The organism is Klebsiella sp. 10982 (assembly GCF_048589245.1).
In the GTDB taxonomy this organism is placed as follows: Bacteria; Pseudomonadota; Gammaproteobacteria; order Enterobacterales; family Enterobacteriaceae; genus Klebsiella; species Klebsiella quasivariicola.
Map to the genome: position 1 here is coordinate 1 of NZ_JBMAXV010000019.1, position 93023 is coordinate 93023.

Annotated in this window: 90 protein-coding genes, 3 tRNA genes, 4 pseudogenes and 1 other annotated feature; of the genes and pseudogenes, 61 read left to right on the forward strand and 36 right to left on the reverse strand. The window is 56.4% G+C overall.

The window, feature by feature from the left end:
• Positions 1–60 precede the first annotated feature (60 nt).
• Both ACKLKD_RS15220 and ACKLKD_RS15225 read right to left on the reverse strand, forming a co-directional pair.
• Positions 61–1281: an amino acid deaminase gene (locus tag ACKLKD_RS15220; protein WP_025714511.1), complete on the reverse strand. Its 1221-nt coding sequence runs from the start codon at positions 1279–1281 to the stop codon at positions 61–63.
• A 43-nt stretch (positions 1282–1324) separates the two neighbouring features.
• Positions 1325–1504 (reverse strand): hypothetical protein, encoded by a 180-nt coding sequence (locus tag ACKLKD_RS15225; protein WP_042929906.1) that lies wholly within the window; start codon positions 1502–1504, stop codon positions 1325–1327.
• Here ACKLKD_RS15225 and ACKLKD_RS15230 point away from each other — a divergent pair.
• The 5 genes from ACKLKD_RS15230 to ACKLKD_RS15250 all read left to right on the forward strand — a co-directional run bounded on the left by ACKLKD_RS15230 (position 1482) and on the right by ACKLKD_RS15250 (position 6467).
• On the forward strand, positions 1482–2921 hold the full coding sequence (locus tag ACKLKD_RS15230) for an N-acyl-D-amino-acid deacylase family protein (protein WP_025714510.1): 1440 nt from the start codon (positions 1482–1484) through the stop codon (positions 2919–2921). The genes ACKLKD_RS15225 and ACKLKD_RS15230 overlap by 23 nt on opposite strands.
• 10 nt (positions 2922–2931) lie before the next feature.
• Complete coding sequence (locus ACKLKD_RS15235) at positions 2932–3324, forward strand: RidA family protein (protein ID WP_025714509.1); 393 nt, start codon at positions 2932–2934, stop codon at positions 3322–3324.
• A gap of 187 nt (positions 3325–3511) precedes the next feature.
• A complete protein-coding gene (locus tag ACKLKD_RS15240) occupies positions 3512–4999 on the forward strand; it encodes a sodium:solute symporter family protein (protein ID WP_025714508.1) in 1488 nt (495 codons plus the stop codon).
• A 9-nt stretch (positions 5000–5008) separates the two neighbouring features.
• Positions 5009–5881, forward strand: coding sequence for a 2-dehydro-3-deoxygalactonokinase (locus ACKLKD_RS15245; protein WP_025714507.1), 873 nt, complete (start codon positions 5009–5011; stop codon positions 5879–5881).
• On the forward strand, positions 5868–6467 hold the full coding sequence (locus tag ACKLKD_RS15250) for a 2-dehydro-3-deoxy-6-phosphogalactonate aldolase (RefSeq protein WP_025714506.1): 600 nt from the start codon (positions 5868–5870) through the stop codon (positions 6465–6467). The genes ACKLKD_RS15245 and ACKLKD_RS15250 overlap by 14 nt, the downstream gene beginning before the upstream one ends.
• On the opposite strand, the gene ACKLKD_RS15255 is transcribed toward ACKLKD_RS15250, so the two are convergent.
• Positions 6464–7327, reverse strand: a complete 864-nt coding sequence (locus tag ACKLKD_RS15255; RefSeq protein ID WP_025714505.1) for a MurR/RpiR family transcriptional regulator — start codon at positions 7325–7327, stop codon at positions 6464–6466. The genes ACKLKD_RS15250 and ACKLKD_RS15255 overlap by 4 nt on opposite strands.
• A 70-nt stretch (positions 7328–7397) precedes the next feature.
• Positions 7398–7931: a GNAT family N-acetyltransferase gene (locus ACKLKD_RS15260; RefSeq protein ID WP_042929904.1), complete on the reverse strand. Its 534-nt coding sequence runs from the start codon at positions 7929–7931 to the stop codon at positions 7398–7400.
• A gap of 33 nt (positions 7932–7964) precedes the next feature.
• Between ACKLKD_RS15260 and ACKLKD_RS15265 the strand changes: the two genes are divergently transcribed.
• Positions 7965–8801: a GNAT family N-acetyltransferase gene (locus ACKLKD_RS15265; protein WP_080897766.1), complete on the forward strand. Its 837-nt coding sequence runs from the start codon at positions 7965–7967 to the stop codon at positions 8799–8801.
• A 3-nt stretch (positions 8802–8804) separates the two neighbouring features.
• Here ACKLKD_RS15265 and ACKLKD_RS15270 read toward each other — a convergent pair whose 3' ends face one another.
• Both ACKLKD_RS15270 and ACKLKD_RS15275 read right to left on the reverse strand, forming a co-directional pair.
• The gene (locus ACKLKD_RS15270; protein ID WP_080897765.1) at positions 8805–10166 is read right to left on the reverse strand and encodes an MFS transporter; all 1362 of its coding nucleotides are present in this window, start codon (positions 10164–10166) and stop codon (positions 8805–8807) included.
• A 179-nt stretch (positions 10167–10345) separates the two neighbouring features.
• Positions 10346–11260, reverse strand: coding sequence for a GntR family transcriptional regulator (locus tag ACKLKD_RS15275; protein ID WP_080897764.1), 915 nt, complete (start codon positions 11258–11260; stop codon positions 10346–10348).
• A gap of 136 nt (positions 11261–11396) precedes the next feature.
• Between ACKLKD_RS15275 and ACKLKD_RS15280 the strand changes: the two genes are divergently transcribed.
• The 3 genes from ACKLKD_RS15280 (at position 11397) to ACKLKD_RS15290 (ending at position 14943) form a co-directional block, all read left to right on the forward strand.
• Complete coding sequence (locus ACKLKD_RS15280) at positions 11397–12419, forward strand: zinc-binding alcohol dehydrogenase family protein (RefSeq protein WP_025714022.1); 1023 nt, start codon at positions 11397–11399, stop codon at positions 12417–12419.
• 11 nt (positions 12420–12430) lie between these two features.
• Positions 12431–13876, forward strand: a complete 1446-nt coding sequence (locus ACKLKD_RS15285; protein WP_080924983.1) for a tagaturonate reductase — start codon at positions 12431–12433, stop codon at positions 13874–13876.
• Between the two features lie 134 nt (positions 13877–14010).
• Complete coding sequence (locus tag ACKLKD_RS15290; RefSeq protein ID WP_025714024.1) at positions 14011–14943, forward strand: Rpn family recombination-promoting nuclease/putative transposase; 933 nt, start codon at positions 14011–14013, stop codon at positions 14941–14943.
• Between the two features lie 54 nt (positions 14944–14997).
• On the opposite strand, the gene opgB is transcribed toward ACKLKD_RS15290, so the two are convergent.
• The 6 genes from opgB to ACKLKD_RS15320 form a co-directional block, all read right to left on the reverse strand.
• Positions 14998–17289 carry a phosphatidylglycerol--membrane-oligosaccharide glycerophosphotransferase gene (gene opgB / locus ACKLKD_RS15295; RefSeq protein WP_025714025.1) on the reverse strand — a complete coding sequence of 764 codons (2292 nt, stop codon included), beginning with the start codon at positions 17287–17289 and terminating at the stop codon, positions 14998–15000.
• 257 nt (positions 17290–17546) lie between these two features.
• The gene (locus ACKLKD_RS15300) at positions 17547–18038 is read right to left on the reverse strand and encodes a DUF2501 domain-containing protein (RefSeq protein ID WP_025714026.1); all 492 of its coding nucleotides are present in this window, start codon (positions 18036–18038) and stop codon (positions 17547–17549) included.
• Positions 18039–18106: 68 nt separating this feature from the next.
• A complete protein-coding gene (gene dnaC, locus ACKLKD_RS15305; protein WP_008807545.1) occupies positions 18107–18844 on the reverse strand; it encodes a DNA replication protein DnaC in 738 nt (245 codons plus the stop codon).
• Positions 18845–18846: 2 nt separating this feature from the next.
• Positions 18847–19386, reverse strand: coding sequence for a primosomal protein DnaT (gene dnaT / locus ACKLKD_RS15310; RefSeq protein ID WP_025714027.1), 540 nt, complete (start codon positions 19384–19386; stop codon positions 18847–18849).
• Positions 19387–19488: 102 nt separating this feature from the next.
• On the reverse strand, positions 19489–19962 hold the full coding sequence (locus ACKLKD_RS15315; protein ID WP_025714028.1) for a threonine/serine exporter: 474 nt from the start codon (positions 19960–19962) through the stop codon (positions 19489–19491).
• The gene (locus tag ACKLKD_RS15320) at positions 19953–20729 is read right to left on the reverse strand and encodes a threonine/serine ThrE exporter family protein (RefSeq protein ID WP_025714029.1); all 777 of its coding nucleotides are present in this window, start codon (positions 20727–20729) and stop codon (positions 19953–19955) included. The genes ACKLKD_RS15315 and ACKLKD_RS15320 overlap by 10 nt, the downstream gene beginning before the upstream one ends.
• A 280-nt stretch (positions 20730–21009) precedes the next feature.
• On the opposite strand from ACKLKD_RS15320, the gene pobA reads away from it, so the two are divergent.
• The 4 genes from pobA to bglJ all read left to right on the forward strand — a co-directional run bounded on the left by pobA (position 21010) and on the right by bglJ (position 24714).
• Positions 21010–22194, forward strand: a complete 1185-nt coding sequence (gene pobA, locus ACKLKD_RS15325; protein ID WP_080897761.1) for a 4-hydroxybenzoate 3-monooxygenase — start codon at positions 21010–21012, stop codon at positions 22192–22194.
• Between the two features lie 16 nt (positions 22195–22210).
• Positions 22211–23089: a helix-turn-helix domain-containing protein gene (locus tag ACKLKD_RS15330; protein ID WP_025714031.1), complete on the forward strand. Its 879-nt coding sequence runs from the start codon at positions 22211–22213 to the stop codon at positions 23087–23089.
• A 267-nt stretch (positions 23090–23356) separates the two neighbouring features.
• Positions 23357–24076 carry a helix-turn-helix transcriptional regulator gene (locus ACKLKD_RS15335; protein WP_025714032.1) on the forward strand — a complete coding sequence of 240 codons (720 nt, stop codon included), beginning with the start codon at positions 23357–23359 and terminating at the stop codon, positions 24074–24076.
• Positions 24040–24714: a DNA-binding transcriptional activator BglJ gene (bglJ, locus tag ACKLKD_RS15340; RefSeq protein ID WP_025714033.1), complete on the forward strand. Its 675-nt coding sequence runs from the start codon at positions 24040–24042 to the stop codon at positions 24712–24714. The genes ACKLKD_RS15335 and bglJ overlap by 37 nt, the downstream gene beginning before the upstream one ends.
• Before the next feature lie 5 nt (positions 24715–24719).
• On the opposite strand, the gene ACKLKD_RS15345 is transcribed toward bglJ, so the two are convergent.
• Positions 24720–25178 carry a YbaK/EbsC family protein gene (locus ACKLKD_RS15345; RefSeq protein WP_025714034.1) on the reverse strand — a complete coding sequence of 153 codons (459 nt, stop codon included), beginning with the start codon at positions 25176–25178 and terminating at the stop codon, positions 24720–24722.
• Between the two features lie 338 nt (positions 25179–25516).
• On the opposite strand from ACKLKD_RS15345, the gene ACKLKD_RS15350 reads away from it, so the two are divergent.
• Complete coding sequence (locus tag ACKLKD_RS15350; protein ID WP_087805279.1) at positions 25517–26860, forward strand: PTS sugar transporter subunit IIC; 1344 nt, start codon at positions 25517–25519, stop codon at positions 26858–26860.
• Between the two features lie 47 nt (positions 26861–26907).
• Here the strand turns inward: ACKLKD_RS15350 and fhuF are convergent, their stop codons facing one another.
• From fhuF to ACKLKD_RS15365, 3 genes and pseudogenes are all read right to left on the reverse strand, one after another.
• Positions 26908–27696 carry a siderophore-iron reductase FhuF gene (fhuF, locus tag ACKLKD_RS15355; protein ID WP_025714036.1) on the reverse strand — a complete coding sequence of 263 codons (789 nt, stop codon included), beginning with the start codon at positions 27694–27696 and terminating at the stop codon, positions 26908–26910.
• 98 nt (positions 27697–27794) lie between these two features.
• Complete coding sequence (locus ACKLKD_RS15360) at positions 27795–28841, reverse strand: GGDEF domain-containing protein (RefSeq protein ID WP_025714037.1); 1047 nt, start codon at positions 28839–28841, stop codon at positions 27795–27797.
• A gap of 23 nt (positions 28842–28864) precedes the next feature.
• Positions 28865–29036, reverse strand: a pseudogene (locus ACKLKD_RS15365) (hypothetical protein).
• Positions 29037–29106: 70 nt separating this feature from the next.
• Between ACKLKD_RS15365 and ACKLKD_RS15370 the strand changes: the two are divergent.
• Positions 29107–29346, forward strand: a complete 240-nt coding sequence (locus tag ACKLKD_RS15370; protein WP_025711760.1) for a DUF1435 domain-containing protein — start codon at positions 29107–29109, stop codon at positions 29344–29346.
• Positions 29347–29366: 20 nt separating this feature from the next.
• Here ACKLKD_RS15370 and ACKLKD_RS15375 read toward each other — a convergent pair.
• The 4 genes from ACKLKD_RS15375 to rsmC all read right to left on the reverse strand — a co-directional run bounded on the left by ACKLKD_RS15375 (position 29367) and on the right by rsmC (position 30884).
• Positions 29367–29453, reverse strand: a tRNA-Leu gene (locus tag ACKLKD_RS15375).
• Positions 29454–29483: 30 nt separating this feature from the next.
• A tRNA-Leu gene (locus ACKLKD_RS15380) sits at positions 29484–29570 on the reverse strand.
• A gap of 28 nt (positions 29571–29598) precedes the next feature.
• Positions 29599–29685: transfer RNA gene (locus ACKLKD_RS15385), tRNA-Leu, on the reverse strand.
• 170 nt (positions 29686–29855) lie between these two features.
• Complete coding sequence (gene rsmC, locus ACKLKD_RS15390) at positions 29856–30884, reverse strand: 16S rRNA (guanine(1207)-N(2))-methyltransferase RsmC (protein ID WP_087805281.1); 1029 nt, start codon at positions 30882–30884, stop codon at positions 29856–29858.
• 102 nt (positions 30885–30986) lie between these two features.
• Here rsmC and ACKLKD_RS15395 point away from each other — a divergent pair, with 102 nt between their 5' ends.
• From ACKLKD_RS15395 to deoD, 13 genes are all read left to right on the forward strand, one after another.
• Positions 30987–31400 carry a DNA polymerase III subunit psi gene (locus ACKLKD_RS15395; protein ID WP_025711758.1) on the forward strand — a complete coding sequence of 138 codons (414 nt, stop codon included), beginning with the start codon at positions 30987–30989 and terminating at the stop codon, positions 31398–31400.
• Entirely contained in the window at positions 31369–31815 is a 447-nt protein-coding gene (gene rimI, locus ACKLKD_RS15400; protein WP_087805283.1) for a ribosomal protein S18-alanine N-acetyltransferase, read from the forward strand. Before ACKLKD_RS15395 ends, rimI begins: the two co-directional genes overlap by 32 nt.
• A 14-nt stretch (positions 31816–31829) precedes the next feature.
• Positions 31830–32507, forward strand: coding sequence for a pyrimidine 5'-nucleotidase (gene yjjG, locus ACKLKD_RS15405; protein WP_025711755.1), 678 nt, complete (start codon positions 31830–31832; stop codon positions 32505–32507).
• A gap of 90 nt (positions 32508–32597) precedes the next feature.
• Positions 32598–34187: a peptide chain release factor 3 gene (prfC, locus tag ACKLKD_RS15410; RefSeq protein ID WP_025711754.1), complete on the forward strand. Its 1590-nt coding sequence runs from the start codon at positions 32598–32600 to the stop codon at positions 34185–34187.
• A gap of 219 nt (positions 34188–34406) precedes the next feature.
• Positions 34407–35027: a molecular chaperone OsmY gene (gene osmY / locus ACKLKD_RS15415; protein ID WP_025711753.1), complete on the forward strand. Its 621-nt coding sequence runs from the start codon at positions 34407–34409 to the stop codon at positions 35025–35027.
• Positions 35028–35156: 129 nt separating this feature from the next.
• Complete coding sequence (locus tag ACKLKD_RS15420; RefSeq protein WP_002887716.1) at positions 35157–35318, forward strand: DUF1328 domain-containing protein; 162 nt, start codon at positions 35157–35159, stop codon at positions 35316–35318.
• Positions 35319–35471: 153 nt separating this feature from the next.
• Complete coding sequence (locus tag ACKLKD_RS15425) at positions 35472–36545, forward strand: patatin-like phospholipase family protein (protein WP_080897760.1); 1074 nt, start codon at positions 35472–35474, stop codon at positions 36543–36545.
• Positions 36542–37336: a TatD family hydrolase gene (locus ACKLKD_RS15430; protein WP_080897759.1), complete on the forward strand. Its 795-nt coding sequence runs from the start codon at positions 36542–36544 to the stop codon at positions 37334–37336. Before ACKLKD_RS15425 ends, ACKLKD_RS15430 begins: the two co-directional genes overlap by 4 nt.
• Positions 37337–37465: 129 nt before the next feature.
• Entirely contained in the window at positions 37466–38743 is a 1278-nt protein-coding gene (locus ACKLKD_RS15435; RefSeq protein WP_025711749.1) for a NupC/NupG family nucleoside CNT transporter, read from the forward strand.
• Between the two features lie 413 nt (positions 38744–39156).
• Positions 39157–39936, forward strand: coding sequence for a deoxyribose-phosphate aldolase (gene deoC / locus ACKLKD_RS15440; RefSeq protein WP_004886530.1), 780 nt, complete (start codon positions 39157–39159; stop codon positions 39934–39936).
• 113 nt (positions 39937–40049) lie between these two features.
• Positions 40050–41372, forward strand: coding sequence for a thymidine phosphorylase (deoA, locus tag ACKLKD_RS15445; RefSeq protein ID WP_087805286.1), 1323 nt, complete (start codon positions 40050–40052; stop codon positions 41370–41372).
• A gap of 52 nt (positions 41373–41424) precedes the next feature.
• Positions 41425–42648 (forward strand): phosphopentomutase, encoded by a 1224-nt coding sequence (gene deoB, locus ACKLKD_RS15450; RefSeq protein ID WP_025711747.1) that lies wholly within the window; start codon positions 41425–41427, stop codon positions 42646–42648.
• Between the two features lie 102 nt (positions 42649–42750).
• Positions 42751–43470, forward strand: coding sequence for a purine-nucleoside phosphorylase (gene deoD / locus ACKLKD_RS15455; protein ID WP_002887789.1), 720 nt, complete (start codon positions 42751–42753; stop codon positions 43468–43470).
• 78 nt (positions 43471–43548) lie between these two features.
• Here deoD and lplA read toward each other — a convergent pair.
• Together lplA and ACKLKD_RS15465 are read right to left on the reverse strand one after the other, a co-directional pair.
• Positions 43549–44564 (reverse strand): annotated as a pseudogene (gene lplA / locus ACKLKD_RS15460) (lipoate--protein ligase LplA).
• Positions 44564–45211, reverse strand: a complete 648-nt coding sequence (locus tag ACKLKD_RS15465) for a YtjB family periplasmic protein (RefSeq protein WP_012542920.1) — start codon at positions 45209–45211, stop codon at positions 44564–44566. Before ACKLKD_RS15465 ends, lplA begins: the two are co-directional and overlap by 1 nt.
• 104 nt (positions 45212–45315) lie before the next feature.
• Between ACKLKD_RS15465 and serB the strand changes: the two genes are divergently transcribed.
• From serB to nadR, 3 genes are read left to right on the forward strand one after another with little or no spacing between them, the layout of a single operon-like run.
• Positions 45316–46287 carry a phosphoserine phosphatase gene (gene serB / locus ACKLKD_RS15470; RefSeq protein ID WP_004177487.1) on the forward strand — a complete coding sequence of 324 codons (972 nt, stop codon included), beginning with the start codon at positions 45316–45318 and terminating at the stop codon, positions 46285–46287.
• Between the two features lie 9 nt (positions 46288–46296).
• Positions 46297–47679: a DNA repair protein RadA gene (gene radA / locus ACKLKD_RS15475; protein WP_002887800.1), complete on the forward strand. Its 1383-nt coding sequence runs from the start codon at positions 46297–46299 to the stop codon at positions 47677–47679.
• A 21-nt stretch (positions 47680–47700) separates the two neighbouring features.
• Positions 47701–48933 (forward strand): multifunctional transcriptional regulator/nicotinamide-nucleotide adenylyltransferase/ribosylnicotinamide kinase NadR, encoded by a 1233-nt coding sequence (nadR, locus tag ACKLKD_RS15480; protein ID WP_025711743.1) that lies wholly within the window; start codon positions 47701–47703, stop codon positions 48931–48933.
• Positions 48934–49026: 93 nt separating this feature from the next.
• Here nadR and ettA read toward each other — a convergent pair whose 3' ends face one another.
• On the reverse strand, positions 49027–50694 hold the full coding sequence (gene ettA / locus ACKLKD_RS15485) for an energy-dependent translational throttle protein EttA (protein ID WP_025711742.1): 1668 nt from the start codon (positions 50692–50694) through the stop codon (positions 49027–49029).
• Between the two features lie 228 nt (positions 50695–50922).
• Here ettA and sltY point away from each other — a divergent pair, with 228 nt between their 5' ends.
• Both sltY and trpR read left to right on the forward strand, forming a co-directional pair.
• Complete coding sequence (gene sltY, locus ACKLKD_RS15490; RefSeq protein WP_087805288.1) at positions 50923–52860, forward strand: murein transglycosylase; 1938 nt, start codon at positions 50923–50925, stop codon at positions 52858–52860.
• An 88-nt stretch (positions 52861–52948) separates the two neighbouring features.
• A complete protein-coding gene (trpR, locus tag ACKLKD_RS15495) occupies positions 52949–53278 on the forward strand; it encodes a trp operon repressor (RefSeq protein ID WP_025711740.1) in 330 nt (109 codons plus the stop codon).
• On the opposite strand, the gene yjjX is transcribed toward trpR, so the two are convergent.
• Positions 53265–53780: an inosine/xanthosine triphosphatase gene (gene yjjX, locus ACKLKD_RS15500; protein ID WP_087805290.1), complete on the reverse strand. Its 516-nt coding sequence runs from the start codon at positions 53778–53780 to the stop codon at positions 53265–53267. The genes trpR and yjjX overlap by 14 nt on opposite strands.
• A 113-nt stretch (positions 53781–53893) precedes the next feature.
• Between yjjX and gpmB the strand changes: the two genes are divergently transcribed.
• The gene (gene gpmB / locus ACKLKD_RS15505; protein ID WP_087805292.1) at positions 53894–54541 is read left to right on the forward strand and encodes a 2,3-diphosphoglycerate-dependent phosphoglycerate mutase GpmB; all 648 of its coding nucleotides are present in this window, start codon (positions 53894–53896) and stop codon (positions 54539–54541) included.
• Here gpmB and robA read toward each other — a convergent pair.
• On the reverse strand, positions 54538–55407 hold the full coding sequence (gene robA, locus ACKLKD_RS15510) for an MDR efflux pump AcrAB transcriptional activator RobA (protein WP_025711737.1): 870 nt from the start codon (positions 55405–55407) through the stop codon (positions 54538–54540). The two genes, gpmB and robA, sit on opposite strands and share 4 nt — an antisense overlap.
• Before the next feature lie 209 nt (positions 55408–55616).
• Between robA and creA the strand changes: the two genes are divergently transcribed.
• From creA to creD, 4 genes are read left to right on the forward strand one after another with little or no spacing between them, the layout of a single operon-like run.
• Positions 55617–56090: a protein CreA gene (creA, locus tag ACKLKD_RS15515; protein ID WP_002887814.1), complete on the forward strand. Its 474-nt coding sequence runs from the start codon at positions 55617–55619 to the stop codon at positions 56088–56090.
• A gap of 12 nt (positions 56091–56102) precedes the next feature.
• Positions 56103–56792 (forward strand): two-component system response regulator CreB, encoded by a 690-nt coding sequence (gene creB / locus ACKLKD_RS15520; RefSeq protein WP_080924927.1) that lies wholly within the window; start codon positions 56103–56105, stop codon positions 56790–56792.
• A complete protein-coding gene (gene creC / locus ACKLKD_RS15525) occupies positions 56792–58216 on the forward strand; it encodes a two-component system sensor histidine kinase CreC (protein WP_025711734.1) in 1425 nt (474 codons plus the stop codon). The genes creB and creC overlap by 1 nt, the downstream gene beginning before the upstream one ends.
• A gap of 60 nt (positions 58217–58276) precedes the next feature.
• Positions 58277–59647 (forward strand): cell envelope integrity protein CreD, encoded by a 1371-nt coding sequence (gene creD / locus ACKLKD_RS15530; RefSeq protein ID WP_165931840.1) that lies wholly within the window; start codon positions 58277–58279, stop codon positions 59645–59647.
• Between the two features lie 63 nt (positions 59648–59710).
• Here creD and arcA read toward each other — a convergent pair whose 3' ends face one another.
• Positions 59711–60427: a two-component system response regulator ArcA gene (gene arcA, locus ACKLKD_RS15535; RefSeq protein ID WP_002887843.1), complete on the reverse strand. Its 717-nt coding sequence runs from the start codon at positions 60425–60427 to the stop codon at positions 59711–59713.
• Between the two features lie 95 nt (positions 60428–60522).
• Between arcA and yjjY the strand changes: the two genes are divergently transcribed.
• The 7 genes from yjjY to ACKLKD_RS15570 all read left to right on the forward strand — a co-directional run bounded on the left by yjjY (position 60523) and on the right by ACKLKD_RS15570 (position 67465).
• Entirely contained in the window at positions 60523–60663 is a 141-nt protein-coding gene (gene yjjY, locus ACKLKD_RS15540; protein ID WP_004146984.1) for a protein YjjY, read from the forward strand.
• A gap of 396 nt (positions 60664–61059) precedes the next feature.
• Positions 61060–61746, forward strand: a complete 687-nt coding sequence (locus tag ACKLKD_RS15545) for a tRNA/rRNA methyltransferase (RefSeq protein ID WP_025711732.1) — start codon at positions 61060–61062, stop codon at positions 61744–61746.
• 211 nt (positions 61747–61957) lie between these two features.
• Positions 61958–62026, forward strand: a complete 69-nt coding sequence (gene thrL, locus ACKLKD_RS15550) for a thr operon leader peptide (protein WP_004222578.1) — start codon at positions 61958–61960, stop codon at positions 62024–62026.
• Positions 61965–62082: a sequence feature (Thr leader region), on the forward strand. Its footprint overlaps the gene before it by 62 nt.
• Before the next feature lie 25 nt (positions 62083–62107).
• Positions 62108–64570 (forward strand): bifunctional aspartate kinase/homoserine dehydrogenase I, encoded by a 2463-nt coding sequence (thrA, locus tag ACKLKD_RS15555; RefSeq protein WP_087805294.1) that lies wholly within the window; start codon positions 62108–62110, stop codon positions 64568–64570.
• A 1-nt stretch (position 64571) separates the two neighbouring features.
• On the forward strand, positions 64572–65501 hold the full coding sequence (gene thrB / locus ACKLKD_RS15560) for a homoserine kinase (RefSeq protein ID WP_080924930.1): 930 nt from the start codon (positions 64572–64574) through the stop codon (positions 65499–65501).
• Between the two features lie 3 nt (positions 65502–65504).
• Entirely contained in the window at positions 65505–66785 is a 1281-nt protein-coding gene (gene thrC / locus ACKLKD_RS15565; protein ID WP_087805296.1) for a threonine synthase, read from the forward strand.
• Between the two features lie 305 nt (positions 66786–67090).
• Entirely contained in the window at positions 67091–67465 is a 375-nt protein-coding gene (locus ACKLKD_RS15570; RefSeq protein WP_025711728.1) for a hypothetical protein, read from the forward strand.
• Positions 67466–67535: 70 nt separating this feature from the next.
• On the opposite strand, the gene yaaA is transcribed toward ACKLKD_RS15570, so the two are convergent.
• Together yaaA and ACKLKD_RS15580 are read right to left on the reverse strand one after the other, a co-directional pair.
• Positions 67536–68309, reverse strand: coding sequence for a peroxide stress protein YaaA (gene yaaA, locus ACKLKD_RS15575; RefSeq protein ID WP_025711727.1), 774 nt, complete (start codon positions 68307–68309; stop codon positions 67536–67538).
• A gap of 77 nt (positions 68310–68386) precedes the next feature.
• Entirely contained in the window at positions 68387–69817 is a 1431-nt protein-coding gene (locus tag ACKLKD_RS15580; RefSeq protein WP_025711726.1) for an alanine/glycine:cation symporter family protein, read from the reverse strand.
• A gap of 202 nt (positions 69818–70019) precedes the next feature.
• Here ACKLKD_RS15580 and tal point away from each other — a divergent pair, with 202 nt between their 5' ends.
• The 3 genes from tal (at position 70020) to ACKLKD_RS15595 (ending at position 73084) form a co-directional block, all read left to right on the forward strand.
• Positions 70020–70973, forward strand: coding sequence for a transaldolase (gene tal, locus ACKLKD_RS15585; RefSeq protein ID WP_025711724.1), 954 nt, complete (start codon positions 70020–70022; stop codon positions 70971–70973).
• Positions 70974–71072: 99 nt separating this feature from the next.
• Entirely contained in the window at positions 71073–71660 is a 588-nt protein-coding gene (gene mog, locus ACKLKD_RS15590; protein WP_025711723.1) for a molybdopterin adenylyltransferase, read from the forward strand.
• Between the two features lie 119 nt (positions 71661–71779).
• A complete protein-coding gene (locus ACKLKD_RS15595; RefSeq protein ID WP_080897749.1) occupies positions 71780–73084 on the forward strand; it encodes an MFS transporter in 1305 nt (434 codons plus the stop codon).
• Positions 73085–73144: 60 nt separating this feature from the next.
• Here ACKLKD_RS15595 and satP read toward each other — a convergent pair whose 3' ends face one another.
• The 3 genes from satP to ACKLKD_RS15610 all read right to left on the reverse strand — a co-directional run bounded on the left by satP (position 73145) and on the right by ACKLKD_RS15610 (position 74983).
• A complete protein-coding gene (gene satP / locus ACKLKD_RS15600) occupies positions 73145–73711 on the reverse strand; it encodes an acetate uptake transporter (protein WP_025711721.1) in 567 nt (188 codons plus the stop codon).
• 88 nt (positions 73712–73799) lie between these two features.
• The gene (gene msyB, locus ACKLKD_RS15605) at positions 73800–74549 is read right to left on the reverse strand and encodes an acidic protein MsyB (RefSeq protein WP_087805298.1); all 750 of its coding nucleotides are present in this window, start codon (positions 74547–74549) and stop codon (positions 73800–73802) included.
• Between the two features lie 29 nt (positions 74550–74578).
• Positions 74579–74983, reverse strand: coding sequence for a DUF2541 family protein (locus ACKLKD_RS15610; RefSeq protein WP_080897748.1), 405 nt, complete (start codon positions 74981–74983; stop codon positions 74579–74581).
• Positions 74984–75380: 397 nt separating this feature from the next.
• On the opposite strand from ACKLKD_RS15610, the gene dnaK reads away from it, so the two are divergent.
• The 4 genes and pseudogenes from dnaK to nhaR all read left to right on the forward strand — a co-directional run bounded on the left by dnaK (position 75381) and on the right by nhaR (position 80820).
• Positions 75381–77297 carry a molecular chaperone DnaK gene (gene dnaK, locus ACKLKD_RS15615; RefSeq protein WP_004204234.1) on the forward strand — a complete coding sequence of 639 codons (1917 nt, stop codon included), beginning with the start codon at positions 75381–75383 and terminating at the stop codon, positions 77295–77297.
• 87 nt (positions 77298–77384) lie between these two features.
• The gene (gene dnaJ / locus ACKLKD_RS15620; protein ID WP_002887955.1) at positions 77385–78518 is read left to right on the forward strand and encodes a molecular chaperone DnaJ; all 1134 of its coding nucleotides are present in this window, start codon (positions 77385–77387) and stop codon (positions 78516–78518) included.
• Positions 78519–78693: 175 nt separating this feature from the next.
• The gene (nhaA, locus tag ACKLKD_RS15625; protein WP_025711718.1) at positions 78694–79869 is read left to right on the forward strand and encodes a Na+/H+ antiporter NhaA; all 1176 of its coding nucleotides are present in this window, start codon (positions 78694–78696) and stop codon (positions 79867–79869) included.
• 54 nt (positions 79870–79923) lie between these two features.
• Positions 79924–80820, forward strand: a pseudogene (gene nhaR / locus ACKLKD_RS15630) (transcriptional activator NhaR).
• Between the two features lie 118 nt (positions 80821–80938).
• Here nhaR and rpsT read toward each other — a convergent pair.
• On the reverse strand, positions 80939–81202 hold the full coding sequence (gene rpsT, locus ACKLKD_RS15635; RefSeq protein ID WP_002887965.1) for a 30S ribosomal protein S20: 264 nt from the start codon (positions 81200–81202) through the stop codon (positions 80939–80941).
• A 116-nt stretch (positions 81203–81318) separates the two neighbouring features.
• On the opposite strand from rpsT, the pseudogene ACKLKD_RS15640 reads away from it, so the two are divergent.
• The 8 genes and pseudogenes from ACKLKD_RS15640 to ACKLKD_RS15675 form a co-directional block, all read left to right on the forward strand.
• Positions 81319–81524: pseudogene (locus ACKLKD_RS15640) on the forward strand (DUF2575 domain-containing protein); the annotation flags it as partial.
• A 7-nt stretch (positions 81525–81531) separates the two neighbouring features.
• Entirely contained in the window at positions 81532–82470 is a 939-nt protein-coding gene (gene ribF / locus ACKLKD_RS15645; protein WP_025711715.1) for a bifunctional riboflavin kinase/FAD synthetase, read from the forward strand.
• A 43-nt stretch (positions 82471–82513) separates the two neighbouring features.
• Positions 82514–85330: an isoleucine--tRNA ligase gene (ileS, locus tag ACKLKD_RS15650; RefSeq protein ID WP_087805305.1), complete on the forward strand. Its 2817-nt coding sequence runs from the start codon at positions 82514–82516 to the stop codon at positions 85328–85330.
• Entirely contained in the window at positions 85330–85830 is a 501-nt protein-coding gene (gene lspA, locus ACKLKD_RS15655) for a signal peptidase II (protein ID WP_025711713.1), read from the forward strand. The genes ileS and lspA overlap by 1 nt, the downstream gene beginning before the upstream one ends.
• Positions 85831–85947: 117 nt before the next feature.
• Positions 85948–86397, forward strand: coding sequence for an FKBP-type peptidyl-prolyl cis-trans isomerase (gene fkpB, locus ACKLKD_RS15660; protein WP_004204241.1), 450 nt, complete (start codon positions 85948–85950; stop codon positions 86395–86397).
• A 1-nt stretch (position 86398) separates the two neighbouring features.
• On the forward strand, positions 86399–87349 hold the full coding sequence (gene ispH / locus ACKLKD_RS15665; RefSeq protein WP_025711712.1) for a 4-hydroxy-3-methylbut-2-enyl diphosphate reductase: 951 nt from the start codon (positions 86399–86401) through the stop codon (positions 87347–87349).
• A gap of 67 nt (positions 87350–87416) precedes the next feature.
• Entirely contained in the window at positions 87417–88331 is a 915-nt protein-coding gene (gene rihC / locus ACKLKD_RS15670; RefSeq protein WP_025711711.1) for a ribonucleoside hydrolase RihC, read from the forward strand.
• A gap of 30 nt (positions 88332–88361) precedes the next feature.
• A complete protein-coding gene (locus ACKLKD_RS15675) occupies positions 88362–88727 on the forward strand; it encodes a DUF805 domain-containing protein (protein WP_025711710.1) in 366 nt (121 codons plus the stop codon).
• On the opposite strand, the gene ACKLKD_RS15680 is transcribed toward ACKLKD_RS15675, so the two are convergent.
• Positions 88675–89604 carry a LysR family transcriptional regulator gene (locus tag ACKLKD_RS15680; RefSeq protein ID WP_025711709.1) on the reverse strand — a complete coding sequence of 310 codons (930 nt, stop codon included), beginning with the start codon at positions 89602–89604 and terminating at the stop codon, positions 88675–88677. The two genes, ACKLKD_RS15675 and ACKLKD_RS15680, sit on opposite strands and share 53 nt — an antisense overlap.
• A gap of 92 nt (positions 89605–89696) precedes the next feature.
• On the opposite strand from ACKLKD_RS15680, the gene ACKLKD_RS15685 reads away from it, so the two are divergent.
• Positions 89697–90326: an alanyl-tRNA synthetase gene (locus ACKLKD_RS15685; RefSeq protein WP_025711708.1), complete on the forward strand. Its 630-nt coding sequence runs from the start codon at positions 89697–89699 to the stop codon at positions 90324–90326.
• A gap of 5 nt (positions 90327–90331) precedes the next feature.
• Here ACKLKD_RS15685 and ACKLKD_RS15690 read toward each other — a convergent pair whose 3' ends face one another.
• The 3 genes from ACKLKD_RS15690 to ACKLKD_RS15700 form a co-directional block, all read right to left on the reverse strand.
• Positions 90332–91036, reverse strand: coding sequence for a response regulator (locus ACKLKD_RS15690; protein WP_025711707.1), 705 nt, complete (start codon positions 91034–91036; stop codon positions 90332–90334).
• Complete coding sequence (locus ACKLKD_RS15695) at positions 91029–92657, reverse strand: ATP-binding protein (protein ID WP_087805300.1); 1629 nt, start codon at positions 92655–92657, stop codon at positions 91029–91031. Before ACKLKD_RS15695 ends, ACKLKD_RS15690 begins: the two co-directional genes overlap by 8 nt.
• 167 nt (positions 92658–92824) lie before the next feature.
• Positions 92825–93023: sodium ion-translocating decarboxylase subunit beta (locus tag ACKLKD_RS15700; protein ID WP_136053249.1), on the reverse strand; the 199-nt coding region annotated here is incomplete at its 5' end.

The window sequence follows — 93023 nt, forward strand, 5'->3', positions numbered from 1 at the left end:
CGAACGTTGCAGGTTATGTAGCCCGGGTAAGGCGCGAAGCGCCGCCACCCGGGATATCTGTCAAAACAGCGTGTCGAGCTCGTCCAGCACGTTGTAGTCGTCATCGACCAGCAGCAACGTCTTCCACTTATCAAAGGTCAGACACGGGTGCGAGGTGCCGAACAGCAGAATATCGCCGACCTGCACATCGCTGCCCGGCGCCAGGCGCAGCATACAGTGCTGATCCATGATGCCGATACTGACGATCGACTCCGCGCGCAGCGCTAACTGCTGGCCGTTACGATAATGGGCGATCGGCTGCGGCAGCCCAGCGTCGAACGCACAGTCGCGCTTGCCGAAATTCACCACCGCGCGATCCGCCTCCGGCACCGATTGCACCATCGCCATCAGCTCCAGCGCTGAAGTGAGATCGCCGGCGAGATCGCAGGCAATCGGATCGCGGGCGATCAGCGCTTGTTGTGCGAGATCGTAGATCCCGCGATCGTGGGTGATATAACAGCCAGGGCGAATAACGATACGGCAGCGGCGCGGTTTTGCCGCCGCCAGCCAGATGTTGCACACCACGTCATACCAGACGGTGCCCGCGCCGGTGAGAATAAATTCGCCGTCAACCAGCGGCTCCATGCGGCAGGCAAGCGCCGCGGCCTGTTGTAATAACGCTTCCACCTGCGGTTGCGGATCGTCGCCGTGCAGCACCCCTTCATACAATTCCAGTCCGCGTAGCCGTAACCCCGGCAGGTCGCTTACCCGCTGCGCCAGCGCCAGCGCGTCATCGACGCTACGACAGCCGCATCGCCCGCCCGGCACGCCAAGTTCAATCAGCACATCCAGCGTTTGCCCCTGGGCGGCAAAGAACGCGGAGAGGGCGCGCACATTGGCCTCGCTATCGACGCAGCAGATAAAATCCACCGCCCGATAGTGGGCTTTTAGCTGCGCGACCACCTGCATATTGGCCTTGCCGACCAGCTGATTGACCATCAGGACGCGTTGAATGCCGCTGGCCATCGCCGCGCTGGCCTGCCAGGCGCTACCCACGCCGATCCCCCACGCTCCCGCTCGCTGCTGCGCCTGAAATATCCATGGCGTCATTGTCGTTTTACCATGCGGCGCCAGCGACACGCCGCGGGCGTCGGCATAGCGCTGCATCCATGAAATATTGTTTTCCAGTGCCGACTTTTTTAACAGCGCGGCGGGCAGACAGACCTCTTCCGCCAGCAGATTAGCCGGCGCGGACATGAGGGCGGATTTGTGCGGGATGAGCGGTGCTGAATGGTATTTCATAACACTATCCTTTCAGGGGTCATAATCGGTTAGTCTCTTGGTATCATTTATAACTATTTGATAAATATATTTTTAATATAAAAATGTTATTCGTTTTGAATAAAAGTATCACAAAATGATCTGGGTTTTGCGTAGTTTTCCACTGTTTTTTGCGCTTGTAAATGGTTAACTTATCGGCATGTCGAAAGGGAGTAATTGCTATGAAAGTTGACTGGCTTTTCAAAAACGTCACGGTGATCGACGGGAGCGGCGGGCCGCAATACCGTGCTGATGTGGCGGTGAAGGGCGACCGAATAATGGCTATCGCCCCGGCGCTGGATGTCGCGGCGGAGCAGGTGATTGATGGCCAGGGGCGGGTACTGGCGCCGGGCTTTATTGATGTGCATACCCATGATGATATCAACGTTATCCGTATGCCTGAGTACTTGCCGAAACTCAGCCAGGGGGTGACGACGGTGATCGTCGGCAACTGCGGGATCAGCGCGGCGACCGCTACCATGCGCGGCGAAGTGCCGGACCCGATGAATCTCCTCGGCGAGCAGCAGCACTTTATCTATCCCACCGTGGAGGCTTATGCCCAGGCGGTGGAAGCGGCGCGACCGTCGTTGAACGTCGGCACGCTAATCGGTCACACCGCGCTGCGTAATAACCATATGGACGATCTGTTTCGGCCGGCGAACGAGACGGAAATCGCCGGCATGCGCGTACAGCTACGCGATGCGCTGCGCCAGGGGGCATTAGGGCTCAGTACCGGACTGGCCTACGCCAGCGCTTTTCAGTCGACCACCGAAGAGGTGATGGCGCTGGCGGAAGAGCTAGCCGCCGGGAAGGGGGTCTATACCACCCATTTACGCTCGGAGTTTGAGCCGATTCTCGAGGCGCTGGACGAAGCCTTCCGTATCGGCCGTCACGGCAACGTGCCGGTGGTGGTTTCGCACCACAAGTGCGCCGGGGCGAAAAACTGGGGGCGTACCAAAGAGACGCTGGCGTTTTTCGATGAGATGCGCCAGCAGCAGGATATCGCCTGCGACTGTTATCCCTACTCCGCCAGCTCGTCGACGCTGGATATGAAACAGGTGACCGATGAGTTTGATATCGTGATCACCTGGTCCGAAGCGCAGCCGGAGCAGGCGGGGAAAACGCTGCAGCAGATCGCCGATGAGTGGCAGGTGAGCCTGCACGACGCCGCGGCGCGGCTGATGCCGGCGGGCGCTATCTACTACAACATGGATGAACAGGACGTACGGCGGGTGATGCGCTATCCGGTCACCATGATTGGCTCTGACGGGCTGCCGAACGATCCGATGCCGCATCCGCGCCTGTGGGGCGCCTTCCCGCGGGTACTCGGCCACTATAGCCGCGACGAGCAGCTATTCCCGCTGACTACCGCGGTACACAAGATGACCGGGCTGTCGGCGGCGCGCTTCCAGTTGGCGGATCGCGGGCTGGTGAAAATTGGCTACTTCGCTGACCTGGTGCTGTTTGACCCGCAGACGGTGCGCGATGTCGCCAGTTTCTCCGATCCGAAACGACCGGCGGACGGCATTGAGGCGGTGATGGTCAACGGCGTGATGAGCTACGGCAGTGATAAGAAAATTACCGGGCGGGCAGGGCGTTTCCTGCGCCGTCGGATGGACTAAGGAGTTGAGTATGAGTATCAAACGTTATGGCGTAGAAGGCGGTACCGGCACCGGCGGTCAGCATCTGCCGTTTGCCCGCGCGGTGGAAGCCGGCGGCTGGCTATATGTCTCCGGGCAGACGCCGATGAAAAATGGCGAAGTCGTAGAAGGCGGCATCGTCGAACAATCGCGGCTGGCGATCCAGAACTGCGTCGACATCATGAGCGAAGCCGGTTACGGCCTGGCGGACGTGGTACACGTGAAAGTGATCCTCACCGACGCGCGCTATTTCCAGTCGTTCAATAAGGTATTTCGCGAGTTCTTTGGCGATAATCCGCCAGCGCGCATTTGCTGCGTGGCTGACCTGGTGGTGGATTGCAAAGTTGAAGTGGATGTGACCTGTTTTAACGCTGCGCGTCTGTAACGCCTGACGGCAAAAAAATAATTCCCTCCCTTTCCGGGAGGGATCATCAAAAAAGTGTGATATCGGCACCAGAGTGAATAAATAAATCGGTGCCACTGGGTTCGCTATGCCTTTTTTCAGGCATGGTTCCTGTTAACTCATAATATTCAGCGGCACGAATATTATTTATTACGTCTGGATGTGAGCCATGAATAATATGTCATTTATGATTTGGTTTTCCGTTTATGCCTGCGCGATGATTACCTTAGGCTGGTATGTTTCGCGCAAACAGAAAACCGGCGAAGACTTTTTACTTGGCGGCCGTTCGCTGCCGATGATCCTCACTCTCGGTTCGACGGTCGGCACCATGGTGGGGACCGGCTCCAGCGTCGGCGCCGTCGGCTTTGGCTACAGCAACGGCTGGGCCGGGATGCTTTACGGCCTCGGCGGCGCGGTGGGGATCCTGCTGGTGGCATGGTTATTCGCACCGGTACGTAAACTTCGCTTCATGACCATGAGTGAAGAAATGTCGTATTACACCGGCGGCAGTAAAATTATTAAAAACCTCGTTGCGATACTTATTTTTATTGCCTCTATCGGCTGGCTGGGGGCGCATATATTAGGTGGCGGATTATATCTGGCGTGGGCCAGCGGCATTGATATTAATGTCGCGAAAATTATTATCGCGCTGGCGTTTGTGGTTTATGTCGGTATCGGCGGCTATTCCGCGGTAGTGTGGATCGATACCATTCAATCGATCGTGCTGTTCGTCGGCTTTATTTTAATGGCGGTGCTGGCGGTTCATCACGTTGGCGGCTGGAGCCATATTCAGCAGGCCGTCGATCCGGCGGCGCAAAGCCTGTTCGCGGTCGATAAATTAGGCGTGTTGCCGGCGCTATCATTGGCGATGGTGATCGGCGTCGGCGTGCTGGCGACGCCTTCTTATCGCCAGCGTATTTACTCGGCGAAGACCGTCTCCTCGGTACGTCAGTCCTTCACGATTACCGGCCTGCTGTATCTGGGCTTCTCCTTCCTGCCGGCGATCATCGGTATGGCGGTATGGACCATGAACTCGCAGTTGGAGAACAGCGGCTTCGCTTTCTTGTTTGCCACTCAGGTGCTGCCGCCGGTGCTGGCGATGGCGATCCTGATTGCCGGGATGTCGGCCAATATGTCTTCCGGCAGCTCTGATGCCATCGCCGCGGTGTCTATTATGCTGCGCGACCTCTACACCCTGGTGACCGGCCATATGCCCGCGCCGGAGAAAGCGATTCGTCTGTCGCGGATCTTCCTGGTTCTGGTGATTGCGCTGGCGCTGCTGTTTGCCCTGACCTCCAACGACATCATCAGCTATATCACCAAAATGATCTCGATGATTATGTCCGGCATGTTTATCTGCACCATGCTTGGCCGTTTCTGGACACGCTTTAACTGGCAGGGCGCGGTCGCTGCGCTGGCCGGCGGCGCCGGGGCATCGGTTGCGGTGCTGGTGGATAGCGACTGGCTGGCGTTCTGGGGCAACCCGTGTATTCCGGCGGTACTGACAAGCCTGGTGGCTTCGGTGGTGGTGACGTTACTGACCCCGGCCAGCAGCCTGAGCCGCGAGCAGGCGCTGGAAATGATTACCCACGAACGTGAAAGCCGCCCAACGCCGCCGCCGCTGCCGATTGGCAAACGTCATACCTCACGCGGGTAAGGGGCCATCATGAACGAGTATATTGCCGTCGATTGGGGCTCTACGCAGCTGCGGGCATGGCGGATGCGCGATGGTGAATGCATCGACAAGCTGAAGCTGCCCTACGGCATCACGCGCCTGAACGGGCAGCGCGCCGAAGCGGTTTTTCAGCAGCAGCTGGCGCCGTGGCGCGGCGACCCCGCGCTGCCGGTGGTGATGGCGGGCATGATCGGTAGCGATGCTGGTTGGCAACCGGTGCCTTATCTGGCCTGCCCGCTGGCGCTGGAGGCGCTCAATGGTCAGTTACATGAGGTGGCGGAAAAAGTGTGGATTGTGCCGGGGCTGAAAGTAGCGCAGGCCGCAGAGTACGACGTGATGCGCGGCGAGGAGACCCAGCTGCTGGGGGCCTGGCAACGGATGCCCGCGGAGTGTTACGTGATGCCCGGCACCCACTGCAAATGGGTGCAGGTGCAGAACGGCGTGGTGCGCCAGTTCGCCACGGCGACGACCGGCGAACTGCATCACCTGCTGCTTAACCATTCGCTGCTCGGCCAGCAACTGCCGGCACAACAACCTGATGACGCCGCTTTCGCCCTCGGTATGGAAAAAGGGCTAACTCAGCCGGCGATACTGGACGGGTTATTCAGCGCTCGCGCCGCGCGGGTGTTAGGGGCGCTGGCGGCGACTTCGGTGAGCGATTATCTCTCGGGGCTGTTGATTGGCGCGGAGGTGGCGACCTTCAGCGAACGCTACCGCGCCAGCCGCGTGGTGCTGGTTGGTGAGCACTCGCTCAGCGCCCGTTATCAGCAGGCGATGGCGGCGCGCGGATTGGCCGTTTCTTATTGTTCCGGCGAAGCGGCGTTTCTTTCGGGTATGGCGAGGATGATTGATGGACAAGGTTAAACTGGTGGCGATTTTACGCGGTATTCAGCCCGATGAGGCGGCGGAGCATATCGCCGCGCTAATCGATGCGGGTTTTCGCTATATTGAAATTCCGCTTAATTCGCCGGACTGGCAGCAGAGTATTCCAGCGATGGTGCGCCAGTTTGGCGAGCGGGCGGTGATTGGCGCAGGGACGGTGCTGAAGGTTGAACAGGTTGATTTTCTGGCTGAAGCCGGGGCGAAGCTTATCGTGACGCCCAATACGGCCCCGGCGGTGATCCGCCGCGCGGTAGATAAGGGAATGCTGGTGTGCGCCGGCTGCGCGACGGCCTCCGAGGCGTTTAGCGCGCTGGATGCCGGGGCGCAATGGCTGAAAATCTTTCCGTCATCGGCATTTGGCCCGGACTATATTCGCGCGCTGAAAGCGGTGTTGCCGCCGGAGGTGCCAGTGCTGGCGGTCGGCGGCGTGACGCCGGAAAATCTGGCGACCTGGATACAGGCAGGGTGCGCCGGAGCCGGTCTGGGCAGCGATCTTTATCGCGCCGGACAGGCCGGGGAACGTACCCGCGAGCAGGCGGAGAGGTTTATCTCCGCCAGTAAAAGTTAATCCCCCAGCGGCTGCCGATCGACACCGCCGCGGTGGCTATCGAGCGCCAGCTTAATACGGCGTAATTTGCCTTTTGCCTGGGTTTTGTTGGCCATCGCCAGTTCGGTGGCCAGCACATCGACCATCGCCAGCATCGCGTAACGGGAAGTGCTGGGCTTAAAGATATAGTCGTTTTCCCGCACCAGCAGCGGTAGCACCAGATCCGCCTGCTGAGCCAGCGGCGTTCCGGCGGGGGTAATCGCAATAACCTTCGCGCCATACTGGCTGGCAATCGCCGCGCTCTCAATGATTTCCCGGGTATAGCCGCCCAGAGACAGCACAATTACCACATCCTGCGGCGTCACTGCCGAGCTCATCATGCGTACCAGCAGACCATCGCTCTGGCTGACTACCGGCAGGCCGAGGCGAAACAGGCGATACTGAATTTCCTGAGCGCAGATGGTCGAACCGCCGCCCATCCCAAGGGCGAGGATTTGCCGCGCGTCGCTCAGCCAGCTCACCGCGCGGTTCAGCGCCTCGATATCCAGCGCCCGCCGGTTGGTCTCCAGTACGCTGATGATTGACTCATAGATCCCCTGTACGCCTTCGAGATCCGGAACATCAAGGATAAACCGCTGGCCGACCGCAAGAGATTGCGCAAGCTTCATCTTCAGTTCGCGGACGTCTTTACAGCCGAGCGCCCGGGCAAAACGGGTGACCGAAGCCTGGCTGGTTTGCGTCAGACGCGCTATCTCGGCGATGGGCAGCTCCGCCGCCGCCGCGACATCATCGAGAATAAACTGCGCGATGCGTTTTTCGGTCGCCGTGAGTTCCACAAAGCGATCGGTAATGCAGGAAATAATATCGATTGACCAGGACATATGGATAACAACGGGTAAGTTATGAATGGTACTTTGTACCATATTGCGCCGCTGAAATCAGTGCTGGAGCCTACAACGTCAGGCGCATGGCGCAGCGCGACTCTGGCGGCAGGCCGTGCCGGGTCTCCTGTTCCCTTTTTGCCGCCAGCCCGGCGGGCAGGGTCAGCTCATCGAGCATGGCGAATCCCAGACGGGTATAAAATGGCGCGTTCCACGGCACGTCGCGGAAGGTGGTGAGGGTTACCGCCGGGTAGCGCATCTGCTGTGCGCCCTCGATAACCTGCTCCAGCAGCATCCGGCCGATGCCCTGATGCTGCCAGTCCTGGTGGACGGCAACTTCGACAATAAATAATGCATCGTCCAGCGGTTCGGTCAGAATAAAGCCAACCGGCTGTCCGGCGGCTACCGCCAGCAGGCTATGCTCCGTTTCCAGGTAATCATGATGGCGCGCAACGCTAATCACCTCGCTGTCCGCCAGCCAGGCGAGAGAGGGGATCTGGCGAAATGCCTGGGCGGCAGAACGCTCAATGGCGGGCAGAAGGGCGATATCGCTCTCCTGAGTCAGGCGTAATACGGCACCGGCAGTTATAGTGTTAGTTTTCATCACCTCAGCATAGCAGCCTTCGGGAGAAAAAGTATGGAGCTGACCGCCGTTCCCGCCACGCAGTTCAGCAGCGTGCAGTTAACGGATATTCTCAACGCCTGTTTTGAAGCCTATCTGGTGCCTGTTACTCAGTCGGTGGCGGGATTTGTACAGCGTTTTAGCGCCGAAGGAATGAGCCTGATCGATTCCCGCGTCTGGCTGGCCGGAGATGAACCGGCGGCGATCGCGATCGTCGCCCGCCGGGGGAGTGCTGCCCGCCTGGCGGCCTTTGCCCTGCGCCCGGCCTGGCGCGGCAAAGGCCTGGGCCGGAAACTGATGCAAGAGCTGCTAATGCGCCTGCAACAGCAGGGGATCGAGACGGTATCCCTGGAGGTGATCCGCGATAACCATGCGGCCGTCGCGCTATATCAGGCGCTGGGCTTTACGCGGCGCTATGGGCTCTGCGGCTACCTGAGCACAGCGCCTCTGGCTGCGACATCGAAGGTGTTACAGCTTTATCCCCCCCTGGCCCTGCTACGGCGCGCCATTGACGAGAGTAACAGTCAACTCCCCTGGCTGCTGGATCCGCTCACCTTCGCCACCCTGCCATGTCAGGTCGTGACGCTGGAACAGCGCGCCTTCGCGGTTCTAACGACGGTGGGCTCGCGGCCTGTACTGCAGTTTTTGTGGGTGGAGCCCGCCGCCCGCCGTCAGGGGCTGGCGCGTGAGCTGCTGGTGGCGCTGGCGCACCAGTTCCCGGGTGTGGGTACTTCGGTGACGGTCCCGGAAACTTTTACGCCGCTGTTTGCCGCGGCCGGCTATGCCGCCTTGACACTACAACAGTATGAGATGAGCGCAACGATGAATGCCCTGCGGTTGGCAGGGCGTTAAGATTTAGTCGTTACGCGGGTCACTAATCGGCTGGCGAACCAGGAAAATGTAGGCCAGCGCGCCGAGAGCGGTCACACAGCCGCATATAACCAGTGCCAGCTGGAAGGAATGGGTGGTATCGACAATAAATCCGGTTACCACCGGTGCGAATGAAGCGCAGATAAAGCTGGCAAAATTCTGAATACTGCCGACGGAAGCCGTCATTCTTGACGCCACGGCGACGTGGATCAATCCCCAGCAGGACGTTCCGGCAAAGTGAATGCAGAACAATGCCATACCGATTAACAGCACCGCCACGATTGAGGTGGTGGCATGCGGCACAATCAGCGTAAACGCTGCAGAGCAGAACATCCCGGCAATGATGCAGATCTTGCGGCTTTTGATCGGCGCCATGCCGCCTTTGACCAGCCAGTCGGTGACGTAGCCATTGATCAGCATACCGGCGGCACCAAACAGGAAAGGAATGGCGGCCATAAAACCGGTACTTTTCAGATCGAGATTATACGCCGTCTGCAGATAGCCCGGCAGCCAGGCCAGATACAGCCAGGCGGTATAGTTGATGCCGCTAAAGCCGAGCATCATTCCCCACATCGTTTTGTTTTTAAACAGGCTGCGCCATTCAGCAAAGCTCAGTGGGTCGCGGCGAACGTTGACGCTTCCGGCGTTAAGGTACGCCTGTTCCTCTGCGGTCAGATTAATATGCTCGCGATTGCGATAGAGCATATACCAGCCGATCGCGATGAAGATCCCCAGTACGCCAATGGTGATGAACATCCAGCGCCAGCCCATCATCAGCATCATTGCGGCAAGGATCGGTGGGCTGACCGCGACACCGATCGTCGAGGCGGCGTTGAAGAAGCCCATTGGGCGACCGCGCTCTTTAATATTAAACCAGTCGTTGATCACCTTGACGCCGCAGGGGTTCATTGGCGCTTCGCCGATCCCCATGCCGATGCGCACCAGGACGAACTGGGTAAAGCTGTGAACCATCCCGGATACGGCCTGAAATAGCGACCAGAAAAACATGCCCAGCCCCAGCATGATGCGCGGACCTTTGCGGTCCAGCAGCGGCCCGCAGGGCAGTTGCGCAATGCCATAGGCCAGAGAGAAAACCGATAATAGCGCCCCGATTTCAGTAGCGGTGAGCCCTAATTCCTGGCGAATCGTTAAGTTCGCGACGGACAATGAACTTCGGTCGAGGTAATTAATCACCGCCGCCAGAAATAACAGGATCATTGCCGTTGTTTGAATTTTTTTAATACGAGAGCTACGTTGTAGCGTATTTTCTAAGGGGGCTGAAATAGTCTCCGCTTTCCCCTTTTTAAAGTCGGTCTGCGGGTCTATGGTTATATTTTGTGGTTCCACGCCTGACTCCTGATTATTATGTTTGAACGCCAAGTGACAACGAATGGTTTAAACACCACCCACATATTTCACAGTTAACTAAGTCGACTTGTTTTCAGCATAAATAACCTTTTTGAGGGCGCTGGATTACGTTTTTAGATTTGTGCTGTTGCTAATCATTTTCTGTTTTTAATCGGTACTTAATGCGCCAGCGATTCACTTTGCTTGATCGAGTTAATCATGGATTGCTTCGCCGAGTTCAGGTGGTTACGTAGCGCCAGGTTGGCATCGAGATCGCTGCGACAGATAAGTGCGCTCAGGATAGTCATATGTTCATCAATGGCGATGATATTACGCTGTTTCAGGTCGCTTTCATCCCACTGATAGTGGAAGTGGAAGATCACGGAGATAATCTCAAGTGATTGATTAAAAAATATATTATCAGCGGCGGAAAGCAGCAGCGTGTGAAAATCACGATCGAGCTGGGAAAACATACGAAAGCTGTCGCCGATGCTGTCCCGCAGGGTGCGGTGGCGCTCAAGCAGGGTTTTGGCCTGCAGCCAGCGGGCGTCGCTGTCCGGTAGATTAAGAAAGTGTTGCAGTGCGTGGGTTTCCAGCATTTCCCGCAGTTCGAACAGCTGCTCGGCCCAGGATTGCTCAAACTTCTTCATGTTCCACTGGCCGCGCTTTTCGCTTTCAATCAGGTTGTAGCGGCTGAATTTTAGTAAAAATTCCCTGACCACGACCGGGCTGACGCCCGCAGCACGCGCCAGTTGCAGTTCGGAGAACCGTTCCCCGGCGCGTAGCTGACGCTGGTTAATCATGGTGAAAAACGCTTGTTCAAAAAGACGGTTCTGTTCGGCCAGCGAGGCACTGGAACCATCGAAGCCGTCCTGAACTTCCGGCTGGCGACGGATCTGGTAGTCATGATTGACCTGGCGCAGGACGCCGCGCTCGCATAAGTGACAAAGGATATGGCGCACCGTGGTGCGGCTGATGTTATACATCTCCGCCAGGGCGCTTTGCGAGGGGAGCGGCGAGGGGATAAAGCCGCGCGCCATATCGTTGATGACCTGGTTGATGACATTGTGGCGTAGGTTTTGTGAGCGACTCATAACGTTTTCCTTTTTTATCCATTAAAGCCGGATTTAAAACAGTTTTGTGCGCGACGTTTCACAGATTTCGTAATGACTTTCACTCCGTTTCTGTTTTTCATCGATATCTAAGCCAACAAATACGGAGGAAATAATGATGACGTCGATGAATACTTTAGTGTGTCAGGAACCTAAAAAATTTCACTGGGAAAAACGCCAGATCCCCATTCCCGCGGATGATGAGGTCCTTATTAAAATAAAAGCAGTAGGGATTTGCGGGACAGATATTCATGCATGGGGCGGCAATCAGCCTTTTTTTAGTTATCCACGCGTTCTTGGCCATGAAATATGCGGTGAGATAATTGGGCTGGGCAAAAATATTCTTAATTTGAAAAGCGGCCAACAGGTCGCTGTGATTCCCTACGTCGCCTGCCGCCAGTGCCCGGCCTGTCTGAGCGGACGAACAAACTGCTGTGAGAACATTTCCGTGATCGGCGTGCATCGCGACGGCGGGTTTAGCGAATACCTCTGCGTTCCGGTAAACAATCTGCTGGTGGTGGATGACGTCGACCCTGAAGCCGTGGCGTTGATTGAGCCGTTCGCCATTAGCGCCCACGCGGTGCGTCGCGCAGCGATCCAGCCGGGAGATCAGGTGCTGGTGGTCGGCGCAGGGCCGATTGGGCTCGGGGCGGCGGCGATCGCGAAAGCTGACGGCGCGCAGGTGGTGGTGGCGGACACCAGCCCGGCGCGGCGCGATCATGTGGCACAACATCTCGGCCTGACCACCCTCGATCCCTCCGATCCGCTGTTTACCGGGCAGCTGTCGGCAACGTTTGGCGGTTCTCTGGCGCAGAAAGTGATTGACGCGACGGGAAATCAGCAGGCGATGAACAACACCGTTAATTTAATCCGTCACGGCGGCAGTATCATTTTTGTTGGTCTGTTTAAGGGGGAACTGCAGTTCTCTGACCCGGAATTTCATAAGAAAGAGACGACGATGATGGGCAGTCGTAATGCCACGGAAGAGGATTTTGCCAAAGTCGGCCGGCTGATGGCCGAAGGGAAAGTGACCGCCAGGATGATGCTGACCCACCGTTACGACTTCAAATCGCTGGCGGAAATTTACGAAAACGACGTGATTAACAATCGTCAGCTGATCAAAGGCGTCATTCATTTTTAGCAGGGAAGATCATGAAAACGTTAAACAGACAAAACTTTCCAGGACCTCAGTATCCGACCCGTGCGATTCAGTTCGGCGAGGGTAACTTCCTGCGGGCATTTATTGACTGGCAGCTGGATCTGCTGAATGAGCAAACCGATCTGGCGGCGGGCGTAACCATTGTTCGCCCGATCAACACTGCGTTTCCGCCGTCGTTGAATACCCAGGACGGGCTGTACACCACGGTGATCCGCGGGTTGAATGAACGCGGCGAGGCGGTGAGCGAGGCGCGGATTATCCGCTCCGTAAATAATGAGATCAATCCCTGGCAGGATTTTGCAGGTTACCTCGCGCTGGCCCGCGACCCGAACATTGCATTCGTGTTTTCAAACACCACCGAAGCGGGCATCAGCTATCATGCCGGGGACCGGCCTGACGATATGCCGCCGGTCAGCTTCCCGGCGAAGCTGGCCCAACTACTGCTTGAGCGGTTCCGCCATTTCAACGGCGCAGCGGATAAGGGCTGGACGATAATCCCTTGCGAACTGATTGACTATAACGGTGAGGCACTGAAGGCGTTGGTGCTGCGCTATGCAAAAGAATGGCAATTGCCTGCGGCATTCAGCGACTGGGTGGAAACGGCCAATACCTTTTGTTCTACGCTGGTTGACCGCATTGTGACCGGTTATCCCCGTGAAGAGGCCGAAAAGCTGGAGGCGGAGCTGGGCTACCATGATGCTTTCCTGGATACTGCCGAATACTTCTGGCTGTTCGTTATCCAGGGGCCGCAGGCGTTGGCGGAAACGCTGCGGCTGGATCGCTACCCGTGCAATATCCGTATCGTAGAGGATATCCGGCCCTATAAAGCGCGCAAAGTCGCTATTCTTAACGGTGCGCATACCGCGCTGGTGCCGGTAGCATGGCTGTGTGGGGTGGATACGGTTGGCGAAGCGATGCAGGACGAAGCCATTCGCCATTATGTCCAGCAGACGATTGATGAAGAGATTATCCCGGCACTCGATTTACCGGCCGGGGAGCTACGTCAATTTGCTGACGCTGTCACCGGGCGCTTTCTAAATCCCTATATTCGCCATCAATTGCTCTCCATCGCCCTGAATGGCATGACCAAGTTCCGCACCCGCATCCTGCCGCAGTTGCTGACGACTATCCGCCAGCACGGCGCGATCCCGCCGCGGCTAACGTTTGCCCTGGCAGCGCTTATCGCCTTCTATCGCGGCCAGCGTGACGGACAGGCGTATCCGCTACAGGATGATGAAGCTTGGTTAACCCGCTTTGCCGAAAGATGGGCTCAGGTGGCGAACGGCAGCCCACTGCATGAACTGGTCACGGACGTCCTGCAGGATGCCGCGCACTGGGGTGAGGATCTGACGACCATTCCCGGCCTTGCCGACCAGGTCACGCGCTATCTGGAAATGATTTTGAGCGCGGGGATGCGGGAGGCCCTGGCGCGGCTGTAACGGGGCTGTTGATGGCGGCCAGTCGGGATGGCCGCCACGCTATTCTCCGAGGCGCTTTCCAGAAAATGATCGTCAAAACCCACCGGGTAAAAACCGGTGGTAGAGTCCGGCTTCCTTCTCTCTCAGGCAAGCGGATGGCGATGAAAAAACGGATGACCTCGACGCCGCACGATGCGGTATTTAAACGATTTCTTCGCCACCCGGAGACAGCGACTGATTTCCTCACTCTTTACCTTCCCGAAGCGATCCGTCAGCGGTGTGATTTCTCTACCCTGAAGCTGCAATCAGCGAGCTTTATCGATGAGGATCTGCGCGCCTGGTATTCCGACGTTCTCTGGGCGGTACAAACTACCTGCGGTGCGGGATATGTTTACGTGGTGATAGAGCATCAGAGCTCGCCGGATAGCCATATGGCCTTTCGCCTGATGCGCTATGCGATTGCCGCGATGCAGCGCCACCTTGATGCCGGGCACAAAACGCTGCCGCTGGTGGTGCCGATGCTTTTTTATCACGGTGTGACCAGCCCCTATCCTTTCTCGCTGAACTGGCTGGATGAATTTGCCGACCCGCAAATGGCGAAAATGCTGTATGGCTGCCAGTTTCCGTTGATCGACGTTACGGTGATGCCGGACGATGAAATCGTGCAGCATCGGCGGGTCGCCCTGCTGGAACTGATGCAAAAGCATATTCGCCAGCGCGATCTCAGCGGCATAACGGAGTCGTTGGCGGCGGTTGTGATGCTGGGATACACTAACCGCCGGCAGTTGAGAATGCTGTTTCACTATATGCTGCAGTACGGCAATACGGCCGAGCCGGGCGTGTTTCTCCGCCGGCTGGCCCGCCGTCTGCCACAGTATGAGGAGACATTGATGTCTATCGCGCAAAAGCTTAAGCAGGAAGGTCGGCAAGAAGGCCGGGAAGAAGGGCACCTGGAGGGCTTGCAGGAAGGCAGCCGGCGCGAGGCGCTGCGCATTGCCGACAGTATGTTACAGAATGGCCTCGACAAAGAGATGGTACAGAAGATCACCGGGCTTTCGGCTGATGAACTAAAGCCGCTGTATGGTTAACGTCCTGCCACGGCAAGCCTTGCCCGGCGCGAAAATCCGCCGGGCAGGATTGTTTTAGCCTTCGCTTTTCACCACTTTGATCTCCACCATGCCGATCCCCAGCTGACGCGGGGAGTGACCGAGGATATTGCCCTCGTTGGTGGACTGCGGATCCGGCGGCGTGATCGTCAGCGTATTGCTGCGCGTCGGGTTGTCGAAATGCAGCGTCGTGGTGGTGACATCATTGGCCAGCGTAAGCACTTGTTCGCTTTGACCAACCCGTACCGGGATCGGCTTGTTGGCATTGGGGCCATAGGCTTTGGCGGTGATCACCAGATCAAATTTCTCCGGCAGCGGTTCTTTGTATTCAATCTTTACGTCGCTGCCCAACTGGGCATTGGACCACCGACCCCAGGACTCGGGGCGCGAAATGCCGCTGAACTGTTTAACCTCTTCCGGGGCGCCAGCGACGTTAAACACGAAGCTGTCGGCCTTGTAGCGAATATCGTTGTCGACGATCTTCAGTGTATCGACATTGCCTTTATAGCGCTCCATATCGATAAGGGTGTCTCTGAAGGCAGTTTTTCCTTGCCACTGTGGCTTATCGACGTGCTGGACCTTCTGTTCACCACCCAGCTGCCCTTGCGAGACGCACCAGTCGGTGGAGAGCGCCAGCTCAGGCGCCCACAGTTGCCCCATTTTATAGCAGCGATCGACCCACACGAAGTTATCCCGCGGCGCGAAATCGGCCAGCTGGAAGCGCAGCGGCGCGGAGTATTCGCTTTCCGGCAGCGGCTCCACGCGCTGATCCGACACCCGCAGCAGCAGTGGCAGACGGAAATGGCTGCCGGAAAAGGCAATCATGTTCTTCTGCGAGTCGACAGTGAAAGTTTTCATCTCTTTCGGGAAATTCCACAGGCGGATCACGTCCGGTTTCCAGGCGAGGATTTTCTCTTTCATGTTCATGAAAATACCGGAGAGCGACTGGCCGGAGAGGCTGCTGCGCCCGAGACCAATAAAGTTATCGCCGCCGAGAATATCCAGCACTGTCGCACCGTTATCCATGGTGTTGCGTTTCACCGCCAGGGTCTCCTGCTGCGGTTGATCGCCGCGCAGGACAAAAAACAGATTGCTGCGATCGTGCTTGTTGAGGTAATCCCAGGCGCTGTTCTTCATGGCCAGGTGATCGGAAGAAACCACGATGACCGTGTTTTTAAAATAGGGTGAGGCTTTAATCTTCTCGATCAGCGCGGCGATATGTTCCTGGCTACAGCTAACGGCGCTGAAAGAGAGGTTTTTCTTACCGTCCACGTCATAGCGTTTGCGCTCGCAGGTGCGCGAGATAAAGCCATCGGGGTGGTGGGTATCCACCGTCAGGGCGAACAGCGAGAAGCGTTTCCCGGAGCGCGACAGCTCTTCGAATTTTTTCCACGTCTCGTCGAGCACGGTGTCGTCATAGAAACCCCAGTCGTTGCGGTAGGTCGGATCCGCCACCGTGGTTTTTAGCTCTTCCGCCCCGTACAGATGATCGAATCCGTGGGATTTAAGAAACACGTCTTTGCCAGCAAAGCGCAGGTTGGCCCCTTGCACAAAATAGTTTTCGTAGCCGGAGTTCTTCAGAATATCGCCCAGGCAGATATTCTGCGGAAAGAAGCTGGAAACCGAGGCCGAGGCGTTGCCTTCAAACGGCGCGAAGAGCGGAATACCGCACTGCGAGGCGACCATGCCGGCGATGGTGTAATCGGTCCCCGGCAGCTGCATGGTATTGCTGAAATCGAGCCCCTGATCTTTTATTTTACCCAGTTCAGGGGTGAGGTTAGGGAAGGCATCGTTATCAAAATAGGTGCGCTCCAGGCTTTCGCCGTAGATATACACCAGATTCAGCTGCGGATTGTCGATACGCTTTGACGGCTCTTTATAATAGGCGGCAAAGTCCGGGTCGCCCTCACGCGACTGAGATTTCACCAGCTCGCTGATCTGATGGAACGCCGGGCTGGCATCGACGGAAGCCAGTGCCAGCAGCAGAGCCGCCAGGCTGTAACCAACGTGATGAGGATGATGGCGGCGGCGGCGCAGGATCCAGCCGAGGGCGCCAAAAACGGCAACCAACGCAACGGCCACGCCGACACCCGGCAGAATGTATTTACCGATCCCGGCGCCGGTCAGGCTGTTGGTCAGGGTGTAGAGTACCGCGTCGTTGATGCCGTCGCCGGTAAAGTAGTCGCTGGCGTAGAGGGTGATATTCAGCACCACGAACAGGCCTAACACCGTGAGCGTGGCGGCAAACCACCAGGTGTTACGTCCCGCTTTCCAGGCATAAAGCACCACCGATGCTAAAAATAAGGCGATGGATAACAACTCTGACACAGCTCATCCTCATTAGCGCCAGTTGTTGGCTGGCAGAACAGATTACTTTTCACGCCACACTGTAATTGCAGCGCCATCTTGCTGCAATTCTAGCGTCATGAAACTGTGCAGTTATTCAGAATTGGTTTAGAAGTTGCCTTTTTTGATCCGCATCGCATCGGCTTTGACGGGGAAGCGGGGAGGGTAAATGGGTAAAAAAAACGTTTCAGACCGCGCTGCCGTCGCGAAGGCGACAAACGCGGCATTAGCCGTACGTATCAGGAGAGGAAGTTAACGCCCTGTTTCAGGACCAGATCGCAGGCTTTGGTTTTTACCTGTTTCGCCAGCGAGCTGTTGCCGAGGGTATTCAGGTCCAGCTGCTGGCCGTTTTTGCTGTTAAGCAGACCCTGCAGACCATCCAGATAGTTGGTGTCCTGTTTTTGTTTTTCCGGTGTACTGAGACCCAGTTTATCCAGTACCTGATTTTTGACATTATCGGCGCTGGTCACCGAGGCGAGCTTCTGTTTCGCGCAATAAGACATGATCCCGGCGGCGTTATTCATGCTGCTGGCGGTCAGAGACTGGCTGTTGCCGTTAAGCAGGCTGGTTAGCGAGGAGACGGACATGCCGCCGCTGTTCTGGGTGCTACTACCGCTGAGCTGGCTGGCGGCACTGTTAAGAGAATCCTGCCAGGAGGCGGCGTGGGCGCCGGCGACGGTAAAGGCCCCGGCGACAAGCGCGGCAATAAAGCCATGTTTTAACGATTTCATAATAGACGAACTCATAAGCGTGACTGAAGAATTCCTTTAGTATAACGCCGTCGCCGTGCGGAAATCTCTTAATACTCTTTGCCGGTGACGCGGTGGCGGTAACTTTCCCAGTTGAAGATCACCCACAGGCTGTTGCCGAGGCGCATACGATCCATTACCCGCTCACCAAGCAGTTTGTTCATCTCTTCCATATTGCTGTTGGTCAGCATCCCGGTAGGCCGTTTCGATGAGGAGCGGCGGTCAACTATCTGATTAATAATGACCTTCTCATAACGAGATTCCGTCTGCATACCAATTTCATCAATCACCAGCAGGTCGACTTTGCTGAGGTCGCTCAACAACTGCTCTTCGCTCGTTTCCCGGTTGCCGAAAGTATCTTTCATCGCCGACATAATATCGGCCACGGTGATGATTAAGACGGATTTCCCGCGCAGCAGCAGCTCGTTGCAGATGGCTGCCGCCAGGTGGTTTTTGCCGGTACCCGGTTTGCCGGAGAAGATAAAGCTGGCGATATTGCCGTCGAACTCTTCCACATACTGACGCGCCCGGGCAAGGGCATTCATCTGCCCCTCGCACTCGACACGATAGTTATCAAAAGAGCAGTTCTGATGCAGCGGGCGGATCCCCGAGCGGTTAAAGGTACGCTGCATTTTCATCGCACGATTTTCCCGCTCCAGCGCTTCAGAACGCAGCCGGCCTTGCTCTTTTTGCCAGGCCAGCAGCTCTTCGCCGGTTTTAAACGCCGGCTCGATATGAGCCGGCATCATTTTCTGCAGGCGTTTCATTAAGTCGCCAACGTTTTTCATGCTCATCCTCGGAAACCTCGCGGAATCTGGCTGTCCGGTTCGCTGACGCTGTTCACATCGCGCTTCGGCTGTCCGCCATTGCTGGCGCGGCTGATTTGCACGCTGCGAGCCAGTTTCTGCTGCCACTGCACGTGGTGAAACACTTTACCTTCCGCCTGCCAGTAAGCGACGAAGGCGGCCAGCTCTTCCGGGGTGACCGGCTGGCTCAGGGCAATGCCCCACAGCGCGGCCAGGCGCTGAAAGTCGGCGTCCGGCTGCCAGTCGGCGTACATAGCAAATTTGCCCATCGGCACCGCAACCGGCGCCGCGGCGGGCTCCTCGAAAAACTGCGGGTCAAGCGCGATGTCGCTGCCGGGGCGCGACAGCCTGGCTTCCAGTTCGAGCAACTGCGCCAGCCGGGCCGGCGTCAGCGCATAGAACGCCGGCGCATTATTGGCAAAAACGGCGACGGTGCCGTCAGTCGATTTCGCCAGCAGCGCCGCGTGCTGCTGGAGGAACTCTTCCAGGCCGCTAAAATGGGAGGTTAAAATTCGCGAAGACATAACTCTATCTCAACTCTGAACTGCAAAGAGTGGGGTGATCTGCACATAGTAGCACAGAGCCCATCGCGGAAGGAGCGTCGCGATTTTACCGCGACGCCAGGATTAGACGCGAGGACGCTTACGATACAGCCACAGACCGGGTATCGACAGGCCAATGGAGAGGGCGCCCACGATAGAAGACGCCTTTAAAAAATTGCTCAGCAGCAAAATCATCATCTCTTCCGAATAGCCAAAATGGCTGATCTTTACTGCGGAGATCATCGCGGTATAGGCCGAGATGCCGGGAAACATCGGGATCACGGCGGCGACGGTAAAAATCTTGGGATGCGCCAGATACCAGCGCGACCACTGGATGCCGATGCTGCCCACCAGCAGGGCAGCGAGAAAGGTGGCCCACTCAATATTAAAGCCCGCGCTCATCATGACCATACGCGAGCCGTGACCAATCGCCCCCAGCAGCGCACACCAGCGCAGGGCGCGCTGGGGGACATTAAAGACCATCGCAAAACCGACGGCCGGAATGGCTGCCAGCACCATATCTTCCGCCAGCGCGAAGATAAACGAGATTATGCCCATCCGCGCAGCCCCCATACCGTCATCGCCATCACCACGCCAATGCAGGTGGCGAGGGTCAACAGGCTGGCGATCGCCCAGCGGGCAAGCCCCGTATTGATATGTCCTTTAAACATATCGGCGACGGCGTTGATTAAAGGAAACCCTGGAACCAGCAGCAGGACGCTGGCAGCCATGGCAATGGTTGGGGTGCTGGCAAAGGCCGGCAGGCGCAACAGCAGCCCGGAGATGGTGGTGGCGACAAACGCGGTAATGCAGAAGTTGATCTGCGGATGCATGGACCGGTGGGTCAGCACCTGGCGAATGTACATGGCGACGGTACTGGCGCAAAAGCTGACCAGCGCCCCGTCCCAGCCGCCGTTATTCAGTTTGCAGAAACAGGCGCAGGAGAACCCCACCATCAGGACCAGCAACCAGCGCGGATAGCGCAGGGGAACGATCTGCGCAAAGCGTTTCTCAACGTCGCGATAGTCCAGCAGTTTATGCTCGGCGAGGATCACAATATGCTGCACTTCCGTCACCACATGCATATTGATGCCGCGGTCGACATTTTTACGCGTTGAGGTGAGGCATTCGCCATCTTTAATGGTGGTCAGCACGATGGCATTCGAGGAGATGGCGCTTTCCACGCTGTCCATTCCCAGCGCCCGTCCGAGGCGGGTGGATAGCTCTTCCACCAGCGCACTTTCGGCGCCGTGCTGTAACAAAAAAAGACCACACTGGATACATAAACGTGTGATTGCCCGCTGCTGTGCCCGATCAACCTGCATAATTCCTCTGCTGTACGCGACGCCTGGTCTCTGCTGATACTTTAACCTGAAGCATCATGGTGGCTGAGGGGGGTGGGATCAAATAATGTGCAAAAATGTCTCGCCGACCGGGGGGGCATAATTTGAAGCGTTCCACACTTTTATCAGTTTGGTGAAAAGTGCAATTTTTATCGCCATTCATCCCTTCTTTTTCCCGTCTGACTTATCAAAAATGCAGGAAAGTACTTTTATTAAACAAAAAACATACAAATAATTAACCCTGCAAAAGTGAGACAACCCTATGAAAACACAGGTCGCGATTATTGGCGCTGGCCCTTCCGGGCTACTGCTGGGGCAGTTGCTGCATAACGCCGGGATCCATACCGTGATCCTTGAACGCCAGACACCGCAGTATGTGCTGGGGCGTATTCGCGCCGGAATTCTGGAAAGCGGCACCGTCGATCTGCTACGCGAAGCGGGTGTGGCACAGCGAATGGACGCTGAAGGCCTGGTGCATCATGGGGTGGAGTTTCTGTTTGATGGCCAGCGGGTGCCTGTCGCCCTGAGCGAGCTGACCGGCGGCAAAAGTGTGATGGTTTACGGTCAGACCGAAGTGACCCGCGATCTCATGGCGGCCCGGGCCGCCAGCGGCGCACCGATCGTCTACGGCGTGAGCGAGGTGGTTATTCATGACGCCAAAAGCGACCGGCCGACGATCACCTACCTCAGCGAAGGAGAAACCTGCCGCCTGGAGTGCGATTTCATCGCCGGTTGCGACGGGTTCCACGGCGTGTCGCGGCAAAGTATTCCCCGCGACATCCTCAAAACCTACGAAAGCATTTGGCCGTTTGGCTGGTTAGGACTGCTGGCGGATACGCCACCGGTCAATCCCGAGCTGATCTATGCGCATCATCAACGGGGGTTTGTATTATGTAGTCAGCGCTCACTAACCCGCAGCCGCTACTATCTGCAGGTTCCGCTGAGCGATAAGGTGGAAGCATGGTCGGACGAACGCTTCTGGCTGGAGCTGAAACGCAGGTTACCGGACGACCTGGCATCAAAGTTAGTGACTGGTCACTCACTTGAGAAAAGCATTGCCCCTCTGCGTAGCTTCGTGGTGGAGCCGATGCAGTATGGACGATTGTTCCTGGTGGGGGATGCCGCGCATATCGTGCCGCCAACCGGAGCTAAAGGGTTAAACCTGGCGGCATCGGATGTTAACTACCTGTGGCAGATCCTGCGCGAGTACTATCATCGTGGCCGGAGCGATCTGCTGGCGAGCTACTCGCGACTGGCGCTGGATCGGGTCTGGAAAGGGGAACGCTTTAGCTGGTTTATGACCCGCCTGCTGCACGATTTCCCGGACCAGAACGCGTTTGATGCCAAAATGCAGGCGGCGGACCGTCGCTACTATCTTGGCTCACGCGCCGGACTGACCACCATCGCGGAAAACTACGTGGGTTTGCCCATAGAACGCGTCACCTGACGAAAGAGGAGTGACTATGCCGCCCATGCAAGCTGTTCCCGTATTTAAGCTATATGGCGAAGAACGCGGTTGGCCGACACCGGATCTGCTGCACTGCGAGTCTATTTTGCAGCGCAGCAGCCTGTATGAGTGGCACATCCGTGTCCACCAGCATGCGGAAATGGTCCAGCTTCTCTATCTGCATCAGGGCCGGGCGGAGATAGAAATTGAAGGTAGCACCGCGGTGGTGACGGAATCCTGCATTCAGGTGGTTCCTGCGCTGTGTATTCATGGATTTCATTTTTCACCGGGAACGCAAGGATATGTACTTTCTCTGGCGTTGCCGCTGCTGAGCCGGTTCGAAAATCAGTTTGGACGACCGCTGGATGTACTTAGCGTACCGCAGTGTGTGCCGGTGGGACGATCCCGGGGGCGTCTGCATACGCTATTTTCGGCGCTTCGCGAGGAGTATTGCGAAGAACACGATGCCCGGGAGATGATGCTTTATTCGCTGCTGGGGACATTGTTGGTCTGGCTGAACCGGCAGTGTCGCCCTGCGCCGCCCGCGGAAGATAAAGCTGAGCGAAAGCGCAGCATGATGCGCCACTTTTCCCGACTGATTGAGAGTCACTACCGGCAGCATCTTCCGCTGGCGGAGTACGCGAAGCTGATTGGACTGTCAGTGACGCACCTGAATTATTTATGCCGTGAGTTTCATGGCTGTAGCGCGCTCGGAGTATTGCATCAACGTTTGATGCTTGAAGCGCGGCGTAATCTGCAGTATACCCGAATGACGGTAACGCAACTCTCTGATTATTTAGGTTTTAGCGATGCAGCCTACTTCTCTCGTTTTTTCCGGCGCTATAGCGGTATGTCTCCAAAAGCATTTAGAGAAACAATTAAAGACAACGTTTAATAACTTTTGTGCCTGAAATTATTTTTTCTAAATAATGGTTTTATCTTTTCTAATTTATTAGCGCAGAGGTATCTGTGCTAATATTAATCGCAAGTATACACAGGAATAATATTTACACGGTATGACCACGGTTCGGTCGTAACGTATACCGTGTACGCAGGCCATGAATATAATTTTTATATTCATTCTGAGAATGATATGGCGATGAGGCTACGCGCCGATTGTTTGCCGGCATGCGAAGAAACTTCGACAGGAAGCGGAGGTGTTATGTTACCAGGGCAAGGTAAGTTTGGTGTTATTATTAGTAAAATTCCCGTCATGCAGTCAGGTTTGAAGGTTATTTTTAACGAAAATCTTCCTGATTACGAACTCAGCTTTTGCCGTTCCCATGATGAGCTCACTCTTTTGCAGCTGCGGCGGGCGGTTCTGGTTGTGGCCGATATCTCTGGCGAGATAGCGCACCCCCGGGCCGTTTGCGAGCGCTATTACTCTCTAATGACCCAGTATCGAGACATTCACTGGGTTTTTATGGTTAGCGACAGTCTCTATCCCTTAGCCGTTGAGCTATTAATTCGCCCTGAAAGTTCGTTGGTCTCCGAGAGCGAGCCCATCAATCGGCTGATAGAGGTGATTTGTGCCGGTAGTCGTGCTGCTGAGCAAATTAGCCGAACACTCTTTACCGTGGATGAGGACAATGATTTCGCAACCTACCACTCTGCGGCGATGTTAACCCTTTCAGAGCGCAAGGTTTTGCGTCTGCTGGCAAAGGGATGGGGAATTAACCAGATCGCCTCGCTGTTGAAAAAGAGTAATAAAACTATCAGCGCGCAGAAAAATAGCGCAATGCGTCGTTTATCACTGCGAAGCAATGCTGAAATGTACGCCTGGATCAACAGCGCGCAGGGAATGCAAGAGCTGAATATCAATTCAGCTTACGGGGAGCAAATGGAATGGAAAAAAATAGTACAACCCGCCATGTCGCCATAGTGGAAAAATGTGTGATGACGGAAATGGCATGGCGCTATATCTTTAGCCGTGAAGATAATCGCCACTATCATATTCATTTTTTCAAAAATGTCAGTCAGCTCAGGGAAGTGGAAAAATCATTTCCCTGGTCAGCTATTATTTTTTCACTGTCCGGAAGCCGTTCATCAAGAGCAGAGAGTTTGCTTTTTCTTCATGAAATGGCGCGACGTCGACCGGAGGTGCAAACGATTATTCTGGCAAATAGCGAAAGTGAAATGCACCTGATTGGCCATCTCATGCCAGCCTGCCTGCACGGTATATTGAATAAATGCGCGCCACGACGCGGGTTACAGGAGCGTTTGTTACAGTTGCTGGATAATCACCCTATCACCGGCCGTGAACAGTTTTGCGACAGAGAGGCGTGCAACGACCCGTTGAGCCCAACGGAGCACGCCATTCTTCGCTATATGTCCTGGGGATATTCGCTGTCCGAAATTGCGATACAGCTGAATCGGAACATAAAAACTATCCGCGCGCATAAGTTTAATGCTATGACCAAGCTCGGGGTTCGCTCAGACATTGGTTTATTAAACGCGGCGGATATCTTGCTGCATTTACCCGTTAGCGGCACGGCCTGCGCTGTTAAGCAGGTGGCGTAATACGGCTATAGGCACACGTCTACCCACGTCGCATCAGTGAGCTGCGCCATTCGTTCTGGTTCGATACGAACGGCGCTGTGAATGGCTCCAGCCGCGGGTAGCACTTCCTGATAGCGTCTAAGAGAAACATCGCAATAGACGGACAGTGGGTTCTCCAGGCCAAATGGGCACACCCCGCCGACCGGATGACCGGTCCAGGTCACCACCTCATCGCTGCTCAACATTCTGGCTTTCGCACCAAAGGTCTCTTTCAGTTTTTTATTATCCAGTCGCGCATCGCCCCTGGCGACGATCAATACAATCTTATCCTTGATCTTCAGTGACAGCGTTTTGGCGATTTGTCCCGGCTCAACGTTGTGCGCGGCAGCAGCCAGCTCAACGGTTGCGGTACTCTGATTTAACTCGATAATTTCGATATCGGGGGCGTGTTCGGCAAAAAACTGCCGTACAGACTGCAGACTCATTGGATTCTCCTGATTAAAGCCTGTTTAAATCTGTCACAAGCCTGGCGGAGTGTAAATATCGACGCCGACAATCCAGATTCTTTCTATTTTGTCGATCTCCTTCACATTCGCCGTAACCGGTTACTGTAACCGGTTGCGGTTGAGCGCATTGCGATGAATACTGGAACCGTCACTTCTCCGTTTATTTATAACATAAGAGCCGTGTATGAATCGTTGGATCATGAGCAGTATAGCCGGTTACCTATACGACCAGCGGCCTGCTGACTCAAAAAGCGGTCATCGTAACGGCAGGGTAATCGTTGTTGGGCCAGTATCAATAGCCTGTCAGGAGGGCTACTATGTCTGCTAACCATGCTGCGTTTAATTTGATATTTCGCTTTGTAGAAAATTACATAAGCCCCATCGCAGGGCGGATCTCATCGCAGCGCCACGTCATGGCTATCCGTGACGGTTTTATCTCAGCGATGCCGTTTATGATCGTCGGATCGTTCCTGCTGGTGTTTGCTTATCCCCCTTTCTCACCGGACACCACCTGGGGTTTTGCCCGCGCCTGGCTGGATCTGGCAAAAGAGTTTGAAGGACGTATTCTGACCCCCTTTGATATGACGATGGGGATCATGTCGATCCACATCTGCGCGGCAATCTCCTATAACCTCGGTAAACACTACGAGAAATCCCATCAGCTTGATCCTTTCATGTGCGCGATGTTGTCGATCATGGCCTTTTTGTTGGTCGCCGCGCCGAAAACGCAGGGCACGCTGCCAGTGGATAGCCTCGGCGGTACGGGGATCTTTACCGCCATTCTGGTGGCGATCTATTGTGTGGAGCTGATGCGTTTTCTTAAGGCGCATAACATCGGTATCCGGCTGCCGGATCAGGTGCCACCGATGATCAAAAACTCCTTTGATCTGTTGATCCCGGTGCTGGTGGTCGTACTGACGCTGTATCCACTGAGCCTGTTTATTCAACACCATTTTGACATGCTGATCCCGCAGGCCATTATGGCTATTTTCAAACCACTGGTTTCGGCTGCCGATTCCCTGCCGGCGATCCTGCTGGCGGTGCTTATCGGCCATCTGTTGTGGTTTGCCGGGATCCATGGTGCGGCGATTGTGTCCGGGATGCTGCAGATGTTCTGGCTGACCAACCTCGGAATGAACCAGCAGGCATTGGCTCAGGGCGCGCCTTTACCGCATATCTTTATGGAGGCGTTCTGGACGTTCTTTATCGTCGTCGGCGGTTCTGGTGCCACCATGGGGCTGGTGTTTTGTTACCTGCGCAGCCGCTCAGCGCATTTGCGTTCCATTGGCCGTCTGAGCGTGGTGCCAAGTCTGTTTAACATTAATGAACCGGTTATCTTCGGCACGCCTATCGTTATGAACCCGGTATTCTTTATTCCGTTCCTGCTGGCGCCGATGGTGAACGCGGTGCTGGCCTGGGCGGCGATGAAACTGGATCTGATTGGTCGCGTTATCTCGGTAGTACCGTGGACGGCACCTGCGCCGATTGGCGGGGCCTGGGCGCTGGGCTGGGATTTCCGCGCGGCGATTCTGGTGATCGTGCTGGCCTGTGTGTCGGCGATTATCTACTTCCCGTTCTTTAAGGTCTATGAGAAACAACTCCTTGCCCAGGAAGCGGAAGAGGCTGAACGGGCGGAGCAGGAGAGTCAACAGACTGCATAAGTTGTGAGCGGGCGGCGGCGGTCGCCCGTTTTATGACGTACAGGGGGTTATTTTAGGGTGCAGTCGCCGCACTGTTGGACATCCGGCAGGCGATAGCGCTGACAGCAGGTGCGTCGGACTAACTGCCCTTCACGCAGCACCACCGTTCGCCACAGCGGGTTATCCTGGCCATCGGTGAGCTGTTTTTCAAAGAAGCAGTGCTGGCGCAGGGCGGCAAGCTGTTCATCACCCAGCAGCGCGCGCATTTCCCCAAGATACCAGTTAATCAAATAACCCGTATTGCTCCAGATAAGCTTGCCATTGATCTCACCCGTCGCTTCCAGCGCCTCAACAACCGGCTTCAGGGTACGCGTGACCAGAATATCCATCCGCGCCTGGGGGGAAAGCCTTTCAATTCCCGCATCGCTATGCACATCAATCCAGAAACAGGCGGCCCGGCCGCTTTCGTGAAATTCGACGTGGAAATGTTCTGGCGCCAGGCTGAGGCCCTGCGGTTCATTGAGCAGCGCCAGCATCAAGGGAGGGACCAGCAAACCGATATACCATTGCGCCCAGAGCGAGAGCAGGGGCTTCTGTTCCCGCGGTAGCGTCGGTTGATGACGGTAGATATGATCGGAATAAGTTGCCAGCAGGGAGCGTAACGCAGTGGGTTGCGACCACTCGGCAAGGGTTAACGCGTGCCGGGGGGCCGGTTCATCCAGGCGCAGAAAATCCAGCAGGTGAGGACGCAGGGTCGCGATTTTTTCCCGAATACTTTCCGCCAGGGCGCGCTCAGCCGTCGGGAGGGGAGCCCGCCAAATGAGTTCATCGCTGAGAGGAAGGGAACGCCAGGCCATGCGATTTCCAGATACAAATCTAAATGATAATGATTCCTGATATTAGTTGTTTGCAGGTAGCATGGCAAGGTTTTTGTCGGCGTCGCGGCGCCTGAAGGTTAGCTGGCAAGAATAATGTTACGGCCTTTATTTTTGGCCTCATAGAGTGCCCCATCGGCTCGCGCCAGCGCTTGCTCAATGTTGTCATCAATTAATGGCGTCAGGCCAATGCTGATGGTGACGTTGGTCGCGACGCTTTCATTAAACATATGGGGGATCTTCAAATCGTAGACTCGCTGACGAATGCGTTCGGCAGCCTGCCAGGCGGTTTCTTTACTGCTGTTGGTCAGTAACACCATAAACTCCTCTCCGCCAAAGCGAGCGACAATATCGCGTGAGCGCACGGCGTTGCGAATGGCGGCAGAGACGCGAATCAGTGCCTGGTCACCCATCATATGGCCATAGTGGTCGTTATAGGCTTTAAAGTGATCGATATCGAGAAGCAGCACATAGTGGTTATCGCCGTCCAGCGCCAGCAGCGTATCGAGGCGATTTTGCAGCCCGCGGCGATTATACAGACCGGTCAGGGGATCCAGCATACTGAGATCGTTGAGCGTATTGCGTTCCTGCATCAGTTTATCCATTAATCCCTGTGTAAAGGCATCGCTGCGCTTCTGGATAATATTTTGCAGGGTAATGCCGGCAATAGGCAGCATAAAACAGTAGGTCATGCGCAACCATTGTTCCCCTTCCGCCATTATCAGGCAGGCAAGGAAAGTCGGTAAAGAGTGAAGGGTAAAGGCAGTGATATTATTGGAAAAAGCGATGGTGCCGATAAACAAAATGCTTAATAGGGCGATCACCAGATAGTTAAAATGCGGCGGTGTCAATAGCATTGCTTTTGCCACCACATGCCATGCCCACAGCATGCCAAATAACAACGAGATAGCGGGAATATTTATTTTCGCTTGCGGCCATTTCCAGTGCCAAAGCAGCATCAGCCCGCTACAGGCCACGATCAGGGCGCAGGGCAGCGTAAAACGAACTACCGTAAATAGGGGGCTGACCAGCGACAGAGAGGAGGAAATGAAATTAAGCAGTAAAAAAAGCCGTAAAGAATATTGATATTTTTGTGCGTAGTGTGCTCGCCAGGTTTGTGCAGTCATATCGGAAGAATCATTATTAGTCGTTAAATTTCAAAATGATGAAAGCCAAAAATGAAGAGTCTGATAACAATGTGCAAAAAAAGGGTATTTGCAAAATAAGCAAAATATTTAATATATATCGTTAATTTCGCTTAATTTATCACCTTCATGAATGTATGTCATTACCGCGAACGTAAAGAAAAAGGGACGAAGCACATCGCAAATGACAAATGATAAAAATTATCATATGATATTGGTTATCATTATCATTATGAGAGGTGAAACCATGCTGCAGCGAGCATTAGGAAGCGGCTGGGGAGTGGTGATTCCCGGCGCGCTGATTGTCGCTCTCGGGTATGCCGGGGTGTCGGCTGACGTATGGCGGTTGCTGGTCGCGGTGGGCATGCTGATGTCTGCGGCAATGATATGGCATCGTCAACTGCGCCATTTTATTCTGCTACCATCGTGCGTCGCACTGATTAGTGGAATTATGCTGATGTTGCTGGATATTAAACTGAGGGGATGAGGCCGGGGAAGGAAGAATATTGGTGCGAGGGGGGGGACTTGAACCCCCACGTCCGTAAGGACACTAACACCTGAAGCTAGCGCGTCTACCAATTCCGCCACCTTCGCACAGTATTCTTTCTTTGGATATTGCCTCGTTGGTGCGAGGGGGGGGACTTGAACCCCCACGTCCGTAAGGACACTAACACCTGAAGCTAGCGCGTCTACCAATTCCGCCACCTTCGCCCAGTGCGAGCAATATCAACGTGGATTATGGTGCGAGGGGGGGGACTTGAACCCCCACGTCCGTAAGGACACTAACACCTGAAGCTAGCGCGTCTACCAATTCCGCCACCTTCGCATACCATCGACACTATGAAAGTATCGTTACCACGGAGGCGCATTCTAGTGGTTTTCGGCGGCACGTCAATAGTTAATTATGCAGGTTGTATCGATTGCTGCAAAAATGGGCGGATTTGCCCGCGGGAAGCGCCAGCGGTACCGCGAACGGGCCGCCGGCGTGAGAGGGCGTTATTTTTTCGCCTGTCGGGTCATGATGGTGCGATAGACTTTAAAGCGTCCGGTCTGGGCGATCACCTCATGGAAGCCAAATGTCTCATCCAGCACCTGGGGATATGGCAGGAAGGCGTTGGCAACAATACGCAGCTCACCACCGCTGTTCAGATGGCGAACCGCGCCGCGGATCAACGCCTGGGCCGCCTCGAGGCTGGTCTGCAACCCGTCATGGAATGGCGGGTTAGAGATAATCATGTCGAAGCGACCATTGACCTCGGAGAAGACGTTGCTGGCAAACACATCGCCTGCAAAACCGTTGGCGGCAAGCGTCGCGCGGCTGGCTTCCACCGCCGGGGCGCTGACGTCGCACAGGGTCAGGCGCACCTTCGGTGAATGGCTGGCCAGCACCGCGGCCAGCACGCCCGCGCCGCAGCCGACGTCCAGCACTTTTCCTTTGGTATGTGGCTCGAGGGTGGAGAGCAGCAGCTGGCTGCCCACGTCCAGACCGTCGCGGCTAAAGACCCCTGGCAGGGTTTTGATGGTCAGATTATCCAGCGCATATTCGCCCCAGAACGCGTCGGCGTTGAAGGATGGCTGTTTTTCCAGACGGCCATGGTATAGACCACAGCGACGCGCGCTGTCGACTTTATTCAGCTGCGCATATTCAGCCAGCATTTGTTCCGCGCTGCGGACGCCGCTGCGGTTTTCGCCGACGACGAAAATATCGCTTCCCACCGGCAGCAGAGAGAGCAGGTTCATCAGCTGGAACTGCGCTTCTGGTTTGTTCTTCGGCCAGTAGTAGATCAGGGTATCGCATTCGGCGACGTCAGCGGCCTCGGCCACTAAGCTAAAACGGACGTTGTCACCCATCTGGCGGTTGAGGACCTGCCAGTGGTGGAACTGCTGGGTGTGGGCGCGGCTGGCCGCGGTATCCAGACGAGCAGGCAGGTCATCCTGCAGGTCACCGGCAAACAGAACGCGGGCGGACTCGAAATCATCACTGTGGCGCAGCAAGACTTCACTTGCCGGGGTAAAAGCGGACATGAAACACTCCTTCATTAAGACTGGCGCCGATTATAGTAGTTTGTTGGCGCAGATACGACGGATTTGCTATATTGCGCGCTTGTTTAACAGGAGTGTTTCGCTATGACATCCCGACGAGACTGGCAACTACAGCAGCTGGGCATTACCCAGTGGTCGCTGCGCCGACCGGGGGCGTTACAGGGCGAAATCGCTATCTCGCTTCCTGAACATATTCGTCTGGTGATGGTGGCGGAAACCCCGCCGTCGCTGACAGAGCCGCTGATTGGCGACATATTACGCGCGCTGGCCGTAACGCCAGATCAGGTCCTGCAGCTTACCCCCGAGCGGGTGGCGATGCTGCCGCAGGAGAGCCGCTGTAATAGCTGGCGGTTGGGCACAGAGGCGTCGCTGCCGCTGGCGGGCGCTCAGGTGTCCAGCCCCGCTTTTGATGAACTCCAGAACAGCGCGTCGGCTCGTAAGGCGCTCTGGCAACAAATCTGCGCACATGAACACGATTTCTACCCTCAGCACGGCTGATTTAACTCGAGCCTGGCAAATCGAAAAACGCGCCCACGCTTTCCCGTGGAGCGAACAGACCCTGGCCAGTAACCAGGGGGAACGCTATCGTAATTATCAGCTGTCGGTGAATGGGGAAATGGCGGCTTTCGCCATTACTCAGATTGTCCTCGATGAAGCGACGCTTTTTAACATCGCCGTCGATCCCGCTTACCAGCGCCGCGGCCTGGGGCGAGCGCTGCTGGAACATGTTATCGATGAAGTCGAAAAACTCGGCGTCGTCACGCTGTGGCTGGAAGTGCGGGCATCCAACGTTGCCGCTATCGCCCTGTATGAAAGCGTAGGCTTTAACGAGGCGACCATCCGCCGCAACTACTATCCGACGGTCGACGGGCGCGAAGACGCCATTATTATGGCTCTGCCAATCAGTATGTAAGACAAGGTGATACGATGAAATGGGACTGGATTTTCTTTGATGCCGATGAAACGTTGTTTACGTTTGATTCTTTCAGTGGCTTACAGCGGATGTTTCTCGACTACAGCGTGACATTTACCGCCGAAGATTTTCAGGACTATCAGGCCGTGAATAAGCCGCTGTGGGTGGATTATCAAAATGGCGCCATTACCTCGCTACAGTTGCAGCACCAGCGTTTTGACAGCTGGGCGGAACGTTTGAACGTTAAGCCGGGTGAGCTCAACGACGCGTTTATGAATGCGATGGCGGAAATTTGTGCGCCGCTGCCGGGCGCGGTTTCGCTGCTCAATGCGCTGCAGGGGAAAGTCAAAATGGGCATTATCACTAACGGCTTTACTTCGCTGCAGCAGACGCGCCTGGAACGCACCGGTTTACGCGATCACTTTGATTTACTGATTATTTCTGAACAGGTGGGCGTCGCCAAGCCGGATGCGCGTATTTTCGATTATGCGCTGGCGCAGGCGGGTAATCCACCGCGCTCGCGAGTACTGATGGTCGGTGATACCGCCGAGTCGGATATTCGCGGCGGTGTGAACGCCGGGCTGGCGACCTGCTGGCTCAATGCACATCAGCGCGAGCTGCCGGCGGACCTCCAGCCGGACTGGACGGTGACCTCGTTACGCGAACTGGAGCAGCTCCTGTGTAAACACTGATTGCCTCCCCCCCGTTGATGGGTAAAATAGCCGCAATTTTTCGTATTCCACCTGCGCGGCCCGTTGCCGCGTTTACTTAGAAGATTAATTATGACGTTGTCTCCTTATCTGCAAGAGGTGGCCAAACGCCGCACTTTTGCCATTATTTCTCACCCGGATGCCGGTAAGACCACCATCACCGAAAAAGTGCTGCTGTTCGGACAGGCGATTCAGACCGCCGGTACTGTAAAAGGCCGTGGCTCCAGCCAGCACGCGAAATCCGACTGGATGGAGATGGAAAAACAGCGTGGGATCTCGATCACCACCTCGGTGATGCAGTTTCCGTATCACGACTGCCTGGTGAACCTGCTGGATACCCCGGGGCATGAAGACTTCTCCGAAGATACCTACCGTACCCTGACGGCGGTTGACTGCTGTCTGATGGTTATCGATGCGGCGAAAGGCGTCGAAGACCGGACCCGTAAGCTGATGGAAGTTACCCGTCTGCGCGATACGCCGATCCTCACCTTTATGAACAAACTCGACCGTGATATCCGCGATCCGATGGAGCTGCTGGATGAAGTTGAGAACGAGCTGAAAATCGGCTGCGCGCCGATTACCTGGCCTATCGGCTGCGGCAAGCTGTTCAAAGGCGTTTACCATCTCTACAAAGATGAAACCTACCTGTATCAGACCGGTAAAGGCCATACCATCCAGGAAGTGCGCATCGTCAAGGGGCTCAACAACCCGGATCTCGATGCGGCAGTGGGTGAAGACCTGGCGCAGCAACTGCGCGACGAGCTGGAGCTGGTGCAGGGTGCGTCGAACGAGTTCGACAAAGATCTGTTCCTGGCCGGCGAAATCACGCCGGTGTTCTTCGGGACCGCGTTAGGCAACTTCGGCGTTGACCATATGCTCGATGGCCTGGTGGAGTGGGCGCCAGCGCCGATGCCGCGTAACACCGACACCCGTGAAGTGACGGCCGCAGAAGAGAAATTCACCGGCTTCGTGTTTAAAATTCAGGCCAACATGGACCCGAAACACCGCGACCGCGTGGCCTTTATGCGTGTGGTATCCGGTAAATATGAGAAAGGCATGAAGCTGCGCCAGGTGCGTATCGGCAAGGACGTGGTGATTTCCGACGCCCTGACCTTTATGGCCGGCGACCGTTCTCACGTTGAGGAAGCGTATCCTGGCGATATTATCGGCCTGCATAACCACGGCACCATTCAGATTGGCGATACCTTCACTCAGGGTGAAATGATGAAGTTCACCGGTATTCCGAACTTCGCGCCGGAGCTGTTCCGCCGTATTCGCCTGAAGGATCCGCTGAAGCAGAAACAGCTGCTGAAAGGGCTGGTTCAGCTCTCTGAAGAGGGCGCGGTACAGGTCTTCCGTCCGATCGCCAATAACGATCTGATCGTCGGCGCCGTTGGTGTGCTGCAGTTCGACGTGGTCGTGGCGCGTCTGAAAAGCGAATATAACGTGGAAGCGATTTACGAATCGGTCAACGTGGCCACCGCGCGCTGGGTTGAATCCACGGACGTGAAGAAATTCGAAGAGTTCAAACGTAAAAACGAAGTTCAGCTGGCGCTCGATGGCGGCGATAATCTGACCTATATCGCCCCAACAATGGTCAACCTGAACCTGACGCAGGAGCGTTATCCTGACGTGGTGTTCCGTAAAACACGCGAGCACTAATCCCTGACGAAGCGCGGCATTGCCCGCGCTTTTTTCTTCTCGCGCCCGCGTTTCCCTCCTTCTGGAAAGTTCTTAAAACACCGCTAATTCGTCTGTTTTTTATCCATATCCTCCGCAACCCCTTCGTCTGTCTACTATATTTAATTCGTGATTTTAAAAATGCTGGCGTAATTCACTGCGATAAGACGCCAGCGCTGGTGAGAAAACGAGGACATCACGATGACCAGACTAAAGAATGCCAATATGTTGCTGGCGCTCTTCTTAGGCTTAGCCGCGTTGAACGCCTCGGCAGAGACGGAAAAAACAACGGTAGACAGTGCGAAGTCGGCTGCCAGCAATGCGGGAGAGGCAGTAGACAATTCGATTAATAAAGTCGGCGATTTTATGGATGACAGCACCATTACCGCTCGGGTAAAAGCGGCGCTGATCGACCATAAAGATATTAACTCCGGCGATATTTCGGTGAAAACGGAGAATAAAGTGGTCACCCTCAGCGGCGACGTCACCAGTACTGAACAGAAAAGTCAGGCACTGAGCGTGGCGAAAGGGGTCGAAGGCGTCTCGCGCGTCAACGACAAGCTGACGGTTAAGCACAAATCATCGAGTGAGACGGCGACGCTGAAAGGCTATGCCGGGGATACAGCCATTACCAGCGAAGTGAAAGCCAAGCTGCTGGCCGATGACATTGTCCCTTCGCGCAATGTGAAAGTCGAAACCAACGCCGGCGCGGTACATCTGACCGGTACGGTGGCTTCCGCGGCGCAGGCGGAGCGTGCCGCAGAGATTGCGAAAGCGGTTTCTGGGGTTAAAAGCGTGCGCAACGATCTTAGCGTTAAGTAAATCGAGTTATTAACAAAAGTGTTGTCTGGCCAAGGTTGCCGAACGAATAGCAGCACCCACTGAGCGATGCGCTATACAGAAAGGGTGCGCAAACCGCTGTTCACCGTCCATTATGGTAAGGAGAAAAGTATGTTTCGATGGGGAATTATTTTTCTGGTCATCGCATTAATTGCTGCGGCCCTGGGCTTTGGTGGCCTGGCGGGTACAGCCGCTGGTGCCGCGAAAATCGTCTTTGTTGTCGGGATTATCCTGTTCCTGGTAAGCCTGTTTACAGGACGCAGACGTCCTTAGACGGTCATCAATCCGGGCGATACTGAAGCCTGGGCGTTTTTACTGACACGTCATCTTACACAAAGCCAGTCCTGCGGACTGGCTTTCGCGGTTTAAGCGGCGGGTAAATTGCGCTACCTTGTGAGGAGAAGACCAATCGAACAGGAAAGCAGGGTGGGGCAACGCATTCCCGTCACGCTGGGCAATATCGCCCCGCTGGCGGTTAAACCCTTTCGACCAGGCAAGCTGGCGCTGGTGTGCGAAGGCGGAGGACAACGAGGGATTTTCACCGCCGGGGTGCTGGACGAATTTATGCGCGCCGGATTTAACCCCTTTGACCTGATGCTGGGTACCTCCGCCGGCGCGCAAAACCTCTCAGCCTATATGTGTAATCAGCAAGGGTATGCGCGCAAAGTCATCACCCGCTACACCACTTCACGCCAGTTTTTCGATCCGATGCGCTTTGTGCGCGGCGGCAATCTTATCGATCTCGACTGGCTGGTCGAGGCCACTTCGCAGCAGATGCCGCTCGCCATGAACTATGCCGAAGCGCAGTTCGCACTGGGGAAAGAGCTATGGATGTGCGCCTGCCGCGGCGACGATTACTCCGCCAGCTATTTTTCACCGACGCCGCAGACCTGGCTGGATCTGATCCGCGCCTCCAGCGCCATCCCCGGTTTTTATCGCAACGGCGTGTTGCTTGACGGCGTTAGCTATCTTGATGGCGGCGTCAGCGATGCGATCCCGGTGCAGGAGGCGGCCCGCCGTGGCGCCCAGACCATCGTGGTGATCCGCACTGTCCCTTCGCAGATGTTTTATACCCCGCAGTGGTTCAAGCGGATGGAGCGCTGGCTGGGAGAGAGTAGCCTGCAGCCGCTGGTTAATCTGGTGCATCATCACGAAACCACCTACCGCGCCATCCAGCAGTTCATCGAGAAACCGCCCGGTAAGCTGCGGATTTTCGAAATTTATCCGCAGCGGCCATTGCGCAGTATGGCACTCGGCAGCCGGTTGCCGGCGCTGCTGGAGGACTACAAAACCGGACGCCAGTGTGGCCGTTATTTCCTGGCGACCGTGGGTAAACTGCTGGCTGACCGGCCGCCGCTGCTGCGCCATACGCCGCGTATTGCCCGCCCGACGCCGGTGGTGGTGCCGCCGGTACCGGTGGCCAATGAGGCGCCTCAGGCGACGATCATCGCCGCGCCGCAGGCGAATGACGCCAGCTTTGATCATGAGGATCTGGCATGAGCCACCGTTTTATCGATACCCACTGCCACTTCGATTTTCCCCCCTTCACAGCCGATGAAACTGCCAGTCTGGAACGTGCGGCGCAGGCCGGCGTCGAGCAGATCATTGTCCCGTCGATCTCCGCCGAGCGTTTCAATTCGGTACTGGCGTTGGCGGCGCGGCATGAGGCGCTGTATGCCGCACTGGGCATGCATCCGATCGTCATCGAAGAGCACACCGAGGAGGGGCTGGCGCAGCTGGACGCCTTGTTGGCGCAGCGCCCTCCTAAGCTGGTGGCGGTGGGAGAGATTGGCCTCGATCTTTATCGCGACGATCCGCGGTTTGATCGTCAACAGACGTTGCTGGAAGCGCAGCTGCGTCTGGCAAAGCGTTACGATCTGCCGGTGATCCTCCACTCCCGACGCACCCACGATAAGCTGGCGATGCTCCTGAAAAAGCATGCCCTGCCGCGCACCGGGGTCGTCCATGGCTTTGCCGGCAGCCTGCAGCAGGCCGAGCGCTTTGTTCAGCTTGGCTATAAGATCGGCGTTGGCGGCACTATTACCTATCCCCGCGCCAGTAAAACCCGTGAAGTGATGGCGCGTCTGCCGCTTTCCGCTCTGCTGCTGGAGACCGATGCGCCGGATATGCCGCTTAACGGTTTTCAGGGACAGCCCAATCGCCCGGAGCAGGTTGCGCGGGTCTTCGAGTCGCTCTGCGAGCTGCGCCCGGAGCCTCCGGAGACGATCGCCGAAGAGATTATGCACAACACGCGCGCGCTGTTCTCGCTTTCATCTGCCCAGGTATGGTGATCGGATTCTCATTATTATCCTTCCATCTCATTGATTTGCTTAAAATGTGTGAAGCCAGGCGGGCAGGATAGTTTCAGGCCGATATAATCACGCCGTTAGTACTGGACTATCGAAACACAGGGAATCTGTATGCAAATCCTCATGGGACTTATCGGCATGGTGGTGCTGTTGGCCATTGCTGTGCTGCTCTCCAATAACCGAAAAGCCATTAACCTGCGCACCGTGCTCGGCGCCTGGATAATCCAGGTGGGTATCGGCGCATTGATATTATATGTACCGGCCGGGCGCTCGGCGCTGCTAGCGATGTCGAATGGCGTCGCCAGCGTAATCGCCTATGGTAACGAAGGGATCAGCTTTATCTTCGGTGGGCTGGTCTCCGATAAAATGTTCGAGGTGTTTGGCGGCGGCGGCTTCGTCTTCGCCCTGCGCGTGCTGCCGGTGATCGTCTTCTTCTCGTCGCTGATTGCTGTGCTTTACTACCTGGGCATTATGCAACTGGTGATTCGTATTCTCGGCGGCGCGCTACGGGCAGTACTGAAGACCTCGCGTACTGAATCGCTATCGGCTACAGCGAACATCTTCGTTGGTCAGACCGAAGCGCCGCTGGTGGTGCGTCCTTATATCGCCACCATGACCCGCTCGGAGCTGTTTGCGGTCATGTGCGGCGGCCTGGCCTCGGTGGCGGGCTCGGTACTGGCGGGCTACGCGCAGATGGGCGTTCCGCTGGAGTACCTCATTGCCGCGTCGTTTATGGCGGCGCCGGGAGGTCTGCTGTTTGCCAAAATCATCGTACCGGAAACGGAAAAACCCGACGATAACCCGGCCCATGACAGCCAAAGCGCTGACGCGGATAAACCGGCCAACGTGCTGGATGCCGCTGCCTCTGGCGCCGCGTCTGGTATGCAGCTGGCGCTTAACGTCGGTGCGATGCTGCTGGCGTTTATTGCGCTGATCGCCCTGCTGAACGGGATTCTTTCCGGCGTCGGCGGCTGGTTTAACCATCCGGATCTGTCGCTGCAAATGATCCTCGGCTGGGTCTTCTCACCGCTGGCGTGGGTAATTGGCGTACCGTGGCATGAAGCGACAGTGGCCGGGTCGTTTATCGGCCAGAAGCTGATCATTAACGAGTTCGTTGCTTATATGAACTTTGGCGAATATCTGCGGGCGGACGCGGAAGTGGCGGCGGCCGGGCTGCAGGTGATATCAGATCATACTAAAGCCATTATCTCTTTCGCACTGTGCGGCTTTGCCAACCTGTCATCGATCGCCATTTTAATCGGCGGACTTGGGGGGATGGCGCCCAACCGGCGTCAGGATATCGCTCAGCTTGGTCTGCGCGCGGTGGCGGCGGGAACGCTGTCTAATCTGATGAGCGCCACCATCGCCGGAGTTTTCCTCGCTCTGTAAGCCTCTCCTGAACCAGCGGCCAGCGTGCCGCTGGTTTTACTGAAATTGTGATAATTCCATCATTTTTGCCCTTCTAAAAAATAATTTATATTTCAATTGGTAATGGTTTTATTGTCTGGGAGGTGGGCAAAATGTGCGCCACGGTATCGAGCAGGACTGTTATTGTGTGTTAGAATTATAACATTCTCGTCGGCGGCGTGGTATCGATTATGCTTAAGAGGAGACTGACGATAATTGCCGCAGTATGAGGTTATGTTTTGTGATTTAAGTCACGTCATAGTAATGCAAATTAGTAATTAGTTTTCATTAACTGTGATGAATGTCGAAGTGTAACGGTGAGTGAATGTTACAATAGTAACAGACTCGCAAGGTGAACAAACTATTGAACCGGCACTGCGCCGGCGGAGTATGAAATGACTGATTTGAAAGCAAGCAGCCTGCGCGCGTTAAAACTGATGGATTTGACCACCCTGAATGATGACGACACCAATGAGAAGGTGATTGCCCTGTGTCATCAGGCGAAAACCCCGGTGGGTAACACCGCGGCGGTCTGCATCTACCCGCGCTTTATCCCCATTGCCCGTAAGACGCTGAACGAGCAGGGAACGCCGGATATCCGCATCGCCACGGTCACCAACTTCCCGCACGGTAATGACGATATCGACATCGCGCTGGCGGAAACCCGCGCGGCAATCGCTTATGGCGCTGATGAAGTGGACGTAGTCTTCCCGTACCGCGCGCTGATTGCCGGCAATGAGCAGGTCGGCTTCGAGCTGGTGAAAGCCTGCAAAGAGGCCTGTGCGGCGGCCAACGTGCTGCTGAAAGTGATCATCGAAACCGGTGAACTGAAAGAAGAAGCGCTGATTCGTAAAGCGTCAGAAATCTCTATCAAAGCCGGGGCCGATTTCATCAAAACCTCGACCGGTAAAGTGCCGGTGAATGCCACGCCGGAAAGCGCGCGCATCATGATGGAAGTGATCCGCGATATGGGCGTGGAGAAAACCGTTGGTTTCAAACCTGCCGGCGGCGTGCGCAGCGCGGAAGATGCGCAGCAGTTCCTGGCGATTGCCGATGAGCTGTTTGGTGCCGACTGGGCCGATGCCCGTCATTACCGCTTTGGTGCCTCCAGCCTGCTGGCCAGCCTGTTGAAAGCCTTGGGCCACGGCGACGGTAAGAGCGCCAGCAGCTACTAATCCCTTGATTTGCCGGATGGCGCTGCGCTTATCCGGCCTACGAATGGATGCCTGTAGGCCGGATAAGGCGCTCGCGCCACCATCCGGCAATTTATTCTCTTTGGGAGGTTACCGTGTTTCTCGCACAAGAAATTATTCGTAAAAAACGTGATGGTCATGCATTAAGCGATGAAGAGATCCGCTTTTTCATCAACGGCATCCGCGACAATACTATCTCAGAAGGACAGATCGCCGCGCTGGCGATGACCATTTTCTTCCACGATATGTCTATGCCGGAGCGCGTTTCGCTGACCATGGCGATGCGGGATTCCGGTACCGTTCTGGACTGGAAAAGCCTCAACCTTAACGGTCCGATCGTCGATAAACACTCTACCGGCGGCGTTGGGGATGTCACTTCACTGATGCTGGGGCCGATGGTGGCCGCCTGCGGTGGTTACGTACCGATGATCTCCGGCCGCGGCCTCGGCCATACCGGCGGTACACTGGACAAACTGGAAGCGATCCCGGGCTTCGATATCTTCCCGGACGACAACCGCTTCCGCGAGATTATTAAAGATGTCGGCGTGGCGATTATCGGGCAGACCAGCTCGCTTGCTCCGGCCGACAAACGTTTCTATGCCACCCGCGATATTACCGCGACGGTGGACTCCATCCCGCTGATTACCGCCTCGATTCTGGCCAAGAAACTGGCGGAAGGGCTGGACGCGCTGGTGATGGACGTCAAAGTCGGCAGCGGTGCCTTTATGCCGACTTATGAACTCTCTGCCGCGCTGGCCGAAGCGATCGTGGGTGTTGCCAACGGCGCCGGCGTGCGCACCACCGCGCTGCTGACCGATATGAATCAGGTGCTGGCCTCCAGCGCCGGCAACGCCGTTGAAGTTCGCGAAGCGGTGCAGTTCCTGACCGGCGAATATCGCAACCCACGCCTGTTTGACGTCACGATGGCGCTGTGTGTGGAAATGCTGATCTCCGGCAAGCTGGCGGCGGATGACGCCGAGGCGCGCGCGAAGCTGCAGGCGGTACTGGATAACGGTAAAGCCGCGGAAGTCTTTGGCCGCATGGTGGCGGCGCAGAAAGGGCCGACCGACTTTGTCGAGAATTATGATCATTATCTGCCGACAGCGATGCTGAGCAAAGCGGTCTATGCTGATACCGAAGGTTTTATCAGCGCGATGGATACTCGCGCGCTGGGAATGGCAGTGGTTTCTATGGGCGGCGGGCGCCGTCAGGCATCAGACACCATTGACTATAGCGTTGGCTTTACCGATATGGCCCGTCTGGGTGACCGCATGGACGGACAGCGTCCGCTGGCGGTGATCCATGCCAAAGACGAGAACAGCTGGCAGGAGGCCGCGAAAGCGGTCAAAGCGGCCATTAAACTGGACGATAAAGCCCCGGAAATTACACCGACGGTCTATCGCCGTATCACTGAATAGCGATATACTGATCTGATCGCTTTTTTGCAGCGCAAGATGTATGGAGAACAAGATGAAACGTGCATTTATCATGGTGCTGGACTCCTTTGGGATTGGTGCAACGGAAGACGCAGACCGCTTTGGCGACGTCGGCGCCGATACGCTGGGCCACATTGCAGAAGCCTGCGCCAAAGGCGAGGCTGACAATGGCCGCAAAGGCCCGCTGAATTTACCGAACCTGACCCGTCTGGGGCTGGTGAAAGCGCATGAAGGTTCTACCGGTAAAATTGCCGCCGGAATGGATGGCAATGCCGACGTGATTGGCGCCTATGCCTGGGCGCATGAACTCTCTTCCGGTAAAGATACGCCGTCCGGCCACTGGGAAATCGCTGGCGTGCCAGTGCTGTTTGACTGGGGCTACTTCAGCGATCATGAAAACAGCTTCCCGCAGGAGCTGCTGGATAAGCTGGTGAAGCGTGCCAACCTGCCGGGCTACCTCGGCAACTGCCACTCTTCCGGGACGGTGATCCTCGATCAGCTCGGCGAAGAGCACATGAAAACCGGGAAACCGATTTTCTATACCTCGGCGGACTCGGTGTTCCAGATCGCCTGCCATGAAGAGACTTTCGGCCTCGACAAGCTGTATGAGCTGTGCGAAATCGCGCGCGAAGAGCTGACCGAAGGTGGCTACAACATTGGCCGCGTTATTGCCCGTCCGTTCATCGGCGATAAAGCCGGTAACTTCCAGCGTACCGGCAACCGTCACGACCTGGCGGTCGAGCCGCCGGCGCCGACCGTGCTGCAGAAGCTGGTTGACGAGAAGAACGGCCACGTGGTGTCCGTGGGTAAAATCGCCGACATCTACGCCAACTGCGGCATCACTAAGAAAGTGAAAGCCACCGGGCTGGACGCGCTGTTCGACGCGACCATCAAAGAGATGAAAGAAGCGGGCGACGAGACCATCGTCTTTACTAACTTCGTCGACTTTGACTCCTCCTGGGGTCACCGTCGTGACGTTGCCGGCTATGCAGCAGGTCTGGAGCTGTTTGACCGCCGTCTGCCGGAGCTGATGGAGCTGGTTGGAGAAGATGACATTCTGATCCTCACCGCCGACCACGGCTGCGACCCGACCTGGACCGGTACTGACCACACCCGCGAGCATATCCCGGTGCTGGTGTACGGCCCGAAAGTGAAACCAGGTTCGCTCGGTCACCGCGAAACCTTCGCCGATATCGGCCAGACTCTCGCGAAATACTTTGGTACGTCTGACATGGAATATGGCAAAGCCATGTTCTGAGGTCATTGCCCGGTGGCGCACAGCGATCCGGGCCTACGATTTGTAGGCCGGGTAAGGCGTAGCCGCCACCCGGCAAAAACAACAATGTAAAAGGAACTGAAGATGGCAACTCCACACATTAACGCAGAAATGGGCGATTTCGCTGACGTCGTGCTGATGCCGGGCGACCCGCTGCGCGCCAAGCACATTGCAGAAACCTTCCTTGAAGACGTGCGTGAAGTGAACAACGTGCGCGGCATGCTGGGCTTCACCGGCACCTATAAAGGCCGCAAAATCTCCGTGATGGGCCACGGGATGGGTATCCCGTCCTGCTCTATCTACACCAAAGAGCTGATCACCGATTTCGGCGTGAAGAAAATCATTCGCGTCGGCTCCTGCGGCGCGGTGCGTGAAGATGTCAAACTGCGTGACGTGGTGATCGGCATGGGCGCGTGCACCGACTCTAAAGTGAACCGTCTGCGTTTCAAAGACCATGATTTCGCGGCGATTGCTGATTTCGGCATGGTGCGTAACGCGGTAGACGCGGCGAAAGCGCTGGGCGTTGACGCGCGCGTCGGCAACATTTTCTCCGCTGACCTGTTCTATACGCCAGACCCGTCCATGTTTGACGTGATGGAAAAATACGGCATTCTGGGCGTGGAAATGGAAGCGGCGGGTATCTATGGCGTGGCGGCGGAGTTCGGCGCGAAAGCGCTGACCATCTGCACCGTCTCCGACCACATCCGTACCCACGAGCAGACCACTGCTGCGGAGCGTCAGACCACGTTCAACGACATGATCAAAATCGCGCTGGAATCCGTGCTGCTGGGCGATAAAGAGTAAGAGCTGTTGTGCCGGGTGGCGGCTTCGCCTGACCCGGCCTACGGTTTTCCAGGCCCGCTAAGCGCAGCGGGCTTTTTATCAGCGCACCGCGCCGGCCACCCACGCCGACAGTTGTTTCAGTTCCGCTTCCTGCTCCGGGAAATCCCCAATCAGCGCTTCACACTGCTGCTGCAAGACTTCTGCCCGATACTGACAGCCAACTAAACGAGCCGCCAGGGCCTCCAGCGGCGCCGGGTTCAGGCTATCGGTAAAGGCCTTAGCGCGGGTGATGTGGCCTTTTTCGACGTCAAAATGCAGCTCAACGCCGCCCCAGGGGAAGCGCTCGTCCAGCAGATGAGAGAAGGCCGGCGCCTGGCCGAAGTTCCACTCCCAACTACTCTGACGGCAAAGGTCTCAGCAAAATTCGGCAGATCCGGCGTGTTGTCCGGGGAGATCACCTCGGCGTCCACCCGTTCGCCGTAATGGCTGAAGAACGCTTCCTGAATGGCCTCGCAAATCTGCTGATGAGTTATGCCCGGCAGCAGCTCAACCAGGTTCGCTACACGCCCGCGCACCGAGGTGATGCCTTTGGCCTGTAGCTTTTTCTGGTCCGGGTTAAGGTAGTTAGCGAGGCGGCTTAAATCAGCATTCAGCAGCAGGGTACCGTGATGAAAACCACGGTCCATGGTCTCACGATAGGCGGAACCAGACACCTTGCGATCGCCGTTATCAGTTTTGACCACCAGATCGTTGCGCCCGGAGGCTTCAGCGGTTACGCCGAGTGAATTGAGCGCCGCCAGCACGATAGCGGTGGAGACGGTTTTATCGTACTCCGGTTTGCCCGCCATAAAAGTAAAGCAGGTATTGCCGAGGTCGTGAAATACCGCGCCGCCGCCGCTGCTGCGACGGGCCAGCCGCACGTGGTCCTCTTCCATGCGTCGGGTATTACACTCCTTCCACGGGTTCTGCGCGCGGCCGATGACCACGGTATCGGCGTTACGCCAGAGGAACAGCACCCGCTGGGTGGCGGGCATCTGGCGGAAAATACACTCCTCGACCGCCAGGTTGAACCATGGGTCGTAAGAGTCAGAGAGCAGGAGGCGCAATGTGGACATTATAGATTTCCTTTCTTTTCATCGTCTTCATCCTCAACCGGCTTGTTGGCGGTGAGCAGGAAGGGCGATTGCTGCCAGCGGGTGCGTTTGCCCTGCAGCAGCGTGCGGGTCAGCACCACGCCGATCGCCAGGGACAGTAACAGCATCAGGCGTAAGATATTGGTGGTATTATCCACCTGCTTCGCCTCGGTCGCCAGGGTATGAGTATCGAGGGTCAGACGCAGGTAGCCCAGCGGACCGTTTTTTCCCGGAACCGGCTCGACAATCTGCTGGTTGAAGTAGCCGCCGGCTTTTTTGCCATCCAGCGCCAGCCGGTCGCGAACCTCGACGCTTTCGCCAGAGCGTGCCACTAGATCGCCCTGTTCGTCATACACGCCGGCGTCCAGTACGCGGCTGTTATGGGTCAGCTGTGTCAACAGTTGATTAATGCGCTTCTCGTCCGGTGTTTCGCTGCGCATCAGCGGCACGAGATTCAGCACCACCTGCTGCGCCAGCGTGCGGGCCAGCTCTTCCAGCTGCGGATTGCGTTGTTTCTGACTGTTCTGGCTGAACCACGAGGCGCCCTGCATCAGTGCGACGAGCAGGGCCAGACAGATAAGAACAATGACCGCACGATGCAGCCGGAATTTCAGTTTTGCGCGAACCATATTCCACCTTTGAAAATTTGCAGCTTAATGTTGCCAGAAGCGCTGGTTACAAGGTAGCCTCATGCGTTATTTTCCTCGCCTGAATGAAGAGATGTGGAGCCGTAATGCCTAACAGTTTGACCTGGTGCGACCTGCCCGAAGACGTTTCCCTGTGGCCTGGGTTGCCGCTTTCCCTGAGCGGCGATGAGGTCATGCCGCTGGATTATCACGCCGGGCGCAGCGGCTGGCTGCTGTATGGTCGTGGGCTGGATAAACGTCGGCTGACGGCGTGGCAGCGTGAGCTGGGCGCCGCGTTAGTGATCGTCGCCTCCTGGGTAGTCGAGGATTACCAGGTGATCCGCCTGGCGGGGTCGCTTACCCCGCGTGCGACGCGACTGGCGCATGAGGCGGGGCTGGACGTCGCGCCACTGGGTAAAATTCCCCATCTGCGCACCCCAGGGCTACTGGTGATGGACATGGACTCCACGGCGATCCAGATCGAATGCATTGATGAGATCGCGAAGCTGGCCGGCACCGGCGAGCTGGTCTCGGAAGTGACCGAGCGGGCGATGCGCGGGGAGCTGGACTTCACCGCCAGCCTGCGCCAGCGCGTGGCGACGCTGAAAGATGCGGATGCCAGTATTTTGCTGCAGGTGCGCGACGCGCTGCCGCTGATGCCGGGCCTGGCACAGCTGGTGCTCAAGCTGGAAACGTTAGGCTGGAAAGTGGCCATCGCCTCCGGCGGCTTCACCTTCTTTGCAGAGTACCTGCGCGACAAGCTGCATCTCGACGCGGTATTCGCCAATGAGCTGGAGATCCGCGACGGCAAGCTCACCGGCAACGTGCTCGGCGATATCGTCGATGCGAAATATAAAGCCAATACGTTGCGCAAGCTGGCGGAAAAGTATGAGATCCCAACGGCACAAACCGTGGCTATCGGTGATGGCGCCAACGACCTGCCGATGATTAAGGCGGCAGGCCTCGGCATTGCCTATCACGCGAAGCCCAAAGTGAATGAACAGGCGGAAGTGACTATCCGCCACGCTGATCTGATGGGGGTATTCTGTATTCTCTCGGGCAGCATGAACCAAAAGTAAGAGGTAAACGTGGCGAAAGCTCCAAAACGCGCATTTGTCTGTAATGAATGTGGTGCGGATTATCCGCGCTGGCAGGGGCAGTGCAGCGCCTGCCATGCCTGGAACACCATCACCGAGATGCGCATCGCCGCGTCGCCGCAGGTGGCGAGAAACGAGCGTCTTTCAGGCTATGCCGGTAACGCCGGCGTGTCGAAGGTGCAGAAGCTGTCAGATATCAGCCTGGAGGCGCTGCCGCGCTTTTCCACCGGCTTTAAAGAGTTTGACCGCGTGCTGGGCGGCGGCGTAGTGCCGGGCAGCGCGATCCTGATTGGCGGCAACCCCGGTGCGGGGAAATCGACGCTGCTACTGCAAACCCTCTGCAAACTGGCGGAGGGGATGAAAACGCTGTACGTCACCGGGGAGGAGTCCCTGCAGCAGGTGGCGATGCGCGCCCATCGTCTCGGGTTGCCGACGGCCAACCTGAATATGCTCTCAGAAACCAGCATTGAGCAGATCTGCCAGATCGCCGATGAAGAAAAGCCGCAGCTGATGGTCATCGACTCCATTCAGGTGATGCATATGGCCGACGTGCAGTCGTCGCCGGGCAGCGTCGCCCAGGTACGTGAAACTGCGGCCTATCTGACGCGCTTTGCCAAAACTCGCGGCGTGGCGATTGTGATGGTCGGCCACGTCACCAAAGACGGTTCGCTGGCCGGTCCGAAGGTGCTGGAGCACTGTATCGACTGCTCGGTGCTGCTGGACGGCGATGCCGATTCCCGTTTCCGCACGTTACGTAGCCACAAAAACCGCTTTGGTGCGGTCAATGAACTCGGCGTTTTCGCCATGACCGAGCAGGGCCTGCGCGAAGTCAGCAACCCCTCCGCTATCTTCCTCAGCCGGGGAGATGAAATCACCTCCGGCAGTTCGGTGATGGTGGTCTGGGAAGGGACTCGTCCGCTGCTGGTGGAGATCCAGGCGCTGGTGGATCACTCGATGATGTCCAATCCGCGCCGCGTGGCGGTGGGGCTGGAACAGAACCGTTTGGCGATCCTGCTGGCGGTGCTGCATCGTCACGGCGGCCTGCAGATGGCCGATCAGGACGTCTTCGTCAACGTGGTCGGCGGGGTGAAGGTCACGGAAACCAGCGCCGATCTGGCGCTGCTGCTGGCGATGGTTTCCAGCCTGCGCGACCGTCCGCTGCCGCAGGATCTGGTGGTCTTTGGCGAAGTGGGCCTGGCGGGCGAAATTCGTCCGGTGCCGAGCGGCCAGGAACGTATCTCGGAAGCGGCGAAGCACGGTTTCCGCCGCGCCATCGTCCCGGCGGCCAATGTGCCGAAAAAAGTACCGGAAGGCATGCAAATCTTTGGTGTGAAAAAGCTTTCAGACGCGCTAAGCGTTTTTGACGACTTATAATAAGTTAAAAGGAGATTAGCGATGTCGTCATTTGATTATTTAAAAAGCGCCATTAAGCAGAAAGGCTGTACCCTGCAGCAGGTGGCGGAAGCCAGCGGAATGACTAAGGGGTATCTCAGCCAGCTGCTGAATGCCAAAATCAAAAGCCCGAGCGCGCAGAAGCTTGAAGCGCTGCATCGTTTTCTCGGGCTGGAGTTTCCCCGTCGGCAGAAAAGCGTCGGGGTGGTGTTTGGTAAGTTTTACCCGCTGCATACCGGGCATATCTATCTGATACAGCGCGCCTGTAGCCAGGTCGACGAGCTGCATATCATTATGGGCTATGACGATACCCGCGACCGCGAGCTATTTGAAGAGAGCGCCATGTCGCAGCAGCCGACGGTGCCTGACCGCCTGCGCTGGCTGCTGCAGACCTTTAAATATCAGAAGAATATTCGCATCCACGCCTTCAATGAAGAGGGGATGGAGCCCTATCCGCACGGCTGGGATGTCTGGAGCCATGGGATCCGCGCGTTCATGAGTGAAAAAGGGATCGAGCCGAACCGGATCTATACCTCGGAAGAGGCCGATGCGCCGCAATACCTTGAGCATCTGGGGATCGAGACGGTGCTTATCGATCCTAAGCGGACCTTTATGAATATTAGCGGCGGGCAGATCCGCGAGAACCCATTCCGCTACTGGGAATATATTCCGACGGAAGTGAAACCGTTCTTTGTGCGGACGGTGGCGATCCTCGGCGGCGAGTCGAGCGGTAAATCGACGCTGGTCAATAAGCTCGCCAATATCTTCAACACCACCAGCGCCTGGGAGTATGGCCGCGATTATGTCTTTTCGCATCTCGGCGGCGATGAGATGGCGCTCCAGTATTCGGATTACGATAAAATTGCCCTCGGGCATGCGCAGTATATTGATTTTGCAGTGAAATACGCCAACAAGGTGGCGTTTATCGATACCGACTTCGTCAGCACTCAGGCCTTCTGCCTGAAGTACGAGGGGCGTGAGCACCCGTTCGTGCAGGCGCTGATTGATGAATACCGTTTCGACCTGGTGATCCTGCTGGAGAACAATACCCCGTGGGTGGCCGATGGACTGCGCAGTCTTGGAAGTTCGGTGGATCGTAAAGAGTTTCAGTCGCTGCTGGTGTCGCTGCTGAAAGAGAACGAGATCGAATTTGTCCATGTTAAAGAGTCAGACTACGATTCGCGCTTCCTGCGCTGCGTTGAGCTGGTGAAGCAGCTGATGGGCGAGCAGGGGTAGGTCCTCTGCGGCCTGTAGCCCTCACCCCGACCCTCTCCCAATGGGAGAGGGAGCAAACATTAAAAAAGGCAACTTGTGTTGCCTTTTTGCATTTTATTTTGAGATACGTTTGTACTTGATTCGCTTCGGCTCCAGCGCATCGGCGCCGAGGGTGCGTTTCTTGTACTCTTCGTACTCGGTAAAGTTACCTTCGAAGAACTCAACCTTACCTTCATCCTGATAATCCAGAATGTGGGTGGCGATACGGTCAAGGAACCAGCGGTCATGCGAGATAACCATCGCGCAGCCCGGGAACTCCAGCAGGGCGTTTTCCAGCGCGCGCAGGGTTTCGATATCCAGGTCGTTGGTTGGTTCATCGAGCAGCAGGACGTTACCGCCGACCTGCAGCAGTTTCGCCAGGTGCAGACGACCGCGTTCACCGCCGGACAGCTCGCCAACGCGTTTACCCTGGTCGACGCCTTTAAAGTTAAAGCGGCCCACGTAGGCGCGGCTCGGCATCTCGGTGTTGCCGATCTTCATGATATCCAGGCCGCCGGAGACCTCTTCCCACACGGTCTTGCTGTTGTCCATCGCGTCGCGGAACTGATCGACGGAGGCCAGCTTAACGGTATCACCCAGGGTGATGGTGCCGGAATCAGGCTGTTCCTGGCCAGACATCATGCGGAACAGGGTGGATTTACCCGCGCCGTTCGGACCGATGATGCCGACGATAGCGCCTTTCGGTACCGAGAAGCTCAGATCGTCGATCAGCACGCGGTCGCCGTAGGATTTGCGCAGGTGGCTGACTTCCAGAACCTTATCGCCCAGACGTGGGCCTGGCGGAATGAACAGTTCGTTGGTCTCGTTACGTTTCTGGTATTCGACGTTGTTAAGCTCTTCAAAGCGCGCCAGACGGGCTTTGCCCTTGGACTGACGGCCTTTTGCGCCCTGGCGAACCCACTCGAGCTCTTTCTCGATTGATTTGCGGCGTGCGGCTTCCTGAGAAGCTTCCTGCGCCAGACGCTGATCTTTCTGCTCCAGCCAGGAGGAGTAGTTGCCTTCCCACGGAATACCTTCGCCGCGGTCAAGTTCGAGGATCCAGCCGGCGACGTTATCGAGGAAGTAACGGTCGTGGGTAATCGCCACCACGGTGCCTTCGAAATCGTGCAGGAAGCGTTCCAGCCAGGCGACGGACTCGGCGTCCAGGTGGTTAGTCGGTTCATCGAGCAGCAGCATATCTGGTTTTTCCAGCAGCAGGCGGCACAGCGCGACGCGGCGGCGTTCACCACCGGAAAGATTCGCGATTTTCGCATCCCAGTCCGGCAGGCGCAGGGCATCGGCCGCGCGCTCCAGCTGGACGTTCAGGTTGTGGCCGTCGTGCGCCTGGATAATCTCTTCGAACTTGCCTTGCTGGGCGGCAAGCTTATCGAAGTCCGCATCCGGCTCGGCGTATTTGGCATACACTTCGTCCAGACCCTTCAGCGCGTTAACCACTTCGGCGACCGCTTCTTCAACGGACTCGCGCACGGTGTGCTCCGGGTTGAGCTGCGGCTCCTGCGGCAGGTAGCCGATTTTGATGCCAGGCTGCGGACGCGCTTCACCTTCGATCTCGGTGTCGATACCGGCCATGATGCGCAGCAGGGTAGACTTACCGGCGCCGTTCAGACCGAGCACACCGATTTTCGCGCCAGGGAAGAAGCTGAGGGAGATATTTTTCAAAATATGACGTTTCGGCGGAACCACTTTGCCGACACGATGCATGGTATAAACGAATTGAGCCACGTTGGACTTCGCCTCTTTCTATTTTGATAGATAGTTCAAAGCCGAAGTGTAGCCTTTTTCGCGCGCTAATCCCAGCGAGGCGACAGGATTCACAGAAGCGTAAAAAAATGTCCAGGACATGGCGCGTTTAGCGTTGTCTGATTAGCATAAGTAAAGCTGCCTGCCGAACCGGCGGGGGCTTTTAAGCGGCACGATGCTGCGAAAATGCACCGGAAAGAGGAAGAGCTTGTGGAAAAAGCCAAAAAAATGGCGTGGCATCTTTTGGCTGCCAGCGTTGGTCTGTTGACGTTGAGTCAGCTGGCGCATGCGGATTCACTGGATGAACAGCGCAGCCGCTACGCACAAATTAAACAGGCGTGGGATAACCGGCAGATGGATGTGGTCGACCAGCTGATGCCCACGTTAAGCACCTATCCCCTGTATCCCTATTTGCAGTACCGGCAGATCACCGACGATCTGATGAACCAGCCGGCGCTGGTGGTAAAAAACTTTATTGACGCCAATCCGACGCTGCCGCCGGCGCGATCGTTACGTTCGCGCTTCGTGAATGAACTGGCCCGGCGCAGCGACTGGCGCGGCTTGCTGGCGTTTAGCCCCGATAAGCCGACCAGCACCGAGGCGCAGTGCAACTATTACTACGCCAAGCTGAGCGTGGGGCAGTCACAGGAGGCCTGGAGCGGGGCGAAAGACCTGTGGCTGACGGGCAAGAACCAGCCTGGCGCCTGTGAGCCGCTGTTCAGCGCCTGGCGCGACTCCGGCCAACAGGATCCGCTGGCCTATCTCGAACGAATCCGCCTGGCGATGAAGGCCGGCAACATCGGGCTGGTCAGATCGCTGGCCCAGCAGATGCCCGGTAACTATCAGAGCATCGCTTCCGCCGTCGTCGCCCTGGCTAACGATCCGAACAGCGTTCTGACTTTCGCCCGCACCACCGGGGCGACGGACTTTACCCGCCAGATGGCCGCCGTCGCCTTCGCCAGCGTCGCCCGTCAGGATGTGGAAAATGCTCGCCTGATGATCCCTTCGTTGGTGCAGGCTCAGCAGCTCAACGAGGATCAAACTCAGGAGCTACGTGATATTGTCGCCTGGCGCCTGATGGGTACCGATGTAACCGAAGAGCAGGCTATCTGGCGCGATGACGCGATTATGCGCTCACAGTCCACGCCGCTGGTGGAGCGGCGCGTGCGGATGGCGCTGGGGACAGGCGATCGCCATGGCCTCAACACCTGGCTGGCGCGCCTGCCGATGGAGGCGAAAGAGAAAGACGAATGGCGTTACTGGCAGGCGGATCTGCTGCTTGAGCGCGGCAGGGATGAGGAAGCACAGGCGATCCTCCGGTCGTTGATGCAGCAGCGGGGGTTCTACCCGATGGTCGCCGCGCAGCGTCTTGGCGAGGAGTATACCTTCCGCATCGACAAAGCCTCAGGCACGATCGACCCGGCGCTGGCTTCCGGGCCGGAGATGGCGCGAGTGCGTGAGCTGATGTACTGGAATATGGATAACACCGCGCGCACCGAATGGGCGAACCTGGTCACCAGTCGCACCAAATCCCAGCAGGCGCAGCTGGCGCGCTATGCCTTTGATCAGCACTGGTGGGATCTGAGCGTGCAGGCGACGATCGCCGGTAAGCTGTGGGATCAGCTGGAAGAGCGTTTCCCACTGGCCTATAACGATCTGTTTGCCCGCTACGTTAGCGGCAAAGATATTCCGCAGAGCTATGCGATGGCGATTGCGCGTCAGGAGAGCGCCTGGAACCCGAAAGTCCGCTCACCGGTCGGCGCCAGCGGACTGATGCAGATTATGCCGGGCACCGCGACGCATACCGTCAGCATGTTCAGCATTCCCGGCTACAGCGGCCCGTCGCAGCTGTTGGATCCGGAAACCAACATCAACATCGGCACCAGCTATCTGCAGTACGTCTATCAGCAGTTCGGCAATAACCGTATCTATGCGTCGGCGGCCTATAACGCCGGGCCGGGCAGGGTAAGGACCTGGCAGGGGAACAGCGCTGGCCGGATTGATGCGGTGGCGTTTGTCGAGAGTATTCCGTTCTCGGAAACCCGCGGCTACGTGAAGAATGTCCTCTCCTATGACGCCTACTATCGCTACTTTATGGGGCAGCAGGATAAGCTGTTCAGCGATGCGGAGTGGCGCCAGCGTTACTGATCGCCGGGAAGTATGTTATGCTTTGTACTCGTTGAAGAGTACATTCGACGGGCAGCGTAAGCTGCCCGTCTCAATATGGTGGCGCGATATGACCCAACAATCTCCCTATTCCGCGGCCGTTGCCGAACAACGTCATCAGGAGTGGCTGCGTTTTGTGGCGCTGTTGCAGCAGGCCTACGCCGAGGATCTGCATTTGCCGTTGCTGCAGCTGATGCTGACCCCCGACGAGCGCGAAGCGCTGGGCACCCGGGTGCGGATTATCGAAGAGCTGCTGCGTGGCGAGATGAGCCAACGCGAGCTGAAAAATGAGCTCGGCGCCGGAATTGCGACCATTACCCGCGGGTCGAACAGCCTGAAATCGGCGCCGGTTGAACTGCGCCAGTGGCTGGAGCAGACGCTGCTGACTAGCGATAAATAGCGTTGTGGAACGGACTTAACGCCAGTACAACCGCCTGATGATACACGCTGCTGCGGGTCAATTTGCCGGCGGTGAAAACCCCAATCGCTCCCTCTTTACGACCAATCTGATCGATGCCGGTATACTGCGACATGACCGGCCCGAGGGCTTCGCCAGCGCGAACCTGCTTAAGAATGACCTCAGGCAACGGCAGGGTGGCTGAGCGCGCTTCTCCGCGCCGATCTGCGCTTTCGATGACCACCCAGCTAAAGGTGCTGCCATCGTCGATACCGGCTTCGATGGCCACCCAGAAATCGGCATGGGGCTGAGCGATACGCGCATTGGCGACGCGATTTCGTGCGCCAGCGCGCGTTTCCTCGCTGCCAAAGGGCTGTTCCGGCACGCCGCTCTCGACGGAGACGGACTCAATGTGGCAGGATCCTTCGCCGAAAATCTCGTCAAAAGCCTGCAGAATTGCCTGAATTTTGGCGGGATTAGTGGTCGCTGAGACAACATGGTGCATAATCAAAACAACTCAGAATAAACTAACGTCATCGCAGTATACTCTAAATCACCCTCAGGTCAGGCGGTAATGCCCAATCGCGGTTGATAGCGAGTCCAGAACGGAAAAAAAGCATGTTACAGGTATACCTTGTTCGCCACGGTGAAACGCAGTGGAACGCCGAGCGACGTATTCAGGGTCAGTCCGACAGCCCGCTGACCGCACATGGTGAGCGCCAGGCCTGGCAGGTTGGCGAGCGCGCCAGAACGCTGGGGATCACCCATATCATTACCAGCGATCTGGGACGAACCCGTCGTACCGCAGAGATTATCGCCGAAGCCTGCGGCTGCAGCGTGATCGCCGATGCGCGTCTGCGCGAGCTGGATATGGGAGTGCTGGAGAAGCGCCATATCGACTCGCTCAGCGAAGAAGAAGAAGGCTGGCGCCGCCAGCTGGTCAATGGTACGCCGGATGGTCGTATTCCGCAGGGTGAATCGATGCAGGAGCTTAGCGAACGTATGCATGCGGCGCTGGCATCCTGTCTGGATTTACCGGACGGTAGCCGACCGTTACTGGTGAGTCACGGTATCGCGCTGGGCTGCCTGGTGAGCACGATTTTAGGACTGCCGGCATACGCCGAGCGTCGTCTGCGTTTGCGCAACTGCTCAATCTCGCGTGTCGACTATCAGCAAAGCCCGTGGCTGGCTTCTGGTTGGGTGGTGGAAACGGCGGGCGACGTCTCGCATCTGGACGCCCCCGCGATGGACGAGCTGCAGCGTTAACGACGGATCGGGATCAGATACTCGCAGCGCAACTGAATCGGCGTTGCCTGATCCCGGCTGTCATCTTCGGGGTAGAAGCGTTCAATATCCAGCCCTTTGCGACGCGTCAGGTTCAGCATCGGCATGCAGGTGCCGTAGACCGTCAGGATGAACTCCTGCAGGCCGGTGCCCAGTCCTTCATACGTAAACATGACGTACTCGCCACCCTCCAGGGTGACCGGGTGGGCGTTCTGCAAATGGCCGTTAGCCATCTCCGGCGTCAGCGCGGTGGTATAAAATACTTCCTGTTCGTCGTCTTTCTCCAGGCTCGGACGCGGTTCATGTAGCCCGTAGAGCACCGGGGGGATCGACGGCGAGTTGCCGAGGAAGTCACGCCAGAACTGGACCCGCATCTGATTACGGAAATCCGAGATCTCTTCGAGCTTACAGGTATAACTCTGGGTGACACCAAGCAAATGCGTGGCAGGCAGCGTGACAAATTCATGTTTCGGTAGCGTGAACTCGCCAAGACGCAGCGGTGGACGCATACCGAATGAGCTCCAGTCCGGCGAGCGGCGGTAAAGCGCCGGCGTTAGCGAAAACTGTTTTTTAAACGCCCGGGTGAAGGTCTGCTGTGAGTCGAACCGGTACTGAAGCGCGATATCGAGGATTGGACGGGCAGTAAGACGTAATGCGACAGCAGATTTTGATAACCGGCGCGCGCGAATATAGGCACCGATGGCGTGGCCAGTGACATCCTTAAACATTCGCTGTAAGTGCCACTTGGAATAACCCGCCTTCGCCGCCACATTGTCCAGTGAAAGCGGCTGATCCAGGTGACCTTCCAGCCAGCTCAGGAGATCGCGAATAATCCCTGCTTGATCCATAAAATGTCCCCATCCTTAAACACAGGTGCCTGATATTAAAGTAGCGGATAATAGCATTTTTTGATGTTTTAGCATTCAGTGTTTTTTTTGCTTTTAAATGCGGTAGGTCAGTGGAACTGAACGATAATTTTGTAAAGCTGTGATCTATAAACCTTTTCCGCTAAGTGCGTGATAATCACTCAGCTATATTTTTTAATAATGGTAACAATATGAAATACAAGAAGTTTGCGATGGGGCTGCTGCTGCTGGCCGGCAGCCAGCTGGCTCAGGCAGAGCAGATTGGTTCTGTGGATACGGTGTTCAAATGGTTAGGGCCGGATCACAAAATTGTCGTCGAAGCCTTTGACGACCCGGATGTGCAGAACGTGACCTGCTATATCAGCCGGGCGAAAACCGGTGGCATCAAAGGCGGGCTGGGTCTGGCGGAAGATACCTCCGACGCGGCGATTTCCTGCCAGCAGGTTGGGCCGATTGAGCTGACGGACAAAATCAAAAACGGCAAAAGTCAGGGCGACGTCGTTTTCCAGAAGCGCACCTCGCTGGTGTTTAAAAAACTGCAGGTCGTGCGTTTCTATGATGCGAAGCGCAATGCGCTGGTCTACCTGACCTATTCAGATAAAGTGGTTGATGGTTCGCCGAAGAATGCCATCAGCGCCGTGCCGATCATGCCATGGAATAAATAAACGGGAGCGCGCATGCAGCAGCCACGGATTTGGTTAGTTGAGGATGAACAGAGTATCGCGGATACCCTGGTTTATATGCTGCAGCAGGAGGGCTTTGAGGTTACCGTTTTTGGCCGCGGATTGCCCGCGCTGGAGGCGGCGGTGCATCAGGCGCCCGATGTCGCCATCCTCGACGTCGGCTTGCCGGATATCAGCGGCTTTGAGCTCTGTCGGCGCCTGCTGACGCGTTATCCGGCGCTGCCGGTGCTGTTTTTGACGGCGCGTAGCGACGAGGTCGATAAGCTGCTGGGACTGGAAATCGGCGCTGACGATTACATCGCCAAGCCGTTTTCACCGCGCGAAGTCTGCGCGCGGGTGCGAAGCGTGCTGCGGCGGTTGCAGAAGTTTGCTGCGCCATCGCTGGTGGTACGCGTTGGCGAGTTTGTACTCGATGAGCAGGCGGCGACGATAAGCTGGTTTGGCCAGCCGCTGAACCTGACGCGCTACGAATTTCTGCTGTTGAAAACCCTGTTGCAGGCGCCCGGTCGCGTCTTCTCCCGTCAGCAGCTAATGGAGCTGGTGTGGAGCGATGCCTGGGAAAGCCTTGACCGCACCGTCGATACCCATATCAAAACCCTGCGCGCCAAGCTGCGGGCCGTGAACCCTGAGATCGCGCCAATCAATACCCATCGCGGCATGGGCTACAGTCTGGGGCGTGGCTGATGCGCATCGGTATGCGCCTGCTGCTGGGCTATTTTCTTATTGTCGCGATCGCCGCGTGGTTTGTGCTGTCGATCTTTGTTCAGGAAGTGAAACCGGGCGTGCGCCGGGCGACAGAGGGAACCCTCAACGATACCGCCACCTTGCTGGCAGCGCTGGCGCGTGACGATCTGCTGGCGGCAAACCCGCAGCAGGGCCGGCTGGCTGAGGCCTTTCACCAGCTTAACCAGCAGCCGCTCAACGCCAATATCGGCGGGATTAAAAAGGTGCGTAATGAGTACCGTGTCTATCTGACCGATGCTCAGGGCAAAGTGGTGTTTGACTCCAGCGGACAGGCAACAGGCCAGGACTATTCGCGCTGGAACGACGTCTGGCTCACCCTGCGCGGCCAGTACGGCGCACGCAGTACGCGCAGCGATCCGCATGACGAAACCAGCTCGGTGATGTATATCGCCGCGCCGGTGATGGATCAGGGGCGAATTATCGGCGTGCTGAGCGTTGGTAAACCCAACCTGGCGATGACGCCGGTCATTAAGCGCAGCGAGCGGCGTATCCTCTGGGCGGGTGGCGCACTGCTGGGCATTGCGCTGCTGATCGGCTGCGGCGTTGTCTGGTGGATTAATTTTTCTATTGGCAAGCTGGTGCGCTATGCGGACTCGGTGACCGCTGAGCGCCCGCTGCCGCTGCCGGAGGTGGGCAGCAGCGAACTGCGCAAGCTGGCGCAGGCCCTGGAGAGCATGCGGGTGAAGCTTGAGGGCAAAAATGCCATCGAAAACTATGTCTATGACCTGACTCACGAGCTGAAGAGCCCGCTGGCGGCCATCCGCGGCGCGGCGGAGATCCTGCGCGAAGGGCCGCCGCCTGAGGTGGCGGCGCGGTTTACCGCCACTATCCTCGCGCAGAACACCCGAATGCAACTGTTGGTGGAGCAGTTACTCCAGCAGGCGCGGCTGGAAAACCGACTGGAGATAAAGCAGCAGCCGGTGTCGATAGATGCGCTATACCAACGCCTGGCGGAAGAGCGCGACGTCCCCCTGACGACAAAAGCTATCACGCTACGCTGGCAGAGAAGCGGAATAACGGTGAATGGCGATGATGATCTGCTGGCCCAGGCGCTGGGCAATCTGCTCGATAACGCGATTGATTTTACCCCGCACGGCGGCGAGATCGCTCTGACGGCGGAGAAGCGAAATGAAGAAGTGCAACTGAGCGTCACGGATAATGGATGCGGTATTCCGGACTATGCCCTGGCGCGGATCTTTGATCGCTTCTATTCGTTGCCGCGTGAAGATGGCCACAAGAGCAGCGGCTTTGGGCTGGCATTTGTTCGTGAAGTGGCGCGTCTGCATCAGGGCGATATCCGTTTGCATAATCGCCCTGAAGGCGGCGTGGTCGCCACGCTACGACTTCACCGTCCCTTCACATAACTTCAAATTCTCCCCATATAGCCGCCCTATCGTAAGTCCATCATGATAGGGAGAAAGGCTATGTTGAAATCACCGTTATTTTGGAAAATCAGTACCTTATTAGGTTGCGTGCTGTTGTTGTCCTTGCCGTTAATGATGGTCAGGGAGCTTATAAATGAGCGGGCGGATTATCGCAGCGAAGTGGTGGAGGCCATCGAGCAGAGTACCAGCGGCTCGCAAAAACTTGCCGGGCCGCTGATCGCCATTCCGGTGACCGAGACGCTGTCCCGCATGGAGAACCAAAAAGAGGTCGACTATCAGCGGAGCTGGGTGTACTACTGGCTGCCGGAGTCGCTGCCGGAGTCGCTGGCGGTTAACGGCGAACAGACCGTGGAGTCGAGACGGGTAGGGATCTACAGCGGTCAGGTCTGGCATAACACCCTGCAGATTAAGGCTACGTTCGATCCGCTGCGTCTGGCGACGCTGAGAAAAAAGAATATCGTCTTAGGCGAGCCGCGGCTGGTGGTGAGCGTCGGTGATGCTCGTGGGATAGGCGCTATTCATGCCCCGGAAGTCAACGGCACCGTATTAAGCGTGGAGCCAGGGTTGGGGATAAGCGGCGATGGTGCGGGGATCCATATGCCGATGCCCGCGCTGGCGGAGGACAACAAGCCGCTTGAGATCGCTTTCTCCCTCGATTTGAACGGGACGGGAGAATTTTCGCTGGTGCCACTCGGGCGCAACAGCGAGCTGCAACTGAGCAGTAACTGGCCGCATCCCGGCTTTCTCGGCAGCTTCCTGCCAACGAAACGGGAAGTGAATGCTGCCGGCTATCGCGCCCACTGGCAAAGCAGCTGGTTTGCCAACGACATGGGCAGCTATTTCAAGGATGATATGGAGATCCCGTGGTTGCGGCTTCCGGCGTTCAGTGCTGATGTAATGTCGCTTGCCGACCAGTATCAGCTAACCGATCGGGCGACAAAATATGCCATTCTGTTGATCGGACTGACATTTATGGCTTTTTTCGTGTTCGAGAGCCTGACCCGTCGCCCCCTGCATCCGATGCAATATTTGCTGGTAGGATTATCGTTGGTACTGTTTTACCTGGTGCTGCTGGCGCTCTCAGAGCACGTGGGGTTTACCGCTGCCTGGCTGGCGGCCAGCTTGTCCGGCGCAGTGATGAACGGGGTCTACTTACAGGCGGTGCTCAGAGGATGGCGCAATAGTTTGCTGTTTGTCGCCGCGTTACTGTTGCTGGATGGGGTCATGTGGTTTTTGCTGCATTCTGAGGACAGCGCGCTGCTGCTGGGCACTGGCGTGCTGGCGCTGGCGCTGAGCGCCCTGATGTTTTTGACCCGCCGCGTGGACTGGTATGCACTATCGTTGCCGAAAGGCACTACGCCTCCGCCGCCCGCTACCGATGACGACAAGCTGCGTCTCTGGAAAGAGTGACGGTATAAAAAAACGGCGCCCTGAGGGCGCCGTTTTTACATCATGGCTGCGAAATAAAACGTATTATTCCTGCAGGTCGCCACAGAAACGGTAGCCTTCACCGTGGATGGTGGCGATGATTTCCGGAGTATCCGGAGTGGATTCGAAGTGTTTACGAATCCGACGAATGGTCACGTCAACGGTACGGTCATGCGGCTTCAGCTCGCGACCGGTCATTTTCTTCAGCAGCTCGGCACGAGACTGAATTTTGCCCGGATTTTCGCAGAAGTGCAGCATTGCGCGGAACTCACTGCGCGGCAGCTTGTACTGCTCGCCGTTCGGGCTCACCAGGGAACGGCTGTTGATATCGAGTTCCCAGCCATTGAACTTGTAGCTTTCCACGCTACGGCGCTCTTCGCTCACGGTACCGAGGTTCATGGTACGGGAGAGCAGGTTACGTGCGCGGATAGTCAGTTCACGCGGGTTAAACGGTTTAGTGATATAGTCGTCAGCGCCGATTTCGAGGCCAAGGATCTTATCCACTTCGTTGTCGCGGCCAGTTAAGAACATCAGCGCGACGTCAGCCTGCTCGCGCAGTTCGCGAGCCAGCAGAAGACCATTTTTACCCGGCAGGTTGATATCCATGATCACCAGGTTGATATCATTTTCAGAGAGGATCTGATGCATTTCCGCGCCATCGGTCGCTTCGAATACATCGTAACCTTCTGCTTCGAAAATACTTTTTAACGTGTTGCGTGTTACCAACTCGTCTTCAACGATAAGAATGTGCGGGGTCTGCATGTTTGCTACCTAAATTGCCAACTAAATCGAAACAGGAAGTACCAAAGTCCCTGACCTGCCTGCTGCATGTCGCAAATTAACATGCGCGGCGTAACATGACTAAAGTACGTAATTGCGTTCTTGATGCACTTTCCATCAACGTCAACAACATCATTAGCTTGGTCGTGGGTACTTTCCCTCTGGACCCGACGGTGTCAAAAACGGCTGACATCCTAACCATTTTAACAGCAACATAACAGGCTAAGAGAGGCCGAACACCCAATAAAACTACGCTTCGTTGACATATATCAAGTTCAATTGTAGCACGTTAACAGTCTTGTGAAATCATTGCATCGTCATGCTCTTTATAGTCACAATCCTTACCCAGCTCAACTAGTTGCGTGGATAAATTAATAAATACACTGAATCCAACGTGAGAAACGATGCATAAGATGAAATTTCATTGCCCATCATATGGATAAATGGGTTCTGTTAACATACTCCTTGTGCTGGCCTCTTGAGAACAGTTTAGATTTTTTTATGGATAAGAAAACGCAATTTTAGTGATTTTTGTTGCAAATTTGTAAATTTTCACCGCGTAAAATGGGGAGCATAGTGCCTCAATAACGCCTGAGAGAGAGAAAGAAACCGCAATGCGTTTAACGATCATTTTAGTCGGACCCGCGCGGGCCGAGAACGTCGGCGCCGCTGCCAGGGCAATGAAAACCATGGGATTTCGCGATCTAAGGATTGTGGACAGTGAGGCCCATCTGGCGCCGGCGGCACGCTGGGTGGCGCACGGCTCAGGCGACATCCTCGATGGCATCACCACGTACCCTACCCTTGCCGAGGCGCTGCACGACGTCGATTTTACCGTCGCCACTACCGCCCGCAGCCGCGCACGTTTTCACTATTACGCCACGCCGCAGCAGCTGTTGCCGCTGCTGCAAGAGAAGGCGCAGTGGATGAACCATACTGCACTGGTGTTTGGCCGTGAAGACGCCGGATTGACCAACGAGGAGCTGGCGCTGGCTGATGTACTCACCGGCGTGCCGATGGTGGCAGATTATCCATCGCTGAATCTCGGCCAGTCGGTGATGGTCTACTGTTATCAATTAGCATCACTTATGCAACAATCGGCACCGTCCGCCAATGCGGCAGACCATCATCAACTGCAGGCGTTACGAACTCGTACCCTGGCATTACTTTCGCGTTTGGGCGTGGAGGATGATGCCAAACTGGCCGATTGGTTGTCGCAACGAATGGGACTTCTGCAGCAGCGCGACACGGCAATGTTGCATCGTTTGCTGCATGATATTGAAAAAAACCTCTCAGAATAAAGTTCTGTCATAATTTTTAATTATGGTTTTGTGTGCTGTTTTTTAAGGCGATATTCCGCCGATCTGGATGTTTTTTCTTGCCGCAGCGGGGCAATACGTAAGCCGGCTGAAATGGGGGTAATTGAGAAATTCATTGACTTAAGACGGCAGATACTTTAACCAATATAGGCAGGACACACAGACAGATAAAAATACAGAGTACACAACATCCATGAATCGCATCGGCATGATTACCACCATTATCACCACCACCATTACCACAGGTAACGGTGCGGGCTGACGCGTACAGGAAACACAGAAAAAAGCCCGCACCTGAACAGTGCGGGCTTTTTTTTTGACAAGAGATCAAGGGGTAAGAACCATGCGAGTGTTGAAGTTCGGCGGTACATCAGTGGCAAATGCGGAACGGTTTCTGCGGGTTGCCGATATTCTGGAGAGTAATGCCAGGCAGGGGCAGGTAGCGACCGTACTATCTGCCCCGGCGAAGATCACCAACCACCTGGTGGCGATGATTGAAAAAACTATCGGTGGCCAGGATGCCCTCCCGAATATTGCCGACGCGGAACGCATTTTTGCCGAACTTCTTCAGGGTCTTGCCGATGCCCAGCCCGCTTTCCCGCTTGCCCAACTGAAAGCCTTCGTTGAGCAGGAATTTGCTCAGATTAAGCATGTTCTGCACGGCATCAGCCTGCTGGGCCAGTGTCCGGATGGGGTTAATGCCGCGCTGATCTGCCGTGGCGAAAAGCTCTCCATCGCCATCATGGCAGGCCTGCTGGAAGCCCGTGGTCATAAAGTCAGTGTGATTAACCCGGTCGAAAAACTGCTCGCGGTGGGCCACTATCTGGAATCCACCGTCGATATCGCCGAATCCACCCGCCGGATTGCCGCCAGCCAGATCCCGGCAGACCATATGATCCTGATGGCCGGATTTACCGCCGGCAATGAGAAGGGCGAGTTGGTGGTACTGGGCCGCAACGGCTCCGACTATTCGGCTGCGGTACTGGCCGCCTGCCTGCGCGCCGACTGCTGTGAAATCTGGACCGATGTCGACGGGGTGTACACCTGTGACCCGCGCCAGGTACCGGATGCGCGCCTGCTGAAATCGATGTCTTATCAGGAGGCAATGGAGCTCTCTTACTTTGGCGCGAAAGTACTGCACCCGCGCACTATCGCCCCTATCGCCCAGTTTCAGATCCCATGCCTGATTAAAAATACCGGCAACCCGCAGGCCCCGGGAACGCTTATCGGCGCCAGCCGCGACGAAGATGACCTGCCGGTGAAAGGCATCTCAAATCTCAACAACATGGCGATGTTCAACGTCTCCGGACCGGGGATGAAGGGTATGGTCGGCATGGCGGCCCGCGTCTTCGCGACCATGTCCCGCGCCGGTATCTCAGTGGTGTTGATCACGCAATCCTCTTCCGAATACAGCATCAGTTTCTGCGTGCCGCAGAGCGACTGCGCGCGTGCTAAACGGGCGATGGAAGATGAGTTTTATCTGGAGCTGAAAGAGGGGTTGCTGGAGCCGCTGGCCATTATGGAACGTCTGGCGATCATCTCCGTGGTAGGCGATGGAATGCGTACCCTGCGCGGTATCTCGGCGAAATTTTTTGCCGCGCTGGCCCGCGCCAATATCAATATCGTGGCGATTGCCCAGGGCTCTTCCGAGCGCTCTATTTCGGTGGTGGTCAGCAATGATGACGCCACCACCGGCGTGCGCGTGACCCACCAGATGCTGTTCAACACCGACCAGGTGATCGAAGTGTTTGTCATCGGCGTCGGCGGCGTCGGCGGCGCGCTGCTGGAGCAGATTAAACGCCAGCAGGGCTGGCTGAAGAATAAACATATCGATCTGCGGGTCTGCGGTGTAGCCAATTCTCAGGCGCTGCTGACCAGTGTGCATGGCCTGAATCTGGAGAACTGGAGTGAAGCGCTGGCCGAGGCGAAAGAGCCGTTTAATCTTGGCCGCTTGATCCGCCTGGTGAAAGAGTACCATCTGCTGAACCCGGTGATCGTCGACTGTACCTCCAGTCAGGCGGTCGCCGATCAGTACGCCGACTTCCTTCGCGAAGGTTTCCATGTGGTGACGCCGAACAAAAAGGCCAACACCTCTTCGCTGGATTATTACCACCAGCTGCGTCATGCGGCCAGCAGCTCGCGGCGTAAGTTCCTCTATGACACTAACGTTGGCGCGGGCCTGCCGGTTATTGAGAACCTGCAGAACCTGCTTAACGCCGGCGATGAGCTGCGCCACTTTTCCGGGATCCTTTCGGGTTCCCTGTCGTTTATTTTCGGCAAGCTGGACGAGGGTGTAAGTTTCTCTGCGGCGACGGCGCTGGCCCGTGAGATGGGGTATACCGAGCCGGATCCGCGTGACGATTTATCCGGGGTGGATGTCGCGCGTAAGCTGCTGATCCTGGCCCGTGAGACCGGGCGTGAACTGGAGCTGTCGGATATTATCGTTGAGTCGGTGTTGCCGCCGGACTTCGATGCCAGCGGCGATGTCGAAGCCTTTATGGCCCGGCTGCCGTCGCTGGACGATGGGTTCGCCTCGCGGGTTGCTAAGGCGCGGGATGAAGGTAAAGTCTTGCGCTACGTCGGTAACATCGAAGAGGATGGGACCTGCCGGGTAAAAATTGCCGCGGTTGACGGCAACGATCCGTTGTTCAAAGTCAAAAATGGTGAGAACGCGCTGGCCTTTTACAGCCACTATTATCAGCCATTGCCGCTGGTGCTGCGCGGCTATGGTGCCGGGAACGACGTCACGGCGGCCGGCGTATTCGCCGACCTGCTGCGCACCTTGTCCTGGAAGTTAGGAGTTTAAGATGGTCAAAGTATATGCCCCGGCTTCCAGTGCCAATATGAGCGTCGGGTTTGATGTGTTGGGCGCGGCGGTTACGCCGGTCGATGGCACGCTGTTGGGCGATAACGTCACCGTCGAAGCGGCGGAGCAATTTAGCCTGCAGAATCTGGGTCGTTTCGCCAGCAAACTGCCGACCGTGCCGCAGGAGAATATTGTTTACCAGTGCTGGGAAAGTTTTTGCCGGGAAATTGGTAAGACGGTACCGGTCGCGATGACGCTGGAAAAAAACATGCCGATCGGCTCCGGGCTGGGATCCAGCGCCTGCTCGGTGGTCGCTGCGCTGGTGGCCATGAACGAGTTCTGTGGTAAGCCGCTCAACGAGACGCGCATGCTGGCGCTGATGGGAGAGATGGAAGGGCGTATCTCCGGCAGCATTCACTACGACAACGTAGCGCCGTGCTATCTTGGCGGTATGCAGTTGATGATCGAAGAGAACGGGATTATTAGCCAGCAGGTGCCCGGGTTTGATGAGTGGTTGTGGGTGCTGGCTTACCCGGGGATTAAAGTCTCCACCGCCGAGGCGCGGGCGATTCTGCCGGCGCAGTACCGCCGCCAGGATTGTATCGCCCATGGCCGCCACCTCGCGGGCTTTATTCATGCCTGCTATACCCGCCAGCCGCAGCTGGCGGCAAAATTGATGAAAGATGTCATTGCCGAACCGTACCGAACCAAACTGCTGCCGGGTTTCAGCGAAGCGCGTCAGGCGGCAATGGAGATAGGTGCCCAGGCTTGCGGTATCTCCGGCTCTGGCCCGACGCTGTTCGCGTTGTGCGATAAACCGGAAACCGCGCAGCGCGTCGCCGACTGGCTTGGCGCGCACTATCTGCAGAATCAGGAAGGCTTTGTTCATATTTGCCGGCTGGACACGGCGGGCGCACGCGTAGTGGGATAACCAATGAAACTGTATAACTTAAAAGATCACAACGAGCAGGTCAGCTTTGCGCAGGCCGTCACCCAGGGACTTGGCAAGCATCAGGGTCTGTTCTTTCCGCACGATCTGCCGGAATTCAGCCTGACTGAAATCGACGACATGCTGGCGCAGGACTTTGTCACCCGCAGCGCCAAAATTTTATCGGCCTTTATCGGCAATGAGATCCCGCAGGACGTTCTGCAGCAGCGGGTGCGCGCGGCGTTTGCCTTTCCGGCGCCGGTAAGCAAGGTGCAGGACGATGTCGGCTGCCTGGAGCTGTTCCATGGCCCGACCCTGGCGTTCAAGGACTTCGGCGGCCGCTTTATGGCGCAGATGTTGACCCACATCGCGGGCGATAAGCCGGTCACCATCCTTACCGCGACCTCTGGCGATACCGGCGCGGCCGTGGCGCATGCTTTCTACGGTCTGCCGAACGTCAAAGTGGTTATCCTCTATCCGCGCGGCAAGATCAGTCCACTGCAGGAGAAGCTGTTCTGTACCCTCGGCGGCAACATTGAAACCGTGGCGATTGATGGCGACTTTGATGCCTGTCAGGCGCTGGTGAAGCAGGCGTTTGACGATGAGGAACTGAAGGTCGCGCTGGGGCTTAACTCGGCTAACTCCATCAACATCAGCCGCCTGCTGGCGCAGATCTGCTACTACTTCGAAGCGGTGGCGCAACTGCCGCAGGAAGCCCGCAATCAGCTGGTGATTTCCGTGCCAAGCGGTAACTTCGGCGATCTGACCGCCGGTCTGCTGGCGAAATCGCTGGGTCTGCCGATCAAGCGCTTTATCGCTGCCACCAATGCTAACGACACCGTTCCCCGCTATCTGCAGGGCGGCGAGTGGGCGCCAAAAGCCACTCAGGCGACGCTGTCCAACGCCATGGACGTCAGCCAGCCGAACAACTGGCCGCGCGTTGAAGAGCTGTTCCGCCGTAAAATCTGGCGCCTGAGCGAGCTGGGCTATGCCGCGGTCGATGATGAGACGACCAAAGCGGCAATGCGCGAGCTGAAGGACATTGGCTACATCTCTGAACCGCATGCGGCAATTGCCTGGCGCGCGCTGCGCGATCAGCTGCAGCCGGGAGAGTACGGCCTGTTCCTCGGCACCGCCCATCCGGCGAAATTCAAAGAGAGCGTGGAGGAGATCCTGCAGGAGACTCTGCCGCTGCCGAAAGAGCTGGCCGACCGCGCCGACCTGCCGCTGCTGTCTCACAACCTGTCGGCGGATTTCGCCGCGCTGCGCAAGCTGATGATGGGCTAAGTCTGGCGATATGATTGAGCAAACCGGGCGAACGTTGCCCGGTTTTTTATATTCACCATCCCTGTCGAAACAGGTTATTTCCTGCCGTAAAGTTGTCCGCAGTATTCGATTGTCAGCGCTTTATTTTTGTTGCAAACTATTTCCGGCGTTTTCACCATCTACGTGATAATTAAAGCTAAACTTATTGTTTTAATTTATTATTTCTGCCTGATTGTATTGATGCTGATTATTTAATTATTGCATTGCGATAAATTTAAAGATGGCAATTACACACGTTTATTTGACACGGTTTTCAAGGAGGAAACATGCGTATTTTATCTTTTATTCTTCTGTTCGCTTTGATCGGCTGCTCCGGGACAACGATTGGTGGTAATGAAGATAAATTAAGCCCGACCTATCTGAAACAACATCTCATTGTCGGGAAAACCACTAAAGCGGAGGTTCGTCAGTATTTTGGTGCGCCCGATGCCGGTCATACGACGGTTACTGCTTCGGGTAAAGAGAGCTGGTATTATTCAGTAGATAAAGGGATCAACCTGGTCAGCCTCGCGGGCTCCATGATTCCGGTGACCGGGGCATCGCAAGCTGCCGATGCGGTCGATAAGTCCAGTCAAAAAGATTCGAACTCGTTGATGGTTTTCTTCGATGAAAAAGGCGTGGTGGAAAACTGGGTTCGTTAAAATAATTTATCATCTTGTTTATTTATATTGAAAAGGGGAATGATTCCCCTTTTTTATTTACCGCAACGTGTTACTGCTCGTGGCGTTTAAACACCAGCTCGCCTTTCTCCGAGGCATCTGCATCAAAGAAATAACCTTCGCTATTAAAGGCCTTGAGCTGCTCCGGCTGGGTTAAGCGGTTTTCAATAATGTACCGGCTCATCAGGCCGCGGGCTTTCTTGGCATAGAAGCTGATCACTTTGAATTTACCGTTTTTCTCATCAAGGAACACCGGCTTGATCAGCTGGCCCAGCAATTTTTGCGTTTTCACCGATTTAAAATACTCGTCGGAAGCCAGGTTGATAACGATATCGTCCCCCTGGGCCTGTAGCGCCTGATTCAAGGTATCAGTAATGGTATCGCCCCAGAACTGGTACAGATCTTTGCCGCGCGGATTTTCCAGGCGGATGCCCATCTCCAGGCGGTAGGGTTGCATCAGATCCAGTGGGCGCAGCACGCCATACAGACCGGAGAGCATGCGCAGATGCTGCTGGGCGAAGTCGAAGTCATCTTCGGTGAACGTTTCTGCCTGCAGACCGGTATAGACGTCGCCTTTAAACGCCAGGATCGCCTGACGGGCATTTTGCGGCGTAAAATCAGGATGCCAGTCGTGGAAACGGGTGGCGTTCAGATCCGCCAGCTTGTCGCTAATGCTCATCAGCTTGCCAATCTGCGGCGCGGAAAGCTGGCGGGCGACGTTAATCAACTGCTGAGACTCGCTCAGCAGCTCGGGTTGTGTGAAGCGAGTGGTCGCCAGGGGGCTTTGGTAATCAAGCGTTTTAGCAGGTGAAATCAGAATCAGCATATTCAGTCCTTGCAGGCAATTTTCGATGACTGTAACAAAAAAAAGCCTGCAGGGGATCGATAGCTGCGATTGCCGCGCTATTCGCGCGGCAATTCATTCCAGGCGCCCGGGGCCAGCTGTTTGTCAATATCCGGGTAACGAGTGGCATCGAAAGTGGGCTGGATACCCAGCCGCCGCTGACGCAGATAATCGCTGGCGATAAGTCGCACCGTCGGGGAGAGCAGCAGGATGGCCGTCAGGTTGGTCATAGCCATCAGCGCCATGATGACATCCGCGCTCTGCCAGATGACCGGCAGGCTAATCATGGTTCCCAGCAGCACCATCAGGACGGTGATTATCCGTAGCGCCCAGATATAGCGCGGTGTGTCCAGGCGCAGGAAAACCAGATTATTTTCCGCATACACGTAGTTCGCCACGATAGAGCTAAAGGCGAACAGCAGCACGATGAAGGCGATAAAATCCGCCCCCCAGCCGCCCACCAGCACGCTCATTGCGTGTTGTAAATCCTGAATACCATTGAGCGTATATTCATTGTCGGGCCGCGGCGCCAGCATGACGATGACCGCGCTGGCGGTACAGATCACGATGGTATCGATGAACACGCCAATCATCTGCACGATCCCCTGCGCCGCCGGATGCGGCGGCCAGGAGGCGGCGGCGGCCGCGGCGTTAGGCGAAGAACCCATCCCAGCCTCATTGGAAAACATGCCGCGCTGAAAGCCGCTGGTCAGCGCCTGGCTGATGGTGTAGCCCACCGCGCCAGCGGCGGCCTCCTGCCAGCCGAAGGCGCAGCGAAAGATGGTGGCGAAAATTGTCGGCAGGGCGGTGACGTGCCACAAACCGATGAGCAAGCTGGTGGCAATCCACATGAGCGCCATGATGGGGACAATCCACTGCATCAGGCGCGCCACACCGCGTAAACCACGGAGGATCGCCAGTAACACGAGGATGGCCAGCACGCCGCCGCTGACCGCTGCCGGCAGATCGAACGCATAATGCAGGGCATGGGCTACGGAGTTGGCCTGCACGGTGTTGAAGATAAAGCCATAGGCCAGCAGAAGCAGGATCGAAAACAGGACGCCCATCCAGCGCATGCCGAGCCCGCGCGCCATATACCAGGCCGGGCCACCGCGAAACTGCCCGCGGCTATCGCGCTCTTTATACAGCTGAGCAAGGGAACATTCAGCAAAGCTGCTGGCCATGCCGAGCAGGGCGGAAACCCACATCCAGAATACGGCGCCGGGCCCGCCGGCGGCGATCGCCAGCGTCACCCCGGCCAGATTGCCGCTGCCCACCCGGGCGGCAAGACTGGTACAGAGCGCCTGAAAAGACGTTAAACCACCTGGCTGCGGGTGTAGGCTTTTTTTCAGACTGCGGCCAAACTTGCGGACGTAACGGAACTGAATACCCCGGGTTTGCCAGCTAAACCAGATGCCGGCGCCCAGTAACAGATAAATCATTACCGAGCCCCAGAGTATTTCATTGATAAATGAGAGAAAATCAGGCATTAAACGTCCTCTTGTCTATGCCGGCACGCCAGTGTAAGCGTTACCAATTAAGTGACAATCCTTTCGCTTTCAGCAAATTAATCTGCATAGTTTATCACACTCTGCGCTCTTCTCTCGTCGGCGGTTGCGCTGACCCGGCAGCGTGTTATCATCTGGGCAGACCGGTTACATCCCCTTAACTGCTGTTTAAGAGAAATATATCATGACGGATAAATTAACTTCTCTGCGTCAGTACACCACTGTCGTCGCTGACACCGGAGATATTGCGGCAATGAAGCTGTATCAGCCTCAGGATGCCACCACCAACCCTTCCCTGATTCTCGGCGCGGCTCAGATCCCTGAGTACCGTAAGCTGATTGACGACGCAGTGACCTGGGCTCGCAGCCAGAGCAGCGATCGCGCGCAGCAGATCCTCGATGCTTCCGACAAGCTGGCGGTGAACATTGGTCTCGAAATTCTGAAGCTGATCCCGGGCCGTATCTCCACCGAAGTGGATGCGCGTCTCTCCTATGATACCGAAGCGTCTATCGCGAAAGCCAAGCGCATTATCAAGCTGTACAACGACGCGGGCATCAGCAACGATCGCATTCTGATCAAACTGGCCTCCACCTGGCAGGGCATTCGCGCCGCTGAACAGCTGGAAAAAGAAGGCATCAACTGTAACCTGACGCTGCTGTTCTCCTTCGCGCAGGCTCGCGCTTGCGCCGAAGCGGGCGTCTTCCTGATTTCGCCGTTCGTTGGCCGTATCCTCGACTGGTACAAAGCCAACACCGACAAGAAAGAGTACGCACCGGCAGAAGATCCGGGCGTGGTTTCCGTCAGCGAAATCTACGAATACTACAAGCAGCACGGCTATGAAACCGTGGTGATGGGCGCAAGCTTCCGTAACGTTGGCGAAATTCTGGAACTGGCTGGCTGTGACCGCCTGACCATCGCGCCGGCGCTGCTGAAAGAGCTGTCCGAAAGCGAAGGCGCGGTTGAGCGTAAGCTGGTGTACACCGGTGAAGTGAAAGCCCGTCCGGAGCGCATTACCGAGTCTGAGTTCCTGTGGCAGCATAATCAGGATCCGATGGCGGTAGACAAACTGGCGGAAGGTATCCGTAAGTTTGCGATCGACCAGGAAAAACTGGAAAAAATGATCGGCGAACTGCTGTAATCCCGCAGGTGGCCGACGCCCGTCGGCCACATTACACTGTCTGTCCCGCCTCCGGCAGTGTATCATTTCGTTTAACGCCACAGTTTGAACGGAATAACCATGAATACCTTACGAATCGGCTTAGTTTCCATTTCCGATCGCGCCTCCAGCGGCGTCTATCAGGATAAAGGCATCCCGGCACTGGAAGAGTGGCTGGCGCGTGCCCTTACCACCCCCTTCGACCTGCAAACTCGCCTGATTCCGGACGAACAGGCCATCATTGAGCAAACGCTGTGCGAACTGGTTGACGAAATGGGGTGCCACCTGGTGCTGACCACCGGCGGAACGGGTCCTGCGCGTCGCGATGTGACGCCTGACGCAACGCTGGCGATTGCCGATCGGGTGATGCCGGGCTTCGGCGAGCAAATGCGCCAGGTTAGCCTACACTTTGTGCCGACGGCTATCCTTTCCCGGCAGGTCGGGGTGATCCGCAAGCAGGCGCTGATCCTCAACCTTCCCGGACAACCGAAAGCGATTCAGGAGACCCTGGAAGGGGTAAAAGATGCTGACGGCAAGGTACTGGTGCACGGTATTTTTGCAAGTGTACCATATTGTGTACAGTTGCTTGAGGGGCCTTATGTCGAAACGGATGGCCAGGTGGTAGAAGCATTCCGTCCCAAAAGTGCCAGACGCGAAACTTTATCCTGAATTTGATGCAATTGTGACATAACCTGCATCGCTGATGGTGTGCCGTTTTATTTACGATATAGTGCTGTTTACTTTACACACTATAAAATACGCAGCACACCTCAGGATGAAATCGCGTTATGTCATATGCAAACCGACCTCTTAACCGCCAGGATTATAAAACGCTGACGCTGGCCGCCCTTGGCGGCGCGCTGGAGTTTTATGACTTCATCATTTTTGTCTTCTTCGCCACCGTCGTCGGTGAGCTTTTCTTTCCCGCCGATATTCCGGAATGGCTGCGCCAGGTGCAGACTTTTGGCATTTTTGCCGCCGGTTACCTGGCGCGTCCGCTGGGAGGGATCATCATGGCCCACTTTGGCGATCTGGTGGGGCGCAAGAAAATGTTCACCCTCAGCATCCTGCTGATGGCGTTGCCGACCCTGGCGATTGGCCTGCTGCCGACCTATAGCTCGGTGGGTATCGTCGCGCCGCTGCTGTTACTGCTGATGCGTATTCTGCAGGGAGCGGCGATCGGCGGGGAGGTGCCAGGCGCCTGGGTGTTTGTCGCCGAGCATGTCCCGGAAAAACGTATTGGTATCGCCTGCGGTACGCTGACGGCCGGCCTGACGGTAGGCATCCTGCTGGGATCGGTAGTGGCGACGCTTATCAATACCAGCCTGACGCCGCAGGGTATCCACGACGGCGGCTGGCGGATCCCTTTCCTGCTGGGCGGCATATTTGGTCTGATCGCGATGTATCTGCGCCGCTGGCTGCAGGAGACGCCAATCTTCCTTGAGATGCAGCAGCGCAAAGCGCTGGCGCAGGAGCTACCGGTCAAAGCGGTGGCGCTCAAGCATCAGAAGGCGGTAGTGATCTCTATGTTGTTGACCTGGCTGCTGTCAGCAGGCGTGGTGGTGGTGATCCTGATGTCACCGGTCTGGCTGCAGAAGCACTATGGCTTTGCGCCGGCCATTACCCTGCAGGCCAACAGTATCGCCACCATTATGTTGTGTATCGGCTGTTTACTTGCCGGACTGGCGGCGGACCGCTTCGGCGCCAGCCGCACCTTTATCGTCGGCAGTCTGCTGCTGGCGGTTGCCAGCTGGGCATTTTACCATCTTGCCGGCGCCAGCCCGCAGCGCTTGTTTCTGCTCTATGGCACGGTGGGGCTGTGCGTCGGCGTCGTGGGGGCGGTGCCTTATGTGATGGTGCGGGCCTTCCCGGCGGAAGTACGCTTCACCGGCATCTCGTTTTCCTACAACCTGTCATACGCGATCTTTGGCGGCCTGACGCCGATTGCCGTCACCATGCTGATGGGCGTGTCGCCCATGGCGCCAGCCTGGTATGTACTGGCCCTGTCGCTGATGGGACTGGGATTAGGTATCTGGCTACGTCAGGGGCTGACGGCGCCAGCGGAGTTGCCGGAAGGGGAGCTACAGCGTTAAAGATGACTCGCCGATGATGACTGACATGCCGCCGCCCTGCGACAGGACGGCGGCAGACGATTAGCGTGGTTCGCCGATCGGCAGGACGGTACGGCCAAACTGTTCGTTCAGCACTTCACCCATTGCCAGGTAAATAGCGCTGGCGCCACAAACCAGGCCGACCCAGCCGGCCACCTTCACGATGCCTTCGTTATCGGCCAGATGGCCAATCGCCAGCAGCGCGAACAGTACGGTCAGGCTCAGGAAGACAAACTGCAGCATGCGGGCTGCCTTCAGGGTGCCAAAGAACATGAACAGGGTAAATACGCCCCACAGACCAAGGTACATACCGAGGAAGTGCGCGTTCGGAGCTTCCGCCAGGCCCATTTTAGGCATCAGAAGGATAGCAACCAGCGTCAGCCAGAAGCTGCCGTAGGAGGTAAAAGCGGTTAAGCCAAAGGTGTTACCTTTTTTATATTCCAGCAGACCGGCAAAAATTTGCGCAATACCGCCGTAAAAAATGCCCATCGCCAGGATAGCTACATCGAATGCGAACAGGCCGCTATTCGCCAGGTTAAGCAGAATAGTGGTCATGCCGAAGCCCATAAGGCCCAGCGGTGCCGGATTAGCCAACTTAGTGTTGCCCATAATTCCTCAAAATTATCATTAAAAGGGAAGCATTACCCCGTACCTTGGCGGCGGGGCGCGGCATAATAATGAGGCGCGAAAAGGCTGTCTATGATCTGGCGGGGTATTTTTCACCAATTTCTGTTGCCCTCGGCGGCGACTGGAGCATTTGCCGCAAACAGGCAATATGCAGGACCGCAGGAATGGTCACCCGGTAGGCGCTGCCGCTTACCGCTTTGACGCTATTCAGCGCGGCGCCAATCGGCCCGCCCAACCCGGCGCCGCGCACCAGCCCATGGCCGATAACGCTCACCGCGGCATGGGCGCGCAGGATGGCGGTTAAGCGTTCTTCCAGCAACAGGGTAACGCCTTCGCTCAGCTTGCGATGCTTTAGCAGATGGGGCAACAGGCTCTCCAGCTCGCTGCTCCGGCATTCCACCGCGGCGAGAAACTGCGCTTTTTGCTCTGCATCGAGCTTCTTCCAGCTATTTTGCAGAAAATGGGTCAGCAGCTGCTGCTCGATCTGCGGCGTCGTCATCTGTTTGTCGACCTTCGCCTTCAGCCGCTTGCAGACATCCAGCAGGATCGCGCGATAAAATTTGCCATGGCGACGTAGCGTATTGGCGATACTGTCGCCGCCAAAATGCTGCAGCTCGCCGGCAATCAGCTGCCAGTTGCGGCGATAGCGCTCCGGGTGGCCTTCCATTGCTAAAAAAGTCTCGTTGCGCAGGAGCGTGCTGGAGAGACGGGGTTTGCCGTTTTCGCCGTGGGTCAGAATCCGGGTAAAGGCTTCAAGATGCGCCTCGCTGCACTCAGACAGAAAGGCGAGATCGTCATCGGTCAGGTAGTTGATATGCATAAAGTCATCCCTCCTCAGGATAGCGGGCGTTAGTCGTCGCCGATAATTTTCAGTGAGGCCATATCAGAGGAGTTAACCGTGTGGCCGGAGAAGGCGATTTTTTTCACACAGCGTCGGGTGTCATTATCGCTGTTGATGGTGATCCAGCCCGTGGTGTTGCCCTCTTTGATCCCGGCCGGAACGTTCAGCGTATGGCTGGTACCGAAGCTGGCTTTAAAGTAGACCGTTGCCCCGGAGAGCTGTATATCGCCGCGATCGGCGCTGAGCTGAATGCGCTTGACTACCCGGCACACAGGAAGCGTAAGCGTGAGATCGTTGGTTTCATTGCGCGGCATGGCTATCACACCGAGGATTTTATGGTCGTTAGCGGCGGCTGAGGCGATCAGCGACAGGCTGAGAATCATCCCCGCGGAAAGCTGAATGAGTGATTTCATCAATTTGTTCCCTGAATAAGTGAAGTGCGACGGCGGGGGATATTATCACCAGGGAAACGGGGCTTTTAGCGCGCAAGTATTGCGGGTTATGTCAATGATATTATGAATATAATTAACTTTTTTATTCGTTATTTATATGTTCGCGTCCACGCCTTTTTTGACATCCTGCGACCTTTTCCAGGAAGTCGTTCGCAGCCGTGTGGAACCACGGTCGCCCGCCCGACGCAAAAAATTTTTATGCTTGCCCCTTGATGCCGGAGTGGGCGACCCCATCTTGTAGTCAACCGCAGTGAAGAACCTGAAAAAAAATGATGTCTGGGCAGTTGAAACCGCACGTTTCGCCCTTATTACAGGTTCACAACCACATGTTGATCGAATTTTTAGTGGAGACGTTTAGATGGGTAAAATTATTGGTATCGACCTGGGTACTACCAACTCTTGTGTAGCGATTATGGATGGCACTACTGCACGCGTGCTGGAGAACGCCGAAGGCGATCGCACCACGCCTTCTATCATTGCCTATACCCAGGATGGTGAAACTCTGGTTGGTCAGCCGGCTAAACGTCAGGCAGTGACAAACCCGCAAAACACCCTGTTTGCGATTAAACGCCTGATTGGCCGCCGCTTCCAGGACGAAGAAGTTCAGCGTGATGTTTCTATCATGCCATACAAAATTGTTGCCGCAGACAATGGCGACGCATGGCTGGATGTGAAAGGCACCAAAACTGCACCGCCGCAGATCTCTGCTGAAGTGCTGAAAAAAATGAAGAAAACGGCTGAAGATTACCTGGGTGAACCGGTAACTGAAGCGGTTATCACCGTACCGGCTTACTTCAACGATGCGCAGCGTCAGGCAACTAAAGATGCTGGCCGTATTGCTGGTCTGGAAGTCAAACGTATCATCAACGAACCGACCGCGGCTGCGCTGGCTTACGGTCTGGATAAAGAAGTTGGCAACCGTACTATCGCGGTATACGACCTCGGTGGTGGTACTTTCGATATCTCTATTATCGAAATTGACGAAGTTGATGGCGAAAAAACCTTTGAAGTACTGGCAACCAACGGTGACACCCACCTGGGCGGTGAAGACTTCGATACGCGTCTGATCAACTATCTCGTTGATGAGTTTAAGAAAGATCAGGGCATTGACCTGCGCAACGACCCGCTGGCGATGCAGCGTCTGAAAGAAGCCGCTGAGAAAGCGAAGATCGAACTGTCTTCTGCTCAGCAGACCGACGTTAACCTGCCGTATATCACTGCAGACGCGACCGGTCCGAAACACATGAACATCAAAGTGACTCGCGCGAAACTGGAAAGCCTGGTTGAAGACCTGGTTAACCGTTCCATCGAGCCGCTGAAAGTTGCTCTGCAGGATGCCGGTCTGTCCGTTTCTGATATCAACGACGTGATCCTCGTTGGTGGTCAGACACGTATGCCGATGGTGCAGAAGAAAGTGGCCGAGTTCTTTGGTAAAGAACCGCGTAAAGACGTTAACCCGGATGAAGCCGTGGCGATCGGTGCTGCCGTTCAGGGCGGTGTACTGACGGGTGATGTGAAAGACGTTCTGCTGCTCGACGTAACCCCGCTGTCACTGGGTATCGAAACCATGGGCGGCGTGATGACTGCGCTGATCAGCAAAAACACCACTATCCCGACCAAGCACAGCCAGGTGTTCTCTACCGCTGAAGACAACCAGTCTGCGGTAACCATCCATGTGCTGCAGGGTGAGCGTAAACGCGCGTCTGATAACAAATCTCTGGGTCAGTTCAACCTGGATGGTATTAACCCGGCGCCGCGCGGCATGCCGCAGATCGAAGTCACCTTCGACATCGATGCTGACGGTATCCTGCACGTTTCCGCGAAAGACAAAAACAGCGGTAAAGAGCAGAAGATCACCATCAAGGCGTCTTCCGGTCTGAATGAAGAAGAAATTCAGAAAATGGTTCGCGAAGCAGAAGCTAACGCCGAATCTGACCGTAAGTTCGAAGAGCTGGTACAGACTCGTAACCAGGGTGACCATCTGCTGCACAGCACTCGCAAGCAGGTTGAAGAAGCAGGCGATAAACTGCCGGCTGACGACAAAACTGCCATCGAGTCTGCACTGACCGCGCTGGAAACGTCGCTGAAAGGCGAAGACAAAGCGGATATCGAAGCGAAAATGCAGGCGCTGGCGCAGGCTTCGCAGAAGCTGATGGAAATTGCTCAGCAGCAGCACGCTCAGCAGCAGGCGGGTTCCGCTGACGCTCAGGCGAGCAACGCGAAAGACGACGATGTTGTCGACGCTGAGTTCGAAGAAGTGAAAGATAAAAAATAATCGCCCTTTGAACGGGTAAAACACTGGCACGGGCGAAGAGGTTTCCTCTCCGCCCGTGCACGCATGTTAAGGGGCTGAAAAACACCGATGGCAAAGCAAGATTACTACGAGATTTTAGGCGTTTCCAAAACAGCGGAAGAGCGTGAAATCAAAAAGGCTTATAAGCGCCTGGCCATGAAATATCACCCGGACCGCAACCAGGGAGATAAAGAGGCCGAAGCCAAATTTAAAGAAATCAAAGAAGCGTATGAAATCCTGACTGATGCCCAGAAGCGTGCGGCCTACGATCAGTACGGCCACGCGGCCTTTGAGCAGGGCGGAATGGGCGGCGGCGGCGGTTTTGGCGGCGGTGCGGACTTCAGCGATATCTTTGGCGATGTCTTCGGCGATATCTTTGGCGGCGGACGTGGTCGTCAGCGCGCGGCGCGCGGCGCCGATCTCCGTTACAACATGGAGCTGACGCTGGAAGAAGCGGTGCGTGGCGTCACCAAAGAGATCCGTATTCCGACGCTGGAAGAGTGCGACGTCTGTCACGGCAGCGGCGCCAAGGCCGGCAGCAAACCGCAGACCTGTCCAACCTGTCATGGCGCGGGCCAGGTGCAGATGCGCCAGGGCTTCTTTGCGGTACAGCAAACCTGTCCGCACTGTCAGGGGCGCGGTACGCTGATTAAAGATCCATGCAATAAATGTCATGGCCACGGCCGTGTCGAGAAGACCAAAACTCTGTCGGTTAAAATTCCGGCGGGTGTCGACACCGGCGACCGGATCCGTCTGGCGGGTGAAGGCGAGGCTGGCGAGCATGGCGCACCGGCAGGGGATCTGTACGTTCAGGTCCAGGTGAAGCAGCACGCTATCTTTGAGCGTGAAGGCAATAACCTGTACTGCGAAGTTCCGATTAACTTCACCATGGCAGCGCTGGGCGGTGAGATTGAGGTCCCGACGCTCGACGGTCGCGTCAACCTGAAAATTCCAGGTGAAACCCAGACCGGCAAGCTGTTCCGCATGCGTGGAAAGGGCGTGAAGTCCGTTCGCGGTGGGGCACAGGGCGATCTGCTGTGCCGCGTGGTGGTGGAGACGCCGGTGGGGCTTAACGAGAAACAGAAACAGCTGCTGAAAGAGCTGCAGGAGAGCTTCGGCGGTCCGACCGGGGAGAACAACAGCCCGCGTTCTAAAAGCTTCTTTGACGGCGTGAAGAAGTTCTTCGACGACCTGACCCGCTAATTCCGTTTTTGCTGGTATCCGGCCCGGGCCTTGCGTCCGGGCTTTTTTTCATCTTATGTCTGCTCTTTGGTTCGTAAAAAACGAACATTAAAGCAATTTAAATCTGATTTTTTCGAGTTATCAGTTTGTGTATTATGCTTTTATCGAGTTATTCACCAACAGGATGAAAGTAAAAGTGAAACATCTGCAACGATTCTTTAGTAGCGATGCTTCCGGCGGCATTGTCTTAATCATCGCTGCCGCGCTGGCGATGGTGATGGCCAATACCAGCGTGACCAGCGGTCTGTACCACTCCTTCCTTGAGACGCCAGTACAGCTGCGTGTGGGCGCGCTGGAGATCAACAAGAACATGCTGTTATGGATCAATGATGCCCTGATGGCGGTGTTCTTTTTGCTGATTGGCCTGGAGGTCAAACGCGAGTTAATTCAGGGCTCTCTGGCCAGTCGTCGTCAGGCGGTCTTCCCGGTAATCGCCGCACTGGGCGGGATGATTGTCCCGGCGCTGGTCTATCTGGCCTTTAACGCCCAGGATCCTGTCGCCAGAGAAGGGTGGGCGATCCCGGCGGCGACGGATATTGCCTTTGCCCTCGGCGTGCTGGCGCTGTTAGGCAGTCGCGTTCCGACGGCGCTGAAGATTTTCCTGATGGCGCTGGCGATTATTGACGACCTTGGGGCTATCGTGATTATCGCGCTGTTTTATACCCACGACCTGTCCATGCTCTCGCTGGGCGTGGCGGCTGCGGCGATTGCGGTGCTGGTGGCCCTGAATCTGAGCGGCGTGCGGCGTACCGGGATCTATATTCTGGTTGGCGCGGTGCTGTGGACGGCGGTGCTAAAGTCTGGCGTTCACGCGACCCTTGCCGGGGTGATTGTCGGCTTTATGATCCCGCTCGAGGAAAAGCATGGCAAGTCACCGGCTAAAGCGCTTGAGCATGTCCTGCACCCGTGGGTGGCGTTTATGATCCTGCCGCTGTTTGCCTTCGCCAACGCCGGGGTCTCGCTGCAGGGGGTCACCCTTGACGGGCTGACGTCGCTCCTGCCGCTGGGCATCATGGCTGGCTTGTTTATCGGTAAGCCGCTGGGGATCAGCCTGTTCTGCTGGCTGGCGCTGAAGCTGAAATGGGCTTCGCTGCCGGAGGGGACCACCTGCAAGCAGATTATGGCGGTGGGTATCCTGTGCGGGATTGGCTTTACGATGTCGATTTTCATTGCCACTCTGGCCTTCGGCAACGTGGATCCCGCGTTGATCAACTGGGCCAAGCTGGGCATCTTAATTGGCTCAGTGTTATCGGCAGTCACTGGCTACCTCATACTGCGTCAGCGCGTGACGGAGACTCGCCTCGCGGTATAACCTTTCTGCAGGAGGGCCTGCCAGGTCCTCCTGGACATTATCAGGGAGAGAAGCATGTCACATATCAACTACAACCATCTGTACTACTTCTGGCACGTGTATAAAGAAGGGTCGGTCGTGGGCGCGGCGGAGGCGCTGTTTCTGACGCCGCAGACCATTACCGGGCAGATCAAAGCCCTGGAGGAGCGCCTGCAGGGTAAGTTATTTAAGCGAAAGGGAAGAGGGCTTGAGCCGAGTGAGCTGGGGGAGCTGGTCTTCCGCTACGCCGACCGCATGTTTACCCTCAGCCAGGAGATGCTCGACATCGTCAACTACCGCAAAGAGTCGAATCTGCTGTTTGATGTCGGCGTCGCTGATGCGTTATCCAAGCGGCTGGTCAGCGGCGTGCTGGATGCCGCCGTCGTCGAGAGTGAGCAGATCCATCTGCGCTGTTTTGAATCGACCCATGAGCTGCTGCTGGAGCAACTGAGCCAGCATAAGCTCGATATGATTATCTCTGACTGTCCGATCGACTCGACATAGCAGGAAGGGCTATTTTCGGTGAAGATTGGCGAGTGCAGCGTCAGCTTCTGGTGCATGAACCCGGCGCCGACGAAGCCGTTCCCCGCCTGTCTTGAAGAGCGGCGGCTGCTGATCCCCGGTCGGCGATCGATGCTGGGGCGTAAACTGCTGAACTGGATTAACGTGCAGGGCCTGAAGGTGGAGATCCTCGGCGAATTTGACGATGCGGCGCTCATGAAAGCCTTCGGCGCCGCGCATAATGCGATATTTGTCGCGCCGACGCTCTATGCGCATGATTTCTACTATGATGAATCGATTGTCGAAATTGGTCGCATGGATAGCGTGATGGAGGAGTATCACGCCATTTTCGCTGAACGGATGATTCAGCACCCGGCGGTCCAGCGTATCTGTAATCGCGATTATTCGTCGCTCTTTACCGAACCAGAATAGAGTGCAGTGTGGGCTGGCGTGGCTTGGGTCGCGCCAGCCCACGCTGTTGAGGGAAGATAACAGGCATAAAAAAACCCGCTTTCGCGGGTTTCTTTAACAAAGTTCAGCAAGCAGGCGATTAAGCCAGTTTGTTGATCTGTGCAGTCAGGTTTGCTTTATGACGCGCAGCTTTGTTTTTGTGGATCAGACCTTTAGCAGCCTGACGGTCCACGATCGGTTGCATTTCGTTAAATGCTTTCTGTGCAGCAGCTTTGTCGCCAGCTTCGATAGCTGCGTATACTTTCTTGATGAAAGTACGCATCATAGAGCGACGGCTAGCGTTGTGCTTGCGAGCCTTTTCAGACTGAACGGCGCGCTTCTTAGCTGATTTGATATTAGCCAAGGTCCAACTCCCAAATGTGTTCTATATGGACAATTCAAAGGCCGAGGAATATGCCCGTTTAGCCTTCTTTTGTCAATGGATTTGTGCAAATAAGCGCCGTTTAACACCACAGCGCTTCATTACGTAGTGATGGCGCAAGATTCTACCAGCTTGTTGCAGGCGAATACAGCCTTTCCACCATAAAAATCGCCGGGCGCGGGCAGTTTTCCCGCTTTCTCGCGCTGAGTGAATGAATTCCTGAGAACTTTCGTTGCCGAGGTGCAATCGCTGGTTAACGTTGACAGTTGTACAAGGTATACTCGGACGATTTTCACTGTTTTGAGCCAGACATGAAGCTGATACGCGGCATACATAATCTCAGTCAGGCCCCGCACGGGTGCGTGCTGACCATTGGTAATTTCGACGGCGTGCATCGTGGGCATCAGGCGCTGCTGCAGCGGTTGCGCGAAGAGGGCCGCCAGCGCGGTTTACCGGTCGTGGTGATGATTTTTGAACCCCAGCCGCTTGAGCTATTTGCCGCCGATAAAGCCCCGGCGCGGCTGACCCGCCTGCGTGAAAAGCTGAACTATCTGGCTGAGAGCGGAGTCGACTATGTGCTGTGCATTCGTTTTGACCGCCGATTCGCTGCGCTGACCGCGCAGGATTTTATCAGTGAACTGCTGGTGCGCCGCCTGGGCGTGCAGTTCCTTGCCGTCGGTGACGATTTCCGCTTTGGCGCTGGTCGCCAGGGGGATTTCTTGTTATTACAAAAGGCGGGGGCGGAATACGGTTTTGACGTCACCAGCACCCAGACCTTCTGTGAAGGCGGGGTGCGGATCAGCAGCACGGCGGTGCGCCAGGCGCTGGCTGATGACGACCTCCAGCTGGCGGAGACGCTGCTGGGTCACCCGTTTAGCATCTCCGGACGCGTCGTCCATGGCGATGAACTGGGCCGTACCATAGGTTTTCCGACGGCGAACTTACCGCTGCGTCGTCAGGTTTCCCCGGTTAAAGGGGTCTATGCGGTAGAAGTGACAGGGCTGGGCGACAAACCGATTGCGGGCGTCGCCAATATTGGCACCCGTCCAACGGTCGCGGGCGTGCGTCAGCAGCTCGAAGTGCATCTGTTGGACGTTGTAATGGACCTCTACGGTCGCCATATCAATGTAGTACTGCGTAAAAAAATACGTAACGAGCAGCGGTTTGCGTCGCTGGACGAGCTGAAGGCGCAAATCGCACGTGATGAGTTAACGGCCCGCGAATTATTTGGGCTGACCAGCCAGGCCTGAGCCACTGGTGTTTATCAAACCGAAATACGGAACCGAGAATCTGATGAGTGACTATAAATCGACCCTGAATTTGCCGGAAACAGGGTTCCCTATGCGTGGCGACCTCGCCAAACGCGAACCGGGAATGCTGGCGCGTTGGACCGATGATGACCTGTACGGCATCATTCGTGCAGCCAAAAAGGGCAAAAAAACCTTCATTCTGCATGATGGCCCTCCTTATGCGAATGGCAGCATTCATATTGGTCACTCGGTTAACAAGATTCTGAAAGACATTATCGTTAAGTCCAAAGGACTGACGGGCTATGACTCGCCTTACGTTCCGGGCTGGGACTGCCACGGTCTGCCGATCGAGCTGAAAGTGGAGCAGGAATACGGCAAGCCGGGTGAGAAGTTTACCGCTGCCGAATTCCGCGCCAAGTGCCGCGAATATGCCGCCCTGCAGATCGACGGTCAGCGTAAAGACTTTATCCGTCTCGGCGTGCTGGGCGACTGGTCGCATCCGTATCTGACCATGGACTTCAAAACCGAAGCCAACATCATTCGCGCGCTGGGAAAAATCATCGGTAACGGCCATCTGCATAAAGGCGCTAAGCCGGTGCACTGGTGCGTAGACTGCCGTTCCGCGCTGGCGGAAGCGGAAGTGGAGTATTACGACAAGACCTCTCCGTCTATCGATGTGGCGTTCCACGCAGTGGACAAAGCCGCGGTGCTGGCGAAATTCGGCGTTGCCGACGTCAATGGCCCGGTGTCGCTGGTTATCTGGACCACCACCCCGTGGACGCTTCCGGCTAACCGCGCTATCTCCCTGTCGCCAGAGTTTGACTATGCGCTGGTACAGGTTGACGGCCAGGCGCTGATCCTGGCGAAAGACCTGGTTGAGAGCGTGATGAAGCGCGTTGGCGCAACGGATTACACTATCCTGGCGGCGGTACAAGGTTCCGAGCTTGAACTGATGCGCTTCAAGCACCCGTTCCTCGATTTCGACGTGCCGGCGATCCTCGGCGACCACGTGACGCTGGATGCCGGTACCGGTGCGGTGCATACCGCCGGCGGCCACGGTCCGGACGACTACACGATCAGCCAGAAATACGGTCTGGAAATCGCCAACCCGGTTGGCCCGGACGGGGCTTACCTGCCGGGGACCTATCCGTCTCTGGATGGTATCAACGTCTTTAAAGCCAACGACATCATCGTTGAGATGCTGCGTGACAGCGGCGCGCTGCTGCACGTGGAAAAAATGCAGCACAGCTATCCGTGCTGCTGGCGCCACAAATCGCCGATCATCTTCCGCGCTACTCCGCAGTGGTTCGTCAGCATGGATCAGAAAGGCCTGCGCGCGCAGTCGCTGAAAGAGATCAAAGGCGTGCAGTGGATCCCGGACTGGGGCCAGGCGCGTATCGAATCGATGGTTGCCAACCGTCCTGACTGGTGTATCTCCCGTCAGCGTACCTGGGGCGTGCCGATGTCGCTGTTCGTGCATAAAGAAACTCACGAGCTGCACCCGCGTACCCTCGAACTGATGGAAGAAGTGGCGAAACGCGTTGAAGTTGACGGTATCCAGGCGTGGTGGGATCTCGATTCCCGCGACATCCTGGGCGATGACGCCGACAGCTACGAAAAAGTGCCGGATACCCTCGACGTGTGGTTTGACTCCGGGTCTACCCACTCCTCCGTGGTTGATGTGCGTCCGGAATTCGCCGGTCACGCCGCGGACATGTATCTGGAAGGCTCTGACCAGCATCGCGGCTGGTTCATGTCTTCGCTGATGATCTCCACGGCGATGAAAGGCAAGGCGCCATATCGTCAGGTACTGACCCACGGCTTCACTGTCGATGGCCAGGGCCGCAAAATGTCCAAGTCTATCGGTAACACCGTTAGCCCGCAGGACGTGATGAACAAGCTGGGCGCCGATATCCTGCGCCTGTGGGTGGCTTCCACCGACTACACTGGCGAAATGGCGGTCTCCGATGAGATCCTCAAACGCGCCGCCGACAGCTATCGTCGTATCCGCAACACCGCGCGCTTCCTGCTGGCGAACCTGAACGGTTTCGATCCGGCAAAAGACATGGTTAAACCGGAAGAGATGGTCGTTCTGGATCGCTGGGCGGTCGGCTGCGCGCAGGCGGCACAGGAAGATATCCTGAAAGCCTACGAATCCTACGACTTCCACGAAGTGGTGCAGCGCCTGATGCGCTTCTGCTCCATCGAGATGGGCTCGTTCTACCTCGACATCATCAAAGACCGTCAGTACACCGCGAAAGCGGACAGCGTGGCGCGTCGCAGCTGCCAGACCGCGCTGTTCCACATTGTGGAAGCGCTGGTGCGCTGGATGGCGCCGATCATGTCCTTCACCGCGGACGAAATCTGGGGCTACCTGCCGGGCGAGCGTGAGAAATACGTCTTCACCGGCGAGTGGTATGAAGGTCTGTTTGGCCTGGCCGACGACGAAGCGATGAACGACGGTTTCTGGGATGAGCTGCTGAAAGTGCGCGGCGAAGTCAACAAGGTGATTGAGCAGGCGCGTGCCGATAAGAAAGTCGGTGGTTCGCTGGAAGCGGCGGTGACGCTGTATGTCGATGCTGAACTGGCGGCTAAGCTCAACGCGCTGGGCGATGAATTGCGATTTGTCCTGTTGACCTCCGGGGCGAACGTCGCAGACTATGCGAGCGCGCCTGCTGATGCGCAGCAGAGCGAACTGCTCAAAGGGCTGAAAGTCGCATTGAGTAAGGCCGAAGGTGAGAAATGCCCGCGCTGCTGGCATTACACTACCGATATCGGCAAGGTGGCGGAACACGCGGAAATCTGCGGACGCTGTGTGAGCAACGTCGCCGGTGACGGCGAGCAACGTAAATTCGCCTGATGAGTAAATCGATCTGTTCAACGGGGCTACGCTGGCTGTGGGTGGTCGTAGCCGTGCTGATTATCGATCTGGGTAGCAAATTCCTGATCCTCCAGAACTTCGCTCTGGGGGAGACGGTTCCGCTGTTCCCGTCGCTTAATCTGCATTATGCCCGCAACTACGGTGCGGCGTTTAGCTTCCTCGCCGACAGCGGCGGCTGGCAGCGCTGGTTCTTTTCCGGGATCGCCATCGGCATTTGTGTGGTACTGGCGGTGCTGATGTACCGTTCGAAGGCGACGCAAAAGCTGAACAACATTGCCTATGCCCTGATTATCGGCGGCGCGCTGGGCAACTTGTTCGATCGCCTGTGGCACGGCTTTGTGGTCGATATGATCGACTTCTACGTCGGCGACTGGCATTTTGCTACCTTCAACCTCGCCGATAGCGCGATCTGCATCGGCGCAGCGCTAATTGTGCTGGAAGGTTTCTTGCCGAAACCGACCGCGAAAGCGCAGGCGTAAATCTCAATGCCGGGTGGCGCTACGCTTACCCGGCCTACAGAATTAGTGGCCTCCCTTAGGCCCGGTAAGCGTAGCGCCTCCGGGCACCAGGTGGCCTAAAACAAGCGAGCAATTTGCATGTCTAAATCCGTACAGAGCAACAGCGCGGTCCTCGTTCACTTCACCCTGAAGCTGGATGATGGCTCCACGGCTGAATCTACCCGCAATAACGGTAAACCGGCGCTGTTTCGCCTCGGCGACACCTCCTTGTCTGAAGGGCTGGAACAACAGCTTCTCGGTCTGAAAGAGGGGGAGAAAAAGGCCTTTTCGCTGGAGCCTGACGCCGCCTTTGGCGTACCCAGCCCGGACCTGATTCAGTATTTCTCTCGCCGTGAGTTTATTGACGCTGGCGAGCCGGAAATCGGCGCGATTATGCTCTTTACTGCAATGGATGGCAGCGAAATGCCTGGCGTGATCCGCGAAGTGAACGGTGACTCTATCACCGTTGACTTTAACCATCCGCTGGCCGGGCGCACCGTTCATTTTGATATTGAAGTGCTGGAGATCGATCCGGCGCTGGAGGAGTAACATGCAGATCCTGTTGGCTAACCCGCGCGGCTTTTGCGCTGGCGTTGACCGCGCTATCAGCATTGTAGAAAACGCGCTGACGCTGTATGGCGCGCCGATCTATGTTCGTCATGAAGTGGTGCACAACCGCTATGTGGTGGATAGCCTGCGCAAGCGTGGCGCTATTTTTATCGAACAGATCAGCGAAGTCCCGGACGGCGCGATCCTGATTTTCTCCGCCCACGGCGTGTCGCAGGCGGTACGTAATGAAGCGAAGAGCCGCGATTTGACGGTGTTCGACGCCACCTGTCCGCTGGTGACGAAAGTACATATGGAAGTTGCCCGCGCGAGCCGTCGTGGCGAAGAGTCGATTCTGATTGGCCACGCCGGCCACCCGGAAGTCGAAGGCACCATGGGACAGTACAACAACCCGGAAGGGGGCATGTACCTGGTCGAGTCGCCGGAAGACGTGCTGAAGCTGGACGTGAAAAATGACGCCCGGCTATCCTTTATGACCCAGACCACGCTCTCCGTCGACGATACGTCTGACGTTATTGACGCCCTGCGCGCGCGTTTCCCAAAAATCGTTGGTCCGCGTAAAGACGACATTTGCTATGCCACCACCAACCGTCAGGAAGCGGTGCGCGCGCTGGCGGAGCAGGCGGACGTGGTGCTGGTGGTCGGGTCGAAAAACTCCTCCAACTCTAACCGCCTCGCCGAGCTGGCGCAGCGGATGGGTAAGGCGGCCTATCTGATTGACGATGCCTCCGATATTCAGGAAGCATGGGTCAAGGATGCGGCCTGCGTCGGCGTGACGGCGGGGGCTTCGGCACCGGACATTCTGGTACAGAATGTTATTACCCGGCTGCAGGAGCTGGGCGGCGGTGAAGCGGTGCCGCTGGAAGGCCGGGAAGAGAATATCGTCTTTGAAGTGCCGAAAGAGCTGCGTGTGGATGTCCGTGAAGTAGAGTAAGTTCTTTCCGCCTGCAATATGAGAAGATGCCAGACTTAACGTCTGGCATTTTTTTTAGGGAGAAACCATGCGCTTACCGATCATTCTTGATACCGATCCGGGCATCGACGATGCCGCCGCCATTGCCGCGGCGCTCTTCGCGCCTGAGCTGGATCTGCAGCTGATGACCACCGTGGCGGGCAATGTCTCGGTGGAGAAGACGACCCGTAACGCGCTGCAGCTGCTGCACTTCTGGAATGCCGATGTGCCGCTGGCGCAGGGCGCTTCAATGCCGCTGGTGCGTCCGTTGCGCGACGCCGCCTCGGTGCATGGCGAATCTGGCATGGAAGGGTATGACTTTGTTGAGCATCAACGTCAACCGCTGGCCAAGCCGGCCTTCCAGGCGATCCGCGATGCGCTCATGCACGCTGCCGAGCCGATCACCCTGGTGGCGATTGGTCCGCTGACCAATATTGCGCTGCTGCTGACCCAGTATCCGGAATGTGTGTTTAACATTCGCCGACTGGTGATTATGGGCGGCTCGGCGGGGCGCGGCAACTTCACGCCGAATGCGGAATTCAATATTGCTATCGATCCGGAAGCCGCCGCAAAAGTGTTCCACAGTGGACTGGAGATTGTGATGTGCGGGCTGGACGTCACCAACCGGGCGCTGCTGACGGCAGATTATCTGGCGACCCTGCCGACGCTGAACCAGACCGGTAAAATGCTTCATGCCCTGTTTAGCCACTATCGCAGCGGCAGCATGAGCAGTGGTTTAAGAATGCACGATCTCTGCGCTATTGCGTGGCTGGCCCGCCCGGAACTGTTCACTCTCCAGCCGTGCTTTGTGGCGGTGGAGACGCAGGGGACCTGGACCGCTGGCACCACGGTGGTGGATATCGAAGGGCGACTGGGCCAGCCGGCGAACGCCCTGGTGGCGCTCGATATCGACGTAGAAGGGTTTCAGCGTTGGGCGGCGGAGGTGATTGCCCTGGCGCCGTGATATATCACTCGATTTTCAAGGAGAAAAGCAATGACCTATGGACAGGCGTATTTGAGCGGCTGGAAAGAGACCTTTAACTTTAGCGGACGTGCCAGCCGGCAGCAGTTCTGGACGTTTTTTCTTATCAATGTACTGATCGCCACCGCGCCACTGGTCGCCTGGGGTCTGGCCACCCACGTTGACCCTCACTATGGGATCCTCAGTTTTGTTGTCATACCCTTTGCGGCACTGTGGCTGCTGTTGATGGTGATCCCTTTGCTGGCTGTTGGCTGTCGGCGGATGCATGATATCGGCCGCTCCGGGATCTGGTTCATACTGGGGGTCATTATTCCCTGGTTTGGCGTTATTTCGCTGATAATGTGCTGCCTGCGTTCAGCGCCGGCACCGTCTCGCTGAGATAATCAATCATCACCCGCATTCTGGCGGGCATGTGCTTATCTCCCGCCCATAGCAGCCACAGATCGCCGGAGTAGCTGCTGATAAATTCCCACTCTGGCAGCACCTGCACGATATCGCCCTTCGCCAGCGCCTCGCGGGCGGTGAACAGCGGCAGGCTGCCGATCCCCACATGCTGCCTGACCGCATCGAGGCGTACCGCGGTATGGTTGGCAGCGTACCGCCCGTACGTTTGCACCGTTTCGCTTTTCCCTTCGCGACGAAACTTCCAGCGCGCGTCGGCGGGCGTTTCGCCAAGGCTGATACAGCTATGTGTACGCAGATCCTGCGGCGTGCGCGGCGTACCGTGCTGCTGTAAATAGGCCTCAGTGGCACAGATAACATGCCTGATCGGCATCAGCGGTTTGCCATGCAGCCCGGGCGAGGGACTTTCTGTGATGCGTAGCGCCAAATCAATACCGTCATCGATAAAATCCAGAGGACGATCTTCCAGCCGCAGACAGACGTCAACCTGCGGATAACGCTGGAAAAACGCCATCATTAGCGGGTGGATCACAAAGCGACCGACGGCTTTCGGTACGCTAAGGGTCAGCTTCCCCTGCGCGACCGTTTGGTTGCTGCCAGCGGAATCCATCGCCTGCCGCGCCGCATCTAGCATCTCCTGCGCATGGTGATAGACCGTTTCTCCGGCATCGCTCAGGCGTAGCTTGCGGGTGGTACGCTGCAGCAGCTTACAGCCCATCTCCCGTTCCAGCCGCGATACGCTGCGGCTTACGGCAGAAGGGGTAATGCCGTTCTGGCGGGCGACGGCGGAGAAGCTGCCCTGGTCGACTATCTGGACGAAGAGGGCGAGATCCGGCAGGAGGTTGAGATTCATTTGTGCTCCCGGCGCAAGAGTGCATTGGCGGATGATGGGATTATCGCTGTCGATATTAACAATATACTGAGCGGACAGAGAGGAGAATCATCATGACTGAACGGGTTTATTACACCAGCGACGCCACCGACGGGCGCGCCCAGATCATCGCCTGTACCGCTGAGGCGGATGGTCGCTACGCTATCGAACTGGATCACACGTTGTTTCATCCACAGGGAGGGGGGCAGCCAGCGGATCGCGGCTGGATTGCCGGTCAGGAGGTGGAGACGGTTATTGTGCGCGGCGACAGCGTACTGCATATCGTGGCGCAGCCGCTTCCTGCTGGTGAAGTGGAGATGAAAATTGATGCACCGGCGAGACAGCTACATGCTCGTCTGCATTCCGCCGGTCACCTGCTTGGCCTGGCGGGGGAACAGCTTGGCTGGCAACCGGTGAAAGCGCACCACTGGCCTGGCGAAGGGCGGATAACCTTTACCAGCAGGAATAGCGCCGCGCTGCCGGACGCTAGCGCGCTGCTGACGCAGGTGAAGACCTGGCAAGCGCAGGACTTACCGCGTCAGGTGACGTTCGCTGATGGCTTACGCCAGGTGGGATTCGGCGGCCTGCCCGCTTATTCCTGCGGGGGGACCCATGTCGCCCGTCTGTCAGAACTGGGCGACATTGTTATCAGTCAGATAAAAATGAAGAAGGGGCAGCTGGTGGTCAGCTATACCCTGGCGTAAGCCTGTCAGGCTTGTCCGGGGTCGGTCTGTTTGCCGTGATAAATGCGTTCTGGTCGACCGACCTTGCCGTAGCTGATTTCCGCTTCGAGGAAATCGTTCTTCACACCTTGTTCCAGATAGCGGCGAGCGGTGGTTTTGCTGCTGCCGAGGATGCGGGCCAACGAGTCGGCGGTATGCACCACCGTCGGGTCGGAGAAGAGCTGCAGCACGCGGTGAAAGGTGCTTTCATCGATCCCGCGCATCGGTGTGGTGGTGGGCTCCGTTTGCTCCCGGGCCTGAATATTAAACAGCGCGTCGACGTGAACCTGACTGGCCTGTTCGCTGGAGCGTAGCGAGCTACGGTAGCGGGCGAAACGCTCCAGGGTATGCTGCAGGCGCTGATAGTGCACCGGCTTAATCAGGTAATCAAATACCCCCAGACGCAGCGCTTCGCTGATGGTATCCATATGATTATCCGCAGTAATAAAGATGATCCGCCCCTTGTAATGGGTGCTGACCGCATGGCGGATCAGATCGATACCTTTACCGTCGGGTAAGAAATTGTCCAACAGGATCAGCTGTGGTTGATACAGTCTGAGCTGTTTTCTGGCGCTCTCGAGTTTATCCGCAATGCCAATGACGTCGAACTGGGGAAACTGTTTAATGTTATCCACCAGGATCTCCGCCAGCATAGGTTCGTCTTCAACGATAAGAGTGGTGATGCTATCCATGATGTTCATCTCGGGTCAGGGGGATATAAAGAGTAAAAATGGTGCCAAAAGGAATATTGTTTTCGACGACGATACTGCCGCCTGCTTGTTTCACGTAGCTGCGTACCAGCCAGAGCCCAATGCCATGATCTTTACTGGCGCTGCTGGTGACACCGCGCTCAAAGATCCGATCGCGAAGCGCCTCGTCAATGCCGCATCCCTGGTCGGCGATCTCAATGATCACTTCCTGGCCATCGCTGTTGATCAGACATTCGATCTGTTTTGAACCCTGCGGCTGACGCAGGCTGGCATTGTAGGCGTTATCAAGTAGATTCCCCACGATTGAGATCCATTCATTGTGCGAAAGGGCGGTAGGTAATCTATCAACGAAGCAGGCCGGATCGAAAACCAGCTCAAGTCCAAGCTCTTTGGCCCGGTAATATTTGCCGATCAACAGCCCGGCCAGGTGGTTGTCCTGGAAATTGCGCGCAATAAAATCGATCACCTTCTGGTGACTTTCCGACTGTTGTTGGATCAGATCCAGCGCATGATCATAGCGTTTGAGAAACAGCAGGCCGGCGATGGTGGAGATCAAATTGCGGTGTTCATGCTGCACGGCGCGCAGGTTATCAGCGTATTGTTGTACCTGGCTAAGCTGCAGGCTAAGGGTATTAATATCGTCTTTGCTGCGAAAGCTGATCACCCAGCCCTGCGGTTCATTGTTTAAGATCACCGCCATCCGGCTGGCGATCACTTTGATCTGATTGAAAATGACGATTTCATCTTTTTTATTGGTCTGTGGCGCATCGTAGAAGAAGGCCTCCTGCGAGATAACGTTGTTGATCCTTTTGCCGATAAGCGTGGTTTCCGGTTGGCTCAGATTGAGCAGGCGGCGGGCGGCCTGATTAATGGCGGTAATTTTAAAGTCGGAGTCAATGGCGATAAGCCCTTCGAACACCGATTCAAACAGCACGCTTTGCTGGATCAGCAGCTGCGATAGCTGCTGGGGTTCCATATTGAGCATTTGCTTTTTGATATGCAGTGTAAAGCGCCGGGCGCAAAAGAGCAGGGCCAGCAGAACAAGCGCCATCGGGATCAGCAGCGAGCTTACCTGCAGGTTAAGCCAGTTTTCCAGCTGCTCAATGGTGTAGCCTACCGACACAATGCCAATCACTTTACCGGTCGCGTCCTGGATCGGCGATTTACCTCGCAGTGACGATCCCAACGAACCTTTGCGCACCGAAACATAGCTTTTGGCGTTTATCAGCGCCTCATCGCTATCGCCGCCCTCCATCGATTTACCAATTTCATCAGGATTAACGTGATAGAGGCGTTGACCCTCCGCATCACCGACGGTGATATAGGTGGCATCGGAAAATGAGCGCATGGGGTCGATAAGGGCTTTTATTCTGGCGAGATCGCGTTTCTGGACCGCTTCCACTAGCTCTGGCATCGCGGAGATCTGCATCGCCTGAATCAGCGCCCGCTGGCCAACCTGATAATGAAGGCGCTCTTCGGCAATGTTGGTCAGATACCAGGACATGGCCAGCATAACGATAGTGGAGGTAAATAAGATCAGCAGGAAAATGCGATTCTGAAACGATCGCCTAGCAAACCACTGGGTAATTGTTCGGGTATACATAGGGTAGATAGACATTAAATTGTTATTTTCCCCTTTTGGCGGCCTGCGTACCTGCTGAAGACGCACATAATCAATAAATTCAGAAAAGCGCTCGATACAGACATGCCGTCCGACTCTTTATTTTGTTGCCCGGAGGCGGCATAACCGCCTCCGGGAAGGAGGCTGGCCTACATCGCCAGCACGTACTTGAGCATCACCCCGGCGGCGATCGCCGAGCCGATCACCCCCGCCACGTTCGGGCCCATCGCATGCATCAGCAGGAAGTTCTGCCCGTCCGCGTCCAGACCCACTTTGTTCGACACCCTGGCCGCCATCGGCACCGCCGACACCCCGGCGGAACCAATCAGCGGGTTGATTTTGTGTTTA

What these genes read in the sequence shown, in the direction of transcription:
- ACKLKD_RS15220 (WP_025714511.1), bottom strand. Translation starts at nt 1,281, where the DNA reads ATGAAATACCATTCAGCACCGCTCATCCCGCACAAATCCGCCCTCATG.
- ACKLKD_RS15230 (WP_025714510.1), top strand. Translation starts at nt 1,482, where the DNA reads ATGAAAGTTGACTGGCTTTTCAAAAACGTCACGGTGATCGACGGGAGC.
- ACKLKD_RS15235 (WP_025714509.1), top strand. Translation starts at nt 2,932, where the DNA reads ATGAGTATCAAACGTTATGGCGTAGAAGGCGGTACCGGCACCGGCGGT.
- ACKLKD_RS15240 (WP_025714508.1), top strand. Translation starts at nt 3,512, where the DNA reads ATGAATAATATGTCATTTATGATTTGGTTTTCCGTTTATGCCTGCGCG.
- ACKLKD_RS15245 (WP_025714507.1), top strand. Translation starts at nt 5,009, where the DNA reads ATGAACGAGTATATTGCCGTCGATTGGGGCTCTACGCAGCTGCGGGCA.
- ACKLKD_RS15250 (WP_025714506.1), top strand. Translation starts at nt 5,868, where the DNA reads ATGGACAAGGTTAAACTGGTGGCGATTTTACGCGGTATTCAGCCCGAT.
- ACKLKD_RS15255 (WP_025714505.1), bottom strand. Translation starts at nt 7,327, where the DNA reads ATGTCCTGGTCAATCGATATTATTTCCTGCATTACCGATCGCTTTGTG.
- ACKLKD_RS15260 (WP_042929904.1), bottom strand. Translation starts at nt 7,931, where the DNA reads ATGAAAACTAACACTATAACTGCCGGTGCCGTATTACGCCTGACTCAG.
- ACKLKD_RS15265 (WP_080897766.1), top strand. Translation starts at nt 7,965, where the DNA reads ATGGAGCTGACCGCCGTTCCCGCCACGCAGTTCAGCAGCGTGCAGTTA.
- ACKLKD_RS15275 (WP_080897764.1), bottom strand. Translation starts at nt 11,260, where the DNA reads ATGAGTCGCTCACAAAACCTACGCCACAATGTCATCAACCAGGTCATC.
- ACKLKD_RS15280 (WP_025714022.1), top strand. Translation starts at nt 11,397, where the DNA reads ATGACGTCGATGAATACTTTAGTGTGTCAGGAACCTAAAAAATTTCAC.
- ACKLKD_RS15285 (WP_080924983.1), top strand. Translation starts at nt 12,431, where the DNA reads ATGAAAACGTTAAACAGACAAAACTTTCCAGGACCTCAGTATCCGACC.
- ACKLKD_RS15290 (WP_025714024.1), top strand. Translation starts at nt 14,011, where the DNA reads ATGGCGATGAAAAAACGGATGACCTCGACGCCGCACGATGCGGTATTT.
- ACKLKD_RS15300 (WP_025714026.1), bottom strand. Translation starts at nt 18,038, where the DNA reads ATGAAATCGTTAAAACATGGCTTTATTGCCGCGCTTGTCGCCGGGGCC.
- dnaC (WP_008807545.1), bottom strand. Translation starts at nt 18,844, where the DNA reads ATGAAAAACGTTGGCGACTTAATGAAACGCCTGCAGAAAATGATGCCG.
- dnaT (WP_025714027.1), bottom strand. Translation starts at nt 19,386, where the DNA reads ATGTCTTCGCGAATTTTAACCTCCCATTTTAGCGGCCTGGAAGAGTTC.
- ACKLKD_RS15315 (WP_025714028.1), bottom strand. Translation starts at nt 19,962, where the DNA reads ATGGGCATAATCTCGTTTATCTTCGCGCTGGCGGAAGATATGGTGCTG.
- ACKLKD_RS15320 (WP_025714029.1), bottom strand. Translation starts at nt 20,729, where the DNA reads ATGCAGGTTGATCGGGCACAGCAGCGGGCAATCACACGTTTATGTATC.
- pobA (WP_080897761.1), top strand. Translation starts at nt 21,010, where the DNA reads ATGAAAACACAGGTCGCGATTATTGGCGCTGGCCCTTCCGGGCTACTG.
- ACKLKD_RS15330 (WP_025714031.1), top strand. Translation starts at nt 22,211, where the DNA reads ATGCCGCCCATGCAAGCTGTTCCCGTATTTAAGCTATATGGCGAAGAA.
- ACKLKD_RS15335 (WP_025714032.1), top strand. Translation starts at nt 23,357, where the DNA reads ATGTTACCAGGGCAAGGTAAGTTTGGTGTTATTATTAGTAAAATTCCC.
- bglJ (WP_025714033.1), top strand. Translation starts at nt 24,040, where the DNA reads ATGGAAAAAAATAGTACAACCCGCCATGTCGCCATAGTGGAAAAATGT.
- ACKLKD_RS15345 (WP_025714034.1), bottom strand. Translation starts at nt 25,178, where the DNA reads ATGAGTCTGCAGTCTGTACGGCAGTTTTTTGCCGAACACGCCCCCGAT.
- ACKLKD_RS15350 (WP_087805279.1), top strand. Translation starts at nt 25,517, where the DNA reads ATGTCTGCTAACCATGCTGCGTTTAATTTGATATTTCGCTTTGTAGAA.
- fhuF (WP_025714036.1), bottom strand. Translation starts at nt 27,696, where the DNA reads ATGGCCTGGCGTTCCCTTCCTCTCAGCGATGAACTCATTTGGCGGGCT.
- ACKLKD_RS15360 (WP_025714037.1), bottom strand. Translation starts at nt 28,841, where the DNA reads ATGACTGCACAAACCTGGCGAGCACACTACGCACAAAAATATCAATAT.
- ACKLKD_RS15370 (WP_025711760.1), top strand. Translation starts at nt 29,107, where the DNA reads ATGCTGCAGCGAGCATTAGGAAGCGGCTGGGGAGTGGTGATTCCCGGC.
- rsmC (WP_087805281.1), bottom strand. Translation starts at nt 30,884, where the DNA reads ATGTCCGCTTTTACCCCGGCAAGTGAAGTCTTGCTGCGCCACAGTGAT.
- ACKLKD_RS15395 (WP_025711758.1), top strand. Translation starts at nt 30,987, where the DNA reads ATGACATCCCGACGAGACTGGCAACTACAGCAGCTGGGCATTACCCAG.
- rimI (WP_087805283.1), top strand. Translation starts at nt 31,369, where the DNA reads ATGAACACGATTTCTACCCTCAGCACGGCTGATTTAACTCGAGCCTGG.
- yjjG (WP_025711755.1), top strand. Translation starts at nt 31,830, where the DNA reads ATGAAATGGGACTGGATTTTCTTTGATGCCGATGAAACGTTGTTTACG.
- prfC (WP_025711754.1), top strand. Translation starts at nt 32,598, where the DNA reads ATGACGTTGTCTCCTTATCTGCAAGAGGTGGCCAAACGCCGCACTTTT.
- osmY (WP_025711753.1), top strand. Translation starts at nt 34,407, where the DNA reads ATGACCAGACTAAAGAATGCCAATATGTTGCTGGCGCTCTTCTTAGGC.
- ACKLKD_RS15420 (WP_002887716.1), top strand. Translation starts at nt 35,157, where the DNA reads ATGTTTCGATGGGGAATTATTTTTCTGGTCATCGCATTAATTGCTGCG.
- ACKLKD_RS15430 (WP_080897759.1), top strand. Translation starts at nt 36,542, where the DNA reads ATGAGCCACCGTTTTATCGATACCCACTGCCACTTCGATTTTCCCCCC.
- ACKLKD_RS15435 (WP_025711749.1), top strand. Translation starts at nt 37,466, where the DNA reads ATGCAAATCCTCATGGGACTTATCGGCATGGTGGTGCTGTTGGCCATT.
- deoC (WP_004886530.1), top strand. Translation starts at nt 39,157, where the DNA reads ATGACTGATTTGAAAGCAAGCAGCCTGCGCGCGTTAAAACTGATGGAT.
- deoB (WP_025711747.1), top strand. Translation starts at nt 41,425, where the DNA reads ATGAAACGTGCATTTATCATGGTGCTGGACTCCTTTGGGATTGGTGCA.
- deoD (WP_002887789.1), top strand. Translation starts at nt 42,751, where the DNA reads ATGGCAACTCCACACATTAACGCAGAAATGGGCGATTTCGCTGACGTC.
- ACKLKD_RS15465 (WP_012542920.1), bottom strand. Translation starts at nt 45,211, where the DNA reads ATGGTTCGCGCAAAACTGAAATTCCGGCTGCATCGTGCGGTCATTGTT.
- serB (WP_004177487.1), top strand. Translation starts at nt 45,316, where the DNA reads ATGCCTAACAGTTTGACCTGGTGCGACCTGCCCGAAGACGTTTCCCTG.
- nadR (WP_025711743.1), top strand. Translation starts at nt 47,701, where the DNA reads ATGTCGTCATTTGATTATTTAAAAAGCGCCATTAAGCAGAAAGGCTGT.
- trpR (WP_025711740.1), top strand. Translation starts at nt 52,949, where the DNA reads ATGACCCAACAATCTCCCTATTCCGCGGCCGTTGCCGAACAACGTCAT.
- yjjX (WP_087805290.1), bottom strand. Translation starts at nt 53,780, where the DNA reads ATGCACCATGTTGTCTCAGCGACCACTAATCCCGCCAAAATTCAGGCA.
- gpmB (WP_087805292.1), top strand. Translation starts at nt 53,894, where the DNA reads ATGTTACAGGTATACCTTGTTCGCCACGGTGAAACGCAGTGGAACGCC.
- robA (WP_025711737.1), bottom strand. Translation starts at nt 55,407, where the DNA reads ATGGATCAAGCAGGGATTATTCGCGATCTCCTGAGCTGGCTGGAAGGT.
- creA (WP_002887814.1), top strand. Translation starts at nt 55,617, where the DNA reads ATGAAATACAAGAAGTTTGCGATGGGGCTGCTGCTGCTGGCCGGCAGC.
- creB (WP_080924927.1), top strand. Translation starts at nt 56,103, where the DNA reads ATGCAGCAGCCACGGATTTGGTTAGTTGAGGATGAACAGAGTATCGCG.
- creC (WP_025711734.1), top strand. Translation starts at nt 56,792, where the DNA reads ATGCGCATCGGTATGCGCCTGCTGCTGGGCTATTTTCTTATTGTCGCG.
- creD (WP_165931840.1), top strand. Translation starts at nt 58,277, where the DNA reads ATGTTGAAATCACCGTTATTTTGGAAAATCAGTACCTTATTAGGTTGC.
- arcA (WP_002887843.1), bottom strand. Translation starts at nt 60,427, where the DNA reads ATGCAGACCCCGCACATTCTTATCGTTGAAGACGAGTTGGTAACACGC.
- yjjY (WP_004146984.1), top strand. Translation starts at nt 60,523, where the DNA reads ATGACTAAAGTACGTAATTGCGTTCTTGATGCACTTTCCATCAACGTC.
- ACKLKD_RS15545 (WP_025711732.1), top strand. Translation starts at nt 61,060, where the DNA reads ATGCGTTTAACGATCATTTTAGTCGGACCCGCGCGGGCCGAGAACGTC.
- thrA (WP_087805294.1), top strand. Translation starts at nt 62,108, where the DNA reads ATGCGAGTGTTGAAGTTCGGCGGTACATCAGTGGCAAATGCGGAACGG.
- thrB (WP_080924930.1), top strand. Translation starts at nt 64,572, where the DNA reads ATGGTCAAAGTATATGCCCCGGCTTCCAGTGCCAATATGAGCGTCGGG.
- thrC (WP_087805296.1), top strand. Translation starts at nt 65,505, where the DNA reads ATGAAACTGTATAACTTAAAAGATCACAACGAGCAGGTCAGCTTTGCG.
- ACKLKD_RS15570 (WP_025711728.1), top strand. Translation starts at nt 67,091, where the DNA reads ATGCGTATTTTATCTTTTATTCTTCTGTTCGCTTTGATCGGCTGCTCC.
- yaaA (WP_025711727.1), bottom strand. Translation starts at nt 68,309, where the DNA reads ATGCTGATTCTGATTTCACCTGCTAAAACGCTTGATTACCAAAGCCCC.
- ACKLKD_RS15580 (WP_025711726.1), bottom strand. Translation starts at nt 69,817, where the DNA reads ATGCCTGATTTTCTCTCATTTATCAATGAAATACTCTGGGGCTCGGTA.
- tal (WP_025711724.1), top strand. Translation starts at nt 70,020, where the DNA reads ATGACGGATAAATTAACTTCTCTGCGTCAGTACACCACTGTCGTCGCT.
- mog (WP_025711723.1), top strand. Translation starts at nt 71,073, where the DNA reads ATGAATACCTTACGAATCGGCTTAGTTTCCATTTCCGATCGCGCCTCC.
- ACKLKD_RS15595 (WP_080897749.1), top strand. Translation starts at nt 71,780, where the DNA reads ATGTCATATGCAAACCGACCTCTTAACCGCCAGGATTATAAAACGCTG.
- satP (WP_025711721.1), bottom strand. Translation starts at nt 73,711, where the DNA reads ATGGGCAACACTAAGTTGGCTAATCCGGCACCGCTGGGCCTTATGGGC.
- msyB (WP_087805298.1), bottom strand. Translation starts at nt 74,549, where the DNA reads ATGCATATCAACTACCTGACCGATGACGATCTCGCCTTTCTGTCTGAG.
- ACKLKD_RS15610 (WP_080897748.1), bottom strand. Translation starts at nt 74,983, where the DNA reads ATGAAATCACTCATTCAGCTTTCCGCGGGGATGATTCTCAGCCTGTCG.
- dnaK (WP_004204234.1), top strand. Translation starts at nt 75,381, where the DNA reads ATGGGTAAAATTATTGGTATCGACCTGGGTACTACCAACTCTTGTGTA.
- dnaJ (WP_002887955.1), top strand. Translation starts at nt 77,385, where the DNA reads ATGGCAAAGCAAGATTACTACGAGATTTTAGGCGTTTCCAAAACAGCG.
- ribF (WP_025711715.1), top strand. Translation starts at nt 81,532, where the DNA reads ATGAAGCTGATACGCGGCATACATAATCTCAGTCAGGCCCCGCACGGG.
- ileS (WP_087805305.1), top strand. Translation starts at nt 82,514, where the DNA reads ATGAGTGACTATAAATCGACCCTGAATTTGCCGGAAACAGGGTTCCCT.
- lspA (WP_025711713.1), top strand. Translation starts at nt 85,330, where the DNA reads ATGAGTAAATCGATCTGTTCAACGGGGCTACGCTGGCTGTGGGTGGTC.
- fkpB (WP_004204241.1), top strand. Translation starts at nt 85,948, where the DNA reads ATGTCTAAATCCGTACAGAGCAACAGCGCGGTCCTCGTTCACTTCACC.
- ispH (WP_025711712.1), top strand. Translation starts at nt 86,399, where the DNA reads ATGCAGATCCTGTTGGCTAACCCGCGCGGCTTTTGCGCTGGCGTTGAC.
- rihC (WP_025711711.1), top strand. Translation starts at nt 87,417, where the DNA reads ATGCGCTTACCGATCATTCTTGATACCGATCCGGGCATCGACGATGCC.
- ACKLKD_RS15675 (WP_025711710.1), top strand. Translation starts at nt 88,362, where the DNA reads ATGACCTATGGACAGGCGTATTTGAGCGGCTGGAAAGAGACCTTTAAC.
- ACKLKD_RS15680 (WP_025711709.1), bottom strand. Translation starts at nt 89,604, where the DNA reads ATGAATCTCAACCTCCTGCCGGATCTCGCCCTCTTCGTCCAGATAGTC.
- ACKLKD_RS15685 (WP_025711708.1), top strand. Translation starts at nt 89,697, where the DNA reads ATGACTGAACGGGTTTATTACACCAGCGACGCCACCGACGGGCGCGCC.
- ACKLKD_RS15690 (WP_025711707.1), bottom strand. Translation starts at nt 91,036, where the DNA reads ATGGATAGCATCACCACTCTTATCGTTGAAGACGAACCTATGCTGGCG.
- ACKLKD_RS15695 (WP_087805300.1), bottom strand. Translation starts at nt 92,657, where the DNA reads ATGTATACCCGAACAATTACCCAGTGGTTTGCTAGGCGATCGTTTCAG.